Source organism: Caballeronia sp. AZ1_KS37 (assembly GCF_023631165.1).
Classification (GTDB): Bacteria; Pseudomonadota; Gammaproteobacteria; order Burkholderiales; family Burkholderiaceae; genus Caballeronia; species Caballeronia zhejiangensis.
In genome coordinates this window covers 114,503-195,595 of the sequence record NZ_JALQDP010000011.1, presented here as the reverse complement: position 1 = coordinate 195,595, position 81,093 = coordinate 114,503, and the positions used below count along the sequence as shown (strand labels likewise).

The following is an 81,093-nucleotide window of genomic DNA, read 5'->3' as shown; positions in this document are numbered from 1 at the left end:
GGACCGTGAAACGACTCCACGCCGATGATAGTGCGGATACCCGTGTGAAAGTAGGTAATCGTCAGGCTCCTCATGCTCCAAACAAAAACCCCACCCCAAAAGGTGGGGTTTTTGCGTTTGAAGCGCGGTATCTGCAAATCCGCGAAGTGCGCGCTGCGACTCGCCTCGCGCCCCATCGGCGCATCCTTCCATCCGCCCAGCTGTTTACCCTCGCCCGCAAAAATACTGTATAAATATACAGTAAACCGGAGGCCCACCGAGCGCTTGCGCCATGAGCAGGCCCCTGTATTCGCGTCGGACGGGGAAAACTCATGGGTGCAGCACTTTCATTGCTCGACATCGGGCTGACATCGCATCTGCAGCGTCAGGTCTGGCAGGGCAGTCCGGTCAACGATCCCGATTCGAACATCATCTCGAGCGGCTTTCGAGCGCTCGACTTGGCCTTGCCCGGCGCAGGCTGGATGCCCGGCTCAGTCACCGAGTTGCTGATCGAAGAGAGTGGCGTAGGCGAAATCAGACTGCTCGCGCACTCGATCCGCGAACTGACAGCAAGCAAAGGCCGCTCCGTCATCTTCGTCGCGCCACCGTGGAAGCCCAATCTGGCCGCGCTTCGGACGATGAACATCGCGGTGAACAAGCTGGTCTGGGTCAAAGCGGCCGAGGATCAGGTGCTCTGGGCCGCGGAGCAGTCGTTGAAGCAGGAAGGCATCGGCGCAGTGCTGATCTGGCTACCACAAGTCGATGCCAAAGCCTTGCGAAGACTGCAGGTGGCGGCTCAGGAAGCGCAGTCGCTGGCATTTCTGTTCCGCCCGCTCAAAGCGGCGAAGCAATCCTCCGCTGCGCCGCTGCGCATGGTCTGCAAGCCGATACTTCCCGCCAACGCGCAGACGATGAACCGTCGCGAATGGATGCAGGCCGTCATGCTCGAAATCGACATCATCAAGCGGCGCGGCCCATTGCTCGGCAAGCCCTTGCAGTTGAACTTGCCGCTGCAGATGCCTGCGCTGCCCGAACATATTCGTCGGGCGCATCAGGCAAGGAAAGCACGAGAGGTCAAACATGTTGTGGATAGCGGTGACATTGCCGCTTTTATCGCTCGAAGCCGTCAGGCCGCCTTCGATGCCCTCAGCGCCGGCGAACTCGACATCGCCTGGAGCGAGCTCGACGGCGAATGACAATATCGATCAGTCATGCTTCGCGCTAGCCGATCACGCGCGCGTCCTGATGCCCGATCTCGTCGCGTTTCGGCTCGGCGTGCGGCCCGGCAGCACGCGCTCGCATGCGTTCGCGCTCGCGCCCCAACTGACGTTGCTTGCCGTCGACATTCGCGAGGAGCAGAACGCGCTCGAAGCCGTTGCGCTGGCGCTGCTCGCGTTCACGCCCAAAGTCGTGCTCGCGCATGCGAATACGGTACTGCTCGAAGTCGGCGCCAGCATGCGGCTCTTCGGCGGATTGCGCGCGTTGCTGTCCAGAGTGACATCGACGGTTAAAGGATGTGGCTTCACGTCCCGCATGGGCTGCGCGCCGACAGCGTGGGGCGCGTGGCTGCTGGCGCACGCGCGCACGCGCCGGGTCGCGCGGCGCGTACGCATCGTGAAAGAGACGACGCTCGTGCACGTACTCGATGAGTTGCCCGTATCGCTCATCCCATCGGCGCACTCGCACGGCAACGTGTTCGAGCAGATCGGTTGCGCGACGCTCGCCGATTTGCGTCGTCTGCCGCGCAAGGGCGTCGCGCGCCGCTTCGGGCAAGGCGTTCTGCAATGGCTCGCGCAAGCGTACGGACAGGCGCCCGACCCGCGCGAGGCATTTTGTGCGCCGGCGTCGTTCGAAGCGCGGCTCGAATTGCAGGCGCGCGTGGAAAGCGCCGAGGCGCTGCTGTTCGCCGCGCGCCGGCTCGTGCTGCAACTCGCCGGCTGGCTCTCTGCGCATCATGCGGCGGTCAGCGAATTTTCCCTCTTGCTCGAACACGAACTGGCCGCCCGTCACGCGCCGAAAACGTCGACATTCAAGGTGGCGTGGGCCGTGCCGACGCGCGACGCCGACCACATCCTGTGGCTCTTGCGCGAGAAGCTGAATCAGACGACGCTCGCCGCGCCCGTCATCGAGATGAAACTCCTGGCCGACAAGGTCAGCGAGTATGCGCCGCCGCCCGACACCTTGTTTCCGATGCCTGGTTCCGACAGCGAATCGATGGCGCAACTGCTCGAACGCCTGAGCGCGCGGCTGGGCGCGGAGAACGTGGTGCAACTGGTCGCGCGCGACGATCATCGGCCCGAGGCGGCGATGACCGTCGAACCTTATAAGCCCGCAAGCGAAACGAAATCCAAGCGCGGAAAAAAGTCGCCGAAGACGCAAACGGCAAGGGCAGAAACAGAACCCGAAGTGCAAACGGAGTCAAACGAACCGCTCGAACTTCCCGATCTCGCCGTGCCTCAGCAGCCGCGTCCGTCGTGGATACTCGAAACGCCGCAAAAGCTGATGCTGCGCAACGAGCGGCCGTTCTATCGGCGTCCGTTGAAGCTGATCAGCCGGACCGAGCGTATCGAGGCGGGATGGTGGGACGGCAACGGCGTCCAGCGCGATTACTACGTCGCCGCCGACGATCGCGGGCGCATGTTCTGGCTCTATCGCGAACGTCTTACGGGCGACTGGTTCCTGCACGGTTTTTTCGGATGATGCGCGATGGATGATCTGAACGACATCATCGGTCTGGATGGAGACAACGCGTTTCCCGGCTCGATGTCGGCGTCGGCGTTGTTGCCCGGTTATGCCGAACTGCATTGCCTGAGTAACTTTTCGTTTCTGCGCGGCGCATCGCATCCGCAGGAACTGGCGGCGGCCGCGCTCGAACACGGCTACACCGCGCTCGCGATTACGGATGAATGCTCGCTCGCGGGCGTCGTGCGCGCGCATGCCGCGATCAAGGACATCGAGGCGAAGGCGCAAGCCGACGCCGAAGCCGCGCGGCTTGCCGGCGAGCCGCCGCCCAAGAGCCAGGATCTGAAGCTGATCATCGGCAGCGAACTGCATCTCACGGACGCCGATGGCGAGCCGTTCTGCACGCTTATCGCGCTCGCGACGAATCGGGCGGGCTACGGCAACCTGTCCGAGCTGATTTCGCACGCGCGCGCGCGTTCGCCGAAGGGCAGCTATCGGATCGGTCCGGAAGACTTCACCGATCCCGCCGCTTCATCCGATACATCGGACTTGCGCGGCGATATCGCGCATCTGAAGCACTTGCCCGATTGCCTGCTGATTCTCGTGCCGCAGCGCGCAGCGACGCTCGCCGATACGCTCGATCGCGCGCACTGGCTGGCCGGTTTCGCCGCGGGCCGCGCGTGGCTCGCGCTGGAGCTCTGGCAGGACGGCAGCGACGACGAGCGTCTCGCTTCGTGCCGCGTGATCGCGCAGGCGAGCGGATTGCCGCTCATCGCGGCAAGCGGTGCGCTGATGCACGCGCGCTCGCGCAAGCCCTTGCAGGACACGCTCACCGCGATTCGCCTGAACCGGCCGCTCGCCGAATGCGGCTATGCGCTCGAAGCGAACGCGGAGCGGCATCTGCGCACGCGGTTGCGCATCGGCGCGCTTTATCCGAAAGAGGCGATCCGGGAAACGTTGAAGGTGGCCGCGCGCTGCACCTTCTCGCTCGACGAACTCAAGTACGAATATCCCGAGGAACTGGTGCCGCCCGGCGAGACGCCCGCGAGCTATCTGCGCAAGCGGGTGATGGCGGGCGCGCTGCAGCGCTGGCCGAACGGCATGGACGCCGAGACGATCGGTCTCATCGACAAGGAACTGGCGCTCGTCGCGAAGCTGGAATACGAGAAGTACTTCCTGACGGTCTACGACATCGTCGCGTTCGCGCGCAGCAAAGGGATTTTGTGTCAGGGACGCGGCTCGGCGGCGAATTCGATCATTTGTTATTGCCTCTTCATCACCGAGCTCGATCCGGTGCGGATGGGTCTTCTGATCGAGCGCTTCATCTCGCAAGCGCGCAACGAGCCGCCCGACATCGATGTCGATTTCGAGCATCAGCGGCGCGAGGAAGTCATCCAGTACATCTATCAGAAGTACGGGCGGCATCGCGCGTCGCTGGCGGCGTCGCTCATCACGTATCACACGCGCAGCGCGCTGAAGGATGTCGGCAAGGCGCTCGGGCTCGATGCATCGCTGATCGAGCGCATCGGCAAATCGCAGCAATGGTGGGACGGGCCGTCGGCGGTGGCGGGTTATCTCCGGGAAGCCGGCTTCAGCGACGATTCGCACGTCACGAAGCATCTGATCCGGCTCACGCGCGAGTTGCGCGGCTTTCCGCGGCATTTGTCGCAGCATGTCGGTGGCTTCGTGATCGCGCGGGAACGTCTGTCGCGGCTCGTGCCGATCGAAAACGCCGCGATGAAGGACCGCTGCGTGATTCAATGGGACAAGGACGACATCGATCAGCTGAAGCTCCTGAAAGTCGACGTGCTCGCGCTCGGCATGCTTTCGGCGATCCGGCGCGCGCTCGAATTCGTCGCGCTGCGGCGCGGCGTGCCGGGCTTCGGGCTGTCGCATATTCGTCGCGAGGACAAGGCCGTCTACGAAATGTGCTGCCGCGCGGACACCATCGGCGTGTTTCAGATCGAATCGCGTGCGCAGCAGAGCATGCTGCCGCGCTTGCGGCCTCAGAAGTATTACGACCTCGTCATCGAAGTGGCGATCGTGCGGCCCGGCCCGATCCAGGGCGGCATGGTGCATCCGTATTTGCGCCGCAAGCAGGGCCTGGAAGAGGAGGATTATCCGAAAGAGGAACTGCGGCCGGTGCTCGGCCGCACGCTCGGCGTGCCGATCTTTCAGGAGCAGGTGATGAAGCTCGCGATGGTCGCGGCGGGCTACACGGCGGAACAGGCCGATCAGTTGCGCCGCGCGATGGCCGCGTGGCGCCGCGGCAGTCATCTGGAAAAGTATCAAGCCGATCTCATGCAGAAGATGCTCGCGCGCGGCTACGAGCACGATTTCGCCGCGCGCGTGTGCAAGCAGATCGAGGGTTTCGGCGAATACGGCTTTCCTGAGAGTCACTCGGCGAGCTTCGCGCTGCTCGTCTATTTCAGCGCGTGGATCAAGCGTTACGAGCCCGCGGCGTTTCTGGCCGGCCTGCTGAACAGCCAGCCGCTCGGCTTTTATTCGCCGTCGCAACTCGTGCAGGACGCGCGGCGTCACGGCGTGCCGGTGTTCGCGCCCGATGTTTCGCTGAGCGATTGGGAGTCGGTGCTGGAAGCGCGCGCCGGCGATGGCGAGCGCATCGGGTTCGATGCCGGCAAGGAGCGGCGGCGTCAACAGTTTTACGGCGCGGCAGAGTCGGATCGCGTGTTCCGGAAGACCGTGCAGCGAGCGGCGCGCAGGCTCAGAAAGCGCGTCGAGCTGGATGGACGGCAATACGGCGCGAAAGGGCCAGGCGTGCGGATCGGCCTGCAACTGATCAAAGGTCTGCCGCAAGCGGCGGCCGAGCGGATCATGGCCGCGCGCGCAGAAGCGCCGTTCATCGATGTCGACGATCTCACGCGCCGTGCCGCGTTGTCGCGCCGCGAACTCGAAGCGCTCGCGGCGGGCAATGCGCTCGCGAGCATTGCAGGACACCGGCGTCAGGCGTGGTGGGCGGTCACCGCACAGCAGCGCGCGCCGGAATTGCTGCGCGACGCGCCGATGAGCGAGGCGCCGCTGCTGTTGCCGGAAGCATCGGAAGGTCGCGAAATCGTCGACGATTACGCGAGTCTCGGGCTCACGCTCAATCGGCATCCGCTCGCGCTTTTGCGCGCGAAGCTCGCGCGTATGCGCTTCAAGACCGCGGCCGAACTCGCGGATATCAGAAACGGGCGCTTCGTGCGGGCGTGCGGCATCGTGACGGTGCGGCAGCGGCCGGGCACGGCCAACGGCACGATTTTCGTATCGATCGAGGACGAAACGGGCGCAATCAACGTGATCGTCTGGCCGGGGCTCGTCGAGAAACAGCGCAAGGTGCTGCTAGGCGCGTCGCTGCTCGGCGTGCACGGCGTCTGGCAAATGGAAGGCGAGGTGCGCCATCTGGTGGCGCAGCGGCTCGAAGACCATAGTGCTTTGCTCGGCCGCCTGGCCGCGCCGAGCCGCGATTTTCACTGAGATGAGACGTCCGGATACTTCGCGAGCAGTCTGCCGATCGCGATGTCGAACGGCGTGCGCCGGCGGATGCCCAGCGCTTCCAGCCGGCCGGAATCGAGATGACAGTCGCGCGGGCGCGGCGTCGCGTCCGCGGGCGTGCGCTGCGCAACGAGCTTCGCGTCCACTTTCAGTGCTCGCGCGATGCGTTCGGCGATATCGAACTTCGTCATCGGCTCGTCGCCGGACCATTGCGTGATCCCGGAAATCGTCGCGCCTTTCGCGTGATGTTCGAGCATGCCGCGAATCACCACGGCGACATCGGGCGTGTATGTCGGATAACGCGTCGCCCAGGCGTCCATCGAGGCGGGCGCGCCGGCCGCCTCGGACGATTTCACGATCGCGGGCGTGAGGCTCGTCACCGCAGATTCGCTCCAGTCGGTGAACGGCCCGTAAAGCAGCGGCAGACGCAGCACGCAGGACATCGGATCGCTCGCGAGCAGCGCGCGTTCGCCGTCGAGCTTGCTCTGGCCGTAGGCGTTGAGCGGCGCGGGCGCGTCGTCGGGCAAATAGGGCGGCGACGCGCCGTCGAAGACGTAGTCGGTCGAAATCGACAATACCCATGTGCCGAGCGCGCGCGCTTCGGTGGCGATCACGCTCAACGCCTCGACATTCAACGCGCGCGCGAGCGCCGGATCGTTTTCGCAGATGTCCGGACGCCGCTCCGCTGCCGCGACCACGATCGCATCCGGCGCGAGATCGCGCACGAACGCGCGTACCGCGTCATGGTCGAGCAGGTCGAGCTTCACGCTCGCGGCGTCGGCGCGCCGGTGAGCCGTATGCACGACGCGCCACGTCTGCGTGCTGGCCGCGCTCGCCAGTTCCGTGGCAACCGCCCGGCCCAGCAACCCCGACGCCCCGATCAGCGCGACGGTAAAGCGCTCGTTTTGCCTCATGCCGAAGCGACGCCGACGACCGTATAGCCGGCCTCGTCGATGGCTTCCTTGAGCGCATCGTTCGATTTTGCGGATTCGACGGCGACCTTGCCTCGCTCCAGATCGACGCGAACTTGCGCTTGCGGATCGATTTCCTGAATCGAGCGCGTCACAGCGGCGACGCAGTGCTGGCAACTCATGCCCTGAACTTCGAATTCGGTCATTGCTGTTTCCCCTTGAAAAAGTCCGGATCAACGACATCGTATACCTTGCCATCATGGGAAGGTGTAGAGTCGGAATGACATTTTTCAGGAGCAGACGATGAATATCGGCGAAGCGGCCCGCGCCTCGGGCGTGACCGCGAAAATGATCCGCTACTACGAGAGCGTCGGATTGCTCAATCCGGTCGGACGGACGTCATCGGGATATCGCGTGTATGGCGATCACGAGGTCCACGCGCTGCGTTTCGTGCGGCAGGCACGCCGGCTCGGCTTTCTCGTCGACGATATCCGCAAGCTGCTCGCCTTGTGGCAGGACCGGTCGCGGGCGAGCGCGGAGGTGAAGTCGATTGCGCTGGAACATGTTGCGGAACTGGACCGGCGGATCGCCGAATTAACCGAGATGCGCGACACGCTGTCGCATCTGGCTAATCATTGTCACGGCGACGCGCGGCCGGATTGCCCGATATTGGACAAGCTGGCGCAGTAATGCACGAAAATGGTGCGTCTGCAACGACCAGATTGTTGGCAATGAGCGAATTCATACGAGAAATCAGTGGATTAAGCAAGAATGCAGCCTGCACCATTCCGAATCCGAATGCACACTATTCAAGCATTTCACTACCCCGGCACGGACGTTCTCCCCTATAATCCGGGTATTCCCTAACGCGGGTAATCCCTGACCCGAACCGCCAGGGATCTTTCGAAGACCTTGGAGAACACCATGTTTGCATTCCTCATCGAAAAACTGAGCATCTGGTTTGAAGCCGCCGAGCAGCGCCGCCGCGAAGCCTATCTTGCGCAATCGACGGACATCGTCCAGCTTGAACAGCGCATCCGCTCGCTGGAAACGAACGGCTACAACGCTTAAGCGTTTCGTTCCTGGCGTCGAACACGCCCGATGTGAAAGCAAAAGCCCCGCAATTGCGGGGCTTTTGCTTTTTGCTCGTCACGTGAGCGGAGCGTTTTACTGCTTGTGCGGATGCTGCTCCAGCCACTGTTTCATGAATGCGATTTCCTTGTTCTGCGCGGCGATGATGTCCTTCGCCAGCTTGCGCAGCTTGGCGTCCTTGCCGTACTTCAGTTCGACCTTCGCCATTTCCACCGCGCCCTGATGATGCGGAATCATGTGCGCGACGAAATCCCGGTCGGCGTCCCCCGTGTACTCGATGCTCGACATGCCCGACATCATTTTCTGATCGGCGGCCTGGAACGCGGCGGTGGACGAGACGTCCGTCGGCTTCGGCTCGTGCTGTTCCATATTCATGCCTGGCATTGCATCGCTCGCCGGCGCGGCGGTCTGGGCATTCACGCTTGCGCTGCAGAGGATGGTGAAGATGGCAAGTGCGATTCTTGTTGATTTCATCGTATCTCCTGTGGAAGGGGCGGTTGCAAGGCTGCTTATGTGTCGAACCACCTAGCCTAAAGCTTGCCACCGGGGTAAGGTAAAGCGGTTTCGTCTACACAAAAGAGCGCGCGATGCCAGGCCATATCAATGACACGACGAATATCGGGTTCCGCCATCGAATCACGAAAGTCACGCAGGTTTGCATCGCGCTCGCCGCAGTCTTGCCCGGCTCGCAACCGGCGCTCGCCAAGCCGGGCGGCGAACCGCTCGTACTCGATACGCAAACCGGTATCCACAGCGGCGTGAGCGGCACGGTGCTCCAGAGCGGCCCGCTCGGCGGCCCGGGCATGGTGCCGATGGCGACATTGCCCGGCATCCCGCAGGAGGCTCAACCGCCCATCGTCGTTTCACCATACGTCGAATATTCAAGCGGACAGAACACGGTGCCCGTTCAGCCTGGCGGCGGCGTGCGCCCCAGAACTCCGCGCGCGCCTCATCCCTGACCGCGAAACCGTGCTCAGTCGGCGCGATGTTCAAGCTTGAACGAAGCGTTGCCGTCCTCGCCGAGCGCGTCGACGAGGTAGGGCAGTGATTCCTTCAGTTCCTTCGCCAGCGTGTAGGGCGGGTTGATTACGAACATGCCGCTGCCGAACAACCCGAAGCCGTCCGTCGGCGGTTTCCTCACCGTGAGGGCCGCATGCAGCCAGCCGTTCGGCTGGATCGCCGTCAACTGATCGGCGAAACGCTGCGACTCCTGGCGCGTGACGATCGGGTACCAGACCGCATACGTTCCGGTCGAGAAGCGCTTGATACTTTCTTCGAGGCACGTAATCGTGCGGGCGTAGTCGCGCTTGTCCTCGTACGACGGATCGATCAACACGAGCGCACGCCTCGGCGGCGGCGGAAGAATCGCCTTGATGCCGTCGAAGCCGTCGCCTTCGTAGATCATCGCGCGCCGGCCGGCATCGCGGAAATTGTGGCGCAGCACGTCGATTTCCGTGCTGTGCAACTCGAAAAGCCGCATGCGATCCTGCTCGCGCATCGTGCGCCAGGCCAGATAGGGCGAGCCGGGATAGAAACGCAGACCGCCATCGGGATTCAATGCCTTCACTTCGTCGACATAGTCGGCGAGCAGCGCCGGCAGGTCGCCGCGATCCCAAAGCTTGCCGATGCCCGTCTCGAACTCGGCGTTCTTCGTCGCGAAGCCTTCGGTGAGCGAATACACTCCGGCGCCGGCGTGCGTGTCGACATACCAATACGATTTGTCCTTCTGGCCGAGATAGCGAAGCATCTGAATGACGATCGCGTGTTTCAGCACATCGGCGTGGTTGCCCGCATGAAAGGCGTGACGGTAACTGAGCATGACAGGAGGCCCGCGTCGGGCGCGAGAAGCAAAATGAAAAGGTGCGGCGGAAGGGCGCCTATTCTAGCCGACCCCGTGCGCTGCATGACTCACGACGCCCAGCGCGTGCTGCGGCGCATTGCGTCCTTCATGCACAATAACCGCTCCCGGACTTTCATGAACAGTCGGCCGAATGGCCTAAGCGTTCTGAGTTTCGCCCGACTTTTCCTATGCCGAACGGCCAGCTTGATAGCCGTGCCGACGGATGTTGTCATACACCCGATGTCTTCCCACTGGATAGGAGGTTCGCATGTCATCAAACGGTAAGCTCGACGGCAAGACCGCGATCGTGACGGGCGCGGCGAGCGGTATCGGCAAGGCTATCGCGTTCACGCTCGCCGGCGCGGGCGCGGCGGTCGCCATCGCCGATCTGAATCAGGCGGGCGCGGACGCGGTCGCCGAAGAGATCCGCGGCAAGGGCGGCAAGGCTATCGGCATCGCGATGGACGTGACGAACGAAGACGCCGTCAATCAGGGCATCGATCGCGTCGCTGCGGAACTGGGCTCTGTGGACATCCTCGTGTCGAACGCGGGCATTCAGATCGTCAATCCCATCGAAAACTACGCGTACGCCGACTGGAAGAAGATGATGGCGATCCACGTCGACGGCGCGTTTCTCACCACCAAAGCCGCGCTCAAGCATATGTACAAGGACGATCGCGGCGGGGTAGTGATCTATATGGGTTCGGTGCATTCGCACGAGGCGTCGCCGCTGAAGTCCGCCTATGTGACCGCGAAACACGGACTGCTCGGCCTCGCGCGCGTGCTGGCGAAGGAAGGCGCGAAGCACAACGTGCGCTCGCACGTCGTCTGTCCGGGCTTCGTGCGTACGCCGCTCGTCGACAAGCAAATTCCCGAGCAGGCCAAGGAGTTGAAAATCAGCGAGGAAGAAGTCGTCAGGCGCGTGATGCTCGGTGGCACGGTCGATGGCGTATTCACGACCGTCGAGGACGTCGCTCAGACCGTGCTCTTCCTTTCCGCGTTCGAAACGGCGGCGCTGACGGGGCAATCGTTCGTCGTGAGTCACGGCTGGTTCATGCAATAAGGAGAACGCGCGGGATGTCGGAAATCGAGAACGAAGAAGTCATAGGACGGGAAAGCGCGCGGACTCGGGCGTCCGCCGGGCAGCAAGCCCGCGTGCACCTGCCTCCCTACGAGACGATCGCGCTCATGCTCCAGGGCGGGGGCGCGCTCGGCGCCTATCAGGCGGGCGTCTATCAAGGGTTGCACGAGGCGGACATCCATCCGAACTGGATCGCCGGCATCTCGATCGGCGCGCTCAACACGGCGATCATCGCGGGCAACGCGCCCGAGCATCGCGTGACGCGTCTGCTTGAATTCTGGGAGACGATCTGCCGGCCCGCGTTCGGTTTCCCGTTGCCCGCGTTCCTCGAGCGCGCGCTATTCGATTCCGCCGACGAAATCCGCAAGGCGTTCACCGCGATGCAGGCTTTCGGTGCGATCGTCGAAGGGCAGAAGGGATTTTTCATCCCGCGCTTTCCGCCGCCGTCGCCGATCGCGTCGAGCTCGCCGCAGACCGCGAGCTATTACGACACCACGCCGCTCAAGGCCACGCTCGAGCGGCTTTGCGACTTCGACCGCATCAATTCCGGCGAAACGCGCGTGTCGGTAGGCGCGGTGAACGTCGCGACCGGCAACTTCGCGTATTTCGACAACACGCAGATCCGCTTGCGCGCCGAGCATTTCATTGCCTCGGGCGCCTTGCCGCCGGGCTTCGCCGCAGTCGAGATCGACGGCCAGTTCTATTGGGACGGCGGTCTCATGTCGAACACGCCGCTCTACGAAATCGCGCAGGCGACGCCGCGCCGCGACACGCTCGCCTTCCAGGTCGATCTGTGGAGCGCGCGCGGGCCGGTGCCCGACAGCATCGTCGACGTGATGGGGCGCGTGAAGGACGTGCAGTATTCGAGCCGCACGCGTCTCGTCACGGATCAGATGCAGCGCGCGCAGCGCTACCGTAACGTGTTGCAGCACGTTCTCGATCTCGTGCCCGAAGACGTCCGCGAGAGCGACGAATGGTGCAGGCTCGCCGCCGAACTGGCATGTTCGAAGCGTTACAACATCATCCACCTGATATACCGGCAAAAAGAGTACGAGGGGCATTTCAAGGACTACCAGTTCGGCTTTTCGACGATGCGCGAACACTGGGAAAGCGGTCTCTCCGATATGCGCCGCACGCTTGCGCATCGTGACTGGCTCGACATGCCCAACGGCGAGTCGCGCTTCATCACGCACGACATCCATCGGGACGAGCGCTGAAAGCGTTGCGCAAGATGGAATGAGCCGTGTGGGCGAGAATTTGTGCCCCTTTGTATAATTCGGGACGCATTCCGGTGCTGTTTCTATCGACGCCGGACATCACGACTTTTCCCGGCTTTAGATGAACTCGATCGCGGTCTGCTTCGTCTGTCTCGGCAATATCTGCCGCTCGCCCAGCGCGGAAGCGGTGATGCGCGATCTCGTCGAGCGCGCGAAACTGGCTGAGCGCATCGTGATCGATTCGGCGGGCACCGGCGACTGGCACATCGGCGAGCCACCGGACGAACGCGCGCAAAAGGCAGCGAAGAAGCGCGGCTACGATCTGTCGAAGTTGCGCGGCCGTCAGGTCGCCGCGGCCGATTTCGCGCGCTTCGATCTGTTCATCGTCATGGACGACGCCAACGCCGCCGCCTTGGCGGAAGTCTGCCCGTCCGAGCACCGCGACAAGATTCGCCTGCTGATGGAGTTCGCGACGCGCGACGACAGCCGCGTGGTGGTCGATCCCTATTTCGGTGGCAAAGAGGGCTTCGAAAAAGTGCTCGACCAATGCGAGGACGCATGTGAAGGCTTGCTGAAAGCCTTACGCGCTCAGTTGACTGCCTGAGCGGCGGCGCGGCCGCGCGATCCGAAAAAAACGCGTTAAAAGACTACTTATCTCGCCCCGGATACTTGACTAAAAACGTGGGCTATTTATACTTGACGAAAACCATCGAGTATTAGCGTTAGCCCCCAATTATGAGACTCACCACGAAAGGCCGTTTCGCCGTCACGGCGATGATCGACCTGGCGCTGCGCCAGGAGCAGGGCCCGGTGACGCTGGCAGGCATCAGTCAGCGCCAGCGCATCTCGCTTTCCTACCTCGAACAGCTCTTCGGCAAGCTGCGGCGGCATGAGATCGTCGAATCGGTTCGCGGACCGGGCGGCGGCTACAACCTCGCGCGCCGCGCGGAGAACGTCACGGTTGCCGACATCATCATCGCGGTCGACGAGCCGATCGACGCCACGCAGTGCGGCGGCAAGGGCACGTGCGAAGGCACGAAGCAGCACGACGGCCACTGCATGACGCACGAGCTCTGGGCGACACTGAACCAGAAGATGGTCGAGTATCTCGATTCCGTCTCGTTGAAGGATCTGGTCGACCAGCAGCGTGCGCGCGAAGGTTCGTCGGCGGTGCTGCGCGACCGGCGCGCGGAATCGGCTGGCGTCGAGGCCGCGCGTGTCGTGCCCAAGGGGCCGAATTCCATTTTCAATCTGGCCGGATGACATAAACCGCGCCGGCGCGAGCCGCGCGCGCAGACGAAAGCGTCCCAGCCAAGAGCTTTGACCGATTTTCCCGGAGCGACTGATGAACAACGATATTCCCCACCTGCCCATTTACATGGACTACAGCGCGACGACCCCCGTCGATCCGCGCGTGGTGGACAAGATGATTCCGTATCTTCGCGAGCAGTTCGGCAATCCGGCCTCGCGCAGCCACCAGTACGGCTGGGATGCGGAGCGTGCGGTCGAGGAAGCGCGCGAGAACGTCGCGGCGCTCGTGAATTGCGATCCGCGCGAGATCATCTGGACGTCGGGTGCGACGGAATCGGACAACCTCGCCATCAAGGGCGCGGCGCACTTCTACAAGAGCAAGGGCAAGCACATCATCACCGTGAAGACCGAGCACAAGGCCGTGCTCGACACCACGCGTGAGCTGGAGCGCGAAGGCTACGAAGTCACGTATCTCGACGTGAAGGACGACGGTCTCATCGATCTGGAAAAGTTCAAGGCGGCGATCCGTCCGGACACGATCCTCGTCTCCGTGATGAGCGTGAACAACGAAATCGGCGTGATTCAGGACATCGAGGCGATCGGCGAGATCACGCGCGAGAAGGGCATCATTTTCCACGTCGATGCGGCGCAAGCCACCGGCAAGATCGAAATCGATCTGCAAAAGCTGAAGGTCGATCTGATGTCGTTTTCGGCTCACAAGACGTACGGTCCGAAGGGCATCGGCGCGCTGTATGTGCGTCGCAAGCCGCGCGTGCGCATCGAAGCGCAGATGCACGGCGGCGGTCACGAGCGCGGCATGCGTTCGGGCACGCTCGCGACGCATCAGATCGTCGGCATGGGCGAAGCGTTCCGCATCGCGCGTGAGGAAATGGCGACGGAGAACGAGCGCATCCGCATGCTGCGCGACCGTCTGCTGAAGGGGCTGCAGGACATCGAAGAGGTGTACGTCAACGGCGACATGGAACGCCGCGTGCCGCACAACCTCAACATCAGCTTCAACTTCGTCGAAGGCGAATCGCTGATCATGGCGGTGAAGGACGTCGCGGTGTCGTCGGGTTCGGCGTGCACGTCGGCGTCGCTCGAGCCCTCTTATGTGCTGCGCGCGCTCGGCCGTAACGACGAACTCGCGCACAGCTCGATCCGCTTCACGGTCGGCCGCTTCACCACCGAGCAGGACGTCGACTATGTGATCAACCTGCTGAAGAACAAGATCGCGAAACTGCGCGATCTGTCGCCGCTCTGGGAAATGCACAAGGACGGCATCGACATCTCGACCATCCAGTGGGCTGCGCACTAAGCGACCACTGAGCGCCACGCGACACCGAATATTAGGAGAGTTTGAATCATGGCTTATAGCGACAAGGTTCTGGACCACTACGAAAACCCGCGTAACGTCGGCTCGTTCTCGAAGGACGACGACACCGTCGGCACCGGCATGGTCGGCGCGCCGGCGTGCGGCGACGTGATGAAGCTGCAGATCCGCGTGGGCGCGGATGGCGTGATCGAGGACGCGAAGTTCAAGACCTACGGCTGCGGCTCGGCGATCGCATCGAGCTCGCTCGTCACCGAATGGGTGAAGGGCAAGACGCTGGATCAGGCGCTCACCATCAAGAACACGCAGATCGCCGAAGAACTGGCGCTGCCGCCGGTGAAGATCCACTGCTCGATCCTCGCGGAAGACGCGATCAAGGCGGCGGTTGCGGACTACAAGCAGCGTCATGGCGTCGCGGCGCCGGAAGCGGCAGCGGCGGAATCGAAGCAGGCAGCGGCGTAATTGTGACGACGGGCGTCCGGGGCGGCGCCCCGAAGAGAGAAGCGAAGACTATGGCAATCACGTTGACGGATAAAGCGGCACAACACGTACAGAAGTATCTGACGCGGCGCGGCAAGGGCGTCGGCTTGCGGCTGGGCGTGCGGACGACGGGCTGTTCGGGCCTCGCGTACAAGCTCGAGTATGTCGACGAGCTCGCACCGGAAGACACCGTGTTCGAGTCGTCGGGCGTGAAGATCGTGATCGATCCGAAGAGTCTTCCGTATCTCGACGGCACCGAGCTGGACTTCGCCCGCGAAGGCCTGAACGAAGGCTTCAAGTTCAACAATCCGAACGCGAAGGACGAATGCGGCTGCGGCGAATCGTTCCGCGTCTGACGGGAATGACGCCGGCGGTATCGGCAAAAGAGGCGGCGCGTGCCGCCTTTTTCATTCGCGCACACTGAATTCACAGACATAGCATGGCCACGCTCACCGACAGTCACTTCGATCTCTTCGATCTGCCGCAGACCTTCGCCGTCGACCAGCAGAAGCTCGACGACGCTTATCGCACCGTGCAGGCGCAAGTGCATCCGGACCGTTTCGCCGCGGCCGGCGATGCGCAGAAGCGTCTCGCGATGCAGTGGGCCACGCACGCGAACGAGGCGTATCAGACGCTGCGCGATCCGCTGAAGCGCGCGCGCTATATGCTCGCGCAGCGCGGCATCGACGTCGGCGCGGAGAACAACACCGCGATGGAGCCGGCGTTCCTGATGCAGCAGATGGAATGGCGCGAAAATATCGAGGATGCGGCGAACGCGAAGAACATCGGTGCGCTCGAAGCGCTGCTCGACGAACTGCGCGACGAAGAGCGCATGCGCTTCACCAAGCTCGAGGCGCTGATCGACAGCAAGTCGGATCAGGCGGCGGGCGAGGCCGTGCGTCAGTTGATGTTCATCGAACGCGTGGCGCATGAAATCGGCGCGCAGATCGAACGGCTCGAACACTAAAGGCAAACGCGCCGCATACAACCTCATAAGACCAACGATGGCTTTACTGCAAATCTCAGAACCCGGCATGGCGCCGGCGCCGCATCAAAGGCGCGTGGCGGTCGGCATCGATCTCGGCACGACGAACTCGCTCGTCGCGGCCGTGCGCAGCAGCGTGCCCGAAGCGCTGCCCGACGAGGACGGCCACGTGCTGCTGCCGTCGGTCGTGCGCTATCTGGAGAAGGGCGGACGGCGCATCGGCCGCGCCGCGAAGGAAGAAGCGGTCATCGATCCGCGCAATACGATCGTCTCGGTCAAGCGTTTCATGGGCCGCGGCAAGAGCGAGGTCGAGGGCGCGGAGAACGCGCCGTACGATTTCATCGACGCGCCGGGCATGGTGCAGATTCGCACCGTCGACGGCGTGAAAAGCCCGGTCGAAGTATCGGCGGAAATTCTCGCGACGCTGCGTTATCGCGCGGAAGACACGCTCGGCGAGGATCTCGTCGGCGCGGTGATCACGGTGCCCGCCTATTTCGACGAAGCCCAGCGTCAGGCGACGAAGGACGCGGCGAAGCTCGCCGGCCTGAACGTGCTGCGCCTGCTCAACGAGCCGACCGCAGCCGCGATCGCTTACGGTCTCGATAACGGTGCGGAAGGCCTCTACGCCGTCTACGACCTCGGCGGCGGCACATTCGATCTGTCGATTCTCAAGCTCACGAAAGGCGTCTTCGAGGTGCTCGCGGCGGGCGGCGATTCCGCGCTCGGCGGCGACGATTTCGATCACGCGCTGTATCGGCACGTCTTGACGGCGGCGGGCGTGTCGGTCGATGCGCCGGAAGACGTGCGCCTGCTGCTCGATCTCGTTCGCAACGCGAAGGAAGCGCTGTCGTCGACGAACGAAACGCGCGTCCAGGCGACGCTCTCGACCGGCCAGCAGATCGATGTCGCCGTGACCGAAGTCGAGTTCGCCGCGCTGACCGAGGCGCTCGTCGCGCGCACGCTCACGCCGACGAAAAAGGCGCTGCGCGATGCGAAGGTCGCCGCGAAGGACATCAAGGGCGTCGTACTGGTTGGCGGCGCCACGCGCATGCCGGTGATCCGCCGCGCGGTCGAAACGTTTTTCGGCCAGCCGCCGCTCATCAATCTCGATCCAGATCAGGTCGTCGCGCTGGGCGCTGCGATTCAGGCCGATCTGCTCGCGGGCAACCGTCGCGGCGAAGGCGACGACTGGCTGCTGCTCGACGTGATTCCGCTGTCGCTCGGCGTCGAAACGATGGGCGGCCTCACCGAGAAAATCATCCCGCGCAATTCGACGATCCCGACCGCGCGCGCGCAGGATTTCACGACCTTCAAGGACGGCCAGACCGCGATGGCGATCCACGTCGTGCAGGGCGAGCGCGAACTCGTGTCCGATTGCCGGTCGCTCGCGCGCTTCGAGTTGCGCGGCATTCCGCCGATGGCGGCGGGCGCGGCGCGCATTCGTGTGACCTATCAGGTCGACGCGGACGGTCTCTTGTCCGTGTTCGCGCGCGAGCAGATGTCGGGCGTGGAGGCGTCGGTGGTCGTGAAGCCGTCGTACGGACTCGCCGACGACGAAGTCGCCCGCATGCTCGAAGAGAGCTTCAAGACCGCCGAGACGGACATGCGCGCGCGTGCGTTGCGCGAGGCGCAGGTGGAAGCGGAGCGTCTCATCGAAGCGACGCATGTTGCGCTCGAAACCGACGGCGAACTGCTCGACGACGATGAACGCGCGCAAATCGTCGCGCTCGTGACCGAACTGGCGGCGCTCGCGAACGGCGATTCGGTCGAGAAGATCGAAGATGCGACGAAGACGCTCGCCACCGGCACCGATGAATTCGCCGCGCGCCGCATGAACAAGAGCATCCGCCGCGCGCTCGCGGGCCGCAAGCTCGACGACGTCTAAATCATCCTATTCGAGAAATTACGAAACATGCCTCAAATCGTTGTGCTGCCTCACGTGGAGCTTTGCCCGGACGGCGCGGTGATCGACGCCGACATCGGCAAGAGCATCTGCGACAATCTGCTGGATCACGGCATCGAGATCGAGCACGCCTGCGAGAAATCGTGCGCGTGCACGACGTGCCACGTCATCATTCGCGAGGGCTTCAACGCGCTCGAGCCGTCCGAGGAAGACGAGGACGATCTGCTCGATAAAGCGTGGGGTCTCGAACCGACATCGCGGTTATCATGTCAGGCAATGGTGCCTGCCGACGAGGATCTGGTGGTCGAGATCCCGCGGTACTCCATCAATCACGCCAAAGAAAATCACTGACAGGAGGCTCGCCCATGAAGTGGACAGATACCCAGGAGATCGCGATGGCACTCACCGACGCGCATCAGGATGTCGATCCCCAATATGTGCGTTTCACTGACCTGCATCGCTGGATCACCGAACTCGACGGTTTCGACGACGATCCCGAAAAGTCCAACGAGAAGATTCTCGAGGCAATCCAGGCGGCCTGGATCGAGGACGCGGACTACTGACCGGTTCTAATTCGCCATGACGGCGGCTTCGTGAGAAGCCGCCGTTTTGTTTTGCGGGCATTCTTTGCGCCGATGCTTCGCATTGCAGAAGTTCAGACCTTCGCGCCGCGCTCCGCGAGCTGTCGCTGCAACGTCGGCCACATCTTGGCGACGGCTTCCTCGCCCGCGAGAATCGATGCATTGCGCTGGCTGAAATCGCTGCTGCTCATCGCGTTGAGGTTGGGGCGGACGACCGCGTTCGCGTATTTGTCGAGCTCGTAGGCCTTGATGGTCTGGCCCATGATCGTGAAGGTCTGCATCAGCACGTCGAACGAGCTCGATGTCAGCCCGCTTTCCGGCCGCGCCGAAATATCGACGGCGATCACGAAATCCGCGCCCATCTTGTGCGCGAACGCCGCTGGCACCGGACTCACGAGCCCGCCGTCGACATACTCGCGATCGCCGATCTTCACCGGCTCGAAAATCGACGGCACGCTGCACGACGCCCGCACAGCGACGCCCGTGTTGCCGCGCTGAAAGAGAATCGGCTGGCCGCTCTTCAGATCCGTGGCGACGATGCCGAGCGGCTTCGCCATCTTTTCGATCGGACGGTTGTCGAGCGTCCTGTTCAGGTAGTTCTGCAGCGCGACGCCTTGCAGGATGCCGCGCGCGCGAAAGGGCATCGCCCAGTCGCTGATCGAGGCTTCGTCCATCGTGAGGGCGAGCTTGTTGATCGCGATGCCGCTCATCCCCGATGCGTACAGCGCCGCGATGACCGAGCCGGCGCTCGTGCCCGCGACGAGATCCACGCGCACGTTGCGCGCCTCGAGCGCCTTGATCACGCCGATATGCGCGAAGCCGCGCGCGGCGCCGCCGCCGAGCGCGAGCCCGATACGCATCGGTTGTTGCGGTTCTGCCTTCGGCGGCGCCGGCGGCGTGACGATTGCCGTTTCGCCTGAATTGCCGCCGCTCGTGGTGGTGCAGGCGGCGAGAACGGACGACGCGGCCGCGAGCGAAAACGCGCGGCGCGAAAGGCGGGGTGACGATGAACTTAAAGTGTGCTCCAGCGGTGCGGCGGGTTCCGGCAGGCCCGTCGATGCGGGCGTTCGGGGAGATCTTGAAAAGCGCGCACATCATAAAACAAAAGGCGCGCGGACCGGCGCGAAGCGGGCGGCGAGTATAATTTCGTCTCATTTTGCGCGGCATTTCAGCGCCTGGCGCACTGCCATTCATCGAGTAAACAGCAATGACCACCCAAGTCCGCACACGCTTCGCTCCGAGTCCGACCGGCTTCATCCATCTCGGCAACATCCGCTCCGCGCTCTATCCGTGGGCGTTCGCGCGCAAGATGAAGGGCACTTTCGTGCTGCGCATCGAGGACACCGATCTCGAGCGCTCCACCGATGCGTCGGTCGATGCGATTCTCGACGGCATGGCGTGGCTCGGGCTCGATTTCGACGAAGGCCCGTTCTATCAGATGCAGCGCATGGACCGTTATCGCGAGGTCATCGCGCAGATGATGGAAAAGGGGCTCGCGTATCACTGCTACATGTCGACGGAAGAGCTCGACGCGCTGCGCGAGCGTCAGCGCGCCGCGGGCGAGAAGCCGCGCTACGACGGTACGTGGCGCCCCGAGCCGGGCAAGGTGCTGCCGCCGGTTCCGGAAGGCGTGAAGCCTGTCGTGCGCTTTCGCAATCCGCTCTCGGGCACGGTCGCATGGGACGACGCGGTGAAAGGCCACATCGAAATTTCGAACGAGGAACTCGACGACCTCGTGATCGCGCGCCCCGACGGCACGCCGACGTATAACTTCTGCGTGGTCGTCGACGATCTCGACATGAAGATCACGCATGTGATTCGCGGCGACGATCACGTCAACAACACGCCGCGTCAGATCAACATTTTGCGCGCGCTCGGCGGCGAGGTGCCGGTGTACGCGCATCTGCCGACCGTGCTGAACGAGCAGGGCGAGAAGATGAGCAAGCGCCACGGCGCGATGAGCGTGACGGGCTATCGCGACAATGGCTATCTGCCGGAAGCGGTGGTCAACTATCTGGCGCGCCTCGGCTGGTCGCATGGCGATGCGGAGATTTTCTCGCGCGAGCAGTTCGTCGAATGGTTCGATCTCGAGCATCTCGGCAAGTCGCCCGCGCAGTACGACCACGACAAGCTGAACTGGCTCAACGCGCACTACATCAAGGAAGCGGACAACGCGCGTCTCGCCGAGCTGACGAAGCCGTTCCTGCTGCAGGCCGGTATCGATGCCGCGGCGATCGACGGCGGCGCGCCGCTCGATCAGGTGATCGGGCTCTTGAAGGACCGCGCATCGACGGTGAAGGAAATCGCCGATAACGCCGCCATGTTCTATCGCGAGCCGGTGATCGAGGCGGATGCCTTCGCGCAGCACGTCACCGATGCGGTGCGTCCGGCTATCGCGGACCTGCGTGCGGCGCTCGCGAACGTCGAGTGGACCAAGGAAGCGATCGCGGCCGCGCTCAAGGCGACGCTCGCCGCGCACAAGCTGAAAATGCCGCAACTCGCGATGCCGGTGCGCCTGCTGGTCGCGGGCACGACCCACACGCCGTCGATCGACGCCGTCCTGATGCTCTTCGGACGCGATGTCGTGTTGGCGCGTCTGGAAAAGGCGGCGGGTTGAGGTCCGCGCAATGGATCGCGGGGCGTGATCCATTGCGCGCATCGGCGTCTGTCGAGGCAAAAAAGTTTCACTGAAGTCGTCAGAGGGTATTTACAACTTCGAAAACGCCCTATACAATCTCGTTTCTGTTCTGCAAGGGGGTATAGCTCAGCTGGGAGAGCGCTTGCATGGCATGCAAGAGGTCAGCGGTTCGATCCCGCTTACCTCCACCAAGAACAGCAGAAAGCAGTTGAAGTAGTGCGAAGCTTGTTCTCCGGAAACGGAAGTCGCAAAAAATACTTCACAAGTAACACGAAGTTGTATAGAATTTCGGTCTTCGCTGATCGGCGGCAAGTAGATCAGCGGAGCAGTAGTAAAGACAGAATCACAAGTTTCTGTCCCCTTCGTCTAGAGGCCTAGGACATCACCCTTTCACGGTGAGTACAGGGGTTCGAATCCCCTAGGGGACGCCAGAACATCGGCGGCTGCTAGTAGAAAGCGCTGCAAGTTCACAGGTGACACTGTGAACGGATGAAAAGAAGTGGAGCGGTAGTTCAGTTGGTTAGAATACCGGCCTGTCACGCCGGGGGTCGCGGGTTCGAGCCCCGTCCGCTCCGCCAACACTTGCGAGCAGAAACACTCCGGCTAATGAGAGCCGGTTTTTTTTCGCCGCAGGGTGTGCAGAAGTTGAAGTCCCCTTCGTCTAGAGGCCTAGGACATCACCCTTTCACGGTGAGTACAGGGGTTCGAATCCCCTAGGGGACGCCAGAACATCGGCGGCTGCTAGTCAAAAGCGCTGCAAGTTCACAAGTGACACTGTGAACGATCAAAAGAAGTGGAGCGGTAGTTCAGTTGGTTAGAATACCGGCCTGTCACGCCGGGGGTCGCGGGTTCGAGCCCCGTCCGCTCCGCCAAGCTGTTTTAAGGAAATCCAGCCTTCGGGCTGGATTTTTTTTGCCCGCTTTCCGCCGCTCGCCATATCCGATTCCCTTTCGTACGCGTTCCCTGCGCATTCGACCGTGATAATGGCCATTGCCAGCCCGCGCACACTGTCTTAGTGTTTAGGCACCTGTTTCTCGTGCCCGTGCGATGCTCGACCCGACCGAAGACCTCTCGCTCTATCAACTGCGCCAGGCGAACATGGCGGACTTCGCCTTCGCCGAAGCGCTCACGCACGACAACATGGTGGGCTACTATCGGCGTCACAATCTCGTGTGGCGCGGCGATCTTTTCCTTTCCAGCTGGCGCGAGTCCGAAAATTTCATCCTGCAGGCGGATGGCGTTCCGATTGGCGTCATGCGTGTCACCGAGGAAGACAATTCGCTGCATATTCGCGACGTGCAGATCGCGAAGGGCTATCGTGGACACGGCGCCGGGACCTTTCTGCTTAACACGGCGCATCGATGGGCGAGGGCGCGCGGGCTCGCCGAATGTCAGTTGCGCGTGTTCGTCGATAACCCCGCGGCGCGTCTTTACATTCGGCTCGGATACCGGCCGGCCGGACCGCGGCTCGCGCAGCTCGGCGCAATCCGGCACATGGTGCGGCGCGTCTGAAGAAAGCGCGCACACGCGCTAAGAGCCGTCGATGTCGCGCTCGTCGCGGCCATCGCGGGCGAAAAATGCGCGCGGGCTTTCGCCGAACGCACGGCGAAACATCGCGGAGAATGCGCTCTGGCTCTGATAGCCCAGTTCACGCGCAACTTGCGCGAGCGGACGGCCCTGGCTGAGCAGCGGAATGGCGCGCGCAAGAACGGCCTGCTGACGCCACTGGGAAAAACTCACGCCGAGTTCGCGTCTGAAAAGCCGCGCGATGGTGCGCGAACTCGCGCCGGCCTCCGATGACCACCGCTCCAGATCGGAATGCGACGGATCGGCGAGCACGGCGTTGCACAGGGCGCGCAGGCGCTTCTCGTTCGGCATCGGCACGGAGAGCGGCAGCGGCTGCGAGCGGATGATTTCATCGAGCGCGAGCGTGCCCAGCAGTCGCTCGCGCTGACGCGAGATCGGTTCTTCATCGAGCGCCGCGATGACTTCGCGCAAAAGCGGCGACACCTCGACGACGCGACACGCGCCGAGACCCGCCGGCACGACGCTCGCGTCGACGTAAAGCGTCCGCAGATAAGCGTCCTCGACGATCACGACCTCGTGCGTGACATTGGGCGGCACCCAGATCGCGCGCGAAGGCGGCACCATCCAAGTCGAATCCGCTGTCGCGACACGCAAGACCCCGCGCGACGTATAGGCGACCTGCGCCCACGGATGCGTATGCAGCGCGATCCGCACGCCGTAAGGAACGGGCCGCGAGCGCACGCGAATCGGATGATCGAGCGTCGGCGAATGCTCGACGGGAATGTCGAGATGCTCGACTTCTTCGCCCGACGAGTTCGATTCGACAAACGTGGCCATGTTCGCTCGAGTTGATGGTGGCAGGCGGCCGGATTCATCGACCGCCACGCGCCGATGGTAGCCGAAAGCGCGCGCCCGGGCGAACCGCGAATATTGCCCGGCGCATAATGCCCGTTGTTCACCTTTTGCGACAACAGGAGCGTTTTTCTCGATGCAATACGTTTTTGTCTACGGCACGCTGCGCGCGGGCGAGGCCAACGATATCAACCACGCAGCCGCGCGAAACGGCATCGCTACGCCCGAATGGATCGGTGCCGCCCACGTTCGGGGTCAGCTTTTCGACTTCGGCAACTATCCTGGTCTCGTGATCGATGAGAAGGGCGCGCCGATTCGCGGCGATGTCTACCGGATCGAGGACGCGCTCGTGCCCGTGCTCGACGAGATCGAACATGTGTATCCGGGCGTGGAAGGCTTATTCCGCTCGCATCGCCTGCGTGTGGAGGTGGAAATCGAGGGGAGAAAGGATCGGGTCGATTGCCTGATCTATCCCGTCGGGGCTGCGTCCGCTGCCGGGCTGCCGTGCATCGAAGGCGGCGACTGGGTGACGCATCGCGCCGAACGCGCCTGAATGCGCGAAGCAGGGAAACTGATTTTGCTCGCGCCGCGGTGAGCCGATGCGTCGACTCACCGCGGCGTGAATGGCCCCGCGCCTTGCAGCGGGAACCGGCTTACTGGCTCGGGGCCGCCGGCTTGCTGTGCGATTTCTTGTGATGCATCGACTTGTGCGAAGAAGGCGTCTGCTCGGTCATCTTTTGGCTTTCCTGACGCGACTGCAGAGCCTGCGCGCGCGACTCGACATCAGCGATTTTGGCGGGATCGGTGCTCATGGTCACGCCTTGATCGCTCTGGGCATACGCGGCCGATGCGACCGCGCTGAGGGACAACAGAACAGCCAGGGACACTTTCTTCATTGTTACCTCCGAGTGGCAGTTGGAACCTGGGAATCGTCTGTCCGATCCGTTGGAACGACACTTGTGTCTGAGCAAAAATCGCTCCCGCTGTGCGGGAAGTCAGCCGCTAACCTCGCGCGTCTGACGATCAGACAACCTGAATCATAAGCCTTGAATCGGGCAAGGGTGTGTCGTGCGTCTGTCCGAAAAGCGGACGCGCATGATCGAGCACAAGCGTCGACTTATTTTCCAGTGCTTATCAATGCGCTTCGCTCCCGAATCACGAGGCGCTAATAGAGATGCAGCCAGCGATACACGTCGAAGCGCGCGAGCCCGACGAGTTCGTGCATCGCGAGCTCGCTGTTCGTGAAGCCCCGCACACGGGGAAAGAACGTCGGGCGAGTGGGCCATACATCCGACACATACGGCACCGGCGCATAGCCGAAAGCCTCGAAAGCACGCAACGCGCGGCGCATGTGATACGCGGATGTGACGACGATCAAACGGTTGTCATGTGCGTGGCCGAGAATACCGGCCACGTTTCGCGCGTTCTGGTAAGTATTGAGGCTTTGATTCTCGCGCACGAGGTCGTCTGCAGCGACGCCTTGCGCAAGCACGTATGGCGCGTAATTGTCGGCTTCGGCCTGCCCGTGATGTTCCGGATCGCCGCCGCTCAGAATCACCTTGCACGACGCGCCGGTTTCGCGGCATTCGCGATACAGCGTTGCCACGGCGTCGATGCGCCGCACCGCGTTGGACTTCGGAACGAGCCCCGCTTCGCTGCGATGCGTGCCGCCGCCCATCAGCACGATCGTCGTCTTCGGTGCGAACGAAGGCACGTCCGTGTGACGATAGCCGTGCTGGGCGAGATCGAGCAAAGGCGTTGCGAACCATCCCGCGCCGATCGCCCACGCGAGCGCCGCCACGATGATCGCAATCTGGATGCGGCGGCGTCGCCATAGTGCGAATAACGCAAAAAAAAGCAGCAATAAAGTGAATAGAACCAATTTGATTGGGGTAACGTATTGGTTTAAGGGCAATTCGTTCCGTCATCGCGTGCTTCGGAACGCATCGGCGGATGTCGCAGCAGAGCGCGTGATTAGCGCGCTGTCAACGGGGGCTTGTAATAGAAAGCAGCACCTAACGCAAGCGGTGGCCAAACATTCGGCTGCGAGTCGTTCGTCGCAATCGGAATTCGGCGCGCCGCGTTTAGTCGACGTCGCGGACCGTCTTGCGACCGTCACGAGCGTCGTCATGGCTGCACAGGAAGAAACAACGAGATGACCACGTATTCCAACGAAGTTGTACTCGAAGCACTTCGCCGAGCGCAGTATCGTCAGGTTCCTTGGGCGAAACGCCCCAACGTTTTCGATCTCTTGCGCGCGCTCGGTTTGCTCGAACTCGCCCGGCAGCGCACCGTGGCGCCCGCGCCCGGATTTCACGCACCGGTCGATATCGCGGTCGTGACCGAACGCGGCAAGCACGAATTCACGCGTCTTTCGCGCGACGAACGTGGCAGCGACTGGGACTTGCGCCGCATGGAACCTTATACGTTCGGTGGTCAGGAAGCGGTCCTGGAGGCGCGAGTCTAGCACTGCCGGACACGTCGGCAGCGAGGCCGGCAGCGGTCGACAGTCGACGCATGGGTCGAGGGAGCGTTGTCGTCGGATGAAAGAGCCGACAATCTGCCTGCAGCCAACGGCAATACCCCAAAAAAGTGCCCGTATCGCGAACGACACGGGCATACCGGATCTCACTGTCGCCATGCTGTGCTCATGGCACGAGGTGTGACTGCCGCGCGCCGGAGTGGTTCCGTCAAACGCGCATCGTTCAGACGAACTCAATGATGTTGTGAACGCGCATCGCGTTCGGTATCGGGACGCGCGCGCACGTTGCTCGCGATATCGCCGCGCAGGTCGCCGCGTGGCGCGGGCGGCGTCGCATCGCGATTGCGGCCGGCATTCTGCGGCGCGGCCATCGAAGCCTTCGTGCTGACGTGAAAGTCGGATGCGGGAGGTGGCGGCTGCGCCTGGCTCATCGCCGCAGTGCTCGTCAGCGCGACGAAGGCGCCATGAGCGAGCAGAGTCGATGCCTTCATGGTGAAATCCTCGAAGCCTTCGTGGGGCTTGTTCGATTAATCACCAAGCTATGCTGCGATCCGCCGGGGCGCTGTAAGGAATCGTAAAGAGTTGTTTCGTCGACGACGCAGTGCGCGCGACTGTGCTACGACATCCGAATGCGGCAACGCAAAGGAGAGAAAGATTCGCGCAGGCCGCGGCCCGCGCGAGAGGTGAAATGTCTGGGTGAAGCCAGCGAGCGCCGGCTTCGGTCGATGCAAAGAACCGTTCAGGCCATCTTGGCCGGAGCGCGCCACGATTCCGGGTTCGTCCAGAACGCGCCACGCAGGCGATCGCGGCTCGGCGGCGCGGGCGGTTTGGCGGCGCTGGAACCGATGCGTCCGCGCAGCGACACTTCACGGCCGTTGCTGGACAGGCGCTTCACGATCTCGGCCAGCGTGCCGTCTGCCTGCCACTCGTCGAAGCGGCGGCGGCAGGTCGGCGGGGACGGGTAGCGTCCGGGCAGCTTCGACCAGCCTTCGCCCGTCGACAGCACCCACAAAACCGCGTTGACCACGGCCCGCGCTTCGACGCGCGGACGGCCGCGCCGTTCGCTGCGCGCCGGCTCCGAACAGAACAACGCCTCAACCAGCGCCCACTCGTTATCTCTCAAATCGTCGAACAGCACCATATCTCACCTCAGCGAAGCTAACCCCGGTGCGCTGCCCCGCGCCGCGCACTCTGGTCGGAATCCGATGAACGAATACCTGGGAAGGCCAGAGCGATTGCGGCGGACGATGTTCGATGTAACCGCGAATGGCTCCAACCTCTGTGCGCAATGAAATGCGAGAACCGTGCCATGCTTGTTGCTAAATCCGGGAAACCCGCATGGCAGTAGGCTGACGCGATGCCAGCATGGCCCGTATCAGACCCGAAACACACTGATTAAGAAATCGGGACAATCACCAATCAAGTGCAATAGGCCCATCCAGCGTGCGTCGTGAGGATTTGCTGCACCGCAGCGAAACGCGCGTTCGGGCATGAGTTCAGACCAATGCTCGCTATAATCCGTGCATGAATTGTGGATATTGATGAGCAATCTGAATGAGCGCGCCATTGAACGTGACGTTGCGGCAACTGCGCGTCTTTATCGAAGTATCGAGGCTGCGCAGCTTCAGCCGCGCAGGCGATGAAATCGGCCTCACGCAGTCGGCGGTCAGCCGGTGCGTGCGCGAGCTGGAAGGGGAGATTGGTCTCAAGCTGATCGACCGGACGACGCGCGAAGTTCAGCTGACCGATGTCGGCGTGAATCTCGTCGGCACGGTGTCGCGCCTGCTGGCCGACCTGGACGAAGCGCTGCGCGAGGTCCGCGATCTCGGCCAGCAGCGCCGCGGACGCGTGATCGTCGCGGCGAGTCCGACGGTCGCCTGCCGGCTGATGCCGCGCGTGATCGCGTCGTGCTTGCGGCAGTTTCCGCTCATCACGCTGAGTCTGCGCGACGACGTCCAGTCTGATGTCCTGCGCAAGGTGAAGTCGGGCGAGGTCGATTTCGGCGTCGTGATCGGCCCGTTTTCCTCCGACGAACTCCATGGCGAACCCGTGATGACCGATTCGTTCTGTCTCGTCGCGCGGCGCGATCATCCGCTCGGGCGCGAGACGGCGGTGCCGTGGGAAGCGCTCGCGGGCGAGCGGCTCGTGATGCTCGACTACGCGTCGGGCAGCCGGCCGATCATCGATGCCGTCATGCAGGAGCACGGCGTCGAGGCGCAAGTGGTGCAGGAACTCGGACACTCGGCGACGGTGTTCGGGCTCGTGGAAGCGGGCGTCGGCGTGAGCGTGCTGCCGTGGCTCGCGCTGCCGCTGCCGGCGGATTCGTCGCTGGTCGCGTTGCCGCTCGAACCGCGCGCCGAACGGACCGTGGAGCTCGTGCGGCGGCGCGATCGCTCGCTGTCGCCCGCGGCGGAATCGGTGTGGTCGCTGATCGCCTCGCTGCCGCCGCGTGCGGAAGACCTCGGATAAGCCTCCGTTCATCGCGAAAATCATGGCGCGCGCGTTAGACTTCTTTTTTAAGACAAGACGACGGGGCGAGCGATGAGTGAATCGGAAGGCGCGGTGGTCAGCGAACTGAGTCAATTGGCGGGCGCGCACGCATCGGGTGCGCCGAATGCGCGCGACGCCGTGCGGGCGTTGAGGCCGTCGCAGATCCGCGAGGTCGCAAACGCGGGTTTCGGCGTCGCCGATGTGCTGCCGTTCTGGTTCGGCGAATCGGATCGCGTGACGCCGCAATTCATCCGCGATGCCGCAAGCCGCGCGCTTGCCGATGGCGCCACGTTCTACACGCACAATCTCGGCATCGCCCCGCTGCGCGAATCGCTCAGCCGCTACGTGAGCGCGCTGCACGGCGCGACGACGCCGGCGCACATCGCCGTGACGAGCGCCGGCGTGAACGCGCTGATGCTCGCGGCGCAACTCGTGGTCGGTGCGGGCGATCGCGTCGTCGCCGTGACGCCGCTATGGCCGAATCTCGTCGAGATTCCGAAAATCCTCGGCGCGAGCGTCGATACCGTTTCGCTGACTTACGGCCCGCGTGGCTGGACGCTCGATCTCGACCGCCTGCTCGCGGCGCTCACGCCCAACACGCGCATGCTGATGATCAACTCGCCGAACAACCCGACCGGCTGGACGATGACGCGCGATCAGCAGCGCGCCGTGCTCGCGCATTGCCGCCGTCACGGAATCTGGATCGTCGCGGACGAAGTCTACGAACGCCTGTACTACGGCGATGACGCTCGCGTCGCGCCGTCCTTTCTCGATCTCGCCGCGCGCGACGAGCGCGTGATCGCGGTGAATTCGTTTTCGAAGGCGTGGCTGATGACCGGCTGGCGCCTCGGCTGGCTCGTCGCCCCGACGCAACTGATGGACGATCTCGGCAAGCTGGTCGAGTACAACACGTCGTGCGCGCCGTCGTTCGTGCAGCAGGCGGGCGTCGTCGCGGTGGAAGAGGGCGAGCGCTTTACTCAGGCGCTCGTCGCGGATCTGCGTGCAAGCCGCGATCATCTCGTGCAGGCGCTTCAGGCGATCGAGGGCGTCGACGTGCGCACGCCCGACGGCGCGATGTACCTGTTTTTCTCGCTACCGGGCGCGCAAAACAGCCTCGAACTGTGCAAATCGCTGGTGCGCGAAGCCCGTCTCGGACTTGCGCCGGGCAGCGCGTTCGGCCCGGAAGGCGAAGGCTTCGTGCGCTGGTGCTACGCGTGCGATCCCGCACGGCTGGACGCGGGCGTCGAACGCCTGCAGCGATTCCTGACGGCGCGCGGCGTCGCCTGAGCCGTGCCGATCGACGTCGGCCGCGCACGACCGGCGTCGAGTGAGTCCGGGCGCCGATCAATCGATCACCTTTACGCCCCGGTTGTTTTTGCGTAATATGGCGCTCAGTCACGCGCTTTCGCCTAGGAAAGCGCCACCTCGTCCGGCTGGATGGCCCGGCGTTCGCTCACCGATCGCCCTTTACGCCTCTCCCCGGTGCGTGCTCCCAATCAATATGACCGATTACAATCGGGCGAGCGCGTCTTGAAACTCCGCGTCCAGCTTTATCGTTCGCACCATTTTGGTGGCGTTCGGTCCTGCGCAAGCTCGATTTGAATTGAATCATTGACCATATAGGGTTGACCCAAGCTGCATGAATACCCAAGAGGCGAAGATCGTCCTCGAGACTGCTTTGATTTGCGCGCAGGAACCGCTGAGGCTGAATGAATTGCGCAAGCTGTTCGCCGACGACATTTCGGCGGATACCGTTCGCACGTTGCTCGAAGCGCTCAAGGCCGACTGGTCGGGACGCGGCGTGGAACTGGTCGCGCTTGCCTCGGGCTGGCGTTTTCAGAGCAAGCCCGCGATGCGGGCCTATCTCGACAGGCTGCACCCGGAAAAGCCGCCCAAGTATTCGCGGGCCGTACTCGAAACGCTGGCGATCATTGCCTATCGGCAGCCAGTGACGCGGGGCGATATCGAAGAGATCCGCGGCGTGACGGTGAACACGCAGGTCGTGAAGCAACTGGAGGACCGTGGCTGGATCGAGGTGATCGGTCATCGCGACGTGCCGGGCCGCCCGGCGCTGTACGCGACGACCAAGCAGTTTCTCGACGATCTCGGACTGACCGCGCTCGACGAGTTGCCCGCGCTGGACAATCCGTCGGCGCAGCTCGAAGCATCGCTGCTCGCGCAGCATTCGATCGAATTTCCCGACAGCATCGCCGGGAATGCGCCGCCGGCGGGCATCGAGCCGCCGGCCACGCCACAAGCGTCGAATGACGGGGAACCTGACGCCCCGGCGCAGGTCTTCGCCGTTGAAGCGCTGGAATCGGCGGAATCCGCCGATCCCGCCGAACCCGACGCTTCCGCCGATGAGCGCGCGGCCGCCGGGCCGGCGGAGCAAGAACAGACAGAAGAACAGCAGGAAAGACTCGGAACGGAACGTGCGGATGCGCTGGACGAGCGCGCCGCGTCGACAGCCGGGATTCACGCACAGCCTTTGGGCACCGCGCACGATGCGCCCGTTCCGATGCCGCGTGAAGACGAAAGAGATGCGAGTCCATCGAACGAAGCCGAACTGGACGACGACTCCGAAGAACCGAAGGCGCGCCGCGCCTGACGCAATTTGCATGGCCCCTGATCTGGCAATCCGGCTCTCCATAAAGATTATTTCGAGACGACCAGCCGGACCGGTCAGCGGATTTTTTGACGCGCCCGCGACGGGCGCGCGATTCGACATTTGAGGTTGTTTTGACACACTCCCACGACAGCGATTCGCCTGAATCCGCGCGCCCCGTGCACGCCGCGGACGCACCTGAGTCGGCCGATGCCGGCGACAGCACGCGCACCGACCGCGCCGATGAAGGCGGCGAGGGCGATGACCGTCCGCGCCGCGGATTGCGCCGCGGGCCGCGTAGCCTGATCGCACGGCGTCGCGCTGTCGCGAAGACCAAGGGCGCGGACGCTGCGCCAGGCGCGCCGGGCGCCGTCAACGAGACGCCGCCCGACGGCGTCGTGGCGGCACAAGTGCGTACCCCGCGCAAGGATCCGGGCGCGAAGCCGCGCAAGGGCGAAGGGGCGAGTCCGCGCGGCCGCAAGAGCGCGCGCGCGGAAGCGGGCGAAACCGGCGTCGAAGCAGCGGACGAGGCCGGCGTACAGGCCGCCGCGCCCGCGCCGCGCGAAGGCGGCCGGCGCAAGAATCCGCCGCAGCAAAAGCGCGGCAAGCGCAGCGACGCGGGACCGGCGACCGTCGAGAGCGCGGCTGCTGCAGCCGTCGACGACGTGTTCGCCTACGTGACCTCGCCGGCCTTCGACGCCGACAACGGTTCGGCCGGCGTGCGCGCCCCGATGCTGCGACGCGGCCGCAATGCACCGCAAAAGCGCGTGCTGGAACCGGACGAAGACGCGCCGAAGCTGCACAAGGTGCTCGCGGATGCGGGCATGGGTTCGCGGCGCGACATGGAAGAGTTGATCATCGCCGGGCGCGTATCGGTGAACGGCGAGCCGGCGCATATCGGCCAGCGCATCATGCCGACCGATCAGGTGCGCATCAACGGCAAGCCGCTCAAGCGCAAGCTCGCGAGCAAGCCGCCGCGCATCCTGCTGTATCACAAGCCGACGGGCGAGATCGTCAGCCATGCCGACCCGGAAGGGCGTCCGTCCGTGTTCGACAAGCTGCCGTCGATGAAAACCGCCAAATGGCTCGCGGTCGGGCGTCTCGACTTCAATACGGAAGGCCTGCTGTTGCTCACGACGTCCGGCGATCTGGCGAACCGCTTCATGCATCCGCGCTACAGCGTCGAGCGTGAGTACGCGGTGCGCGTGGTCGGACAACTGTCCGAGGCGATGAAGCAGAAGCTGCTGAAAGGCGTCGAGCTCGACGACGGTCCCGCCAACTTCTTGCGCATCCAGGACGGCGGCGGCGAAGGCACGAATCACTGGTATCACGTCGCGCTGGCGGAAGGCCGGAATCGCGAAGTGCGCCGTATGTTCGAGGCGGCCGGCCTGATGGTGAGCCGCCTGATCCGCACGCGTCATGGTCCGATCGCGCTGCCGCGCGGCCTGAAGCGCGGCCGCTGGGAAGAGCTCGAGGACAATCAGGTGCGCAGCCTGATGGCGTCGGTCGGGCTGAAATTGCCGACGGCCGAGAAGGGCGGACGCAGCGCCGCGCCGCGTGTGCAACCCGATCCGATGCAGACGTCGATGGGCTTCATCACGCGCGAGCCGGTGCTGAGCTCGCACTCGCGCATGACGCAGCAGCAGACGCCGGGACGCGGCGGCCGGCGCGGCCAGCCGGGCGGTGTGCCGGGCAGCTTCGGGCTCGGCGGCATGGGCGGATTCGGCGGCAACACGGGCAATGCAGGCAACGGGGGCGGCATGGGCCGTCGCGGCGGCCGGGAGCCGAACGGCAACCGCATCGGCAACGAGCCCAACGGCAATCGCGCTAACGGCGCACGGCCGGGTCCGCGCGGCGCGCGTCCGCAAGGCGGCGGTCCGCAGGGCGCGGGCGGCGCCGGCAAGCGTGCCGCCGGTGGCAACGCACCGCGGGGCAATCGCCAGGGCGGCGGACAGCAGGGCGCTGGCCAGAACAAAGCCGGCGGCGCGGGCCGGGGCGCGCGTAATCGCTCGCGCGGCCGCTGAGCGCGATATGTAAAAAATCGCAAAGACGTCGCCGGGGGAAGTCCAAAAGCGGGATGCGAAGCATCGGTCCGCCCCCGGCGACGAAAATCTCGCGTTTCGCTCTTTCTGATCGTTAGGACAAACCGGCGTGAAACCGGGTCCAACAGGGGCGAAAGTGCGCGTTACGTTTGCGTTTATCCTGAAAAATGGCTAAAATCATGAAGTCGCTGGGCACGTAGTTTTCTTTCGCTGCCCTGAGTGCGACCTCGGTTGAAAAATGTGGGCGTTGCGCCCATTTTTTTTTGGCTATTCGGTTCGGCATCTCGGGAGCAGGGGTGCGCGCCCGCATGAAGGCGCTCGCCCGCAGGTGTTTCGGCGTGGAGCGCGCGAACACCTTGGAGTTACTGTGCAACTGACGGAATTGATTGAAACCACGGTCTCGAGCCTTGGCTACGAGCTTGTCGATCTCGAGCGTTCGGGAGGCGGCATGCTGCGTGTCTACATCGACCAGCCGGCTGGTATCGCGATCGAAGACTGCGAGAAGGTCACCCGTCAGCTCCAATATTTGTTTGAAGTCGAGAACATCGACTACGACCGGCTCGAAGTATCGTCGCCGGGGCTCGACCGCCCGCTCAAGAAACTGGCGGATTTCGAGCGCTTCGCGGGGAGCGAAGTCGCCATTACATTGAAGAAGCCGCTGGACGGGCGCAAGTCGTTCCGCGGCATCCTGCACGCCCCTGACGGCGAAACGATCGGATTGGAATTTGAAGGGAAGGACGGCGCTGCGATGCTCGATTTCACGCTCGCGGACCTCGATAAGGCACGTCTCGTCCCCAAGGTTGACTTTAGGAGCCGCAAACAATGAGTCGCGAAGTATTGATGCTGGCGGATGCGCTGGCACGCGAAAAGAACGTCAACAAGGACGTCGTGTACGCAGCGCTGGAAGCTGCGCTTGCTTCGGCAACGAAGAAGCTCTTCGAGGAAGACGTGGATATTCGTGTCGCCATCGACCGTGAGAGCGGCGAACACGAAACTTTCCGCCGCTGGCGCGTCGTGCCGGACGAGGCCGGCCTGCAAGAGCCGGATCAGGAAATCCTGCTGTTCGAAGCGAAGGAGCAAAAGCCCGACGCGCAGGTGGACGAATTCATCGAGGAGCCGATTCCGTCGATCGAATTCGGCCGTATCGGCGCGCAGGCCGCCAAGCAGGTGATCCTGCAGAAGGTGCGCGACGCCGAGCGCGAACAGATTCTGAACGACTTCCTCGAGCGCGGCGAAAAGATCATGACCGGCTCGGTGAAGCGCCTGGACAAGGGTAATTTCATTGTCGAGTCGGGCCGTGTCGAAGCGCTGCTGCGCCGCGACCAGTTGATTCCGAAGGAAAACCTGCGCGTGGGCGACCGCGTGCGCGCGTACATCGCGAAGGTCGACCGCACCGCGCGCGGCCCGCAGATCGAACTCTCGCGCACCGCGCCCGAGTTCCTGATGAAGCTGTTCGAACTCGAAGTGCCGGAAATCGAGCAAGGTCTGCTGGAAATCAAGGCCGCCGCGCGCGATCCCGGCGTGCGTGCGAAAATCGGCGTGATCGCCTACGACAAGCGCATCGATCCTATCGGCACTTGCGTCGGCATCCGCGGTTCGCGCGTGCAGGCCGTGCGTAACGAGCTCGGTGGCGAGAACGTCGACATCGTGCTATGGTCGGAAGATCCCGCGCAGTTCGTGATCGGCGCTCTCGCGCCGGCAGCCGTCCAGTCGATCGTCGTCGATGAAGAAAAGCATTCGATGGACGTCGTGGTGGACGAAAACGAGCTCGCCGTCGCCATCGGCCGCGCCGGCCAGAACGTGAGGCTCGCAAGCGAACTCACCGGCTGGCAAATCAATATCATGACGCCGGACGAGTCCGCGCTGAAGCAGAACGAAGAGCGTGGCAAGTTGCGCGACCTCTTCATGGCGCGTCTGGATGTGGACGAGGAAGTCGCCGACATCCTGATCGACGAAGGCTTCACGAGTCTCGAAGAAATCGCCTACGTGCCGCTCAACGAAATGCTCGAAATCGAAGCGTTCGACGAAGACACCGTGCACGAGCTGCGCAATCGCTCGCGCGACGCGCTCCTCACGATGGCGATCGCCAACGAAGAGAAGGTGGAAGGCGTCGCGCTCGATTTGAAGAGCCTCGACGGCATGGACAACGAGCTTCTCGCAAAGCTCGCCGAGCACCAGATTCAGACCCGCGACGATCTCGCGGAGCTGGCAGTAGATGAACTGGTCGAAATGACCGGAATGCAAGAGGATGCCGCTAAGGCGTTGATCATGAAAGCACGTGAACACTGGTTCCAGTGAGAAATGACCATGGCGCACTGATATTTGGCGGCCTGTCTGGCCGCGTGACCCCGATCTAACCGCAAGGATTGGTCCTTGCATCAAGAGGAATGAATGGCGAGTAACAACGTAGCCCAATTTGCCGCGGAACTCAAAATGCCTGCGGGCGTCCTGCTCGAGCAGTTGCAGGCGGCTGGCGTCCAGAAAGCGAGCGCGAACGACGACCTGTCCGAGACGGACAAGGCGCGTCTGCTCGATCATTTGCGCAAGTCGCACGGTTCCGCCGACGCCGACAAGCGCAAGATCACTTTGACCCGCCGGCATACGTCGGAAATCAAGCAATCCGACGCAACGGGTAAAGCTCGCACCATTCAGGTCGAGGTGCGCAAGAAGCGTGTTTTCGTGAAACGCGACGAAACCGGTGTGGAGCAGGCCGAGGCCGCGCCGAATCACGTCGAAGAGCCGGAAGTCGACGAAGCCGAACTGCAGCGTCGCGAGGAAGAAGCGCGCCGTGCCGCCGAGCAGCTCGAGCGCGAAGAGCGCGAGCTGAAGGAACAGCAGGCGAAGCTGGAGCGCGAAGAAGCCGAGCGCCGCGCTCGCGAGGAAGCGGCGGAAGCCGAGCGCAAGAAGCAGGAAGAGGAAGCGGCGCGCCGCGCGGCGGCTGCGGCTCAGGCTGCCGAAATCTCGCGTGCGGCGCAGGCTGCGCGTCAGGAAGCGCGCACGCAACCGGCCGTCGAAGCGAAGCCGGAACCGAAGCAGGACGACACCGCGCAGCGCGAAGCCGCCGAAAAGGCAGCGGAAGAGAAGGCTGCGAGCGAGCGTGCCGCGCAGCGTGAAGCCGCGAAGAAGGCGGAAGAAGACGCGAAGGCGAAGGCCGAAAAGGCTCGCCTCGAGCAGGAAGCCATCGCGAAGCGCCGTGCGGCGGCGGAAGCCGAAGCCCGCGCGATCCGCGAAATGATGAACACCCCGCGCAAGGCGCAAGTAAAGGCGCCGGAACCCGCGCCCGCACCGAAGCCCGCCGAAGCGGCGAAGGCCGCCGAAGCGAAGGGCACGCTGCACAAGCCCGCGAAGCCGGAAGGCGCGCAGGCGGCACGTCCCGCAGCGGCGAAGAAGCCGGCTGCAGGCGCGCCGGCACCCGCATCGACGGCTCCCGCAGGCGCCGGCGACAAGAAGAAGGCTGGCAAGGGCGGCTGGCAGCAGGACGACGCATCGAAGCGTCGCGGCATGAAGACGCGTGGCGATTCGAGCGGTGGTGTCGATCGCGGCTGGCGCGGCGGTCCGAAGGGTCGCGGCAAGCATCAGGAACAGACGTCATTCCAGGCGCCGACCGAGCCGATCGTCCGTGAAGTGCACGTGCCGGAAACCATTTCCGTCGCGGACCTCGCGCACAAGATGTCGGTGAAGGCTTCGGAAGTCATCAAGGTGATGATGAAGCTCGGCCAGATGGTCACGATCAACCAGGTGCTGGACCAGGAAACGGCGATGATCGTCGTCGAGGAACTGGGCCATCGCGCGGTCGCGGCGAAGCTGGACGACCCGGAAGCGTTGTTGATCGAAGGCGAAACCACCGAGGAAACGGCAGAGAAGCTGCCGCGTCCGCCGGTTGTCACCGTCATGGGTCACGTCGACCACGGCAAGACCTCGCTGCTGGACTACATCCGTCGCGCGAAAGTGGCGGCGGGCGAAGCGGGCGGCATCACGCAGCATATCGGCGCATATCACGTCGATACGCCGCGCGGCGTCATCACCTTCCTCGACACGCCGGGTCACGAGGCCTTCACGGCCATGCGTGCGCGCGGCGCGAAAGCGACCGACATCGTCATTCTGGTGGTCGCAGCCGACGACGGCGTGATGCCGCAGACGAAGGAAGCGATCGCTCACGCGAAGGCGGGCGGCGTGCCGATCGTCGTTGCGATCAACAAGATCGACAAGCCGGAAGCGAACCCCGACCGCGTGAAGCAGGAACTCGTCGCGGAAGGCGTGGTGCCGGAAGAGTACGGCGGCGATTCGCCGTTCATCGAAGTGTCGGCGAAGACCGGCCGGGGCATCGACGATCTGCTCGAAAACGTGTCGCTGCAAGCCGAAGTGCTGGAACTCACCGCGCCGGTGGAAGCCGCTGCGAAGGGTCTCGTCATCGAAGCGAAGCTGGACAAGGGCAAGGGCCCGGTCGCGACCATTCTGGTGCAGTCGGGCACGCTGAACCGCGGCGACGTGGTTCTCGCGGGCAGCGCCTACGGTCGCGTGCGAGCCATGCTCGACGAAACCGGCAAGCCGACGAAGACGGCGGGTCCGTCGATCCCGGTGGAAATCCAGGGTCTGTCGGAAGTGCCGGCGGCGGGCGAGGAAGTCATCGTGCTGCCGGACGAGCGCAAGGCGCGCGAAATCGCGCTGTTCCGTCAGGGCAAGTTCCGCGACGTCAAGCTTGCGAAGCAACAGGCCGCCAAGCTCGAGAACATGCTCGAGCAAATGGGCGAAGGCGAAGTGCAGAACCTGCCGCTCATCGTCAAGGCGGACGTGCAGGGCTCGCAGGAAGCGCTGGTCCAGTCGCTGCAGAAGCTGTCGACCAACGAGGTGCGCGTGCAGATCGTGCACAGCGCGGTCGGCGCGATCAGCGAATCGGACGTCAACCTGGCGACGGCATCGAAGGCGGTCATCATCGGCTTCAACACGCGTGCGGATGCTCAGGCGCGCAAGGTGGCCGAGGCGAACGGCATCGACATCCGCTACTACAACATCATCTATGACGCAGTGGATGAGGTGAAGGCGGCGATGTCCGGCATGCTCGCGCCGGAGAAGCGCGAAACGGTGACGGGCATGGTCGAGGTGCGCCAGGTCATCCGCGTGCCGAAGGTCGGCCTGATCGCGGGTTGTATGGTCACGGACGGCGTGGTCAAGCGTTCCTCGTCGGTGCGCGTGATCCGCAACAACGTCGTGATTCACACCGGCGAGCTCGATTCGCTCAAGCGCTTCAAGGACGACGTCAAGGAAGTGCGTCAGGGCTTCGAGTGCGGTATGTCGATCAAGAACTTCAGCGATATCGTCGAAGGCGATCAGTTCGAAGTCTTCGAAGTGACGGAAGTGGCTCGCACGCTGTAATGCGCTAGCCGCTGAAAAAAGGGCGGGGTGAGCCTTGCGGCTCGCTCCGCCCTTTTTGCTTCAGGCGGCGCGACAAGAATACGGAAACGAAATCATGGCTAAAAAACGGACATCCGCGAACCGCAACGTGCAGATTGCGGATCAGATCCAGCGCGATCTTTCGGAACTGATGCGCGAGGTGAAAGACCCGCGCGTCGGACTCGTGACGATTCAGAGCGTCGAGCTCACGCCTGACTACGCGCACGCGAAGGTCTACTTCACGACGCTGACGGGCGATCCGAAGCAGACGCAGGAAGGGCTCAATCATGCGGCGGGACATCTGCACAATATGCTGTTCAAGCGCCTGCACATCCACACGGTGCCGACGCTGCATTTCCACTATGACCAGACGATCGAGAAGGCCGTCGAGATGTCGCGCCTGATCGACGAGGCAAACGCGACGCGCGCAAAAGATGACGAAGAAGGTGCGTGAGTGAAGGGCGGTCCGAAGATTCCCCGCCGCGCGCTCGACGGCGTGCTCTTGCTGGACAAGCCGCTCGGGCTGTCGAGCAACGATGCGCTCATCAAGGCAAAGCGGATTTATCTGGCGAAGAAGGCGGGCCACACGGGTACGCTCGATCCGCTCGCAACCGGTCTGCTGCCGTTGTGCTTCGGCGAAGCGACGAAGTTCTCGCAAGACCTGCTCGATGCCGACAAGACCTACGAAGCGACGATGCGCCTCGGTATCCGCACGACGACCGGCGATGCCGAAGGCGAGGCGGTGGATACCCGCGACGTGACGTGCGACGAAGCTGCCGTCGTCGAAGCGATGACGCGGTTCATCGGCGAAATCGTGCAAGTCCCGCCGATGTACTCGGCGCTCAAGCGCGACGGCAAGCCGCTCTACGAATACGCGCGCGCCGGTCAGACGGTCGAGCGTGAGGGCAGGCAAGTGACGATTCACGCGCTGCAGTTGATCGCGTGCGCGCTGCCCCTCGTGACGTTTCGCGTGACGTGCAGCAAGGGCACTTACGTACGGACGCTGGCCGAGGACATCGGCGAAGCGCTCGGCTGCGGCGCGCATCTGACGGCGTTGCGGCGCACCGGTGTCGGCGCGCTGACGCTCGAACAGGCGGTCACGCTCGATCACCTCGCGAGCCTGAGCGAAGCGGAGCGCGACGAGCGGCTTCAGCCCGTCGATGCACTGCTATCCACGTTTCCCGCGGTTCAGTTGAACGACGAAGCGACGCAGCGCTTCCTGCACGGTCAACGTCTGAAGCTCGCGGACGTCGTGAAAACGCGTCTCGAAGCAGGCCGCGTGCGCGTTTATGCGCAAGAAGGCGGCCGTCTGCTGGGCGTGGCGCGCGCGGGCGAGGGTGTGCTCGCGCCGGAACGGCTCATCGTCACGGCGCGATGAAAAAGAGCCCGGTCGATGTCGACCGGGCTCTGTTCTTTTGGGAGCAGTCAGGCGATCAGTGCGCCGCCGATGCCGCCGCCGCCGAATCTCCACCGCCCGAACGCTCGGGCCGCGTGATCCAGATCAGCACGATCAGCGCGACGAAAATCCCCGCCGAAATATAGAACATGTCGTTCACGCCGAGCTGCGCGGCCTGCTGCGTCGCCATGCTGTTATAGAGGCCGACGGTCTGCTCGTGCGTCAGGCCGAGCGCGCCCATCTGCTGCATCGAATTCGCGAACACCGGGTTGTACGAATTGGCGCTTTCGACGAGTTGCGCGTGATGCACGATCGAACGATGCTCCCACGCCGTCGAGAAGATCGACGTGCCGATGCCGCCGCACATGATCCGCACGAAGTTCGACAGCCCCGACGCCGCCGGAATTCGATGTCCCGGCAAGCCCGACAGCGTGATCGACACGAGCGGAATGAAGAAGCCCGCCATGCCGATGCCCTGAATCAGCGTCGGTATCGTGAGCGCCCAAGTGTCGACGCCGGTCGTGTAGCGTGAACGCATCCAGAAACACAGCGCGAAGACGAGGAACGCGGCGGTCGCGATGTAACGCGGATCGGTGCGCGGCAGGAATTTGCCGGTGATCGGAGAAAGCAGGATCGCGAACACCCCGACGGGCGCCATCACGAGACCGGCGTTCGTCGCCGTGTAGCCGATATCCGTCTGCAGCCACAGCGGGAGCAGAACGAGATTGCCGAAGTAGAGCCCGTATCCGATCGACAGCGCGATCGTTCCGCCGGTGAAGTTGCGCAGCTCGAAGAGCGACAAATCCACGACCGGATGCTCCGCCGTCAGCTCCCACACGATGAAGAACGCGAACGCGATCACGGCGATGAGCGCGAGCACGACGATCGTCGTCGAGTTGAACCAGTCGAGATCCTTGCCTTTGTCGAGCATGATCTGCAGCGAGCCGACCCAGACGACGAGCAGCCCGAGCCCGACCGTGTCGATCGGCGCCTTGCGGATCGCGGAATCGCGGTCGCGGAAGATCGCGAACGTAGCGAGCGCCGCCGCGATGCCGACCGGAATGTTCACGTAGAAGATCCACGGCCACGAGATGTTGTCCGAGATCCATCCGCCGAGGACTGGCCCCGCGACCGGCGCGATCAGCGTGGTCATCGACCACATCGATAGCGCCATCGGCGCTTTTTCGCGCGGATAACTCGCGAGCAGCAGCGTTTGCGACAGCGGGATCATCGGGCCGGCGACGGCGCCCTGGAATACGCGCGCGGCGAGCAGGAAGGGGAGCGTCGGCGCGAGACCGCAGAGCCACGACGCGATCACGAACAGGATGATCGAGCCGAGAAAGAGCCGCACCTGCCCGAGACGCTGCGTGAGCCAGCCGGTCAACGGCACCGAGATCGCGTTGGCGACCGCGAACGACGTGATGACCCACGTGCCCTGATCCGACGACACGCCGAGATCGCCGGAGATCGACGGAATCGAGACGTTCGCGATCGACGTGTCGAGCACGTTCATGAACACCGCGAGCGATACGGCGATCGTGCCGATGACGAGCTTTCCGCCCGACAGCGGCGGATGTACGACGTTTTGCGAAGACATGTGGCGAGTCCGCTTACATCAGCTTGGCGGCCGACGCCGACTTCGTCGCGCGCCCGTGCGCCGGCGACGCGCTCTGCGCCGACGACCCTGCGCCCGCACCCGTACCCGCGTTCTGCTGGATGATGCGCGCGATTTCCTGATCGGCCTGCGCGCCGTAGTTGTCGAACACATTCGTCTGGTAGACCGTGTTCTGCGCGTTGCCGAGCTGGCCGCCTTGCTCGTCCTTGATGGTGACGTCGACGTTCATCGACAGGCCGATACGCAGCGGATGCGCTTCCAGTTCTTTCGGATCGAGCTGGATGCGCACCGGCAGGCGCTGCACCACCTTGATCCAGTTGCCGGTCGCATTCTGCGCGGGCAGCAGCGAGAAAGCCGAGCCCGTGCCGGCCGAGAAACCGACCACCTTGCCGTGATACACGACGCCCGAACCGTACAGATCGGCCGTCAGCTCGACCGGCTGGCCGATCCGCATGTGCTTGAGCTGCACTTCCTTGAAGTTCGCATCGACCCACACGGCGTTGAGCGGCACGATCGCCATCAGCGGATTGCCCGGCGACACGCGCTGGCCGACTTGCACCGAGCGCTTGGCGACATAGCCCGTGACCGGCGCGGGCAGCGTGTTGCGCGCGTAGTTGATGTAGGAATCGCGGACCTTCGCGGCGGCGGCGAGCACGTTCGGGTGATCGGCGATCGTCGTGTTGGCCGTGAGCGAACGGTTCGACGCGAGCTCCTGCTCGGCGGCGTCGAGCGCGGCCTGCGCGCTGCGCACCGCGTCGCGGGCGTGCGAGATTTCTTCCTGCGAGACCGCACCCGTCTGCGCGACCTGCATGCGGCGCTTCAAATCGTCCTGCGCGCGCGACAGATCGGACCGGCGCAACGCGATCTGCGCTTCGTACTGGTTGTTGTTGACGAAGAACGTGCGTACCTGGCGCACAGTCTGCGCGAGATTTGCCTCGGCCTGATCGAGCGCGACCTTGGAGTCGGCCGGATCGAGCGCGACGAGCGGATCGCCTATCTTCACGGTCTGCGTGTCGTCGGCGTTCACCGAGATCACCGTGCCCACGACCTGCGGCGTGATCTGCACGACGTTGCCATTCACGTAGGCGTCGTCGGTGGCTTCGTGGAAGCGCGCGACGAGGAAGTAGTACAGCCCGTACGCGATAGCCGCGATGATGATGACGAGCACGATCAGCGTCATCAGCGCTCGGCGTTTGCCGTTGCTCTGTTTCGGCGCGGGCGCGGCGGCCGCGGCTGCGTTTTGTTGAGGGTCGCTCATGAAAGACTCCGAAAATTCCGTTTTTGGTCCGATGCGTGTTCTTGTGGGCGCTTAGTTCGACGGCGTGGCCTGATTGGCCGCCTGCGTCGTCGTCTGACTTTGTCCGCTGCCGCCGATCGCGAGATTGCTGCTCGTCGCGTCGAATCCGCCGCCGAGCGACTTGATCAGCGCGATCTGCAGATCGGTGCGCTTCAGGCGCAGATTCGTCACGGTCTGCTCGTTGGCGAGGCGGTTTTCGTCGGCGTTGAGCACCTGCAATTGCGGCGACAGGCCGGCCTTGTAGCGGATCACGGCGAGCTGATACGCGCTCGACGCCGCCGCGAGCGCGCGCTGGGCGTCGGCCATTTGCTTGTCGAGCGAGCGGATTGCGGAGATGTTGGTCGCGACATCGTTCATCGCGTTGATGAGCGTCTGGTTGTAGTTCGCGACGTCGCCTTCGAAGTCCGCGTAACGGCCTTTCAACTGCGCGCGCAAGGCGCCGGCGTCGAAGATCGGCAGATGGATCGCCGGACCGGCCTGGATCTGGCGGCTGCTCGCCTGCAGGAAGCGGCTCCAGCCGAACGCGTCGAAACCGAAGGCCGCCGCGAGGTTGATGTCCGGGAAGAACTCGGCCTTCGCTTCCTTGATGTTGTGGGTCGCGGCTTCGACCTGCCAGCGCGCGGCGACGATATCCGGGCGGCGCGCGACGAGATCGGCGGGCACGTTGTCGGGCAGCGTCACGTTGACGTTCGGGTCGATCACGGGTTTCGCGATCTTGAGGCCGCGATCCGGGCCTTTGCCGAGCAGCGCCGCGAGCTGATAGCGGACGGTTTCGATCTGGCCGTCGAGTTCCGTCGAGTTCGTCTGGCTGGTCGCGACGTTGCCTTCCGCCGTTCGGCGCTCGACGTTGGTGTCGAGCCCGGCCGCGACGCGCCCGTTCGTGATGCGTCCGACGTCCTGACGGTTCGCGATTTCGCGTTGCGCCACGTCACGCAGCGCGTAGAGCAGCGCGAGCTGGTTGTACGTGCGCGCGACCGACGCCGCAAGCGTCACGCGCGCCTGCTGCATGTCGGCTTCGGCGGCTTTCTGCTGCGATACCGCCATGTTGAGGCGCGAGCGGTTCTTGCCCCACAGATCCAGTTCCCACGACGCGCTCGCGAGCACGTTGTTCTCGCTGAACCACGTCCCGCCATAAGGCGGCGGGAAGAGGGCGTTGGCGGAATAGAGTTCGCGCGTCCACGAATACGAGCCGGTGACCTTCGGATAAAGCGCCGAGCGCGACGTCTCGATATACGACGACGCCTTCGCGATGCGCGCCTGCGCCTGCGCGATGCTCGGATTGTCGGCGAGCGCTTCGTCGATCAGTTGCGGCAGTTGCGGATCGCCGAACTGCTTCGCCCAGTCGAGCGTGGGCCATTGGCCGCCTTGGCCCGGCACGCTTTGCGTGGCCTCGAAGTTTTCCGGCGCGGCGATCTGCTTGTCGCTCGAAATGCCCGAATAGTTCGCGCAGCCGGCGAGCGCAAGCGCGGCCACCGCGGCGGCGACGGCGCGCTTCGCACGGCTTTCGCCGCGAATGGCGGACAGGAAGTGCTGGTTCATATCTCGTCTCTCGAGATGCAAATTAAAGGTGGACGTTGCAATCTTTTTGTAGGGTTGCGATGACGAATTTGCTTGTCATCGCAATGACGTACCAGGCTTATCGTTGCCGCCCAGCAGTGGCGCGACGGATGGATCGCACGAGTTCGCGAGAATCCGCCGCAGCATGCTTTTGAGGAAGCCGACTTCCTCCGGCGTGAAACCGGCAAGCAGGTTGTCCAGTACGCGCGTGAAGATGGCGGGTATCTTTTCCGCGGTCGCGTGACCTTCGTCCGTCAGCGCGAGGCGCACGACGCGCCGGTCTTCCTCGCTGCGCACGCGCGAAAGCAGGCCGCGCTTTTCCAGTCTGTCGATGAGACGCGTGACCGCGCTCGCATCGATGCCGTATTCGCGGGCAATATCCGCCGCCGTCAGGCATTTGCCGACCGCCAGCATGAACAGGATGCTTGCCTGCGTGCTCGTGATGCCCAGTTCGGACGTCGTGTGTTGCGTGACCATGTTCCACATGGTCGAGCGGACCCGGCTGATCAGATAGCCGACGCTCTCGGCGAGCACGTAGTCGCCGATCGCCGCGGATTTCGGAGCGTCGCTCATAAGAATATTTGTGCGATTGCAATAGTTGACTAGGCAGGATTATAGGGAGGCGTTTCGCACCGTGCAAGGATCTTTTCTGAACATGCTTAACAATCCGCCCACGCCCGGCCTGCGGTTCGTCGCGACCCGACGCCGCGGACATGCTGCGGTTGCTGGCCCGATTTACGGGTTGAGTCCTATTGCCAGGTTTAGACATCCGTGCGTGCTATACTCTTCGGTTCTCACCGCGCCGGGCCCGCGTAGTCATGCTTGCATGACGCTTTCCAGAGGGGGCTTGCCGAGCCACGGAGTCTCGCAACAGAAGGGACTCGCTCTTACGGCGCACAACCAAGACACTTTCTATGACTCGCGCCCTCCGCAATATCGCCATCATTGCCCACGTCGACCACGGCAAGACCACGCTCGTCGACCAGTTGCTCCGCCAGTCGGGCACCTTCCGGGAAAACCAACAGGTCGCCGAGCGGGTCATGGACTCGAACGACATCGAAAAGGAACGTGGCATCACGATCCTGGCGAAGAACTGCGCCGTCGAATACGAAGGCACGCACATCAACATCGTCGATACGCCGGGACACGCGGACTTCGGCGGTGAAGTGGAGCGCGTGCTGTCGATGGTCGATTCCGTGCTGCTGCTCGTCGACGCCGTCGAAGGCCCGATGCCGCAAACGCGCTTCGTCACGAAGAAGGCGCTCGCGCTCGGCCTGAAGCCGATCGTCGTCGTCAACAAGGTGGACCGTCCGGGCGCGCGTATCGACTGGGTGATCAACCAGACCTTCGATCTGTTCGACAAGCTCGGCGCGACCGAAGAGCAGCTCGACTTCCCGATCGTCTACGCGTCGGGTCTCAACGGCTTCGCCGGCCTCGAACCCGATGTCCGCGAAGGCACGATGCGCCCGCTGTTCGAAGCCATTCTCGAACACGTTCCCGTGCGTCCGGCCGATCCGGACGGTCCTTTGCAGCTTCAGATCACGTCGCTCGACTACAACTCGTACGTCGGCCGTATCGGCGTGGGCCGTGTCGCGCGTGGCCGTATCCGCCCGGGCATGCAGGTCGCCGTGCGCTCGGGTCCGGACGGCGCGATCCTGAATCGCAAGATCAATCAGGTGCTGTCGTTCCACGGCCTCGAGCGCGTGCAGGTGGAAGAGGCGCAGGCTGGCGATATCGTGCTCATCAACGGTATCGAGGAAATCGGCATCGGCGTGACCATCTGCTCGCCGGACAATCCCGAAGCGCTGCCGATGATCACCGTTGACGAGCCGACGCTCACGATGAACTTCCTCGTGAACTCGTCGCCGCTCGCAGGCAAGGAAGGCAAGTTCGTGACGAGTCGCCAGATCCGCGATCGTCTGACGAAGGAACTGAATCACAACGTCGCGCTGCGCGTGAAAGACACCGGCGACGAAACGACGTTCGAAGTGTCGGGCCGCGGCGAACTGCATCTGACGATTCTCGTCGAGAACATGCGCCGTGAAGGTTACGAGTTGGCCGTGTCGCGTCCGCGCGTGGTGCTGCAGGAAATCGACGGCGTGAAGTGCGAGCCGTATGAAAACCTGACGGTCGATATCGAAGACCAGCATCAGGGCGGCGTGATGGAAGAGCTCGGCCGCCGCAAGGGGGAAATGCTCGACATGACCTCGGATGGCCGTGGCCGCACGCGTCTCGAGTACAAGATTTCGGCGCGCGGGCTGATCGGCTTCCAGAGCGAGTTCCTGACGCTCACGCGCGGCACGGGCCTGATGAGCCACACCTTCGATTCGTACGCGCCGGTGAAGGAAGGCTCGGTCGGCGAGCGCCGTAACGGCGTGCTGATCTCGCAGGACGATGGCGCTGCTGTCGCCTATGCGCTGTGGAAGTTGCAGGATCGCGGCCGCATGTTCGTGTCGCCGGGCGATGCGCTCTATGAAGGCATGATCATCGGCATTCACAGCCGCGACAACGACCTGGTCGTGAATCCGATCAAAGGCAAGCAGCTGACGAACGTGCGCGCATCGGGCACTGACGAAGCCGTGCGTCTTGTTCCGCCGATCCAGCTTTCGCTCGAATACGCGGTCGAGTTCATCGACGACGACGAGCTCGTCGAAGTCACGCCGCAGTCGATTCGTCTGCGCAAGCGTCATCTGAAAGAACACGAGCGTCGCCGCGCAAGCCGCGAAGCCAACGCCGAATAAGCTGCGCATGCATCTGTGAGCAACGTCGGAACAAAAGCCGCCTTCGGGCGGCTTTTGTCATTCTTCGGCGCGCTGCACGAGACCCTTGCTTATCTCAGAATAGCCCGCACATCCTTGTTGCGTAAAGGATGGCGAGGCGACGACGAGGCGAGGGCACATGCGGCGATACGTCATATGACTATTCGTTCTGTGCTATGCTTCTCGGATTAGCTGTCGCTTTTTAGGTCCTTCCAAGCAGACTTGATTCGCGCAATCCGCTAAACGGTCAGGCCGTGGCGCGGAAGGTTTCGTAACCCGCACTTCCTCGAGAAACTCGAAGAAAGGTGAGCGTAAAATGATGAAGCAATTCCAGTCGAACTCTTATCTGTTCGGCGGTAATGCTCCGTACGTCGAAGAGTTGTACGAGCAATATCTCGATAATCCCGCGTCAGTGCCCGAGACCTGGCGCGCCTACTTCGACGCGTTGCAGAACGTGCCCGCTTCGGACGGCACGGCTCACAACGACGTGGCTCACGGCCCCATCGTCGAATCTTTCGCTCAGCGCGCGAAGGCGAACGCCTTTCTGCCGCGCGAAAGCACCGGTGATCTGACCACCGCGCGAAAGCAAGTCTACGTCCAATCGCTGATCGGCGCGTATCGCTTCCTTGGCACGCAATGGGCCAATCTCGATCCGCTCAAGCGCCGCGAGCGTCCCCCCATTCCCGAACTCGAACCCGGCTTCTACGACTTCACCGAAGCCGACATGGATCAGGTGTTCAACGCGAACAACCTGTACTTCGGTTTCGAGCAGGCATCGCTGCGCGACATCGTCAAGGCGCTGCGCGACACGTACTGCGGCACGATCGGCGCCGAGTTCATGTACATCAGCGATCCGGAACAGAAGCGCTGGTGGAAGGAGCAGCTCGAGTCGATTCGCTCGACGCCGAATTTCTCGAACGACAAGAAGAAGCACATCCTGAATCGCCTGACGGCTGCCGAAGGCCTCGAGCGTTTCCTGCACACCAAGTATGTCGGCCAGAAGCGCTTCTCACTGGAAGGCGGCGAGAGCTTCATCGCGTCGATGGACGAAGTCGTGCGTCACGCGGGCAAGAACGGCGTGCAGGAAATCGTCATCGGCATGGCGCACCGCGGGCGTCTGAACGTGCTCGTCAATACGCTCGGCAAGATGCCGGCGGACCTTTTCGCCGAATTCGAAGGCAAGCACGTCGATGACCTGCCGGCCGGCGACGTGAAGTACCACAAGGGCTTCTCGTCGGACGTCGCCACGGAAGGCGGCCCGGTTCACCTGTCGCTCGCATTCAACCCGTCGCACCTCGAAATCGTGAATCCGGTGGTCGAAGGCTCGGCCAAGGCGCGTATGGATCGTCGCGGCGACGAAGAAGGCCTGCAAGTGCTGCCGGTGCAAGTGCACGGCGACGCGGCCTTCGCGGGCCAGGGCGTCGTGATGGAAACGCTGAACCTCGCGCAGACGCGCGGTTACGGCACGCACGGCACGCTGCACATCGTCATCAACAACCAGATCGGCTTCACGACGTCGGATCCGCGCGATGCGCGCTCGACGCTGTATTGCTCGGACGTCGTCAAGATGATCGAGGCGCCGGTGCTGCACGTGAACGGCGACGATCCCGAAGCCGTCGTGCTGGCGACGCAGCTCGCCATCGACTTCCGCATGAAGTTCCACAAGGACGTGGTCGTCGACATCATCTGCTTCCGCAAGCTCGGTCACAACGAGCAGGACACGCCGGCGGTCACGCAGCCGCTGATGTACAAGACGATTGCGAAGCATCCGGGCACGCGCGCCGTCTACGCCGAAAAGCTGGTGCAACAGGGCGTCATCACGGCCGAGGAAGCGGACAACTTCGTCAAGGAATATCGTCAGGCGATGGACGAAGGCCATCACACGATCGATCCGGTGCTCTCGAACTACAAGAGCAAGTACGCGGTCGACTGGGTGCCGTTCCTGAACCGCAAGTGGACCGACGCGGCCGACACGGCGGTGCCGCTCGCGGAACTCAAGCGTCTGGCCGAGCGCATCACGACCATTCCGGAAAACTTCAAGGTTCACCCGCTCGTCGAGCGCGTCATCAACGACCGCCGCGCGATGGGTCTCGGCGAGGCCAAGCTCGACTGGGGCATGGGCGAGCACCTCGCGTTCGCATCGCTGGTCGCATCGGGCTATGCCGTGCGTCTGACGGGCCAGGACTCGGGCCGCGGCACGTTCACGCACCGCCACGCCGTTCTGCACGATCAGAACCGCGAGCGCTGGAACGACGGCACGTACATTCCGCTGCAGAACATCGCGGAAGGCCAGGCCAAGTTCACGGTGATCGACTCGGTGCTGTCGGAAGAAGCGGTGCTCGGTTTCGAGTACGGTTATTCGACCGCTGAACCGAACACGTTCGTCGCGTGGGAAGCGCAGTTCGGCGACTTCGTGAACGGCGCGCAGGTCGTGATCGACCAGTTCATCTCGTCGGGCGAAGTGAAGTGGGGCCGTGTCTCCGGTCTCACGATGATGCTCCCGCACGGCTACGAAGGTCAGGGTCCGGAGCACTCGTCGGCGCGTATTGAGCGTTTCCTGCAACTGTGCGCGGATCACAACATGCAAGTGGTCCAGCCGACGACGCCGGCGCAGGTTTTCCACCTGCTGCGCCGTCAGATGATCCGCCTGTTCCGCAAGCCGCTCATCATCTTCACGCCGAAGTCGCTGCTGCGTCACAAGGAAGCCGTGTCCGATCTGTCGGAACTGGCGAAGGGCTCGTTCCAGCCGGTCATCGGCGAAACGGACGAAGCCATCGAGGCGAAGAAGGTCAAGCGCGTGATCGTGTGCTCGGGCCGTGTCTATTACGACCTCATCGCGCATCGCCGCGAAGCGAAGAGCAACGATGTCGCGATCGTGCGTATCGAGCAGCTGTACCCGTTCGCGCACAAGCAGTTCGACGCGGAACTCAAGAAGTACGAGAACGCGACCGAAGTCGTGTGGGTGCAGGACGAGCCGCAGAACCAGGGCGCCTGGTTCTACGTCGAGCACCATCTGCGCGAAGGCATGCGCGAAGGCATGAAGCTGGCCTACAGCGGCCGTCCTGCATCGGCATCGCCGGCGGTTGGCTACTACGCGAAGCACTACGAGCAGCAGAAGGTGCTCGTGGAAGGCGCGTTCGGCCGCCTCAAGGGCGCGCAGGTCATCGCGAAGTAAGCATTGCTTGATCGAAACCGGGCGAACGGACGTTCCCCGGTTTCGCTGCTCGTACACACAGACACGCATCAGGAAAATACAGAAATGGCTATCGTAGAAGTCAAGGTTCCCCAGCTTTCCGAGTCGGTCTCGGAAGCGACCATGCTGCAGTGGAAGAAGAAGCCGGGTGAGGCTGTCGCCCAGGACGAAATCCTCATCGAAATCGAGACCGACAAGGTCGTGCTCGAAGTGCCGGCTCCGTCGGCCGGCGTGCTGGCGCAAGTCATCAAGCACGACGGCGATATCGTCACCGCCGACGAACTCATCGCCAAGATCGACACCGAAGCGAAAGCGGGCGAAGCGCCTGCCGCCGTCGCCGCTGCCGGCGACGCCGAAGTGAAGCCCGCGCCGGTCGCGGAAACCGCCGCTGCCACGTCGGCTCCGGCTGCTGCGCAAGCATCGGCGGGCGGCGCCGCATCGCCGGCCGCGACGAAGATCTTGGCCGAGAAGGGCGTGTCGGCGGATCAGGTGTCGGGCTCGGGCCGCGACGGCCGCATCACGAAGGGCGACGCGCTCGCCGCTCAAGCCGGCGCACCGGCTGCCGCACCGGCCAAGCCCGCCGCCGCACCGGCTCCGGCCGCCGCGCGCGCCGCGAAGCCGTCGCTGCCGCAAGTCAGCGCACCGGCATCGGCCGATCAGTGGCTGAAGGACCGCCCGGAACAGCGCGTGCCGATGTCGCGTCTGCGTGCGCGTATCGCCGAACGTCTGCTCGAATCGCAGCAAACCAACGCCATCCTGACGACGTTCAACGAAGTCAACATGGCGCCGGTCATGGATCTGCGCAACAAGTACAAGGACCGCTTCGAGAAGGAACACGGCGTGAAGCTCGGCTTCATGTCGTTCTTCGTGAAGGCCGCCGTCCACGCGCTGAAGAAGTTCCCGCTCGTGAACGCATCGATCGACGGTAACGACATCGTCTATCACGGCTACTTCGACATCGGTATCGCGGTCGGTTCGCCGCGCGGTCTCGTCGTGCCGATCCTGCGCAATGCGGATCAGATGAGCCTCGCCGACATCGAGAAGAAGATCGCCGAATTCGGCCAGAAGGCGAAGGACGGCAAGCTGTCGATCGAAGAAATGACCGGCGGCACGTTCTCGATCTCGAACGGCGGCGTGTTCGGCTCGATGCTCTCGACGCCGATCATCAACCCGCCGCAATCCGCGATTCTCGGCGTGCACGCCACGAAGGAACGCGCGGTCGTCGAAAACGGCCAGATCGTGATCCGTCCGATGAACTACCTCGCGCTGTCGTACGACCACCGCATCATCGACGGCCGCGAAGCCGTGCTGTCGCTGGTCGCGATGAAGGACGCGCTGGAAGATCCGGCTCGTCTGCTGCTGGACCTGTAATACAAGCTTAGTTGCCTCGATGCGCGCGATAGGCTCGCGCGCATCGCAAGAGGCTGCTCCGCAAAAGCGGAGACACACCAAGGAAAGTCATGTCCAAAGAATTTGATGTCGTCGTGATCGGCGCGGGCCCTGGCGGCTATATCGCGGCGATTCGCGCAGCGCAGCTCGGCAAGTCGGTTGCGTGTATCGAGAAGTGGAAGAACCCGGCAGGCGCATTGAAGCTCGGCGGCACGTGCCTGAATGTAGGCTGCATTCCGTCGAAGGCGCTGCTGGCGTCGTCGGAAGAATTCGAGAATGCGTCGAAGCATCTGGCCGATCACGGCATCAGCGTGTCGGACGTGAAGCTCGATGTGTCGAAGATGCTCGCGCGCAAAGACGGCATCGTCGAAAAGATGACGAAGGGCATCGAGTTCCTGTTCCGCAAGAACAAGATCACGTGGCTCAAGGGTCATGGCAAGTTCACCGGGAAGAACGCGGCCGGCGTGCAGATCGAAGTGTCGGGCGAAGGCGAGACGGAAGTCGTCACGGCGAAGAACGTGATCATCGCGACGGGTTCGAAGGCGCGCCATCTGCCGAACATTCCGGTCGACAACAAGCTGATCGCCGACAACGAAGGCGCGCTGTCGTTCGATTCCGTGCCGAAGAAGCTCGCCGTGATCGGCGCGGGCGTGATCGGTCTGGAGCTCGGCTCGGTGTGGCGTCGTCTCGGCGCGGAAGTGACCGTGCTCGAAGCGCTGCCGCAATTCCTCGGCGCGGCGGACGAGTCGCTCGCGAAGGAAGCCGCGAAGCAGTTCAAGAAGCAGGGTCTCGACATTCACCTCGGCGTGAAGATCGGCGAAGTGAAGACGAGCGCCAACGGCGTTTCGATCGCTTACACGGACAACGCAGGCAACGCGCAGACGCTGGAAGCGGATCGTTTGATCGTGTCGATCGGCCGCGTGCCGAACACCGATAACCTCGGTCTGGAAAGCATCGGCCTGAAGGCGAACGAGCGCGGTTTCATCGACGTGGACGATCATTGCGCGACGAGCGTGCCGGGCGTGTACGCGATCGGCGACGTGGTGCGCGGCCCGATGCTCGCGCACAAGGCGGAAGACGAAGGCGTGGCGGTGGCGGAGATCATCGACGGTCAGAAGCCGCACATCGATTACAACTGCGTGCCGTGGGTCATCTACACGGAACCGGAAATCGCGTGGGTCGGCAAGACCGAGCAGCAGCTCAAGGCCGAAGGCCGCGAGATCAAGACCGGCCAGTTCCCGATGATGGCCAACGGCCGCGCGCTCGGCATCGGCCGTGCCGAAGGCTTCGTCAAGATGATCGCGGACGCGAAGACCGACGAAATCCTCGGCGTGCACGTCATCGCTGCGGACGCGTCGGATCTGATCGCGGAAGCGGTCGTGGCGATGGAGTTCAAGGCGGCGTCAGAAGATATCGGCCGCATCTGCCATCCGCATCCGTCGCTGTCTGAAGTGATGCGCGAAGCGGCGCTCGCCGTCGACAAGCGCGCGTTGAACATGTAATACCGTTTGCCTTGGCAGTAAGGCAGCACAACAAAGGCGAGCGGGTTGATCCGCTCGCCTTTGTCACATCGAACGGCCGAAGATGAACGTCACCGAATACTACGAAAACGAACTGCGCACGCGGGGTTATCAATCGGACGAGGCGCAGCTCGCGGCGGTCGCGCGTCTTCAACAGTGCTATGAAGAGTGGGTCGCGTACAAGGCGCGCCGCTCGAACGCGCTCAAGAAGTTTCTCGTGCGTCCCGAGTTGCCGCGCGGCGTCTACATGTGGGGCGGCGTCGGGCGCGGCAAGAGCTTCCTGATGGACAGCTTCTATGCGGTCGTGCCGGTGCAGCGCAAGACGCGTCTGCATTTTCACGAATTCATGCGCGAGGTGCATCGCGAGCTGGAGGAACTGAAAGGGCAGTCGGATCCGCTGGACGAACTCGCCAAACGCATCGCGAAGCGTTATCGGCTGATCTGTTTCGACGAGTTTCACGTCTCCGATATCGCCGACGCGATGATCCTGTATCGCCTGCTCGACCGTCTTTTCAAGGCCGGCGTGCAGTTCGTGATGACGTCCAATTACCAGCCCGACACGCTGTATCCGGAAGGGCTGCATCGCGATCGTCTTCTGCCCGCGATCGAGCTCATCAAAGAGCATCTCGACGTGCTCAACGTCGATGCCGGCACCGATTACCGCAGGCAAACGCTCTCGACGGTGAAGGCGTATCACACGCCGCTTGGTGCGTCGGCGAGCGAGGCGTTGCGTGCGGATTTCGCGAAACTCGCGGCCGTGCCCGACGAAAGCCCGATCCTGCACATCGAGAAGCGCGAGATCAAGGCATTGCGCAAAGCCGACGGTGTCGTTTGGTTCGACTTTGCGACGCTATGCGGCGGCCCGCGCTCGCAGAACGACTATCTCGAACTGGCGAACCGCTTTCACGCGGTCATCTTGTCGGACGTGCCGCAAATGACGCCGCGCATGGCATCGGAAGCGCGCCGCTTCACCTGGCTCATCGACGTGTTCTACGACCACAAGGTCAAGCTGCTGATGTCGGCGGCCGTGCCCGCGGAAGAACTGTACGTCGAAGGGCCGATGGCCAACGAGTTCACGCGCACGGTGTCGCGTATCGTCGAGATGCAGTCGAAGGAATATCTGGAGGCGCCGCGCCGCGTCACCGATATTTCGCTGACCTAATACGAGTATCAAAAATCTGCGGTAGGCCAATCGGCATAAGGTTTTGCGAGCAATTTCAAGATTCGGACCACTCCGATTTGCTGGCTTTCAGGTACTCGGTATCGTCGATACCGGTTATCAGTCAGTAAATTGGAGAAACTACCGTGAAGCCCTATCGCGACATGTCCGACGAAGAATGGCAGATGGTTGCACCGCTGCTTCCCGAACTGCGTCCGCGTTCGGAGTTGCGGGGCCGGCCGCTCGCCAATACCCGCGCCGTGCTCAACGGTGTCCTCTGGGTCATGTACAGCGGGGCGTCATGGTCCACGCTGCCGCGCAAATATCCGTCGTATCAGACGTGCCATCGGCGTTTCAAGGTAAATGAAGACCATTGATGCACCATCCAGCAAGCGTTCCAGCCAAGCGTTCTGTCGATGTCTCGGGTCTGATTGTCCCAGAAGTGTCCCAGAGTAACAACACGATTGCACCTGTAAGACAGGGATGCATCATCGACTTTGTTGGGTCGATATGCATCCCGTTCTGGGGCCAATTCACGTAGGTCAGTGCTCGATGTCCGTATGGTCAGCAAGGTCGTCAAACAACTTCGAATCCTTCTTGAACATCTTCAGATACCAAGCCCGAATCGTGTTCCAGATGCGCGGACTATATGCGAACAGTTGTGCAAGCAGGAAAATGATGGTGAATATCGAAACGATGTCGGAAAGGGGAAGTCCGAAGGTCGTATAAACCGCTGCGCCAACGGCAGTGGTTGAAGTCGCCGCTGGCGAGAAAGGTGAATTGTCCATTTGTCTTCTTTGTATTTATTAACTACCTTCGGGATATTCGGGTCGCACTGGAAACGCTTGGGAAGCATCCCCTGATACAGTCGAGACGATTAGACGCAACGCCTTGCGATAATCCTTCCACTCTTGCGGAACTGTCACGTTGTTTTCAATGCATCGCATTATCGTCACATCGCTCAAATCGAGTGATGTCTTCGCGTCGATTTGATATTGCGACCATGCTTCATCCGGTCCCGCATACGGTATCGCTGTATTTCCCGATGCACACCACGCGAGATATTCAATATAGTCGGTGTTTTGGGAATCAACCGGGATGATCGCTCCATCATCCCGGACAATGACACCAGCTTGATTAATGCTGTACTTCATAGCCATTTACAGTTCCGCATTGAGAGTGATGGTTGCCGCCGCAGAACCACCACCAGTAGCCGTGATGTTTGCATATGCCGTAATCACTTGGTTATTGATACTTTCGAGTGTGTACCCGTTGGCATTACCATAAGACACAGCACTCAGTACAGCGGTCGGAGTGGCGCGCATCGGAACCGGGAGGCTTTGCGTCTGACCGATCTGACCACCAGCATTACCGTAGCCCCAGAACTTCAGGATGGGGATGATCTGGTAGTACCGTTCACATGCCAAGTATTGTTCGACGAACAGCTTCTTCTCGAAATACGTAGCAGCCGGTCCAGCTTCAACCTGAATATCGGTAGCCCAAATCGCATTGTTGGTTGACACGCCCCAATTGACAGAACCCGTTGCAACGATATTCGCGCCAGCTTGCCAAGTATCCAGTGTGGACGTAGTGACTGCCGTTCCAAGGGCACCGATGAACAATTGCAAACCAGCAGCAGTACTTTTAGGAATCGCGACAGATGTGGGAACAGTTGCAAATGTCAGGACGACTCTCTGAATAGCCAGTGCTACCGGATAGCTGAACGTCTTGACGCAAGAGTTTGCATTGCCGCCATCTTTCAACGCCACGCTGTATGTACCTGCAACGCTCGAACGGAACAGGAACGATACGGTCACTTGTTGACCAAGCAAGTCATAGGAATTCAAGCCTTCGACGATTTGGTGAATGCCAGACAAGAAGCCCGTTGCTGATATAGACGTGATCGCCGTTGTCGCTTGAGAATATACCCAATTCTTTACCGCACCAGTTACAGGGTCCGCGAAAGCGTTGTTGTAGCCCGCCTGAATTACACCAGTCGTCAAAGTCATCACGGTACGCCAACGATCACATGCACCATATCCATTGTTCGTCCCGGCATTACTGAACAGTGCCGCTGCCCGCTGTTGGACATTACAGTCGCCATTGATGATGCGATTGCGACCAGTCGGCGCGATCAACTGCACATAGCCATCCGGGAACGTCACACCACTGTTGGCATTTACGACACCAGAAACTGTGGCACTACCGCCGACTTGCAAAGAATTAGTTAGCGACACAGCACCGGTCGTATTATCTACAGTGACGGGACTATCAACGAATGATCCGCTGACATATCGATCCAACCGGAATTGCTTGCTTGTCGAGATAGAGTTAAGGCCCCAAGTCGATGCATTATTCGCGCGCAATAAGACTTTCGCTTGCCCGCTACCGCTGGAATCGTTGACGCTGAGTGTGGCGCTCGAATAGTTGACTGACATTGCACCATTCGAATTCAAGCTGCTAAACGTCCCCGCAGCGGGAGTCAAGCCACCGATGATCGTGTTATCGACGGTCGCGCCACTGATTGCAGGATTGTTTCCCCAATAGGGCGCACCGCTGGTCACGCCAAGCAGCATTTGACCGTTGGTGCCGGGTCCAATGTTCTGAACTGCGCTTGTCCCGTTACCAACCAGAATCGAATTCGCGGTATGAGACGTTTTACCGGTTCCGCCACTCGATGTGGGTATGGGAAGCGTGATGGAAGCTGCCGCAGCCTGTGCGACGCCCGAATAATACTTGGCCGAAAAGCTGACGCCATCGACCGTACCGGTTGCTTGTGAAGCCCAATTCTGTGCAGTCGTGGCCGCGTTCTGAGCGTTCGTAACAGAAGTCGCAGCACTACTTGCTGATGCGCTTGCGCTTGATGCAGAACTCCCGGCGTTTAGGGCGCTATTCGCTGCACCAGTCGCACTTGCATCCGCAGCAGTGGCCGAATTAGCCGATGCTGTCGCGCTGTTTCCAGCGTTCGTTTCGCTGACACCCGCTGCCGTGGCCGAATTAGCCGATTGCGCCGCGCTGCTTTGCGAACTAGCTGCCGAATTGAACGATGCTGCCGCGCTTGACGCCGATTCAGCCGCACTTTCAGCGGATGCCGCTGCGCTTGCAATCGCTGAAGCCGATTCGTTCGCGATGAACTGACCAAGAATCGTTTGAAACGAGCCGGAATCGTTGGATAGAAGAAGTGAAATTTCCATTGATTAGCTCAGGGGAGATTGCAGGATGCGAAGGTAGGTGGGCGGACCAAGAACGATTTCGCCCGATGGGGTGACAAGTTGACAGTCGATGCGCGCCTTACCAGCGGGCCATGACGATGTGTCAGGGGCAGTGAGAGTCAGCAACCCTTGCGTGATGTCCAACCAGTTCGTGTTCAGATTGCTGAGTAAAGTGCTGCCGGTCTGGTCGTAGAGATTGGCTGTCAGTGTCCAGCCTGAGAAATCAGAAGGTGCGCCGTCTTTCTGAAGTCCACCGACCATCTGAAACGTTGCGCCGATGTAGACATTCAGCATCAGACGCCCCGATATTCAATGAAGCACAACGCGTAGTAGGGCGGTCGATTTTCGACCGCAGTCCCCGAGCCGTTCGCTTGAATTGAAATGCCGGTGCCGCTGGCATAGAGGCCAATACCCGTTCCTGAAGAATTCAGCCAAATGCCGGTGCCTGAAGCGTTCGTATTCCAACCGCCCAGATTGAACAAGCGGGTATTCGTGCCTTCCTGTGAATACGTCGAACCTTGAATGGCAATGTTTCCGGGAATCGAATGCGCGTGGCCGGGATCGTTCACGTAATGGTTGTGGCCCGGATCGTAGATTCCGTGGTTGTGCCCCGGATCGCTCACGCCATGTGAGTGCGAAGGCATATTCGCAACACTGAGTGCGACCGTAGCAGCACCACCTGTGGCACCCATCGCGTAGGTAGAACCAGCACCCACGATGAACCGATCAACCAAGTTCGCCGTGCCGTGATTGCCGTCGCACAAGTACCAACCCGGTCCCCATGTGGTCGAAATGCTCGCAACTGCGCCGTGCCACATGCGAACTTCACCGACCGTGTAAAGCTGGTCCCCGCGTACTGCATCGGTACTTGAAGTACTGATTGTCCCTTTAGCAATATTGGTCAGCTTCTGACCGTTCAGGTCAATTGCTGCGGCTGGCTTCCATGTGCCGTTGTAAATCTGCTTGATGAACGAGAACACCGATTGAAGGTATTCATTCGCGTTCGGACCAACCGTCTCGGAACTGGCCGGTGAATTCAGCGAAGGTGTTGTGGAAAGGTCCGTGAAGGATGACGGAACTGGCATTTGTAGTTATCCTTATGAATATGGCTGTGAAACGTCCAATCAATATTTAGCGGACGTATCACTTCTTGTTTTTGTTATCGCCTTGGATCGACTGCAATAGACCAGTCAGGGACGTTTGCTGCGCAACTGTCGTCAGGAACGGCAGAACCTTTTTCTTCGATGAAGCTGTCAGTTCGTTCAGAATCGTGGTTTTACCTTGAAGGCTGGCACCTTGAACCATGCTTGCCACTGTTCCGGGCGAAGCCTGTGCCGTATCGTTCAGAAGGCTGCTGGCTTCCTTGGACAACTTGCCGCCTTGTTTCGCGACAGTTTCGACCAGTTGTGCCAGTCCAGCGGGGTTCTGAACCACTTCTTGGACTGAACGCACAGCGGCATCACGGATCGGCTGTTGTGCCTTTTCGAAAGCCTTCTTTGCCAATCCAACGACAGTGCCTTTGACGGTGCCAGACGACATAAGCAAATCTGCGGGTGAAAGACCACCACCGGCAGTGTTCTTGCCAAGGATGTTCTCGATGCTTTGCATTCCAGCAAAGTTCTGCGCGGTGTCGGAACCGGCTGCGCTTGCTTTCTGATTCGTCCGGGCGATTGCGTTGACTTTGCTTTGAAGCGCATTAAGCTGCTGCTGTGCTTCATCGGTGATGCCGTAAGTCTTCGCTGAACCTTGGTTCATCGCGCCTTTGTAGGCGGAATTGAAGTTCGTGGCGGTCACATTTTTTGTATCACCGTTCATCATCGTCGTTGCAGGATGCTGACTGAAGTTCTGCATGAATTCAGCATCCGTCACCGGCTTGGACAAACGTGCGTAAGTGTCTTGCGCTTCGGACCACAGCGGGAAATGTTGTTCCCCGGCAGCTTGAAAATCCTTCAGCGCAGCTTTTGCCGCACTGCGCTCAGCCGGTGTTGCGGTCGTCATGTTCGACGCTTGGTCACGCAAATCCTGTTCAGCGATTTGATAATGTCGTCCGCTGATGTGAGTCGGTGCCGTACTTTCCGCTTGTGCCGCAGCGTCTTGCAAAGCCTTCAACTGATCGGCAGCAGAACCACCAGCATTCTTCACGGCAAGCATCGCTTCTTCCGGCGTCTGGCGCATGATCGGCGCAACATCGTCACCAGCGTTCTTCATCACCAGCGCAGCGTTCTTCAACGCAGTCTTGATAGCAGGACGATCAAGCAAGTCTTGACCGAACTGTTCCACCGGGACCAACGTTGAATCATTCTGCGCATACAGCTTGGAGACTGCGTCCGCGCGTTCCTTCTTCAGTGCGTTGATGGTTGCCTGTTCGGGTGTAATCGCATCAACTGCGCTATGAATGCCTTGTTGCTGCGCCATCGCGAAATCAGCCATTGACGCCTTAGCTTCAGGCGAATAGTTGCCGATGTTCTTGGCGAGAAGGGCCATGCGCGGCGAATCAACCTGCTGCGCTGCCGTCAACGGAATCTTATTCGCGACTGGGACCAGAGCATCAGGAACAGCCGGTCCAACGAAGTTGTCAGGAAGCGTGTATTGCGATTGCTTCAAGAGAGATTCGAAGTCCGGTCCCAAGCTTTCGCGTGCGACCATCAGCGCCTTTTCTTCCGGGGTCATGCCGATGGTGTTGATCTTTGTCTTAGCGTCGTCAACCGTGTCGCGACCAACGCCCATCATGCGCGAAGCAAGACCGCCTACGTCTTCAGATGCGCCCGTAGCAGCGCCAGCAGCCGCATTTGCGTCGGTAGCTGCATTCCCTGCGCTCTTTCCAAGCGTCGCATCGACGGCAGCATTGAAGTCTTTGCCCGCACCGTTCAGGTATTGCGACAGCTTCGAAGCACCATAACCGACAGTACCGCCGATGACTGCACCGCCAGCACCACCGATGACAGCGGGCGTGACCAGATCGGACTGTCCGCGACCGGCAGCTTGTGATGCGCCAAGGATCGCGCCTTGTGTACCTGCATCGATAGCACCAGCGACAAATGGTGCAGCACGTCCAAGAATTGCTGCACCTTCTACCGTCGCACCAAGGGGACCAGTGACCAAAGCAAGCGGAAGCGTTGCAGCAGCTTCACCAACAAAGTTACCAACCTTGCCAGCCGTGGAACCGCCTGTGTAGTTCTGTTGGTGTTGTTCGAGATTCTTTACTGCGGTGGTTGCATGGTCGTTCAAAAAGGAACCAACCGATGACAGACCGTCCGATCCCAGAGCATCACCAGCCGCCTTGACGCCACGACCAGCCAACGCAACCGCACCAAGGCCCGTCGTGCCAGCACCGACAGCCGCACCGTCTGCAAAGTCAGCGATGGTCGAACCGATACCGGACGAATCGTTACCCGGATGGTTCTTCAACGAATCCACAAGGGCTTGATAATTCACCGAACCATCGGAATTGCGCGGAACACTTCCGGCAGCGTTCGCAGATGAAATGGGATTCATGGCCGAACCGGAACCCGATGTCGAGTCATCCGGGCGAAGACCGCGCGCCTTCGCAATCGTGGCAGTTGCGTTCACCACCTTCGACGCGTAGTGTGGATCGGTTGCATATCCACCCATCGCCAAGGCTTTCGCTGTTGCCGCTGCATCAGTGCCGGTGTTCAGCGCGGACTTGTAGCGGGAGTTGATAAGGTTCGCGTAGTCGTTTGCAAAGTCATCAAGGGAAGCGTACTTACGATACTTGTCGGTAGTTCCGGTCTGGTTATCGACAGCCGATACACCATTCCCCGACTTGCTGAAGTCCTTAATGTTTCCAAGGTTGTTCGTGCCGGGAACGATGGACTTGCCCCATCCGGTTTCAAGTCCGAACTGTCCAAGGATAGTATTGGCGTCGATGCCGGTCTGATCGGAAATCTTCTGCGCCATCGGGCCATAGTAAGCAGCAAATGCCGCTGGTGTCGCTTCAAGGGGCTTGCCAGCGGCAGCGTTCACTTGATCTACAAGGGCTTGATAGTCGATGTCTTGATTGGTATCCGGCATAGTTCGCCTTGAATGTTGTTCTTAGAATGTCCAGCCAGCACTACGCGCGGCAGCGATTGCGGAAGGGTTGCCAGCTTGCGCGGCCTTGATAACTACGGCTTTCTTCGCCATGTAATCTTGCGTCGCCGACGATGTAGGCTGTGATGCCGTTACAGTCGGCTTATAGTTCGGACCAGCCGCACCAATCATCGACTGTGTAGCGGTTGCGCGAAGCGCGGCCTTCTGATCGATGACCGCTTGACTATCGCCCGGTTGCGGGAAGTACTGCTTATCCGCTGTGGCGTATTCTTCTTTACCGATTGCAGCACCGGATTCTTGACGCAGCAACGCGGCAATCCAGTTGCCCTTCGCGGCTTCGTATTGCTGATAAGCGGTCGATTTCAAGATGTTCGGTGCAAGGTTGTTCCAGACACCGCCAACACCCTGCATTGAAGGGTAGGTACTCTGAATGACCGATTCGTTCTGAATGAGACGATTCGCGTAACCAGCGGCCTTGGATTGACCTTCTGTCGGCGCTTTCGTCTGCGTCAGCTTCGCAACATCATCAGCGGAAGCGGGAATCACTGAAGTCGGCTTGCCGCTACGGTCGAAGCCTTGCTGCACATACGATCCATCGGGTTGCTGGACAGTGACCCATTTCATGGTGCCGTTCATCTCAGCGTTAGCCTTCAGTGCCGCCGTGGTCGCGTTCTGTGCCTGAATTGCAATCTCTTGGCGTCGTGCGTCACTGTTGTCTTTTCGTGCCGCGTCTTCGGACGCAGCCTTCTGAATGTCCAAAGCGAACTTGGCGTTTTCTGTCGCTTGCTGTTGGACCTTCTGAGCATTGACCAGTGCTTGTTGCTTCGCGGTCGAATAGGTTTGCATACCAGAAGCACCGGCAGCACCAAGAACCTGACCAAGCGAATGCCGACCATCATTCCCGGCCAAAATACCAAGCCCCGCCTGAATCAAGCCTTGCGAAGCAGCCGGTGACAGTGATTTCAACTTGGTCGAATAGTCGCCAAGCGTGTCCGACAGTGAACCAAGAAGACCCTTTGCCGCCTGCGGATCAGGATTCGCAGCCAAGTCAGCAGCTTGTTGATTGAACAATCCAAGTTGATTCTGGAACGGGTTCGACTCGCGATCCGTGTTCGACAAGTTCTGAGTCGGTGCCGATACGTTCGGGTCGATGACGTTGCTGTTTGCATCCAGCGTGACATCCGGCGCACCGGTAGCCAAAGCAATCGGTGTATCGGTCGTCACAGGTGTCGCAGGCACTACAGGCGCAACGGTCGCGCCTTGTGCCGTCACTGTCGCCTTGGCGGTCGGCGCACCGTGCGCAATCGGTGCCGGTGTCGATGACGGCGTTGAAGAAGTTTGGATAGTTGCCAAAAGGTTCGACGGAACAACGTTGCTTGCCTGTCCACCTTGACCACCAAAACCCATCGGCGCACCTGTGCCGACTGCTGCGTTGTTTGAAGCGTCCGCAGCAGCATCATTCAACGTGTCGGGAAGATTCAGCAACGGTGAAACCTTCTTGGTGATGGCGCGACCAATAGAGGTCAACGTGTCGCCAAGCGAACCGTTCGAAGCCTGCGCTGCTTGCTGATAGGCAAGATCAGCCGGTGTTGCGTTCGTTCCGGCTGGACCAGCTTGATTGACATAGGGTGAATCCGGGGCAGACGGTGCTGCCGGTGCAGCTTCACCGTAACCATACGGCGCACCGCTGCCGGTCTGTGCCTGCGCGGTCCGAAGATCGAGCCCATAGAGGTTCTTGATTACGTCGAGAAGACCGATTCCGGCCAAAGGGTTTGTAGTTGATGGCATTCGATGGATTCCTTTCTAATATTTATGATCGTCGGTCAGAACAAGGTCGAAAGCGCACCAAGTACACCGCCAACTGCACCACCGATAGCCGTTCCAACGCCGGGGATGATCGAACCGATTGCCGCGCCAGTGCCAGCACCTTTCAAGGCTGATCCAGCGATATTCGCGGCTGAGTTGCCGTGATGGTCTGGACTTGCCAATCCTTGAACATACGAACCGGCAATGTTTCCAGCGACGCCCCATAGACCGCCAGCCGCAGCCGATGAAAGGCCGGAACCGGCAGTCGCAGCGGACGGGGCGATACCGGCTGCGGTCGCACTGGCAGCGCCTTCAGTGGCACCGGTTGTTCCAGCCGCAGCAAGGGCATTAGCACCGGCAGCAGGAACAGCAGCGGAAGTAGCGCCAAGACCCGTCAAAGCGGTCGTTCCACCGCTTGCACCAAGACCACCAACGACGCCTTGTGAAATTGCTGGCGAAGCCGATGCGGACAGTCCAGCAGCACCGTTCAGAAGACCAGTCGAACCCGCTGCCGTTGTTCCGGCCAAATTCGTCCCCGCGTCTGTTCCGGCTGTCAGCAACGGTGAACCATAAGTCGAACCGAAGCCGGTTTTCCCCGCCAGCAATTGCAGAAGTCCGCGATTCTGAAGAAGCGTCTGATTAGCTTGCTGGCTTGGGGAAAGTTGTTGTTGCTGTTGTGTTTGATAGAGCATCACAGTTCCTTACGCCGATGCCGCATAGAGTCCTGCGCCTGTGACGCCAAGCCCCAGAAGCGTCGCAAGCGTGTTGCCGTTCGTGCCTGAGGCCGTTGTCGTGCTTGTGCCTTGTGTGCCAGCACCAAGGGCAGCAGACAGAGACGATGAAAGCGTGTTGATCGACTGTTGCTGAACTTCATACGGCTGTTGCGCAAGCCACGTCTTATAGTCAGCCAGAAGCTGATTCTGATTTGTCGTCTGCTGAGTAATGCCAAGAGTATTGGCCGCGTTTGCGGACGATGAAGCAGCGTTGGCCGAACTCGAAGCGCCTTGAAGGGCTGCAAGCTGCGCGGACAGGTTCGAGTAATACGAATTCGCGTTCGTTGAGTTGGCAGCGGTGTTCGCGGACGTTCCAACAGATTGATTCGCGAGTGCGACCGTGTTTGCCTGCGCGGACTTCTGTGCAGCGGCTTGTTCAGCGGTGTTGTATGCCGCGTTATACATCGCTGATGTGTTATTCGACAGTGCCGTACCAAGTGCAGTCTGATTCGCATCGACAGCTTGCTGATTTGCCGAACCACCAAAAGCACCCGAATTGCGGAACTGCGTTGCAGTATTCGCAGCAGTGCCGTTCATGTACGCGTCAGAGATGGCCTTGTTCGACGCTGCGACCGTCGATGCAAGATACGGGTTGTTATCAACCGATGTGTACGGGTCCAATGACGAATCAGCCGTCACGTTCCCGGTATAACCGGACGACACGGTGTAGGGATTGGAACCAGCAAGCGAAGATGCATAGCTGTTCGCCAAGTTTGAAGCTGCCGTCGCGTTATTGCTTGCTGTTGTGCCGTTCGCGATAGCGTTCAACTGATCGGAAGTCAGTCCGGCAACCGTTGACCCGGTGTAGACGGGTGCGGTCTGTTTGGAAAGTGCCGTACCTTGCGTCAGGATGTCTTTCGCTGTGCCTTGCGCCCAATCAGGCAATTCTTGCGTGGTTGTTTGGGAACCGCCGCCCGATGATCCGCTCATTTTTGATTTTCCTTTGGATTGTTGACGGGACGGCTATAGACCGTTTCCCTTGGGACGAAACCGTGTCTTGGCGCAACCTTCTGCCAAGCCGGTCGTGAGGATGAAAAGCTGATGGAAGTGGCACCCATTGCTTGCGCGCAACGCTCGATGTCATCGTTGAAGACAGTGAGAACGTCTTGATGCGTGTCACTGAACGTCAGCCAGATGTGAAGCCGTTTGTTGTTGAATTCATTGACTTCTTGGAGAACGGTGAACCCGTTGTATTCGCCGTCGATGGTGAGGACGAACAGGAAGGCGTGACCGTGTGCCAGTGCTTCGAAGACATGTTCATTCGAGAAGTCGCCCGGTCTTTCTATTTGGTCTAATCCGGGTGCGATCTTGTCGATGAACAACGGAACATCAGGCGGTCGAATAGGAAGGAACTCTTTGTGCATCGAAGGCCGATAGAGGAAACGCGGACGGAATCCGCACCAACTATTTAGCCTTCGATTTGATCAGTTTCCTGTCAGGCAACGTGCAGCCAACCATGTACCGGGACTTCCGCCAGCCGTACAGACCCAACCTGTGATGACGAACTTCGAACCGGCTGAACCTTGTTCAACAGGCGCACTGTTCGTCACGAAGTCACCAGCGGCCCATGTTCCGCCTGTAGGTGCGGCTGTATAGGCGCTGGTGACGGCGGAGACACGACCGCTTGAAATCCCATTTAGCTGGTCAACGATTTGATTCAGTTGTCTTTGAAGATCGTTGACCAGTTGCGGAAGATTCTGGGAAAGGACAATCTTGGAGACGTTCATTGCGATCCGCTCTTGATGGCGTTTGGTGTGAAGCCCAAGATTTCACATGGACCTTCGAAATTCAACGTGACGCTGTACCAACGGGACGAAACGTCCGCGAACATCGTGTCATCGTAGATGTCACTCAGGTTGAACGTTGTTCCCGTCTGACCCAGACGCGATGTGCAGACACCTGAACCGGAACAGGTCTTCGGTGCGAATGAGAAACGCGGGACGATGCCTTGAAGGACGGTGTATGTGCTGTCATCACCGAAGTAAGACGTGGTGATGGACGATGACGTACTTGCGCCTGATAGCTGCTGAAGCTGGTGATTCGAATCGATGATCGCGGGCAGTTCGGAAGCTGAAGTCCAGAACGACGAGTTGTACGCCACTTGCGGAAGGGTGTCCCATGTTGAAACGCCCGGAAGCGTACCCAAACCGTCCCATGTGATCGTACCGGTGACATACTGCAACGCGGCTTCAACGTCTCGATCAACGCGACCGAACTTGCCGGTGCGATAGTTGTACGCCAAGCCGATGTCAGGAACGCCACTGCTTTTTACGCTGCAAAAATACCAATAGACCAAGGTGTTGTTCGCGTCGTGATAAGACTGCATCACGTCCGAACGCAGAGGGTCACGCGTCGCGACGATCCAATCCTTCACGTCATCGCCAATGGGGATCGGTGTTGAACCCTGCGTCGAATAGACTTGACCGTCCGTTCCAATGAAGATGTGAAGGGAACCAACGTTGACCACAGCTTCTTGGCAGGTTACGCCGATAACCGGGCTGATCTGATTGAACGCCCAGATAACCGGAACGCCTTGATATGTCGCGTAGAACATGGAGTTCTCTTTGTACACGATCAAGTTGGTTCCAAGTTCGCGTGCGGCTGTGATCGGTCCCGGCGTGTCCACGATGACGCCCGATGCGGCTTGCGTTGCTTGCGCTGGATACCAGTCTTCTTGGTTGTAGAGTGCCGAACAAGCCCAACCGTTTGGTCGATGGCCGTTGATGGTGTCCGTGGTGTCGAAGCCGAAAACGAAGCCCTGCGTGACAGCGATAATCTTAGCAGCCGGTGCGATGTTCATCACTGCGTTTGCTACTGCGCCCGAACCGGGACCACCGAAGCTAACTGTAGGTGCGGTCTTGAAGCCTGAACCAGCGTTGGTGATCGTGATCGCAGTCACGGCACCACCAGAAACGGTCGCTGTCGCGGTCGCGCCAGTGCCCCCACCGCCAGAAATTGTCACGGACGGTGCGGTCGTATAGCCCGTTCCACCGTTCGTCACGCTGATGGACTTTACAAACCCGATGTTCTTAAACGATCCGGTATTGACGGATTCTTGGATCGGGTCTTGACCGTTTGAAGCAATCGTCGCATTGCCGAACTGAGCGAAACGCCAAGCGTTCGCGCCACCGGTATAGGAGCCGTCAGACCGTGTGACACTAGTCCAGTCACCCGAGATGTTCTCATATAAGTCCGTGGATGTTCCGGCGAAGACACGGCGTGTCCCTGCGAGACTGGTGATGGCTGAAGCACCGTAGCAACGTGACGGAAGGGGAGACGTATCAGCGGGAACTTCCGATTCAGCCGCGCGAAGGCCGTTGATGGTCGGAACCATGTTCGAACAGTTCAGGATTGCGTTCTGAACGGTCGGATCGGACGAAGGCTGATAGCCCGAAATGTTGATGAACGCCATGATTAGCCAGCCTTCATGGTCAACGGTGTGTTCTGCGCAAGCTGACTGTCCTTGTCACTGTCGATCAGATCGTTCAAGACTTGGGTGTATGCTTGGGTCCAGATTTGAAGCCGTGCGTCGTCTCGGATGTACAGCGCCAATTGAATCAAGCTCGCATACAGATACACGTCCGGTGCGTCTTCCAGCAACCAGTTCGAAACGTTCGCATCGGACAGCGGTTCAAGTTCTTGGAAGTATTCGATGCGAAGAACCGAACCAAGGCTAGGAACCTGAAGGAACAGCTTGCCACCGTGAATCGAGTAGCCGATGTCCTGCTGATATGCCGGATCGGTTGCTGTACGGGATTCGGGAATCGCGTCAAGGGGATGACCACCGTAAGACACCTTCACGATCTTGCACAGGTCTGTGGGAAGGCTGACGCACGCCGTGGTTGGCGTGATGGAGTAGTGCGTTCTCTGCTGTGTCGTGCGAAGTACGCGGTTCAGGCTGACTTCGGCAAGGGCAATGAAGTCCGGGATCAGGTCCGCGATGTCGGGACGCTTGCCGAAGCGTGTGACTGTGGCTTGAAGGTCTTGATATGAACTCAGCGCCATGAATATTCCTTGTGAATGTCTGGACGCAAGGTCCGATGGAATATTTAGCGAGGCAGTCGAGACGCAGAAACAGAAAAGCCCGAACAGCGGTGAACTGTTCGGGCTTCGTGGGATTCGGTGAAGCAGGGTGTCAAATGATCAGCCTTGGCTTCCTTGCAACTCGTCAATCATCTGCCGAAGCTCAACAAAGTCTTCAAGAGTTTCTTGCAAGACTTGAAGCAGCCGTTCTGTCGTGATGTCTGCTGCTGCGGTATGCGGTGCGTCCATAAGGGTTCGTGTCCTATCGGTGTGATGTCGGATTTGCCGTTGCAGTGTCATGCAGCAGATTGGCGGTACGGTTCCGTCAAACGGTCTGTAGACGCGCGGAAACGATCAGACCATGCTTTCCAGTCAATTTCCGTCTCGGACTTTGGAAGTCCGCAACCGGGCTTGGCCTTTGGCGGAAGTACGCGGACGATCTGTGATTCTTCACCGGCAAGTTCTTTCGTGGTGCTTTTCCCTTGAATCATCAGGTGCGTCGTGAACTTGGTTTCGTTCAGCATGATTCCGTGCTTGTAGAGAAACGCTTGCAGAGACTTGAACTTACGTGCTCGATCTGTGCTGCGGATGCCAGCGTAGGCGTGATCAATCCAAAGATCGATGGCTTTCTTTTGGCTGATAATCAGTCCACCGCCTTTGTTCCGCAGCTTCAGCATGTAGCGCACGAAATCTTGTTGCGGCTTCGGACAAGACAGGATGATCGCCTGTGTCAGCAACATGCGGGATGACTTCGACGGTGCAACGGTCACGCCACGTTCTTTGACTTGTTCCCGATTCAGGAAGTCACCATGTTCCATGTCCAGCCATTGGACGCATTCGGTGTGATAGACCGGCTTGGAATTCTTGGTGCGTTTCCAACCAGCAGCTTCCAAGTCCGATTCAAGGATTCGTGTCCGCTTGAATTTGACTTCAACGACGCGTGGTCGATCCTTTGCTTCGTCTTCGTAGTATTCAGCCGGTGTTTCGATCAGTTCGTTAAGTGCGATGAGGTTTTCGTAGTTCATTTCTTCAGCCTGACGTGTGAGTGAAATTTGTTTGCTTCACTCTTATTTAGTCGTGGCGTTTTCTTCAGAAACATCCGAAATCAGTGGGCTTTCCATCGAAACAGCGCAATCGAGAACAAACACCTAAATGTGCTTGAACAAAGCAAGGAAAATCTCGAAACGGTGGTGAAATGGCAAGTATGTTCTAAGTCGAATCCGAACCTATCTGGTGAATGGTTGCACGCAGTCCTACAGGATGCGAATGAATGGGCTGAGTAAAGTTGGGCAAGTTGCAGTAAAACAGCAGATGTCGGATTGATCGGTTAACCAAGATTCGGAGGACTGGTTAGATGTGCTTATAAAATAGGCAGAAAAGATGCTAGAACATGCTGTAGAACGCGTTAAAACAGCAAGTCCAGAAGTGAAATTACTCGCTAAATCAATGACTTGCGATGTTTCCTACTATTACTATAAAGAGACCGGTCTGAGACTGATCATTGATCGGTTTGGGAACCAAGCAAGAACAAACCAGTTCCTGAGCCGAAGGCGATGGGCGAAGCCCCAAACCAGTCCCCGATGATGTCTGGTCAGCCGCTTCGCGTCTTCCCCGCTTCGCGAACGCAGGGCTGTGATTCGTTCAGGGGCAAGTGAAGAAAGAACAAATTTCGGTTAGGCGACTGAAGCGGCAGCGGAAGTCGGATACCTGCGAAGCAGCGGATAAAGACAAGAACGGGTTCGATAACTTCATTCATTGGACACTATGTCGGTTGCTTGATCCGCTTCGCGTCTTCGCAACAATCATCGGCTTCGCTGCGCTTCAGCCGTGATGTGAACTGGTTCCTTCGGATAGGTCTTTCTGCTCAGTTCTAGCCACCGGTACGCCTTTGTACGGACCGATTGATCCCAATGGGACTTCGTCCTTCACCAAGCCGCTGTGCGCCGATTTATGCCTTTGTATGCACATAAAAAACGGGTGACGACTAGACCCAATCGGACTTCGTTCTTCACCAAAACAGAAAAGCCCACCAGTTCAACACCGGTAGGCTTCGATTGGACATCATTCAGCCAGTTTCCCTTCGCCGTTGTACAAATCGTCCTTTTCAGACGATCTTTGCAACTTGCCGAAGTGTTTCTGTCCGTTGAGCATGGTTTTTGAACTTCATTGCCACCATCGACAACGAGCGAACCGCTGTTAAACTTAATCTGCGCGCGGTGCCGCGCGATGCGTTCATTTCCGGGTCCTTGTCGTGTCCAATTACGCCAACTTGTTGCTCACTGCTACTGACTGCGCCAATCTGTCATCGCGTATTCGAGCGATGTACGACAGTGGCGAGAACCAATTCAACCAATTTTCGCCCCGTTCGGACTTCATAGTCCTTATCGACCTTGTTGCTGTCAGCTTTGAACTGACGACCCATGAAGCGGACATGTTGGTTAAGTCTCGCTTCAGGTTCGATAGCGGCGCAGTAAGCGAAGCACTAGATGATGTGGATGAAGTCATTGAACGAGTCCGGGACCGGCTGTTAAGGCGTTTCGGTTCTCAATCAACGTCCGTCAAGGGCAGTCCCTGAATGCACAACTTCCGTTCTGCGGCACGGCGATTCACTAGTCCCTGCACCTTCACGCCACCTGCATAGACCCATTTCGGTAGTTCGTCACAAGCTGCCCGATGATTTCCTTGATTCAGTAGCTTCAGTGCCGAACTGCCGTTCCATGCACCGATGCCAACGTTGTACGCGAACGATGTATAAGCAGCCGTCTCGCCGTCAGTCACCGTGACCTTGATGGACTTCACTACCGCCTTGTACGTCGGGACAAGGTCTGCTTCCAGCCGTCTCGCACATTCCTGTGCTGTGTAGACGTGCCGTGCGTCGATTGGTGCCTTCGCTGGTCCGTTCGCCGTCGAACCCACACAGACGGTTTGAATGCCCGCCGTGTCGCGATATGCGGTGTCTGTTGCGCCTTCAAAGTTAATGAGAAGGGAAGCGACGGCGAATAATGGAATGGAGATGAACTTCAGGATGTTTTTCTTTTGGATATTCGCCATGCTATTGCCCCGTACTGGATGGAATGGACGCGAAAGCGCCTTCGGCGGTATGCCTGTTGTTGCGTCTGGAAGTGAGGACCGTGAGGAACGGTCTGGGGATGAGTGAGAAGCCCGTCAGGTGAGTTCAGACGCGTCTGTTAAAGATTTGCGGAAATCTGCCGATATAATCGCGAACGGCTAGTCCGGGTCGATTACATGAGGGGATGTGATGCGGAAGTCGCTGGTGCTGTTGTGTCTGCTGCCGTCGATGGCTTTTGCTTCTGACTGGGTTGTGGTTCACGAAGCCGTAGAACGTTCCGTTGACCGTGGACCCATGACGGTTTCAGTCATCGTTGACCGTGACAGCATCGCGACTATCGGGCAAACGAAACAAGTGTGGTGGAAGCAGGTGGATTCTGCGAAAGGATTCTGGATGGAATGGCGGAACCATACGGCTTTTGACTGTCAACGACACACGTTGCGTCAGTTGCGCGTTGCCACACGGAAAGAACCGTCTGCTTCCTACACATGGGCCGAAGTGGGCGGGCAGACCTTCGACGTGGAACCCGATGACGTATTTGAATTCGCTTTCAGTGCTGTCTGTCTGAACATGTGGAAGCAAAACTGAAACCGGAGATCGTTATGCGCAAGCTGTCGTTGTCCTTGTTGTGTATGTTGCCCTGCGTGGCATCTGCTGCCACTACTCCCGAACCTTGGTGGTCGAACTTTGTTCCAAGGTCATCAGGCGATTGGGCTGCTTGGTTCCAAGCGGTCGCTTCCGTTATTGCCATCGTCGCGGCCACCATCATCGCCGGATGGCAAGGCCGTCAAATGAAAAAGCAGCGGACAGCGGACGTTGAGGACAAGATAAAGGCATTTCATCAAATTCTCCAAGCTGCGGTCGAATGGCAAGGGAAGATCAGCGGACTGTTGGCCACGCCAGAAGGGATAGGAACCGCGATCAATACTCAAGTTGATTTCATGCCAGAGATCATCGGCATTGAAAGGGCGCTTCAAAGAATTGAACTTCATACGCTTCCTGATGGGCTTGTCGTCCACACTATAACCGTATCATCCACATTCACAAGGTTCCGAGAGGTTGTGCAAGAAACTATATCGAAAGAGGTTCCGAAGCGAACTAGTATGGGATTTCGTGAAAAGATGCATAATATGAACACCACGTTGGACCGAACGTTCAAAGCAATCGAAGCGCAACTTGATCCGAAGAAAGCAGGAAGGCGTCTAACGAAGCGGTGATAGACTTGCTCTACTGTGACGAACAGGGGTGCGTGCCATGTCTGACTGTTCAGCATCTTCGGGTGAATGGGCCGCATGGGTTCAGGCTGTCGGTTCCATCGTCGCCATTGTCGCTGCCGCGTGGATCGCTATCTGGCAGTCCCAGAAAACAGTTCAGCATGCAACAGAACTGAAAGCGTCGGAGGAACGAGAGAAAATCAACGCCTTTCAACAAATTGTCAGGGCGGCATGGTCCGTTCAAGCGCGCCACCGGGGTCCGCTACTCTGTTGCCGCAATAAAGTTGTTGGCGACAGAAGGGTGGTGGCTTACCGCGCAGAAGCCCAATGCGTAGAGAAAGCATTGAGCAGTGTTGACATTCACGTTCTTCCGGCTGAAGTCATCGGTTACACGATATCGATCATCGCGGGGTTCGCAAGGTTTCGTGTGCTGATGGAGAAAGGCTTGGAAACTGCAAACGAAATGAGTCACGACGAATTCCACGCGTTAACTGAGGAAATCATTGCGTTAAACGCCGAGACAGGAGAAATGTATCGAGAAATCGAAGGAATTCTCAGTAAGACGCCAGCTTTCCCTCAGTCTTGATTTGTGTCGCTGTCAGTCGGTAGTCGAATTAACAAATTTGCCCTCGCGCTGTCCCGAGGAATCAATAAATCCACCGAGACCTATTTAAGAGTCTATAGTTCACATACTCTCCACGCACCGGGGGCAGCGATGGCAGCGTCCAAGGTTGTGCAAAGAAGGCTGACGATCAAGAAGTTTCGGGATCAGCTTCGTCTGAAAGATAAGTCAGGGTTCTGGAAGGGCGTGGACGCGTTGCTGCGACATCCGGTCACGCTGTTGGTCATTGGCTTCGCTTTAACGGCGTTCGTCGGCGGCTGCATTCAAGATCGCCAGCAAGAACTTGAAAAGGACCGCATTCAAATAAATAATACCCAAGATTCACTACAAAAAATTCGTAGGTCAATAACTGAATACGCCCTAAGAGGTAAGTTGGTCTGGATTCATCGTGACCAGCCCACAGAGAAAGCTACCGCTTTGGCGAAACTGGACGAAGCGTTGGTGGAGGCCATATCAACTGTCACATCGGAGTTCGCAGTAGTTATGCGATCATTGCCGCCGGGAAGTGCTAGAAGAATGGAAGGTTGGCATCTAGGCGAGCTTTCTAAATTTCTGTCCAGTTCATCTGTCCCAATAAGCCGATTACTAACGCTTCAACCCGAACCTTTGAACCCAAACGCGCCGGTGGCATGGGATAATCCTATTTCTGATCCGGTTTCCTATTATATGAATCGGCTAACAAATTGCACAGACGGCATGCTGACCCCGTATGAATGGGCGCTCGAAATGGATTTCGCTGAAAGACCGGCCTACATTAATGCAACTTGGGACTATGTTTTAGCAATTTTCTCGGAGGAAGGAGAGGGTCGAAAAAAATATGCTAGGGAGCCAGATTGCCCGCTTTATGGCAAGAAATAGATAGATCGTATTCGCGAAAATACCGGCTCGGTAAATCGGCCACTGGCTCACTCTGAATTGGGGAGCGCCGCAGGTTACATCCGTCCCGGTGCAACACGGAAGTACGCAAAATCAGGATCATTTAATATCGCGTTGACGTGACGCCTGTCGTCCTTGTTGAAGAATTCAGCCCAAGTGATGTTGCGAGTCGTGCAGTAGTGTTCGATCAGAATTCCGGGAATGACACCCATCAGACGCATGTCCAAATGTCCATGAATTCCTTCGGTGGACATTGCCTTCAACGTGTCGGTAAGACCGTCAAAGTTCTCTGTTCGTTTGATGATGGTTCGGTCGTTGTCGGGATCGGAAAAGACTTCGGTCACTATTGCCATCTGTGTGTCTCGCTCTATAGTTGTTTGGTCATGCGACCGGCCAAAGCCCGTTGTATCGCTACTCGAAGAAGTGACGGTTAAATCCGACCAGAAGTAGTCTTGAAGTACGCAAATTCAGGATCGTTCAACAAAGCTTTGATCCATTTCTGATCGCGCCAGAATTCTTGCCAAGTGATGCCTTTGACGGTGCAGTAGTGTTCAATGACGATGCCGGGAAGCATAGCAACCAGCTTCGTGTCACCGGTCTTGGCCTTGGTGTTTTCCGTGTTGCGAAGTTCGGCGGTCGTGTCGAGTAGTCCGCTGAAGTCTTCAGTCTTCTTGAAAACGGTTTCGTCCTTGTCTTGGTGACTGAACGTGCTGATATGGCTACGAGCCGGTAGAAAGATGTGATCCATGTGCGTGTGATGGTCCAGAAACGAAAAAGGGACGACCCATGACAGGTCGTCCCTTTTTCTATGGTCCGGGCTTCTGCACTGGGTCTAGGAGTAGTCCTAATATTTATGCAGAAACGAACTGGACGTTTCTTGACCGTTTACGACAGGTCGCGGATTTGAGCCGAAGAAGCTTCATTGCGTGCTTCAAGCGTGAACTCAGCCAGAATCTGGAAGTTTCGCGCGTCACCGGTTTGTGCCAGTTCCGTCTTCGTGAAGCCACGGAGTGAAGCCAGCCCCCACATATCCGGGTCGATGGCATATGCCGCGTTATCCCCAACAGCGGAGAGAATTCTGTTGGGGATCACGCTGACGTTGCCGAAGTCGGACGCATAGACGGCATACGCGGTCGTCAGAACAGCTTGCTTACCAGAACCGTCAATGGACTGCATGCGTGTAGCATTGCCAGCGAAGGCCGAAACAAGCTGCTTGTCAGCCGGTCGAACGTGAAGCTGCGAGACATTACCGCCATTCTGATACGCACCAAGCAGCGCCGATTTCAGGAGGGCTTCCGTGAACGCTCGGTTCGTACCTGCGACGGGGGCCGTGTTCGTGCCGTAGACCGGCGCAGCCGAACCCGTACCGCCGAAGAAGTTCGTTGCGCACCAACCTTTCACGCCACGCATCGTGCGACCAACCGAAGTCGAACCGACGACAGCCGTACCGTTCGCCAGTGCAGCGGCTTCAACGTCCTTCTTGAGTTCCACCGACTTTTTCGCAGCGAGACGTGCGATTTCTTTCGGGCCAGCCTTCTTCACTTGGTCTTGCGTACCGGACACTGAGAAAGTGTCTTGGAAAATCTGGGTACGGTTGCCAAGGCGCGTCGTCGGCGTTTGCGCAGCATAGGTCGCGTCAGCACCTTCAACCGCTGCGTTCGACAGCGACGGGGTACGAAGCGAGTCCGTTTGCCATTCATGGTACGACGCGTCAGCCGAAGTCTTGTCGATAGCACTCGAAAACGGCGTATCGGACGGGCTGATCATGAACACCTTGTCGATAAGGTCTTCACGGTTGCCAACGGCGGTGTAGGTGGTGAGAGTATTGCTCGGCATTTGTTGTTCCTTTGAATATGAAAAAGGTTGTTCTGCGATTACTCGAAGAAAGCGGCCAATGTGTCTTTGTTGGGATTGGTCTTGAATGCTTTCTCAGCGTTCGCCCGTTTGTTAGGCGACTGAGGTTTCACAGTGGTTGGACGTTCATTACGGGTCACAGGCTTCGCAGCCGTATTCGCCGTTTGCTTCGACTTGTTCACCGCTTGGTCATAGAGCATCGCCTTCCGCGAAATCAGGATCAGACGGTGATCCACGATGCTCGCTTGTGCTTCAGCGTCGAAACCCATGTCTGACAGGTACTTCGAGACTGCGGCACTTTCGGTCTTTGCCTTGTTGGTGTCTTTCCAAGAGGGGATAGCGTCGAAAAGCTTCTGTGTTTCTGCTTGTACGAACTGTTCACGCTGCTTCGCATGTTCCTTAGCTTGTTCGCCTTGCAAGTAGGCTTGCGCCGCTTGCAACTGCGCGAGTTCTCGCTGTTTCTGATCGAAGGCGTGTTTCTGTCGTACATACTCGGCAGGGTTTTCCGCTGCCAGAGCGTTCCAGTCCGGTTCTTCTTGTTGCGTAATTCGCTTCAGTTCGTCGGTGTATTTGGTCAGGGCTGCGTTCAAGACGGCACGTTCGTTCTGCACTTCCGCAAGGGCAGTTTCGTGTTGCTTCCTGATTTCAGCAGCTTCGCGGAATCGACCATCCGCACTTCGATACTTCTGCGCATCAGCAATCAGTTCAGACTGCTTGACCGTTACTTCTTTGCCGTCCACCTTAATCTTCAGAATCGGATCAGCGTCGTCAGCTTGCTTGTCCGCTTCGTCACCATCGGTTTCAGTTTCGGCTTCTGCTTCAACGTTCACTTCAGGTTCGTCTGCGTCAATGACAAGGGCATCTTCGTCGTGTTCCGCTTGATGATCGTCCAAGAAGGCATGCAGCAACGCATCATGCGAGTTGGTTTCAACTTCGTCGCCCGATTGGGTAGACTCAATGTTGTCGTCCATTTACCGGTGTTTCCTATTTTTATTTTTTATTGATGCCACATTGCGTGGCTGTGGGGTATTGCGAGAAAGATGGCGGTCACACAATGTGACCGTCCAAATATTTAGTCGCGGAATTTACTGCTGATCTTGAAGGGACTGTTGGATCGTTTGGAAGGCTGCGGCTTCGTCTGCTGCCGTTGTTCCCTTGGTCCAGATGACCTTCTCACGTTCAATCGTGGCCTGAAGTATCATGCGTTCACGTTCTGCTTGCTGGTCGGCTGCTGCCTTGTCACGTTCGCGTGCATCGACAAGCTGCGCCTTGTGCGTTTCCAGAAGGGCTTGAAGCTTGATGTCTGCTGCTGCCTTTTCTTGTTCGCGTTGCGCAGCCAGTTCATCGATGCGTGCCTTAGCGTTCATTTCAGCAATCTTCAACTGCGACTGCATCTGAAGCTTCGAGTTTTCGGCTTGTGACTGTGCTTGAATCAGTGCAAGCTGCGGATCAGGCTGCGGCTGCTTCGGCGGAACTGTTGAAGGATCGGTGAAGAACGATTCCTCATTCTGGTACCCAAGGGCGTTCGCCAGCTTGCCAGCGGTGTAATACAGGTTTGCCGGTGTAGCGATGCCAATTGCCAAGCCTTGCTGTTGAAGCTGACCAAGTTGCATCAGGTGCTGAACAGTCTTCGTCTTGTCGCCAGTGCCAAGACCAACGGTACACGACAGGGAGTAATTGTTCTTCCATGCTCGCGGATCGACCGATGTCCACTTACCGCGAAGCTTCACAACCATTGCTTCGTCTTGAAATTGACTCAGGAACCGTTGAACGATCCTGAACAAGTCTTTCACGCCCGTTTCAGCGAACGTGCGAACGATGGACTTCAAGCGTGCGTCTGCGCGTGCCGTGATGTTTTCGATGCCGGTTGCAGTCGCGTTGATAGCGTCTGAATCGATGCCTTGACTGTACTTGGAAATTCCGGTGCGTTCGTTGCGCATGTCATCGACCGATGCCAACAGATTCGCCGCGCTTGCCATATCACCCGAAGCACCCGGCATCGATTCGATAGCACCTGTGTTCGCACCACCTTGAACACGGACGATGCCACCCGGACGGTTTTCAAGCAAATCGTCCATGTTGACCTTCGTCGGGTCCACGATTAGACGATTGTTCACCGACAACGACACGTTATCGATCATCGCGCGAATCAAGCTGGTGCGAACACGCTGAATCGGAATCGTCAGTTCGGACAGTGACTTACCAATCAGTTGATGCGGTTGGATGATCGGCGTAATGAGTGCAAGCGGGGGTTCGGTGCTCGGAACGTTTTCAAGAATCCGATTTCCGGCACGGATGATCTTGCGCCATTCAGCGATACCATCGCCGTCAACGTCCAGCTTGATCCAGATGCATGTGACCCAAATCTTGCGCGTGGAAGGATCGCCATATTCTTGATCGCTGTTCCAGACGTTCAGATCATGGTCAGCGTCCCGGACAAGGACTTCTTGATTCAAGTCGGGATCACCACCGCCTTCAAGGTCGCTTTCAAGGTCGTCTACGTTGTCGTAGCCAGCTTCACGCAATTCGGACAGCGTTCGTTGGAACTTATAGCCAGCGAACGATTCGTTGATGCTCTTGGCGTTCGGGTCAACGATGAAACATTCCGGGGGTACGTTGTCGATGACGATTCGACCAAGCTTGCGCGTGCGGACCAAAGCTACGTTATGCAGCTTCGGAAGCGAATTCAGGTCAATCGGTTGAGGCGGTTGCGGTGTTTGTGGCGCAGCCATCATCGTCGCACCATTCGGAACCGGTTGTGCAGCCGGTGGTGAAGCCATAGGCGGCTTCATAGCTGCCATCTGATTCATCACTGCCTGTTTGTTGTCCAACGGTGGAAGTCCACCGTTTGGCGCACCGGGCAACGTTCCCGGAGGCACGGATTGTAGGGTTTGTGGCAGATTCAAGCCGATGCTCCATCTTGTTGTTGTGCTATCGCATTCAGGGCTTCATGGAAGTCACCGATGACAGACGGTTGTGGCTGCGGTTGCGTCGCTAACCAAGCGTCATAGGCTTGTTGTTGTGCAAGCTGTGCGTGTTCTGCGTCGCGTAGGGCATCAGGGTCTGGATACTGTTCCAGTTCGACCAGTTGGACTTCAGGATCGTCAAGCAAGATGCCAAGCTGTACCGCGTCAACGCCTTGATATTCTTCGCGTTCACGGTCTGCTTCTTCCCAACGGACGGCAACAACGCCAAATCGGTTCAGAAGGGCATCACGGAACCATTCGCTGAAGATTCGGTAGCCTTCATTCGCTTCAAGGACGACCATGTTCGCAACGTCCGTCATCTGTGCAGCAGCATCTTCGTCTGACGGCTTTTTCGCATTGAATTCAACGACAGCGCCTGATGCAAGGAACGTTTCGGTAATCATCGGCATTGCACCTTCGATCACGTCAGAAACGTCGCTGGACACGAATTCGGATCGGCCAGCGATGCCGGGACCAGCAAGTTCGCCAGTCGGAACAGCGTCGTAATACTGTTGTGCCTTTGCGCGGAAGTTCGATTGATCGTTGGACCATGACAGGGCAGATTCCAGAGCGCGTGAAATATACGTATTCACTTCGTCTTCATCCATCTTGTCCTTCTTCGCCTTCGTCGGAACGTCGATCTTTTCGACTACTTGGACGGGATTGCCAACGCGTGCAACGTCACCCGGTGTCATGTCCGGGCTTCCTGCCAACTGAATCGACGCCATTTCTGCTTCTTGCTTTTGGCGTGCTGCCAGTCGCTGAGACTTCATGGCTCTCGCTTGTGCGTCGCCGTGCGCCTTGATCGGATTTTTAGCCATGTACCTTGTTTCGAATAGTTATACTGAATATTTATCGCGCGCTTTTAGGACAGGGCTAGGTTTCCGCGATACTTCAGGGGTTTGTTGAACACATCGTCAGACATAGCTGGACGTCGCATGGCAGGAAGGTTGATCGCGACATAGCGAAGGGCATCTGATGCGTGACTGTGTTCATCGTGGACCAGCGTCCCGATACGATTGCGACGATAGCGCCTGATATGTTCGATCAGTGCGGCACAGTTGCCGGTGTCGATGTAGGTCTTCGGCATCATTTCGCGGACCTTCATGATTCCGTCTTCGACCGAAATGCTTGGCGTGATTTCGACCTTCGACCAGCCCAATTCGCGGAACTTTTCTTCCATCGAAAGACCGGTTTGAAGGGACTTCGCGCGTGCATCGTGTGGAAGCCAGATCGTTGCTTTCTCGAAACCTTTGGCCTTCAACTGGTCCGAATAGTCGGAAATCTTCAGCCGGTTCCCTTCGATGAAGTCAACGATTCGAACTTCTTCACCGGACACTTGAACCATCAGAATCGACGTGTCATCTGCGATGCCAAGGTCAAACACGGCATGAAGTGACAGGTTGCTGTCGATGGTCAGCGGTCGTGCGCGTTTCTCGTTGAATAGGGAAGCGATTTCGTGTTCATACACTGAACCTTCGAGTGACGACATCACTTCACCAAGCCAAATGTTTCGGTAGACTTGTGGTGGAAGCGTGCCTTCATCGTGAAGACGAACAGCTTCAAGTTCTTTCGGGAACCACGGATTGTCGTAATAATTCACGACTACATCCAAGCAGTCGGGGGGCATGTTTTCGACGAATCGAATCCATGTCGCGTCGCTTTCAAGTCGTGGATTCCAACTGAGGAAGAACCTTGAACCCGGCTTCCGAATCGTCGGAATCAGGGCTTGCCACGTCTTTTCTGATATTGACTGACTTTCTTCCGCCCATACTGCATCGACGTTCGCAAATGACTTGATACTGTCAGCGGACTTGTCGCCAAATCCGGCAAACAGGAAGACCGATCCATTTGCACCACGTATTTCGTTCTGCGTTGATGAATA

Annotated in this window: 79 protein-coding genes and 5 tRNA genes (1 of these 84 running past the window's edge); 47 read left to right on the top strand and 37 right to left on the bottom strand. The window is 60.1% G+C overall.

From position 1 onward, the window contains the following. The 4 genes from NCS00_RS08885 to NCS00_RS08870 all read left to right on the top strand — a co-directional run. On the top strand, positions 1-233 hold a 233-nt coding region (locus NCS00_RS08885; RefSeq protein ID WP_250439917.1), incomplete at its 5' end, for a hypothetical protein. Between the two features lie 78 nt (positions 234-311). After that, positions 312-1,175 (top strand): translesion DNA synthesis-associated protein ImuA, encoded by an 864-nt coding sequence (gene imuA / locus NCS00_RS08880; RefSeq protein ID WP_008349189.1) that lies wholly within the window; start codon positions 312-314, stop codon positions 1,173-1,175. Next, positions 1,120-2,679: a Y-family DNA polymerase gene (locus NCS00_RS08875; protein ID WP_404989930.1), complete on the top strand. Its 1,560-nt coding sequence runs from the start codon at positions 1,120-1,122 to the stop codon at positions 2,677-2,679. The genes imuA and NCS00_RS08875 overlap by 56 nt, the downstream gene beginning before the upstream one ends. A 6-nt stretch (positions 2,680-2,685) precedes the next feature. Beyond that, a complete protein-coding gene (locus tag NCS00_RS08870; RefSeq protein ID WP_008349191.1) occupies positions 2,686-6,138 on the top strand; it encodes an error-prone DNA polymerase in 3,453 nt (1,150 codons plus the stop codon). On the opposite strand, the gene NCS00_RS08865 is transcribed toward NCS00_RS08870, so the two are convergent. Together NCS00_RS08865 and NCS00_RS08860 are read right to left on the bottom strand one after the other, a co-directional pair. Further along, positions 6,132-7,070 (bottom strand): dTDP-4-dehydrorhamnose reductase family protein, encoded by a 939-nt coding sequence (locus NCS00_RS08865; protein WP_250439915.1) that lies wholly within the window; start codon positions 7,068-7,070, stop codon positions 6,132-6,134. The two genes, NCS00_RS08870 and NCS00_RS08865, sit on opposite strands and share 7 nt — an antisense overlap. After that, entirely contained in the window at positions 7,067-7,273 is a 207-nt protein-coding gene (locus NCS00_RS08860) for a heavy-metal-associated domain-containing protein (protein ID WP_008349193.1), read from the bottom strand. The genes NCS00_RS08865 and NCS00_RS08860 overlap by 4 nt, the downstream gene beginning before the upstream one ends. A 97-nt stretch (positions 7,274-7,370) precedes the next feature. Between NCS00_RS08860 and cueR the strand changes: the two genes are divergently transcribed. Together cueR and NCS00_RS08850 are read left to right on the top strand one after the other, a co-directional pair. Then, entirely contained in the window at positions 7,371-7,757 is a 387-nt protein-coding gene (cueR, locus tag NCS00_RS08855) for a Cu(I)-responsive transcriptional regulator (RefSeq protein WP_008349194.1), read from the top strand. A 234-nt stretch (positions 7,758-7,991) separates the two neighbouring features. Beyond that, positions 7,992-8,138 carry a DUF3563 family protein gene (locus tag NCS00_RS08850; protein ID WP_008349196.1) on the top strand — a complete coding sequence of 49 codons (147 nt, stop codon included), beginning with the start codon at positions 7,992-7,994 and terminating at the stop codon, positions 8,136-8,138. Positions 8,139-8,234: 96 nt separating this feature from the next. Here the strand turns inward: NCS00_RS08850 and copM are convergent, their stop codons facing one another. Then, the gene (copM, locus tag NCS00_RS08845) at positions 8,235-8,633 is read right to left on the bottom strand and encodes a CopM family metallochaperone (protein ID WP_008349197.1); all 399 of its coding nucleotides are present in this window, start codon (positions 8,631-8,633) and stop codon (positions 8,235-8,237) included. Positions 8,634-8,746: 113 nt separating this feature from the next. Here copM and NCS00_RS08840 point away from each other — a divergent pair, with 113 nt between their 5' ends. After that, positions 8,747-9,118, top strand: coding sequence for a hypothetical protein (locus tag NCS00_RS08840; protein ID WP_008349199.1), 372 nt, complete (start codon positions 8,747-8,749; stop codon positions 9,116-9,118). Between the two features lie 14 nt (positions 9,119-9,132). Here the strand turns inward: NCS00_RS08840 and NCS00_RS08835 are convergent, their stop codons facing one another. Further along, positions 9,133-9,978: a 23S rRNA (adenine(2030)-N(6))-methyltransferase RlmJ gene (locus NCS00_RS08835; protein WP_250439914.1), complete on the bottom strand. Its 846-nt coding sequence runs from the start codon at positions 9,976-9,978 to the stop codon at positions 9,133-9,135. Between the two features lie 289 nt (positions 9,979-10,267). On the opposite strand from NCS00_RS08835, the gene NCS00_RS08830 reads away from it, so the two are divergent. From NCS00_RS08830 to iscX, 11 genes are all read left to right on the top strand, one after another. Continuing rightward, on the top strand, positions 10,268-11,062 hold the full coding sequence (locus NCS00_RS08830; RefSeq protein ID WP_250439913.1) for a 3-hydroxybutyrate dehydrogenase: 795 nt from the start codon (positions 10,268-10,270) through the stop codon (positions 11,060-11,062). 14 nt (positions 11,063-11,076) lie between these two features. Continuing rightward, positions 11,077-12,297, top strand: coding sequence for a DUF3734 domain-containing protein (locus tag NCS00_RS08825; protein ID WP_250439912.1), 1,221 nt, complete (start codon positions 11,077-11,079; stop codon positions 12,295-12,297). Positions 12,298-12,418: 121 nt separating this feature from the next. After that, positions 12,419-12,901, top strand: a complete 483-nt coding sequence (locus tag NCS00_RS08820; protein ID WP_250439911.1) for a low molecular weight protein-tyrosine-phosphatase — start codon at positions 12,419-12,421, stop codon at positions 12,899-12,901. Positions 12,902-13,032: 131 nt separating this feature from the next. Beyond that, positions 13,033-13,560: a Fe-S cluster assembly transcriptional regulator IscR gene (gene iscR, locus NCS00_RS08815; RefSeq protein ID WP_008349204.1), complete on the top strand. Its 528-nt coding sequence runs from the start codon at positions 13,033-13,035 to the stop codon at positions 13,558-13,560. Positions 13,561-13,642: 82 nt separating this feature from the next. Next, on the top strand, positions 13,643-14,866 hold the full coding sequence (locus NCS00_RS08810; protein ID WP_008349205.1) for an IscS subfamily cysteine desulfurase: 1,224 nt from the start codon (positions 13,643-13,645) through the stop codon (positions 14,864-14,866). A 48-nt stretch (positions 14,867-14,914) separates the two neighbouring features. Beyond that, on the top strand, positions 14,915-15,343 hold the full coding sequence (gene iscU / locus NCS00_RS08805; RefSeq protein WP_008349206.1) for a Fe-S cluster assembly scaffold IscU: 429 nt from the start codon (positions 14,915-14,917) through the stop codon (positions 15,341-15,343). 50 nt (positions 15,344-15,393) lie between these two features. After that, on the top strand, positions 15,394-15,717 hold the full coding sequence (gene iscA, locus NCS00_RS08800; RefSeq protein ID WP_008349207.1) for an iron-sulfur cluster assembly protein IscA: 324 nt from the start codon (positions 15,394-15,396) through the stop codon (positions 15,715-15,717). Between the two features lie 83 nt (positions 15,718-15,800). Beyond that, the gene (gene hscB, locus NCS00_RS08795) at positions 15,801-16,328 is read left to right on the top strand and encodes a Fe-S protein assembly co-chaperone HscB (protein ID WP_008349209.1); all 528 of its coding nucleotides are present in this window, start codon (positions 15,801-15,803) and stop codon (positions 16,326-16,328) included. A 37-nt stretch (positions 16,329-16,365) separates the two neighbouring features. Further along, positions 16,366-18,231, top strand: a complete 1,866-nt coding sequence (gene hscA / locus NCS00_RS08790) for a Fe-S protein assembly chaperone HscA (RefSeq protein WP_250439909.1) — start codon at positions 16,366-16,368, stop codon at positions 18,229-18,231. A gap of 27 nt (positions 18,232-18,258) precedes the next feature. After that, positions 18,259-18,600, top strand: coding sequence for an ISC system 2Fe-2S type ferredoxin (gene fdx / locus NCS00_RS08785; protein WP_008349211.1), 342 nt, complete (start codon positions 18,259-18,261; stop codon positions 18,598-18,600). A 14-nt stretch (positions 18,601-18,614) separates the two neighbouring features. Then, on the top strand, positions 18,615-18,812 hold the full coding sequence (gene iscX / locus NCS00_RS08780) for a Fe-S cluster assembly protein IscX (protein WP_008349212.1): 198 nt from the start codon (positions 18,615-18,617) through the stop codon (positions 18,810-18,812). Between the two features lie 92 nt (positions 18,813-18,904). Here the strand turns inward: iscX and NCS00_RS08775 are convergent, their stop codons facing one another. Then, the gene (locus NCS00_RS08775) at positions 18,905-19,879 is read right to left on the bottom strand and encodes a patatin-like phospholipase family protein (protein ID WP_250439922.1); all 975 of its coding nucleotides are present in this window, start codon (positions 19,877-19,879) and stop codon (positions 18,905-18,907) included. A gap of 158 nt (positions 19,880-20,037) precedes the next feature. Between NCS00_RS08775 and gltX the strand changes: the two genes are divergently transcribed. From gltX to NCS00_RS08740, 7 genes are all read left to right on the top strand, one after another. Beyond that, the gene (gene gltX / locus NCS00_RS08770) at positions 20,038-21,447 is read left to right on the top strand and encodes a glutamate--tRNA ligase (protein WP_250439907.1); all 1,410 of its coding nucleotides are present in this window, start codon (positions 20,038-20,040) and stop codon (positions 21,445-21,447) included. A gap of 136 nt (positions 21,448-21,583) precedes the next feature. After that, positions 21,584-21,659: transfer RNA gene (locus NCS00_RS08765), tRNA-Ala, on the top strand. A gap of 164 nt (positions 21,660-21,823) precedes the next feature. After that, a tRNA-Glu gene (locus NCS00_RS08760) sits at positions 21,824-21,899 on the top strand. 70 nt (positions 21,900-21,969) lie between these two features. Beyond that, positions 21,970-22,046: transfer RNA gene (locus tag NCS00_RS08755), tRNA-Asp, on the top strand. Positions 22,047-22,118: 72 nt separating this feature from the next. Continuing rightward, positions 22,119-22,194, top strand: a tRNA-Glu gene (locus NCS00_RS08750). A gap of 69 nt (positions 22,195-22,263) precedes the next feature. Further along, a tRNA-Asp gene (locus NCS00_RS08745) sits at positions 22,264-22,340 on the top strand. A 175-nt stretch (positions 22,341-22,515) separates the two neighbouring features. Continuing rightward, positions 22,516-22,980 carry a GNAT family N-acetyltransferase gene (locus NCS00_RS08740; RefSeq protein ID WP_008349215.1) on the top strand — a complete coding sequence of 155 codons (465 nt, stop codon included), beginning with the start codon at positions 22,516-22,518 and terminating at the stop codon, positions 22,978-22,980. Positions 22,981-22,998: 18 nt separating this feature from the next. Here NCS00_RS08740 and NCS00_RS08735 read toward each other — a convergent pair whose 3' ends face one another. Beyond that, positions 22,999-23,832 (bottom strand): AraC family transcriptional regulator, encoded by an 834-nt coding sequence (locus NCS00_RS08735; protein ID WP_008349217.1) that lies wholly within the window; start codon positions 23,830-23,832, stop codon positions 22,999-23,001. Between the two features lie 151 nt (positions 23,833-23,983). Here NCS00_RS08735 and NCS00_RS08730 point away from each other — a divergent pair, with 151 nt between their 5' ends. After that, positions 23,984-24,400, top strand: coding sequence for a gamma-glutamylcyclotransferase family protein (locus NCS00_RS08730; protein WP_250439906.1), 417 nt, complete (start codon positions 23,984-23,986; stop codon positions 24,398-24,400). 100 nt (positions 24,401-24,500) lie between these two features. Here NCS00_RS08730 and NCS00_RS08725 read toward each other — a convergent pair whose 3' ends face one another. Both NCS00_RS08725 and NCS00_RS08720 read right to left on the bottom strand, forming a co-directional pair. Continuing rightward, on the bottom strand, positions 24,501-24,743 hold the full coding sequence (locus tag NCS00_RS08725) for a hypothetical protein (protein ID WP_008349220.1): 243 nt from the start codon (positions 24,741-24,743) through the stop codon (positions 24,501-24,503). A 269-nt stretch (positions 24,744-25,012) separates the two neighbouring features. Continuing rightward, the gene (locus NCS00_RS08720; RefSeq protein WP_235366243.1) at positions 25,013-25,648 is read right to left on the bottom strand and encodes a YdcF family protein; all 636 of its coding nucleotides are present in this window, start codon (positions 25,646-25,648) and stop codon (positions 25,013-25,015) included. A gap of 1 nt (position 25,649) precedes the next feature. On the opposite strand from NCS00_RS08720, the gene NCS00_RS08715 reads away from it, so the two are divergent. Then, positions 25,650-26,006 carry a hypothetical protein gene (locus tag NCS00_RS08715; RefSeq protein ID WP_162483413.1) on the top strand — a complete coding sequence of 119 codons (357 nt, stop codon included), beginning with the start codon at positions 25,650-25,652 and terminating at the stop codon, positions 26,004-26,006. Further along, positions 26,003-26,314 carry a hypothetical protein gene (locus NCS00_RS08710; protein ID WP_008349222.1) on the top strand — a complete coding sequence of 104 codons (312 nt, stop codon included), beginning with the start codon at positions 26,003-26,005 and terminating at the stop codon, positions 26,312-26,314. Before NCS00_RS08715 ends, NCS00_RS08710 begins: the two co-directional genes overlap by 4 nt. A 248-nt stretch (positions 26,315-26,562) precedes the next feature. On the opposite strand, the gene NCS00_RS08705 is transcribed toward NCS00_RS08710, so the two are convergent. Together NCS00_RS08705 and NCS00_RS08700 are read right to left on the bottom strand one after the other, a co-directional pair. Beyond that, positions 26,563-26,820: a hypothetical protein gene (locus NCS00_RS08705; RefSeq protein WP_008349223.1), complete on the bottom strand. Its 258-nt coding sequence runs from the start codon at positions 26,818-26,820 to the stop codon at positions 26,563-26,565. Positions 26,821-27,068: 248 nt separating this feature from the next. After that, the gene (locus tag NCS00_RS08700; RefSeq protein ID WP_008349224.1) at positions 27,069-27,470 is read right to left on the bottom strand and encodes a transposase; all 402 of its coding nucleotides are present in this window, start codon (positions 27,468-27,470) and stop codon (positions 27,069-27,071) included. A gap of 425 nt (positions 27,471-27,895) precedes the next feature. Between NCS00_RS08700 and NCS00_RS08695 the strand changes: the two genes are divergently transcribed. The 9 genes from NCS00_RS08695 to truB all read left to right on the top strand — a co-directional run bounded on the left by NCS00_RS08695 (position 27,896) and on the right by truB (position 40,235). Continuing rightward, on the top strand, positions 27,896-28,798 hold the full coding sequence (locus NCS00_RS08695) for a LysR family transcriptional regulator (RefSeq protein ID WP_008349225.1): 903 nt from the start codon (positions 27,896-27,898) through the stop codon (positions 28,796-28,798). 72 nt (positions 28,799-28,870) lie between these two features. Next, the gene (locus NCS00_RS08690; protein ID WP_034473209.1) at positions 28,871-30,106 is read left to right on the top strand and encodes a pyridoxal phosphate-dependent aminotransferase; all 1,236 of its coding nucleotides are present in this window, start codon (positions 28,871-28,873) and stop codon (positions 30,104-30,106) included. Between the two features lie 352 nt (positions 30,107-30,458). Continuing rightward, positions 30,459-31,427 carry an SMC-Scp complex subunit ScpB gene (gene scpB / locus NCS00_RS08685; RefSeq protein ID WP_250439905.1) on the top strand — a complete coding sequence of 323 codons (969 nt, stop codon included), beginning with the start codon at positions 30,459-30,461 and terminating at the stop codon, positions 31,425-31,427. Between the two features lie 131 nt (positions 31,428-31,558). Then, on the top strand, positions 31,559-33,448 hold the full coding sequence (gene rluB / locus NCS00_RS08680) for a 23S rRNA pseudouridine(2605) synthase RluB (protein WP_034473207.1): 1,890 nt from the start codon (positions 31,559-31,561) through the stop codon (positions 33,446-33,448). A gap of 385 nt (positions 33,449-33,833) precedes the next feature. Continuing rightward, positions 33,834-34,292 carry a ribosome maturation factor RimP gene (rimP, locus tag NCS00_RS08675; protein ID WP_008349230.1) on the top strand — a complete coding sequence of 153 codons (459 nt, stop codon included), beginning with the start codon at positions 33,834-33,836 and terminating at the stop codon, positions 34,290-34,292. Continuing rightward, on the top strand, positions 34,289-35,764 hold the full coding sequence (gene nusA / locus NCS00_RS08670) for a transcription termination factor NusA (protein ID WP_008349231.1): 1,476 nt from the start codon (positions 34,289-34,291) through the stop codon (positions 35,762-35,764). Before rimP ends, nusA begins: the two co-directional genes overlap by 4 nt. 93 nt (positions 35,765-35,857) lie before the next feature. Continuing rightward, entirely contained in the window at positions 35,858-38,839 is a 2,982-nt protein-coding gene (infB, locus tag NCS00_RS08665) for a translation initiation factor IF-2 (RefSeq protein WP_033536385.1), read from the top strand. 94 nt (positions 38,840-38,933) lie between these two features. Continuing rightward, on the top strand, positions 38,934-39,311 hold the full coding sequence (gene rbfA, locus NCS00_RS08660; protein WP_008349233.1) for a 30S ribosome-binding factor RbfA: 378 nt from the start codon (positions 38,934-38,936) through the stop codon (positions 39,309-39,311). Continuing rightward, entirely contained in the window at positions 39,312-40,235 is a 924-nt protein-coding gene (gene truB, locus NCS00_RS08655) for a tRNA pseudouridine(55) synthase TruB (RefSeq protein WP_250439904.1), read from the top strand. It begins immediately after the preceding gene. A 55-nt stretch (positions 40,236-40,290) separates the two neighbouring features. Here truB and NCS00_RS08650 read toward each other — a convergent pair whose 3' ends face one another. The 4 genes from NCS00_RS08650 to NCS00_RS08635 all read right to left on the bottom strand — a co-directional run bounded on the left by NCS00_RS08650 (position 40,291) and on the right by NCS00_RS08635 (position 45,295). Next, the gene (locus NCS00_RS08650; RefSeq protein ID WP_034473204.1) at positions 40,291-41,850 is read right to left on the bottom strand and encodes a DHA2 family efflux MFS transporter permease subunit; all 1,560 of its coding nucleotides are present in this window, start codon (positions 41,848-41,850) and stop codon (positions 40,291-40,293) included. Between the two features lie 13 nt (positions 41,851-41,863). After that, the gene (locus tag NCS00_RS08645) at positions 41,864-43,126 is read right to left on the bottom strand and encodes an HlyD family secretion protein (RefSeq protein ID WP_008349236.1); all 1,263 of its coding nucleotides are present in this window, start codon (positions 43,124-43,126) and stop codon (positions 41,864-41,866) included. Positions 43,127-43,177: 51 nt separating this feature from the next. Further along, positions 43,178-44,704, bottom strand: a complete 1,527-nt coding sequence (locus tag NCS00_RS08640) for an efflux transporter outer membrane subunit (protein WP_250439903.1) — start codon at positions 44,702-44,704, stop codon at positions 43,178-43,180. Between the two features lie 75 nt (positions 44,705-44,779). Continuing rightward, positions 44,780-45,295 carry a MarR family winged helix-turn-helix transcriptional regulator gene (locus NCS00_RS08635; protein ID WP_008349239.1) on the bottom strand — a complete coding sequence of 172 codons (516 nt, stop codon included), beginning with the start codon at positions 45,293-45,295 and terminating at the stop codon, positions 44,780-44,782. A gap of 341 nt (positions 45,296-45,636) precedes the next feature. Between NCS00_RS08635 and typA the strand changes: the two genes are divergently transcribed. The 6 genes from typA (at position 45,637) to NCS00_RS08605 (ending at position 55,119) form a co-directional block, all read left to right on the top strand. Further along, positions 45,637-47,463 (top strand): translational GTPase TypA, encoded by a 1,827-nt coding sequence (typA, locus tag NCS00_RS08630; protein ID WP_008349240.1) that lies wholly within the window; start codon positions 45,637-45,639, stop codon positions 47,461-47,463. A 334-nt stretch (positions 47,464-47,797) separates the two neighbouring features. After that, positions 47,798-50,656, top strand: coding sequence for a 2-oxoglutarate dehydrogenase E1 component (locus NCS00_RS08625; RefSeq protein WP_008349241.1), 2,859 nt, complete (start codon positions 47,798-47,800; stop codon positions 50,654-50,656). A gap of 84 nt (positions 50,657-50,740) precedes the next feature. After that, positions 50,741-52,045 (top strand): 2-oxoglutarate dehydrogenase complex dihydrolipoyllysine-residue succinyltransferase, encoded by a 1,305-nt coding sequence (gene odhB, locus NCS00_RS08620; RefSeq protein WP_008349242.1) that lies wholly within the window; start codon positions 50,741-50,743, stop codon positions 52,043-52,045. An 89-nt stretch (positions 52,046-52,134) separates the two neighbouring features. Continuing rightward, positions 52,135-53,565: a dihydrolipoyl dehydrogenase gene (lpdA, locus tag NCS00_RS08615; RefSeq protein ID WP_008349243.1), complete on the top strand. Its 1,431-nt coding sequence runs from the start codon at positions 52,135-52,137 to the stop codon at positions 53,563-53,565. Positions 53,566-53,647: 82 nt separating this feature from the next. Further along, positions 53,648-54,745 (top strand): cell division protein ZapE, encoded by a 1,098-nt coding sequence (zapE, locus tag NCS00_RS08610; RefSeq protein WP_034473201.1) that lies wholly within the window; start codon positions 53,648-53,650, stop codon positions 54,743-54,745. A 143-nt stretch (positions 54,746-54,888) separates the two neighbouring features. Then, positions 54,889-55,119, top strand: a complete 231-nt coding sequence (locus tag NCS00_RS08605) for a transposase (protein ID WP_250439902.1) — start codon at positions 54,889-54,891, stop codon at positions 55,117-55,119. Between the two features lie 165 nt (positions 55,120-55,284). On the opposite strand, the gene NCS00_RS08600 is transcribed toward NCS00_RS08605, so the two are convergent. The 16 genes from NCS00_RS08600 to NCS00_RS08530 all read right to left on the bottom strand — a co-directional run bounded on the left by NCS00_RS08600 (position 55,285) and on the right by NCS00_RS08530 (position 71,657). Next, positions 55,285-55,530, bottom strand: coding sequence for a hypothetical protein (locus tag NCS00_RS08600; protein WP_250439901.1), 246 nt, complete (start codon positions 55,528-55,530; stop codon positions 55,285-55,287). 18 nt (positions 55,531-55,548) lie between these two features. Continuing rightward, the gene (locus NCS00_RS08595; protein WP_250439900.1) at positions 55,549-55,902 is read right to left on the bottom strand and encodes a hypothetical protein; all 354 of its coding nucleotides are present in this window, start codon (positions 55,900-55,902) and stop codon (positions 55,549-55,551) included. Then, positions 55,903-57,936, bottom strand: coding sequence for a hypothetical protein (locus tag NCS00_RS08590; protein ID WP_250439898.1), 2,034 nt, complete (start codon positions 57,934-57,936; stop codon positions 55,903-55,905). Between the two features lie 3 nt (positions 57,937-57,939). Next, positions 57,940-58,248 carry a hypothetical protein gene (locus tag NCS00_RS08585; protein ID WP_250439896.1) on the bottom strand — a complete coding sequence of 103 codons (309 nt, stop codon included), beginning with the start codon at positions 58,246-58,248 and terminating at the stop codon, positions 57,940-57,942. Continuing rightward, the gene (locus tag NCS00_RS08580; protein WP_250439894.1) at positions 58,248-59,039 is read right to left on the bottom strand and encodes a hypothetical protein; all 792 of its coding nucleotides are present in this window, start codon (positions 59,037-59,039) and stop codon (positions 58,248-58,250) included. The genes NCS00_RS08585 and NCS00_RS08580 overlap by 1 nt, the downstream gene beginning before the upstream one ends. Positions 59,040-59,097: 58 nt before the next feature. After that, complete coding sequence (locus NCS00_RS08575; protein WP_250439892.1) at positions 59,098-61,986, bottom strand: glucosaminidase domain-containing protein; 2,889 nt, start codon at positions 61,984-61,986, stop codon at positions 59,098-59,100. 21 nt (positions 61,987-62,007) lie between these two features. Continuing rightward, complete coding sequence (locus tag NCS00_RS08570) at positions 62,008-63,792, bottom strand: hypothetical protein (RefSeq protein WP_250439891.1); 1,785 nt, start codon at positions 63,790-63,792, stop codon at positions 62,008-62,010. Between the two features lie 35 nt (positions 63,793-63,827). Then, on the bottom strand, positions 63,828-64,502 hold the full coding sequence (locus NCS00_RS08565) for a hypothetical protein (RefSeq protein WP_250439890.1): 675 nt from the start codon (positions 64,500-64,502) through the stop codon (positions 63,828-63,830). A 9-nt stretch (positions 64,503-64,511) separates the two neighbouring features. Further along, positions 64,512-65,513, bottom strand: coding sequence for a hypothetical protein (locus tag NCS00_RS08560; RefSeq protein WP_250439889.1), 1,002 nt, complete (start codon positions 65,511-65,513; stop codon positions 64,512-64,514). After that, on the bottom strand, positions 65,510-65,905 hold the full coding sequence (locus tag NCS00_RS08555) for a hypothetical protein (RefSeq protein ID WP_250439888.1): 396 nt from the start codon (positions 65,903-65,905) through the stop codon (positions 65,510-65,512). Before NCS00_RS08555 ends, NCS00_RS08560 begins: the two co-directional genes overlap by 4 nt. Before the next feature lie 102 nt (positions 65,906-66,007). Then, positions 66,008-66,310 (bottom strand): tol-pal system YbgF family protein, encoded by a 303-nt coding sequence (locus NCS00_RS08550; RefSeq protein WP_250439887.1) that lies wholly within the window; start codon positions 66,308-66,310, stop codon positions 66,008-66,010. Continuing rightward, complete coding sequence (locus NCS00_RS08545) at positions 66,307-67,995, bottom strand: hypothetical protein (protein WP_250439886.1); 1,689 nt, start codon at positions 67,993-67,995, stop codon at positions 66,307-66,309. The genes NCS00_RS08550 and NCS00_RS08545 overlap by 4 nt, the downstream gene beginning before the upstream one ends. A 2-nt stretch (positions 67,996-67,997) precedes the next feature. Next, positions 67,998-68,588, bottom strand: a complete 591-nt coding sequence (locus tag NCS00_RS08540; protein WP_250439885.1) for a phage adaptor protein — start codon at positions 68,586-68,588, stop codon at positions 67,998-68,000. A 138-nt stretch (positions 68,589-68,726) separates the two neighbouring features. After that, positions 68,727-68,855 (bottom strand): hypothetical protein, encoded by a 129-nt coding sequence (locus NCS00_RS33325; protein WP_284508113.1) that lies wholly within the window; start codon positions 68,853-68,855, stop codon positions 68,727-68,729. 47 nt (positions 68,856-68,902) lie between these two features. Further along, complete coding sequence (locus tag NCS00_RS08535) at positions 68,903-69,631, bottom strand: hypothetical protein (protein ID WP_250439884.1); 729 nt, start codon at positions 69,629-69,631, stop codon at positions 68,903-68,905. Positions 69,632-71,150: 1,519 nt separating this feature from the next. Beyond that, on the bottom strand, positions 71,151-71,657 hold the full coding sequence (locus tag NCS00_RS08530; RefSeq protein WP_250439882.1) for a lysozyme: 507 nt from the start codon (positions 71,655-71,657) through the stop codon (positions 71,151-71,153). 208 nt (positions 71,658-71,865) lie between these two features. Here NCS00_RS08530 and NCS00_RS08525 point away from each other — a divergent pair, with 208 nt between their 5' ends. The 4 genes from NCS00_RS08525 to NCS00_RS08510 all read left to right on the top strand — a co-directional run bounded on the left by NCS00_RS08525 (position 71,866) and on the right by NCS00_RS08510 (position 74,370). Continuing rightward, positions 71,866-72,264 carry a hypothetical protein gene (locus NCS00_RS08525; RefSeq protein ID WP_250439881.1) on the top strand — a complete coding sequence of 133 codons (399 nt, stop codon included), beginning with the start codon at positions 71,866-71,868 and terminating at the stop codon, positions 72,262-72,264. Positions 72,265-72,278: 14 nt separating this feature from the next. After that, positions 72,279-72,893, top strand: a complete 615-nt coding sequence (locus tag NCS00_RS08520; protein WP_250439880.1) for a hypothetical protein — start codon at positions 72,279-72,281, stop codon at positions 72,891-72,893. A 37-nt stretch (positions 72,894-72,930) separates the two neighbouring features. Further along, positions 72,931-73,476 (top strand): hypothetical protein, encoded by a 546-nt coding sequence (locus NCS00_RS08515; RefSeq protein WP_250439879.1) that lies wholly within the window; start codon positions 72,931-72,933, stop codon positions 73,474-73,476. 129 nt (positions 73,477-73,605) lie between these two features. Beyond that, positions 73,606-74,370 (top strand): hypothetical protein, encoded by a 765-nt coding sequence (locus NCS00_RS08510; RefSeq protein WP_250439878.1) that lies wholly within the window; start codon positions 73,606-73,608, stop codon positions 74,368-74,370. 74 nt (positions 74,371-74,444) lie between these two features. On the opposite strand, the gene NCS00_RS08505 is transcribed toward NCS00_RS08510, so the two are convergent. From NCS00_RS08505 to NCS00_RS08475, 7 genes are all read right to left on the bottom strand, one after another. Continuing rightward, complete coding sequence (locus NCS00_RS08505; RefSeq protein WP_250439877.1) at positions 74,445-74,741, bottom strand: hypothetical protein; 297 nt, start codon at positions 74,739-74,741, stop codon at positions 74,445-74,447. A 77-nt stretch (positions 74,742-74,818) separates the two neighbouring features. Then, positions 74,819-75,136 (bottom strand): hypothetical protein, encoded by a 318-nt coding sequence (locus NCS00_RS08500; protein ID WP_250439876.1) that lies wholly within the window; start codon positions 75,134-75,136, stop codon positions 74,819-74,821. A 137-nt stretch (positions 75,137-75,273) separates the two neighbouring features. Beyond that, complete coding sequence (locus tag NCS00_RS08495; protein WP_250439875.1) at positions 75,274-76,224, bottom strand: SU10 major capsid protein; 951 nt, start codon at positions 76,222-76,224, stop codon at positions 75,274-75,276. Positions 76,225-76,262: 38 nt separating this feature from the next. Continuing rightward, a complete protein-coding gene (locus NCS00_RS08490) occupies positions 76,263-77,213 on the bottom strand; it encodes a hypothetical protein (protein WP_250439874.1) in 951 nt (316 codons plus the stop codon). Positions 77,214-77,327: 114 nt separating this feature from the next. After that, on the bottom strand, positions 77,328-79,148 hold the full coding sequence (locus NCS00_RS08485; protein WP_250439872.1) for a portal protein: 1,821 nt from the start codon (positions 79,146-79,148) through the stop codon (positions 77,328-77,330). Continuing rightward, entirely contained in the window at positions 79,145-80,029 is an 885-nt protein-coding gene (locus tag NCS00_RS08480; RefSeq protein ID WP_250439870.1) for a portal protein, read from the bottom strand. The genes NCS00_RS08485 and NCS00_RS08480 overlap by 4 nt, the downstream gene beginning before the upstream one ends. 44 nt (positions 80,030-80,073) lie before the next feature. Continuing rightward, on the bottom strand, positions 80,074-81,093 hold the 3' portion of the coding sequence (locus NCS00_RS08475; RefSeq protein ID WP_250439867.1) for a PBSX family phage terminase large subunit. The gene runs 273 nt beyond the window's last position; only the last 1,020 of its 1,293 coding nucleotides appear in the window; the start codon falls outside the window, past its right edge; it ends in the stop codon at positions 80,074-80,076.

Excerpts from the sequence above, each read along its gene's own strand:
- nusA (WP_008349231.1), top strand. The coding sequence starts at position 34,289 with ATGAGTCGCGAAGTATTGATGCTGGCGGATGCGCTGGCACGCGAAAAG.
- iscA (WP_008349207.1), top strand. The coding sequence starts at position 15,394 with ATGGCAATCACGTTGACGGATAAAGCGGCACAACACGTACAGAAGTAT.
- NCS00_RS08585 (WP_250439896.1), bottom strand. The coding sequence starts at position 58,248 with ATGCTGAATGTCTACATCGGCGCAACGTTTCAGATGGTCGGTGGACTT.
- iscX (WP_008349212.1), top strand. The coding sequence starts at position 18,615 with ATGAAGTGGACAGATACCCAGGAGATCGCGATGGCACTCACCGACGCG.
- hscA (WP_250439909.1), top strand. The coding sequence starts at position 16,366 with ATGGCTTTACTGCAAATCTCAGAACCCGGCATGGCGCCGGCGCCGCAT.
- scpB (WP_250439905.1), top strand. The coding sequence starts at position 30,459 with ATGAATACCCAAGAGGCGAAGATCGTCCTCGAGACTGCTTTGATTTGC.
- NCS00_RS08865 (WP_250439915.1), bottom strand. The coding sequence starts at position 7,070 with ATGAGGCAAAACGAGCGCTTTACCGTCGCGCTGATCGGGGCGTCGGGG.
- imuA (WP_008349189.1), top strand. The coding sequence starts at position 312 with ATGGGTGCAGCACTTTCATTGCTCGACATCGGGCTGACATCGCATCTG.
- zapE (WP_034473201.1), top strand. The coding sequence starts at position 53,648 with ATGAACGTCACCGAATACTACGAAAACGAACTGCGCACGCGGGGTTAT.
- NCS00_RS08510 (WP_250439878.1), top strand. The coding sequence starts at position 73,606 with ATGGCAGCGTCCAAGGTTGTGCAAAGAAGGCTGACGATCAAGAAGTTT.
- iscU (WP_008349206.1), top strand. The coding sequence starts at position 14,915 with ATGGCTTATAGCGACAAGGTTCTGGACCACTACGAAAACCCGCGTAAC.
- typA (WP_008349240.1), top strand. The coding sequence starts at position 45,637 with ATGACTCGCGCCCTCCGCAATATCGCCATCATTGCCCACGTCGACCAC.
- NCS00_RS08515 (WP_250439879.1), top strand. The coding sequence starts at position 72,931 with ATGTCTGACTGTTCAGCATCTTCGGGTGAATGGGCCGCATGGGTTCAG.
- NCS00_RS08535 (WP_250439884.1), bottom strand. The coding sequence starts at position 69,631 with ATGAACTACGAAAACCTCATCGCACTTAACGAACTGATCGAAACACCG.
- NCS00_RS08550 (WP_250439887.1), bottom strand. The coding sequence starts at position 66,310 with ATGAACGTCTCCAAGATTGTCCTTTCCCAGAATCTTCCGCAACTGGTC.
- NCS00_RS08830 (WP_250439913.1), top strand. The coding sequence starts at position 10,268 with ATGTCATCAAACGGTAAGCTCGACGGCAAGACCGCGATCGTGACGGGC.
- hscB (WP_008349209.1), top strand. The coding sequence starts at position 15,801 with ATGGCCACGCTCACCGACAGTCACTTCGATCTCTTCGATCTGCCGCAG.
- NCS00_RS08850 (WP_008349196.1), top strand. The coding sequence starts at position 7,992 with ATGTTTGCATTCCTCATCGAAAAACTGAGCATCTGGTTTGAAGCCGCC.
- NCS00_RS08520 (WP_250439880.1), top strand. The coding sequence starts at position 72,279 with ATGCGCAAGCTGTCGTTGTCCTTGTTGTGTATGTTGCCCTGCGTGGCA.
- NCS00_RS08870 (WP_008349191.1), top strand. The coding sequence starts at position 2,686 with ATGGATGATCTGAACGACATCATCGGTCTGGATGGAGACAACGCGTTT.
- gltX (WP_250439907.1), top strand. The coding sequence starts at position 20,038 with ATGACCACCCAAGTCCGCACACGCTTCGCTCCGAGTCCGACCGGCTTC.
- NCS00_RS08490 (WP_250439874.1), bottom strand. The coding sequence starts at position 77,213 with ATGGACGACAACATTGAGTCTACCCAATCGGGCGACGAAGTTGAAACC.
- NCS00_RS08650 (WP_034473204.1), bottom strand. The coding sequence starts at position 41,850 with ATGTCTTCGCAAAACGTCGTACATCCGCCGCTGTCGGGCGGAAAGCTC.
- infB (WP_033536385.1), top strand. The coding sequence starts at position 35,858 with ATGGCGAGTAACAACGTAGCCCAATTTGCCGCGGAACTCAAAATGCCT.
- NCS00_RS08595 (WP_250439900.1), bottom strand. The coding sequence starts at position 55,902 with ATGGCTATGAAGTACAGCATTAATCAAGCTGGTGTCATTGTCCGGGAT.
- NCS00_RS08640 (WP_250439903.1), bottom strand. The coding sequence starts at position 44,704 with ATGAACCAGCACTTCCTGTCCGCCATTCGCGGCGAAAGCCGTGCGAAG.
- NCS00_RS08480 (WP_250439870.1), bottom strand. The coding sequence starts at position 80,029 with ATGGCTAAAAATCCGATCAAGGCGCACGGCGACGCACAAGCGAGAGCC.
- copM (WP_008349197.1), bottom strand. The coding sequence starts at position 8,633 with ATGAAATCAACAAGAATCGCACTTGCCATCTTCACCATCCTCTGCAGC.
- NCS00_RS08835 (WP_250439914.1), bottom strand. The coding sequence starts at position 9,978 with ATGCTCAGTTACCGTCACGCCTTTCATGCGGGCAACCACGCCGATGTG.
- NCS00_RS08590 (WP_250439898.1), bottom strand. The coding sequence starts at position 57,936 with ATGGAAATTTCACTTCTTCTATCCAACGATTCCGGCTCGTTTCAAACG.
- fdx (WP_008349211.1), top strand. The coding sequence starts at position 18,259 with ATGCCTCAAATCGTTGTGCTGCCTCACGTGGAGCTTTGCCCGGACGGC.
- NCS00_RS08645 (WP_008349236.1), bottom strand. The coding sequence starts at position 43,126 with ATGAGCGACCCTCAACAAAACGCAGCCGCGGCCGCCGCGCCCGCGCCG.
- NCS00_RS08545 (WP_250439886.1), bottom strand. The coding sequence starts at position 67,995 with ATGGCGTTCATCAACATTTCGGGCTATCAGCCTTCGTCCGATCCGACC.
- NCS00_RS08525 (WP_250439881.1), top strand. The coding sequence starts at position 71,866 with ATGCGGAAGTCGCTGGTGCTGTTGTGTCTGCTGCCGTCGATGGCTTTT.
- NCS00_RS08565 (WP_250439890.1), bottom strand. The coding sequence starts at position 64,502 with ATGCTCTATCAAACACAACAGCAACAACAACTTTCCCCAAGCCAGCAA.
- NCS00_RS08495 (WP_250439875.1), bottom strand. The coding sequence starts at position 76,224 with ATGCCGAGCAATACTCTCACCACCTACACCGCCGTTGGCAACCGTGAA.
- NCS00_RS08840 (WP_008349199.1), top strand. The coding sequence starts at position 8,747 with ATGCCAGGCCATATCAATGACACGACGAATATCGGGTTCCGCCATCGA.
- NCS00_RS08560 (WP_250439889.1), bottom strand. The coding sequence starts at position 65,513 with ATGAGCGGATCATCGGGCGGCGGTTCCCAAACAACCACGCAAGAATTG.
- NCS00_RS08810 (WP_008349205.1), top strand. The coding sequence starts at position 13,643 with ATGAACAACGATATTCCCCACCTGCCCATTTACATGGACTACAGCGCG.
- odhB (WP_008349242.1), top strand. The coding sequence starts at position 50,741 with ATGGCTATCGTAGAAGTCAAGGTTCCCCAGCTTTCCGAGTCGGTCTCG.
- NCS00_RS08710 (WP_008349222.1), top strand. The coding sequence starts at position 26,003 with ATGACCACGTATTCCAACGAAGTTGTACTCGAAGCACTTCGCCGAGCG.
- NCS00_RS08705 (WP_008349223.1), bottom strand. The coding sequence starts at position 26,820 with ATGAAGGCATCGACTCTGCTCGCTCATGGCGCCTTCGTCGCGCTGACG.
- iscR (WP_008349204.1), top strand. The coding sequence starts at position 13,033 with ATGAGACTCACCACGAAAGGCCGTTTCGCCGTCACGGCGATGATCGAC.
- NCS00_RS08735 (WP_008349217.1), bottom strand. The coding sequence starts at position 23,832 with ATGGCCACGTTTGTCGAATCGAACTCGTCGGGCGAAGAAGTCGAGCAT.
- NCS00_RS08625 (WP_008349241.1), top strand. The coding sequence starts at position 47,798 with ATGATGAAGCAATTCCAGTCGAACTCTTATCTGTTCGGCGGTAATGCT.
- NCS00_RS08730 (WP_250439906.1), top strand. The coding sequence starts at position 23,984 with ATGCAATACGTTTTTGTCTACGGCACGCTGCGCGCGGGCGAGGCCAAC.
- NCS00_RS08825 (WP_250439912.1), top strand. The coding sequence starts at position 11,077 with ATGTCGGAAATCGAGAACGAAGAAGTCATAGGACGGGAAAGCGCGCGG.
- NCS00_RS08570 (WP_250439891.1), bottom strand. The coding sequence starts at position 63,792 with ATGCCATCAACTACAAACCCTTTGGCCGGAATCGGTCTTCTCGACGTA.
- NCS00_RS08600 (WP_250439901.1), bottom strand. The coding sequence starts at position 55,530 with ATGGACAATTCACCTTTCTCGCCAGCGGCGACTTCAACCACTGCCGTT.
- NCS00_RS08540 (WP_250439885.1), bottom strand. The coding sequence starts at position 68,588 with ATGGCGCTGAGTTCATATCAAGACCTTCAAGCCACAGTCACACGCTTC.
- lpdA (WP_008349243.1), top strand. The coding sequence starts at position 52,135 with ATGTCCAAAGAATTTGATGTCGTCGTGATCGGCGCGGGCCCTGGCGGC.
- NCS00_RS08820 (WP_250439911.1), top strand. The coding sequence starts at position 12,419 with ATGAACTCGATCGCGGTCTGCTTCGTCTGTCTCGGCAATATCTGCCGC.
- rbfA (WP_008349233.1), top strand. The coding sequence starts at position 38,934 with ATGGCTAAAAAACGGACATCCGCGAACCGCAACGTGCAGATTGCGGAT.
- NCS00_RS08690 (WP_034473209.1), top strand. The coding sequence starts at position 28,871 with ATGAGTGAATCGGAAGGCGCGGTGGTCAGCGAACTGAGTCAATTGGCG.
- NCS00_RS08715 (WP_162483413.1), top strand. The coding sequence starts at position 25,650 with ATGATCGCAATCTGGATGCGGCGGCGTCGCCATAGTGCGAATAACGCA.
- NCS00_RS08575 (WP_250439892.1), bottom strand. The coding sequence starts at position 61,986 with ATGCCGGATACCAATCAAGACATCGACTATCAAGCCCTTGTAGATCAA.
- NCS00_RS08580 (WP_250439894.1), bottom strand. The coding sequence starts at position 59,039 with ATGCCAGTTCCGTCATCCTTCACGGACCTTTCCACAACACCTTCGCTG.
- NCS00_RS08740 (WP_008349215.1), top strand. The coding sequence starts at position 22,516 with ATGCTCGACCCGACCGAAGACCTCTCGCTCTATCAACTGCGCCAGGCG.
- cueR (WP_008349194.1), top strand. The coding sequence starts at position 7,371 with ATGAATATCGGCGAAGCGGCCCGCGCCTCGGGCGTGACCGCGAAAATG.
- NCS00_RS08500 (WP_250439876.1), bottom strand. The coding sequence starts at position 75,136 with ATGGATCACATCTTTCTACCGGCTCGTAGCCATATCAGCACGTTCAGT.
- NCS00_RS08725 (WP_008349220.1), bottom strand. The coding sequence starts at position 24,743 with ATGAAGAAAGTGTCCCTGGCTGTTCTGTTGTCCCTCAGCGCGGTCGCA.
- NCS00_RS08530 (WP_250439882.1), bottom strand. The coding sequence starts at position 71,657 with ATGGCGAATATCCAAAAGAAAAACATCCTGAAGTTCATCTCCATTCCA.
- NCS00_RS08505 (WP_250439877.1), bottom strand. The coding sequence starts at position 74,741 with ATGGCAATAGTGACCGAAGTCTTTTCCGATCCCGACAACGACCGAACC.
- NCS00_RS08635 (WP_008349239.1), bottom strand. The coding sequence starts at position 45,295 with ATGAGCGACGCTCCGAAATCCGCGGCGATCGGCGACTACGTGCTCGCC.
- NCS00_RS33325 (WP_284508113.1), bottom strand. The coding sequence starts at position 68,855 with ATGGACGCACCGCATACCGCAGCAGCAGACATCACGACAGAACGGCTG.
- NCS00_RS08700 (WP_008349224.1), bottom strand. The coding sequence starts at position 27,470 with ATGGTGCTGTTCGACGATTTGAGAGATAACGAGTGGGCGCTGGTTGAG.
- NCS00_RS08875 (WP_404989930.1), top strand. The coding sequence starts at position 1,120 with ATGCCCTCAGCGCCGGCGAACTCGACATCGCCTGGAGCGAGCTCGACG.
- NCS00_RS08860 (WP_008349193.1), bottom strand. The coding sequence starts at position 7,273 with ATGACCGAATTCGAAGTTCAGGGCATGAGTTGCCAGCACTGCGTCGCC.